The sequence below is a fragment of the Mesorhizobium australicum WSM2073 genome (assembly GCF_000230995.2).
Classification (GTDB): domain Bacteria; phylum Pseudomonadota; class Alphaproteobacteria; order Rhizobiales; family Rhizobiaceae; genus Mesorhizobium; species Mesorhizobium australicum.
Map to the genome: position 1 here is coordinate 286,923 of NC_019973.1, position 113,911 is coordinate 400,833.

Genomic DNA, 113,911 nt, shown 5'->3' on the forward strand with positions numbered 1-113,911 from the left:
GGCCTTTTCGAGCAGCGCCTGCGCCGCGTGCAGGCGCAGCGTGAGGTCGCCGACAGCCTGGATGGTGTATGGATCGTCCCAGGCATTGTCGAAGCCGCTGTCGATCCAGGCGCGGCTCCTGGTCCTGACAAAGTGAACCGTCTCGTCGATCGCCGCCTGGGCGATCCCGGTGTCCACCGCCACCTGGATTATCTGGAAGATGGCGCCGTCGGCGGTCGGCTTGTCGTAGCCCTTGTAGCCCGGCACCAGATACGTCTTCGGCACCTTGACGTTGTCGATGATGACGGTGCCGGAGAGCGTCGTGCGCTGGCCGAAGCTCGACCAGTCGTCGATAACGGTCAGGCCGGGCGCGCCACGGTCGGCGATGGCATACCAGGCGCGACCTTCGTCATCGAGCGCCACGATCGGCACCAGATGGGCAAGCAGCGCGCCGGACGAATAGAATTTGCGGCCGTTGACGACGACATGGTCGCCGGCGTCGGTGAAGCGGGTCTCGAAATCGGCGGCGCGCTTCGAACCGAACTCGGAAAAGGCGTTGCCGAACCGGGTGCCCTTCAGCGCCTCGGTGAACAGCAGCTTCTGCTGTTCCACATCCGACACGGTGCGGATGGCCGCGATGATGCCGAGATGGTTCTGCGCGACCTGGCCGATTGAGGAATCGGCCGCCGAGATGATCTCGATCACCTTGACCAGCGTCGCATAGGACAGTTCCGGCCCGCCGAATTCCTTCGGCACATTGATCGACCACAGGCCGCTTTGGGAGAAGGCGTCGAGCTCGGCAACCGGCCAGATACGCTCGCGGTCGCGCCTGGACGCCCCCTTGACGAATTCGGCGGCGAGCGCATGGGCGATGGCGATCGCCTCCGCATCGTCCCTGATGATGTGTGCTGGTGCCGAGGGCCTTGCGACCGGCGGTACGGCGGCGGAAGCATGGTCTGTCTTGACGGTCGAGACGGTCATTTCATTGCTCCTTCAAATTTCGGTTCAGGCAACGGCGTGGAGACGGGATGGCTTGGCGGCGGGCGACGGCTGCTGGCCGAGATAGAGCGCCCTGATATCCTCGCGCTGGCGAAGATCGGCGGCCGCGCCGGACAGGATCGAGACGCCGTTTTCGAGCACAGTGGCGTGGTCGGCATAGCGAAGCGCGACCGCCGAGTTCTGCTCGGCGACCAGGATCGACAGACCGGTCTCGCGGTTGAGTTTTTTCAGCGTCTGAAAGATGTCTTGCACGATGAGCGGGGCAAGCCCCATCGAGGGCTCGTCGAGAACCAGCAGGCGCGGCCGCGACATCAGCGCGCGGCCGATGGCAGTCATCTGCTGTTCGCCACCGGAGGTGAGGCCGGACAATGTCCGGCGCTTTTCCCTGAGACGCGGAAAATAGGAATAAACCCGTTCGAGGTCCGCGTTGATTTCGGCTCGGCGGCCGCTGCGGCCGATGCCGCCGGCGACCAGATTTTCCTCGACGGTGAGGCTCTTGAAACAGTGACGGCCTTCCAGCACCTGGACCAGCCCGGCGCGTACGAGATCGCCCGGCTTGCGGCGCGAGACATCCGAGCCATCATAGCGGATGGAGCCGGCGTTGACCTGGCCGCGCTCTGCCGGCAGCAGGTTGGAGACGGCCTTCAACGTGGTGGTCTTGCCGGCGCCGTTGGCACCGAGCAGCGCCAGAATCCCGCCCCGCCTGATCTCGAAGCTGACGCCATGCAGCGCCGTGATGGCGTTGATATAGGTGGCGTGGACCGCGTCCACGGCCAGGATGATGTCGTCGTTCGGCATGGCTGTTTCCGTGCTTTGCGGATGGGCCGGGCGCCGCGGATGGTGTCCACGGCACCCGGCCCGGAGATCAGTTGGTGGTCACGGCGTTGGCATCGTCGGCGGTGCGCAGCTTGATGCCCTTCTCGGCGGCATAGGCCTCGGCCGACTTCTCGATGATCGGCCGCAGCAGCGCCCAATCCGGCGCGATCCAGTCGGAAACGACGTTCCACTTCTTGCCGTCCCACTGCTGGAAGGTCACGTAGCCCTCGCCCTCGTGGTTGTCCCAGCTGACATTGATCGAGTGGAACAGGTCCTTGGCCCCGAGCGCCTCGACCTTGGACGGGTCGAGCTTGAGGTGTTCGAAGCCCCAGCGGACTTCGTCGCCGGTCAGCGTGCGATGGCCGAACTTCTCCTGCGCGACGCGGATCGCCTCGACATTCAGGATGCCGTTGACGATGCCGAGATTGTGGTAGACCGAGCCGATGCGCGACTTGTCTTCGAGATTGCCCTTGCCGGCGCCGTAGACGGTCTTCACGATCTCCTGCACCACCGAATAGGTGTTGCCCGAGGCCTGGGTGGTGATGGCGGTGTAGCCCTTGGCGGCATCGCCGGCGGGGATGACGTCCTCTTCCGAATTCGACCAGACATTGCCGACGATGTGGTCGACGGGATAGCCGACCTTGACCGCCGTCTTCAGCGCCACCGGGTTCATCACGCCCCAGCCGCGCAGGACGACGAAATCAGGCTTGGCGCGGCGGATGGTCAGCCATTGCGACTGCTGTTCGTTGCCGGGATGCGGCACCTCGATCTGCTGCACGGTGAAGCCATATTTCTGCGCCAGCAAATCATATATCGGGATGGTCTCCTTGCCGTAGGGCGAGCCGTGATAGAGCACGACGATCTTCTTGCCCTTGAGCTTGTCGATGCCGCCTTCCTTGGCGGCGATATAGTTCACGATGCCTGACGTCTCGCTGTAGGGGTTGAGCAGCAGCGGGAAGACGTAAGGGAAGACGCGCCCGTCGGTGGAGTCGGTGCGGCCATGGTTGACCGTGATCAGCGGCACCTTGTCGGCGGTGATACGGTCGATCATCGCATAGGCGATGCCCACTGAGAGCGGGTTCCAGGCAGCGGCACCCGCATGGCTCTTCTGCCGCTCGTAGCATTCGACGCCGCGCTCGACCTCATACTGGGTCTCGCACTCGTCCCAGGTCAGCTTGACGCCGTTGACGCCGCCGTCGCGGATGTTGATGAGGTTGAGATAATCGATGAAGCCGCCGAAGAAGCCGGTGCCGCCGGCCGCGTAGGGTCCGACGCGATAGCTCTGCAGCGGGAAATATTGTTCGTCGGCATGAGCTGATGGCAAGGCCACCGACACGATCATCGCCGCGGACAAAGCCGCCGCCTTGATGGTGCTGAGGAAGGTCATGGCTAGGTACTCCCGGTATGGGCCGTCTTTGGTCCGGCCTCTGGTTCATCTTCGAATAGGATTCTGGACTGCGAGGGCTCAGGTCGATTGCCAAGCGAACAGGAGCCGTCTTCGGATCCTGTCCCACAGGGCCACCAGCCCGTCGGGTTCGAGGATCAGAAACAGGATGATGAGGACGCCGAGCACGATGCGCTGGCTCATGTCGAGCACGCCCGAATCGAAGACATCGCCAAGCAGGAAGCCGCCGAGGCGCGACAGTGCGAGCGGAAAGACCACGATCAGGGCGGCGCCGAAGAATGCGCCGCGGATCGAGGCGAGGCCGCCGATGATGATGATGAACATTATCTGGAACGAGCGGTCGAGATCGAAGCCATCCGGCTCGACGGTCCTGAGATAAGCGAACGCCCAGATGACACCTGCGACGCCGATGACGAAGGACGAAATGGCAAAGGCCAGAAGCTTGGTCTCCAAGACCGGGATGCCAATGATGCGGGCGGCGGTCTCGTTGTCGCGGATGGCGATGAAGTTTCGTCCCGTCTGCGACGATACCAGCCGATAGGCGAAGAAAGTCAGGATGACGACGATGGTCAGCGCAAAGAAATAGCGGCCGACGGGGCCATCGAGTGTGAAGCCTGAAATCGACAGCCTCGGCGCGTCGATGACGCCGGATGCAGAGTTGTTGGAAAACCAGCTGAACTTGGTCAGCGCCCATTGCACGAAGAACTGCGCGGCAAGCGTCGAAACCGCCAGGTAAAAACCTTTCAGCCGCAGGCTCGGCAAGCCGAAGACGATGCCGATCGCGGCGGCCACGATGCCGGCGAGGAAAATGCTGCCGATCAGTGGCAGGCCTTCGACGCGCAGGTTGAAATTATAGGCGGCAAAGACCCCTGCCGCCATGAAAGCGGCGCTACCCAGCGAAACCTGGCCGGCATAGCCGGTCAGGATGTTGAGGCCGACACCGGCGAGGCTGAGCGCCAGGAACGGCAGCAGGATGGCCTCAAACAGGTAGCTCGAGCCGATCAGCGGCACGACCCCATAGGCGAAGGCGAGCAGGAGTACGGGCACCACCCATTTCGGCAGCACAGTCGCGGCGGAAAAGTCGCTTGCAGTCGCGGCCATGGCTCAGACCCTTTCGACGAGCTTTTGGCCGAACAGGCCGGAAGGACGGATCAGGAGGAAGACAAGCGCGACGACATAGGCGAACCAGCTCTCGATGCCGCCGCCGAAATAATCGCCGATATAGACCTCGGCGAGCTTCTCGCTGGCGCCGATCAGGAGCCCGCCGACAATGGCGCCAAGAATGGAATCGAAGCCGCCAAGCACCAGCACCGGCAGCGCCTTGAGCACCACCAGCGACAGCGAGAACTGCACCCCTAGGCGGGCGCCCCAGAGCAGCCCGGCGACCAGCGCGACCAGGCCGGCCGCCGCCCAGACGGTGGCCCAGATCAGTGGCAGACGCAGGCCAACCGCGAGTGCGGCGAACTGGTCGTCCGCGACGGCGCGGAAGGCGAGGCCGATGCGGGTGTAGCGGAAGAACAGCGACAGCAGGAGAACCATGCCGGCCGCGACCACCGCCGCAAAAATATCGAACTGGCTGATCAGCACGCCGCCGACTTCCAGCGGCACATCCTCGATACCGAGGTCAAGACCATGGACCTGCGTGCCCCAGATCAGTTGGGCGGCGCCCTCGATGATGTAGGACAGTCCAAGCGTCGCCATGAACAGGGTGATCGGCGGCTTGTTGGTTAGCGGCCTCAGCACCGTGCGCTCGATGGCGATGCCGATCGCCACCATGATGGCGAACGTTGCCACCAACGCCAGTGCAAACGGAACACCGCGTTCGACAAGGCTGACGAAGGTAAGGGCGGCGAACAGCAGCATCGCGCCTTGGGCGAAGTTGAGCACGCCCGAGGTCTTGTAGATCAGCACGAAGCCGATCGCGACCAGCGAATACATGACGCCGGAGAGCAGCCCGCCGACGAGCACCTCGATGAAGAACTGATAGTCGAAGTCGGCGATCATATGCCCGCCCCGTCCTCATTGTCTGAGGCGACGCCCAGATAGGCATCGATGACGCGCTGGTCGTTGCGGACCTCGTCGGGTGTGCCGTCGGCAATCTTGCGGCCATGGTCGAGAACGGCGACACGGTCGGACAGGCCCATGACGACGCCGACATCGTGTTCGATCAGGACGACGGTGGTGGCAAAGCGGTCACGCGCGGCGCGCACGAAAGCAGCCATTTCGCTTTTCTCACCTGATGTCATGCCGGCCATCGGTTCGTCGAGCAGCAGCAGGCGCGGCTCCGCGACCAGCGCCCGGGCGAGTTCGACCCGCTTCCGCAGCCCGTAGGGCAGCGTGCCGGCAAGACGATCGCGCACGGCGGTGAGGTCGAGAAATTCGAGAATCTGATCGGCGCGGCTGCGTGTCTCACGTCGCTCGCCGCGCGATCGTCCGATGCCGAGCACCTGGCCGGCGAAGTTGGAACGGACCTTGTAGGCAAGGCCGGTGGCGACATTGTCGAGGACGCTCAGTCCCTTGAACAAAGCAAGGTTCTGGAAAGTCCGGGCGACGCCGAGATGCGCCAGCCGCTGCGTCGGCACCTGCGCATAGTCGATTCCGGCAAGCTGGACCTGGCCGCGATCCGGCCGGTAGACACCGCTGATGACATTGATCAGCGAGCTCTTGCCGGCGCCGTTCGGGCCGATAATGGCGCGGATTTCACCTGATCGAACAGACAGATCGATGTCGGCCAGCGCGACGACGCCGCCGAACGACAGGCCGATGGCCTGGAGTGAAAGCATCGGAGATGTGGCCACCGCAGTGCCTGTTACCGGTGCGGTATGACCTTCGGACGGCTGCAGCGCCGAGGGCAGGCCGCGCGCGAAAACTTCCGGCGCATAGACCGAGGCTTCCATCACGCCTATGGCATAGCTGGGCAACGGCATTCCAATCGTCCTCGATTTCGCCCGCAGGCGCACGAATTCTCGATGCCGCCCGAAAAGATCGAGCGCGCTTGAAAACCTTCATTCGGGTGCTGGCCGGATTACCCGGCCAGCCTTGGAGAGATGACTATTCCGCTGCCAGCGAAGCCGCCTGCCCGGCATCCTCCAGCTCGCGAACGAGCGGGATGACATGCTTGCCGAAATACTCGACCTCTTCCTGGAAATGCAGGAAGCCGAGCAGGATGAGATCGGCGCCGGCGCTCTTCAAACCGACGATGCGCTCGGCAACCTGTCTCGGTGTGCCGATCAGGTTGGAGCGAAAACCGTCATTGTACTGGACGAGGTCGTCGAAGGAGGACTTCGCCCAATTGCCCTCGCCTTCCGGCGAGGCCTTGCCGGCGTTCTTGACCTCGTGGCCGAAGGCGTTGACGGCTTCCGGATTGGCCTTGGCGGTGATCTCGGCAAGCACCGCCTTGGCCTCGTGCTCGGTCTCGCGCACAATGGCGAAGGCGTTGACGCCGACCTTGACGGAATGATTGCTGGCCTTTGCCTTGGTCTTGAGATCATCGACCTGTTTGGCGATTTCGGCCGGCGTGTTGCCGTTGGTGAAATACCAGTCGGAGACGCGTGATGCCATGTCGCGTGCCGCGCGCGACGAGCCGCCCTGGAAGATCTCGGGCAGCGGCCGCGGCGGCTTCGGTTTCAGCGAGTATTCGTTGAAGCGGTAGAAGTCGCCTCGGAAGGTGAAGCTGTCTTCAGTCCATATGCCGCGCAGCGCACGGATGAATTCCTCGGAGCGACGGTAGCGCTCATCATGGTCAAGCCAATGCTCACCGATGGCGTGGAACTCGCCACGGAACCAGCCGGAGACGAGATTGATGGCGACACGGCCGTTGGTCAGGTAGCTGATGGTGGCAATCTGCTTGGCCGCCAGCGCGGGATTCCAAGGGCCGGGCAGGATCGCGGCGATCACCTTCAGCGTCGTGGTGGCGGCCAGCAGGTCATGGCTGAATGCCACCGATTCATGCTGCTCGTCGGCGCCGTAGCCGGCGGTGAAACGGATCTGGCTCAGCGCGTAGTCGAAACCGGCCTTTTCGGCAATCTGTGCCAGCTTGCGGTTGTACTCGGCTGAATGGCTGGTGCGCTGCTCGATGTCGGAGATCACCAGGCCGCCCGAAACATTGGGCACCCAGTAGGCGAATTTGACCGCGTCGGTTCCTGCATGTGCCATGAATTGTCTCCCAGTCAGGCTGTTGATCGGTCCAGCCGCAGCCGGATGTCGCTATATATATTATGTTTATCGAATTTATATACAAAGGAGGATTTTCCGTTTTTGGCGCACTTGCGGGACGGAAATACCAATTTTGCCCAGCCATGCCGGCTTGCGGTTGTCAGCCCGCGACCGCAACGCCCCCGGCATTGGGGCCAACCGCTCCGCCTGAAGAAGATGTGTCGAGCAGCCCCGCGATCTCGGCCGAGACCCTTTGGGCATAGCGAGCCACCTCCGGCAGGCCCATGAGTTCGCCAAAGGTGCCTCGCGCCAGCGGACCGGCGACGAAAAGCCCGGCAACCGCCTTGTCATCGCCACCGACGGCGCGACTATCGAGGCCGGTCTCGATACCGAGCCCGTATGCGTCCGCCCTGATCAGACTGGCCTCAGTCAGGGAACGCAGCGCCGGATTTGACTGGAGCGCCTGCCCATGGGCCGGCCCTGTCGTGTTGATGACGGCATCGAAGCTTGCCGTCTCGATGCGCGTCTGTCCGCGCCGTTGGAAGCTGACCGCGAGGCTGTCGCCCTCGACGTTCGACGCGACAAGCCGGGCTGCAATGGTGTCGAATGTGCCGGCGGTCTGACGGCGGTCGAGCACGGAAGCCACCTGCGGTGCGATCCTGAAGCGATGCACGTCCCAAAACACGCGCAGCTCGCGGACCAGCCTTGCCCGCTCTGGCGGAGCGAGGGCGGACCACAGCACCGGCCCTTGCATGCGCAATTGGTCAAAGACCGACTGCCAGTTGACGTTGGCGGCTCGCGCCGCGGCCAGCGTGGCGCGAATGTTCTTCAGCAGGCCAAGTGCGGATGTGGCCGGCACCGACGCAAAGTCGCCGAAGGGCTCATGTCTGATATCCGGGTGGGCGCGCGAACGCAGTCCGCGGCGCGACAGCGCCAGGATGCGGCCGCGATGACCCCGGCGGTCAAGCTCGGCCGCCATGTCGGCCGAGGTCAGTCCGGAGCCGACGATCAGGACCGACGCCTCCGGCCCGATCCCGGCGAGTGCCGACGGCGCGTAGGGATCGGCGATGAAGCCAGGTGCTTCAGCCAACAGGGCAAGTGCTGCCGGGATGGCCGGCAGAGGATGAGTCGCGGCGAGCACGACGATGTCGGCCGCGACAGGTCCGGCTAAGGTCTGTACGGTCCAGCCCGCGCTGTTGGCTCGAACTACCCGGGTGGCCTGAGCTTCGACATGACGGATAGCGCCCGAGTCGAGCCAAGGTGCGAGCTGCTCGGCGACATAGCGACCGAACACCCGCCGGCGCGGAAATACGTCGCCGTTCTTCCACAGCGCATCCGGGTCCCGCTCGATTTCGCCGCTGCCGGCCAGCCAGCGCGCAAAATGCTGCTGGTCTTCGGGAACCATGCTCATCCGGACGGCCGGGACGTTGACGCGGTGCGACGGCTCTTCGCTGGAATAGGCAAGACCGCCGCCGAGCGCGGAACGCGGTTCGATCACCGAGATCGACAGGCGCTCCGGCCCATGCGCCCGCGCAAGATGCCAAGCGACCGCCGCGCCGGAAAAACCACCGCCGATTATGGCGACGCGCGATCGGCGGACCGGAGGCAGCGCGTTCACGAGGCGCTGGCGAGCGACTTCGGCCGATGGTCACCGGCAATGGTCTCGCCGAACGGCCCGGTATTGACCGACGACCCGGTCGACTTGACCGGATGATCGGTCGGCAGTTTCGGCAGCACCAGTTCGCCGAAGCGATAGGCTTCTTCCAGATGCGGGTAGCCGGACAGAATGAAGGTGTCGATGCCGAGGCGACGGTATTCATCGATGCGCTCGGCGATCGTATCCGGGTCGCCGACCAGTGCCGTTCCCGCACCGCCGCGCACCAGGCCGACGCCGGCCCATAGATTGGGCGCGATCTCGAGCTTGTCACGGTTGCCGCCATGCAGCGCGCTCATGCGCGCTTGGCCGACCGAATCCATGCGGCCGAACACTTTCTGCGCCGAGGCGATCGTCGCGTCGTCGAGCCGACTGATCAGGCTGGCGGCGGCGGCCCAGGCCCGTTCAGCGGTTTCACGGGCGATGACATGCAGACGAATGCCGAAGGAGAGTTTGCGGCCGGCCTTGTCGGCCAGTTCGCGCACGGCATCGAGCTTGCGTCCGACGTCGGCCGGGGGTTCGCCCCAGGTCAGATATTTGTCGATTTCCTGCGCCGCGACTGCCGATCCAGCATCCGATGAGCCACCGAAATAGAGCGGCGGATAGGGCGCCTGCACCGGCGGGAACAGCAACCTTCCGTCCTCGATGCGGAAATGCTTGCCCTGGTGCTCGACCGTCTCACCGCTCAGCACCCGTTTGTAGATCCGGAGGAATTCCTGCGTCACCTCATAGCGCTCGGCATGCGAGAGAAAGATCCCATCGCCCTTGTTTTCCAGCGGATCGCCGCCGGTGACGACATTGATCAGCAGGCGGCCGTTGGAGATGCGGTCGAGCGTGGCTGTCATGCGCGCGGCAAGCGTCGGCGACTGCAAGCCGGGCCGCACGGCGACGAGGAAACGCAGCCGCTCTGTCAGTGGCGCCAGCGCCGACGCAATCACCCAGGAATCCTCGCAGGCCCGGCCGGTCGGCAACAGCACGCCGTAATAGCCGAGTGTGTCGGCCGCTTTCGCCACTTGCGACAGATAGGGCAGATCGACGGCCCTGCCGCCCTCGGTCGTGCCGAGATAACGGCTGTCGCCATGCGTCGGCAGGAACCAGAGAACCTTGATGCGGTCGGGGACATCTTGGGTCATGCCTTGCCTCCTGTGGTTTGGCGGTAGCGGCCCGGCTCCGGCACGGTTGAGAGTAGACGCAAAAATGCTGGCATGGCGTGGTCCTGTGCAGGAAACAGATCGCCCATGCAGATTGCTTATTCTACAAAATCTGTAGAGTTAGTTTATTTCAAATCCGTGCACGCAATTGGAAATTCTTCCTCATCCCCGCCGCCTGCGAGTGGAGAGGACCGGCTCGACCGCGTTGACGTTGTCCTTGCGCCGCCTTGGAAGGGTTGGCGGCCTCCTTCAGGCGTCGAGTGACTTGGCCACCCCCTCCATTGTCGACAGGGACGCCTCCGCATTGGGTGCATTCCAATTTACGTTCCAATATACTCCGATCATTTCTGGTGAACGAACGCTACGGATTTGCCATGGACCTTGACCCTTCGACCCTCAATCGGGCTTTGCCGTTGCGCGATCAGATCTATCAGAAGATCCGCAACCTGATCGTCGTCGGACAGATGAAGCCGGGGGAAGTGATCAACGAGTGGCCATCGCCGAAGCGCTCGGCGTTTCGCGCACCCCGGTGCGGGAAGCGGTGAAGCGCATCAGCGACGAAGGCCTGGTCCATATCCTGGCGCAGACCGGCACCTATGTCGCGCCGATCAGCCGCGCCGACCTCGAGGAGGCCTACGTCATCCGGCGGGCGCTGGAAATGGAGAGCGCCAGGCGCGCGGCCATCAAGCTCACGCCGGCATCCGCCGAATTGCTGGAGGACAATATGGCGGCGCACAAGCTCGCCATCGCGCGCGGCCGATATGCCACCGCGATCCAACTCGACGATGTCTTTCATCGCACCATCGCCGAAATCTGCGGCCTGCCGATGATCTGGCGAGCGGTCGACATCTCCAAGGCGCAGATGGACCGCGGCCGCTATCTCGCCATTCCAAAGCCCGGCTATGGCGAACAGACGATCGAGCAGCACGAAACCATTCTCGATGCCCTGAAGCGGCACGATGCCGAGGGCGCCGCACAAGCGATGGAACACCACCTCGAAACCTCGTTCCGCAACACGCTCGAAGTCGCCGCGGACCTTCTCGGCTGAAGCCTTCTCGGCGTCTAGCAGCGCTGCGGCCCCCGGGACGCTTGACGTCAACGCTTAATTAGCTTTCCAAGCGGGCGCAGTCGTTTGCCAAGCCCGCGCATGAAGCGTAAGATCAGCCATCGGCCGCCGTTTGTCCGGATGCAGCCGACAGTAAGAGGGTACATGCTCTTGCCCGATAGGGAGAAGAGCCATGCCTCAATCCACCTTTCGCAACCATGTTCTGAAAACCCTCACGCCTGAGGATTTCGGGCTTTTACGGCCGTCGATGCATCACGTCGAACTGGCCATCAAAGCCCGACTGGAGATCGCGCATCAGCCGATCGAGCATGTCTATTTTCCCGAAACCGGTATCGCGTCGGTGGTCGCCGCCATGACCGGAGGGCGGCAAAGCGAAGTCGGCATCATCGGCCGCGACGGCATGACCGGGGTAGCGGTCGTTCTCGGCCAGGACCGATCTCCCAATGAAACCTATATTCAAGTCGCCAGCAACGGCTGGTGTCTGCCGGTTGAACGTCTGCGCATTGCGATTGCCGAGAGCCAGACCCTTCGCCCGTCGCTGCTTCGCTACGCCCACGCATTCCTGATCCAGTCGTCGCGGACGGCGTTGGTCAACGGCCATTCCAAAATCGAGGAACGGCTCGCCCGCTGGTTGCTGATGGTCAACGATCGCGCTGAAGGAGATATCATCTACCTGACGCATGAATTTCTGGCGACCATGCTTGGCTCCAGGCGCCCGGGCGTTACCACCGCCCTCCAAATGCTCGAATATCGGGGGCTGGTTCATGCCAAGCGCGGCGAGATCACGATCGTCGACCGTACCGGAATGATAAAACTCACGGATGGTGCCTATGGCGAGGAGGAGCAACAGCACTTCAGCGCAGGGGCTGGCTGATTGTCTGGAACCGGACATAGGCTTGAAGACCACCGAAGTCCTGCCGTAAACCATGTTGGTCAGGGTTCAGGGAGGAATTCTCGATGACCAACTCTTTTCACTCCATCACGGTTGAAAGAGCCGCCGAAGCCTATGTTCTTTCCAGGGGCAAGGCACGCTTTCTCTCCATTGCGCAGGCAATACGCGCCATCCGAACACTCATACCCGCATGCAGGGCTACCGACGGCGAGTTGGAGGAGTTGCTGGCGACCGCATCCCTCGTTCACGGCGTACCCGTGGCGTTCGACACAAACTCGGCCGATGGCGTAGCGCCGCAACTCCATTCGTAGGGGGCGGAGATGCCTGCGCTCGCGCAGACGCCTACCCTGTCGGACGTTCGCCAAGCGATTGTCCGCTGCCTGATCGACACCGTCGACAGGCCGTGCATTTCGATATCCGAGGTGAGCCACGAGGTGAGGAGAATGTTCCCGCTTTGCGAACTCACGGATTGGGAACTTGGCGATCTCATTGCGCGAAGCGCGATCGACGCGGGATTTGCCGTCGAGTTCGGCGCTGACGTTCCGTGATCGCGCAAATCAGGGATCGCCAATGGTTGAACAGGGCGGAGATGTCCCGCCGAAACAAAGCGTTTCCTTGCCCTGGAAGGTAACTGGTGGAGCCAATCGGGATCGAACCGACGACCTCTTGAATGCCATTCAAGCGCTCTCCCAACTGAGCTATGGCCCCACTCCCGGCAGTCAGCCGGCGCCGTTTCCGGCGAGAGATCGGCGCGGGTTGGAAGACCGCGCCGTTAGTGCAGGCGGCTTCTAACCCCGCCATTCCCAGATATCAAGCCTTCATCGGCGGCTTTTTCTTCACAGGGCGTGAAAGCCGGCAAACGCTCACGTTCGAAGCCTTTGTCAGACTTCGTCGTCGTCGTCGCCGACGCCGATCATGTCGGAAACGTCGTCGTCTTCTTCCTCTTCGTCAGCAAGGAAGGTGTCATCCTCGTCGTCGCCGAGGTCGACGTCATCCTCGTCGTCACCGAGATCGGGAAGATCGTCGCTCTTGGCGTCGTCTTCCGCCTCTTCGAGCGAGACGACCTCGACGCCCTCTTCCTCCTCGGCGTCCACTTCCTTCTCGGCCACTTCCTCTTCCTCCTCGACGGCGGCGATCTTGCCTTCCTCGAAATAGGAGCGCGGATAGGTCTTGCCCGTATAGGGCGAGACGATCGGGTCTTTGTTCAGGTCGTAGAATTTCCGGCCCGTTTCCGGGTCGATGCGTTTTGTGCCAAGTTCGGTTTTTGCCACGGCAAGCCTCGTCGATAAAAGAGTGGTCCCCTTAACCACAGTTTGCAGCGCTGTCAAAGCGAAAAGCCGGCGTCACAAAACCAAGCACTGAAAGGCCTCGCGCCGAGTGACGAGCATGGGGATGACCATTTCGCCCCGCCGTGATACGAGACCGCCGCAACAAATGAAAAGCGCCGGCACGCCGGCAATCCGTCCAGGGAAATTCCATGTCTCACGCCGCCGCTGCCAAGCCGGCCACTGCCCGCAAGTCACCAGCCCTTTCCGGCACGGCCCGTGTGCCGGGCGACAAGTCGATCTCGCACCGCTCCTTCATGTTCGGCGGGCTCGCCTCCGGCGAAACCCGCATCACCGGCCTGCTCGAGGGCGAGGACGTGATGCGCACGGGCGCGGCCATGAAGGCGATGGGCGCGCAAATCGAGAAACGCGGCGCCGAGTGGGTGATCCGCGGCACCGGCAACGGCGCGCTGCTGCAGCCGGAAGGTCCGCTCGATTTCGGCAATGCCGGCACTGGCTCGCGGCTGACCATGGGGCTCGTCGGCACCTACGACATGGAGACGACCTTCATCGGTGACGCCTCGCTGTCGGGCCGGCCGATGGGTCGCGTGCTCGAACCGCTGCGCCAGATGGGCGTGCAGGTGCTCAAAGCCACGCCCGGCGACCGCATGCCGATCACGTTGCATGGGCCGAAGCACGCGGCCCCGATCACCTACCGCGTGCCGATGGCCTCGGCGCAGGTGAAGTCGGCGGTGCTGCTGGCCGGGTTGAACACGCCCGGCATCACCACCGTCATCGAACCTGTCATGACGCGCGACCATACGGAAAAGATGCTCAAGGGCTTTGGCGCCAACCTGTCGGTCGAGACCGACGAGCGCGGCGTGCGCCACATCTTCATCGAAGGCCAGGGCAAGCTGACCGGCCAGACCATCGCCGTGCCGGGTGACCCGTCCTCGGCCGGCTTCCCGCTGGTGGCGGCGCTGATCGTGCCGGGTTCCGACATTGTCATCGAAAACGTGCTGATGAACCCGACCCGCACCGGGTTGCTTCTCACGCTGCAGGAAATGGGCGGCCAGATCGACATCTTGAACCCGCGCAATGCCGGCGGCGAGGATGTCGCGGACCTGCGCGTTCGTTACTCCGAGCTGAAAGGCGTCGCCGTGCCGCCCGAGCGGGCGCCGTCGATGATCGACGAATACCCGGTGCTGGCCGTTGCCGCCAGCTTCGCCGAGGGCGAGACGCTGATGCAGGGGCTGGAGGAACTGCGGGTGAAGGAATCCGACCGGCTGTCGGCGGTCGCCAACGGGCTGAAGCTCAACGGCGTCGACTGCACCGAGGGCGAAGCTTCGCTTGCCGTGCGCGGCAAACCAGGCGGCAGGGGATTGGGCGGCCACCCCAACGGCCGGGATACGACGGTGCAGACCCATCTCGACCACCGCATCGCCATGAGCTTTCTGGTGATGGGATTGGCAACGGAAAAGCCTGTCACCATCGACGACCAGGCGATGATCGCGACGAGCTTTCCGGAGTTCATGGAACTGATGACGGGGCTGGGCGCGGAAATCGAGTGATAGTGGCAATCGCAAACCTTGGGGATTGGCTGGCGACATCCCGTGCTTCGTCATCCTGGGGCGAAGCAAGGAGCGCAGCGACGCGGCGCAGACCCAGGATGACGAAGTCGCGGGGGCCTGCTTCCATGCGTAAGGCGTCTGCATGCCAATGACCCACCCCTTCACCATCGCCATCGACGGACCGGCCGGCGCGGGCAAAGGCACGCTCGCCCGCCGTCTCGCCGATCACTACCGCCTCAACCTGCTCGACACCGGCCTGACCTATCGCGCTGTCGCCCATGCGCTGCTGCGGCTGGGCCTACCGCTCGACAATGTCTCGGCGGCAGAAACCGCCGCCCGCCAGGTCGATCTGGCAAAGCTCGACCGCGCGGTGCTGTCGGCGCATGCGGTTGGCGAGGCCGCCTCGAAGGTCGCGGTTTTCCCTACCGTGCGGCGCATCCTGGTCGAAAAGCAGCGCGACTTCGCAAGGACGCCGCCGGGCGCGGTGCTGGACGGGCGCGACATCGGCACGGTCGTGTGCCCCGACGCCGACATAAAACTCTATGTGACGGCAAGTGCCGAGGTGCGCGCCAAGCGCCGGCTGGCCGAGATCGAAAGCATCGGCGGCACCGCCGATTTCGCCGAAATCCTTGCCGATATCCAGCGTCGCGACGAGCGCGACATGGGCCGGGCGGACTCGCCGCTGAAGCCGGCGGCCGACGCGCACTTGCTTGATACCAGCGAAATGGCTATAGAAGCCGCGTTTCTCGCGGCCATGTCCGTCATCGACGACGTGCTGGCCCAGAGAAACAAGGCCTGATCCGGGTTTCATGCTGCTTCCGGTTGCCGGAGGCGAAGAAAATACCCATATCGGGCACGAACCAGCCTGCCAGCATTCTTCATGCGCCGGAATTGCCGCTTGAAAAGCGGCCCAGGGCTTTTGCAGCCCGGAACGCCGGCAGGCCAACGCAACGCTAACCCACGGCGCCCGCCCCGCGAAAAATGCGGGGTACTCCAGGAGAAACAATGTCTGCTGCAAATCCCACTCGCGATGATTTCGCGAGCCTGCTCGAAGAATCATTTACCACCGGTCATTCCGGCGAAGGCCAAGTCGTCAAGGGCACGATTCTGGCGATCGAAAAAGACATGGCCATCATCGATGTCGGCCTCAAGGTCGAAGGCCGTGTGCCGCTGAAGGAATTCGGCGTCAAGGGCAAGGACTCGACGCTCAAGGTCGGCGATACGGTCGAAGTCATGGTCGAGCGCATCGAAAATGCGCTGGGCGAGGCCGTGCTGTCGCGCGACAAGGCGCGCCGCGAGGAGAGCTGGGTCAAGCTCGAAGAGAAGTTCACCAAGGGTGAGCGCGTCGAAGGCGTCATCTTCAACCAGGTCAAGGGCGGCTTCACCGTCGACCTCGACGGCGCCGTGGCCTTCCTGCCGCGCAGCCAGGTCGATATTCGCCCGATCCGCGACGTCTCCCCGCTGATGCACAACCCGCAGCCCTTCGAGATCCTCAAGATGGATCGCCGCCGCGGCAACATCGTCGTGTCGCGCCGTACCGTGCTTGAGGAGAGCCGCGCCGAACAGCGTTCGGAAATCGTGCAGAACCTCGAGGAAGGCCAGGTTGTCGAAGGCGTCGTCAAGAACATCACCGATTACGGTGCGTTCGTCGACCTCGGCGGCATCGACGGCCTGCTGCATGTCACCGACATGGCATGGCGCCGCGTCAACCATCCGACCGAAATCCTCAACATCGGTCAGACGGTCAAGGTGCAGATCATCCGCATCAACCAGGAAACCCACCGCATCTCGCTCGGCATGAAGCAGCTCGAGAGCGATCCGTGGTCCGAGATCGGCACCAAGTTCCCGATCGGCAAGAAGATCAAGGGCACCGTCACCAACATCACCGACTACGGCGCGTTCGTCGAGCTGGAGCCGGGCATCGAGGGCCTTATCCACGTTTCGGAAATGTCGTGGACCAAGAAGAACGTGCATCCCGGCAAGATCCTGTCGACGACGCAGGAAGTCGACGTGGTGGTGCTCGAAGTCGATCCGGCCAAGCGCCGCATCTCGCTCGGCCTCAAGCAGACGCTCGAGAATCCGTGGCAGGCTTTCGCCTCGAGCCATCCGGTCGGCAGCCAGGTCGAGGGCGAGGTCAAGAACAAGACCGAGTTCGGCCTGTTCATCGGCCTCGAAGGCGACGTGGACGGCATGGTGCACCTGTCCGACCTCGACTGGACCCGTCCGGGCGAGCAGGTCATCGAAGAGTACAATCGTGGTGACATGGTCAAGGCGCAGGTGCTCGACGTCGACATCGACAAGGAGCGCATCTCACTCGGCATCAAGCAGCTGGCCAAGGACACGGTCGGCGAAGCCGCGACGTCAGGCGAACTGCGCAAGAACGCCGTCGTTACCTGCGAAGTCATCGGCGTCAAGGATGGCGGTCTGGAAGTGCGGCTGGTCGACAGCGGCATCGAGACCTTCATCAAGCGCTCCGACCTCAGCCGCGATCGCGACGAGCAGCGCCCCGAGCGCTTCACCGTCGGCCAGAAGGTCGACGCCCGCGTCATCGCCTTCGACAAGAAGACCCGCAAGCTGCAGGTCTCGATCAAGGCGCTGGAAATCGCCGAAGAGAAGGAAGCCGTCGCACAGTACGGCTCGACCGACTCCGGCGCTTCGCTGGGCGACATCCTGGGTGCCGCGCTGAAGAAGCAGGGCAACTAAGGATTAACCGCTTGCCGCACGATTTTCGTGCGGCTTGAACAAAGACCCCGCCGGAGCGATCCGGCGGGGTCTTTCTTTACGGCAAGATAAACTTCCTCGCGTATTTGGCAGTCATCCCGGGGAAGCTTTCCATGAGCAATGACGACGACAGGGCCGCAGCGCAATCTTCGTGGCTGCCGCGTCTTTATATGAGCGCACCGGCCCTTTTCTGCTTCAGCGGCATGGTGACGGTGATGATCGTCCTCTGGTCCCTGGGCTTCCGGCTCAATGCCGATGCGGACGACCTTCTCAAAATACACGAGATCCGCACCTTGCTCGTGACCGGGAATATCTTCGACCGGACAATGCCCGGCATTGCCCAGCCCGAGCCCTACATCTCGCACTGGCCATGGATCGTGGACCTGCCCTATGCCGCTTTTGCGTGGCTGCTCGCGCCGTTCGCCGGCTTCGAGCCGGCGCTGATGGCAGCAAGCTTTGTCGTGCCGCTGCTCCTGTTTGTACCCGCGCTCTACTTCTACAACCGGCTGATTGTCGCGGTGGGCTTTGCCTGTCCGGCCATTGCATTGCCGTTGGCCTTGATCTTCGCCGCGCGCACCTTCTTCGAATACGCGCCGGGGCGGATCGACTATCACAATCTGCAGATATTGCTTCTGCTTGCCGCCCTGGTCCTGTTGCTGTCGCGGAATCGCCTTTCGCCCTTCGTCAACGGCTTGCTGACAGCCCTGGCAATCGCGATCAGCGCCGAGTTCGCACCGTTCTTCGCCCTGGTGATGGCCGTCTACGCCTTCGACTGGATCGCCGGCCGCGACGAGAGTGCGACAGGGATCACCGGCTTTGGAGTGGCCCTGGCGATCGGCGCGATCGGCCTGTTCGCCGCTACCGTCGCGCCCTCGGCTTATGCCGCGGTCAAATGCGATACCTATTCCGCGCCGCATTTGCTGGCGCTGACCGCCGCCGGGCTCTCATTCGCCGTCGTACCTCGGCTTGTCGGCACGCGTGGCGGCTGGGCAATGCGGGCCGCGCTTCTGCTGGTGTTCGCCGCCATCAGCCTGGTGGCGCTGGTGAAACTGTTTCCGCAATGCCTGGACGGCCCTTACGCGTCGATGGACGCCTATGTCCGCGACAACATGCTCAACAGAATTCTTCAGGAATTGAGCCTGTTTCGGCGCCCCGATTTCGTTCTGTCGTCAGGCTTTCCCAGCATGTTGCTGCTGTTCGTCGGCGCGCTCGCGCCGGTCGTCATCTGCACCGGGTCGCATGGCCGCAGCCGGCCTCTGGTCATACTGGCTCTGTTTTCGCTGCTCGGATTGGTGCTGGCGATCGACTATCTCCGCTACTTCCGCTATCTCCCGATTTTCTCCGGCATCGGCCTGATCTTCGTGCTGGAGAGCCTGCTGCCGCAAGGTTCGGGGCTGCGGCGCTACTTGAAATCTCCCGTGCCGGCGCCATCGCGCAAATACGCATTGATCCTGCCCGGTCTGGTTTTGTCCGGGGCCATGGCGCTGTACCATCTGGCGGTCAGACCCTCCCAAGCGGCGATACCCGCCGCCGAATTCGCCGACAGTTGCGACCTCGATCATTTCGGAGCGCAACGGGGTTGGCCGTCGGGCGCCATCGTCTTTTCGCCACCGCTCATCGGATCGCATTTCGTCGCGCTGGCCGACGGCCCCAAGGTGGTGACGATCCCAAACCACCCTTCGGCCAAGGGCATCGAACGGAGCTACCGCTTTCTCGACCCCATGACCGCCGACCCGCGTGCGATTCTCGACGCGTCGAAGGCGACACATGTCGCGATCTGTGCCTGGCGAGGCGCGCCGTCGCCAGGTCTCGAAGCCGCCTACCCTTTCGCGGCGGCCCTGATGGAAGGCAAGCCGCCGGCTTGGTTGAGGGAGTGTCCCACGGACGCTTCATCGCCGCTGCGTGTCTACAGCTACCGCAACGCCGATGGATCCGACGCCGGCTGCCCGGCTTCGACGCTCTCCGCTCAGGCCCTGCCGTAGAGCGGCACCAGCGTTCCGCTCATTGCCTGGTTGGCCGGCGAGGCGAGATAGGCGATTGCCTCGGCCGCTGCTTCGAGGCTGACCCATTTGGTGAAATCGGCATCCGGCATGTCGGCGCGGTTGGCCGGCGTGTCGAGCGTCGATGGGGCCACCGCGTTGACCAGGATGCCCTGGGCCTTCAATTCTTCCGCCATCGCCACCGTCATGGCCGCGACCGCCGCCTTGCTGGCCGTATAGGCGACCATGCCGGCGCCGCGGCGCGGGTCGAGCCCGGCGCGTGCCGTGACATTGACGATGCGACCGGCAGTATCCGACGCCAGCATCGAGCGGATGGCGGCGCGGCTGCACAGGAAGGCGGTGCGGGCGTTGGTGTCCATCATCTCGGCAAACGACGCCGATTCGATCTTCTCCACCGGCGCCATGGCAAAGCCGCCGGCCAGATGGATCGATCCCCACAAGGTAGGAACCTGGCTGTAGAACGCCTCGACCTTGGCGGGGTCCGAGAGATCGACATTGTGCGCCAGTTTGACATTGTCGTGCGTGGTGAAGGGGAAGTGCTGAGGTGCCGCGGCATGCGCGTTCGGCACGTGGCAGATCGCGCCCTGTTCCAGCAGTCTGCCGACCACCGCCCCACCGAGCGCGCCGGTTCCACCGGTCACAACGATGTGCCTGCCTTCAAGTGTTTCCGTCATCCTGGACCGCTCCTGTCATTTTTATGACTTTTGTCGTTGGTTTGCCGCGCCGACGCGAAGCGTCGCCCCTTTCAGTCGATCACTCAACCGATATCTCGACATGGCAGCCGTCACGTCTTTGCATGCGTCAGGGCATCGCCGAATAACGAAGCCGCCCGGAAGCGGATCAGGTCTTGCAAAAACCAAGCCGGCAAATGGTCCGCTTCCTGTCGGCAAGGACGGCCCGGATGTTTCAGACGACCGTGACTTCGATGACGCGCGGCAGCCCCGTTGCCCGGGCCTGCCTGAGCGCCTGTGGCAAGGCGTCGATGTCGGCCAGCCTTTCGGCACCAATGCCATAGGCTTCGGCAAGCTTGCAGAAATCCGGCGGCGCCGGCGACACGCCGACAGGTTCCACGCCGACATCGAGCATCGAGGTCTCGATCTCGCGATAGCCTCTGTTGTTCCAGACCACGAAGATGACGGGCGCTCCAGAATCGAGCGCCACCGCTATCTCCGGCAAGGTGAACTGGAAGCCCCCGTCGCCGGTCAGGCAGACAACCGGCGCATCGGGCACGGCAAGTGCCGCACCGATCGCCGCCGGCGGACCGTAGCCAAGCGCGCCAAAGCCGGTCGCGGCATTGAACCAGCCGCCGGGCCGGTCGTGGTCGTAATAGAGGTTGGCGGCGTAAATCGGCTGGGTCGAGTCGCCAACGATGATGGCACCGGGCAAAGCGTCGCGGATCATTTCCACGGCACACACCTGCGCCGCATAGGCCGGGCTCAACTCGGCAAAAGCGGCCTTTCGCGCCGCCGCGGCGCGGCCATGGCCATCTTCGCCAGCGCTGTGGGCGGGATCGATCGCCGCAAGCAGCGCCTCGATCGCCTCGGCGCAATCGGCCTGGATGGCGACCGTCACCGGACGCCGCGCAAGCTGGTCGGCGCCGATGTCGATACGGATCAGGTTCGAAGGCAGTACGAAGCCACCGTCGCCATAGCCGTCATAGTCGGTCGGGCCGAATTCGGTACCGGCGGCGATCACCAGATCGGCCCCGGCCATGAGCGCGCGAACCGCCTTGAGGCTTGGGCTTGCCGGCACGCAAAGCGGATGGCCATGCATGAGACCGCGCGCGTTGGTGGTCTCGACAATCGGCGCGCCCAGCCTTTCGGCAAGGCGCCGCAGCGCCGCATCGGCTTTCTTGGCGCCGCCGCCTGCAAGGATGAGCGGGCGGCGTGCGGTGGCGATGAGTTCGGCAGCCCTGGCAATGGCGGCACGCTCTGGCGCCGGCGGCCCGGCATTGCTCAAAGCTGCCGACAATCCGTCCGCCGGCTTGACCATGATATCGGTCGGGATCTCTATATGCACAGGGCCGGGCCGAGACGAGGAAAACAGGGCGAAAGCCCGCGCCAGCGCACCGGGCAATTCGCTGGCCCCGGTCACGCGTAGCGACAACAGCGCTACCTTCTCCATCATGCCGCGCTGATCGGGCAATTCGTGCAGGAAGCCGAGCCCCTTGCCGAGCGTGTCGGTGGCGTTGACGCCGGAGATCACCAGCATCGGCACCGAATCGGCGCGCGCCTGGCCCATGGCGGTGATGGTGTTGGTCAGCCCCGGCCCGGTGATGACGAAGGCGACGCCCGGCCTGCCGCCGGCGCGCGCATAGCCGTCGGCCATGAAGCCGGCGCCCTGTTCGTGGCGCGGCGTGATGTGGCGAATCTTCGAGCGCGCAAGACCGCGATAGAGTTCGACCGTGTGGACGCCGGGAATGCCGAACACGGTGTCGACGCCATGCGCCTCGAGCAGCGAAATGAGCGCTTCGCCCACAGTGGTCATTGGTTTTCTCCCCTATCTCTTTGTTTCTACGCAATTCCCAAGGGGGAAGCGCTGCGCGCTTTTCCCGGGAAAACCGCTTCTCATTTTTCCAGGAATTGCTCCAGCGGCGCGAGGCCGAGTTCGGACTCGACAGCCTTGATGCCAATCGCCGCCAATTCGCCGGGCGAGAACATCTCGCCGGCCAGGCAGCCTTCGATCCAGAGCCCGTCGATGATCGCATTGATCGCGATGGCATGGTGGCGCAACTGGGTTGCGTCCGGCTTGTGCTGTTCGGCGGCGAGCACGTCGGCCACAACTGCTTCCACCTCGTTGCGAAAGCCAAGGTAGCCTTCGCGGTGGGCACGGGCCAGGGCGGGATCCGCACTGGCGCGGCCGATGAAGGTTGCCCAGAGCGAAAACACCCGCGCGTCGATGATCGGCGCATTGAGATTGGCGGTGATGAAAGCCGCAAGACGCTGGCGCGGCGAGGCATCATCCATGACCAATGCCGCCTTCGCCTGCTCGGTCATGCGGTCGACCAGCGCCGTATAGGCTTCCTGCAGCAATTCTTCCTTGCCCGGGAAATAATGCCGGATCAGCCCGGCGGTGACGCCGGCACGCAATGCGATGGTGCGCAGGCTGGCGCCTTGAAGGCCATATTCCGCCACGCTGTCCAGAGTCGCCTCTATCAGATCCTGCCGCCGCCGCTCCTCGCCCTCGCGACGGAACTTACGGCGCCCATTCATTGGCGCAGGATCGGTCGCGTCAGGCATGTCGGCCCGCCTTCGCAGGCGATGCAGAGCGCGTCCGCCTCGAAGATCTCAACCGTGCATCCGGCGGCTTCCATGGCGGCCTTGGTCCTGGGAAAGCCCGCAACGGCAATGACCTTGAGCGGGCTGGTCGGCAGTACGTTGAGACTGAGGCCGTTGGAAGCCGCGAACTCCTCGGCGTCGCCTTCGACCAGCCGGATGCCGCGTGCCTTCAGCGTCTGATAGAAAGGGGCCGGTAAAAGCGGTGAATAGACCAGCGCCAGGTCGTCGGCCAGCGGGCTGATAACCGACATCAGATGCAGGCACGCCTCTTCGCCCTGCCACAGCGGCAGATCGAAGCCGTAGACGGAAATCCCCAGCGGCGACAGCAGGTTGGAAACCTGCTGGATGCCTTCCTGGTTGGAACGGACACCGCGCCCGATCGCCAGCGTGCGGGCATCCACCCATACACAGTCGCCACCTTCGACCTGGCCAGGAGCCTCGACGCGACCAAGGATCGGAATGCCCAGCCTTCTGTAGGTTTCTTCATGCAGCGAAGGCTCCCTGGCGCGCAGCGGCTTGCCCATGGACAGGATCAGCGCACCGCGGTCGGTCATCAGCGAAGGGTCGTGCGTGAACACCGAATCCGAAAGTCCGTCGGCCTTGTCCTCGATCCATTCGATCTCGGCGCCGGAAGCCGCCACCAGTTCAGCCAGGGCTGCGTGCTGCGAGGCAGCTTTCGCCGGGTTGAATCCCGGACCATAGTGCCAGGCAGCCCGGTCGGCGTCGCGCATGGCGTTGGCGGCCGACCGCATCAGCACGCGCCGCAGCGGCGCCGCCATGGACTGAGATCCGAAAGCGCTCATCGATGCCCTTTTTAAGCTGAAAAAAACCGAGAAAATTTCATGAGAGGTTATTTATACACTTGCACAACAAGGCCGCAAGTGCCGTAATGAGCGGGATTGACGGGCTCGCTCTGTTGGGTCCATGCTTGAGGTCTGGAGCGAGGCAGTACAGCGTATGTTGATTAGCCGGATAGACGTTCGACGAACCGCCGGCGGCGATATGGAGGTCATTTGGTGAGCGCTGTGGCAGCTGCCAAAGTCCCATCCGGCGAGGCGCAGGACGGCGCCGCAGAAGCCATCCATGTCGAGAACCTGCACAAGAAATTCGGTCAACTGCATGTGCTGAAGGGCGTATCGCTGTCGGCGCGCGACGGCGAGGTCATCGCCATCATCGGCGGCTCGGGCTCGGGCAAATCGACGCTGCTGCGCTGCATCAACTGCCTGGAAAACCCGACCAGCGGCATCATCCGGGTCAATGGCGAGGAGATCAAGCTCAAGGCGGACAGCCATGGCCATACGATTCCGGCCGACCGCAGGCAGATCGAACGCATCCGCTCCAAGCTCGGCATGGTGTTCCAGAACTTCAACCTGTGGAGCCATATGACTCTGATCGAAAACGTCATCGAGGTTCCCGTTCATGTGCTGGGCGTCAAGCGCGACCAGGCTGTCGCCCAGGCCGAAAAGCTGCTGGTGCGCGTCGGTCTGGCCGAGAAGCGCGACGTCTATCCTGCGTATCTCTCCGGCGGCCAGCAGCAGCGCGCCGCGATCGCTCGCGCCTTGGCCATCAATCCGCGCGTCATGCTGTTCGACGAACCGACCTCGGCGCTCGATCCCGAACTGGTCGGCGAAGTGCTGAAGGTGATTGGCGATCTGGCCCGTGAAGGCCGCACCATGGTGCTGGTCACCCACGAAATGAAATTCGCCCGCGAGGTCGCGACCCACGTCGTCTACCTCTACAACGGGTTGGTCGAGGAGGAAGGCCCGCCGGAGCAGATCTTCGGCGCGCCCAAGTCCGAAAGGCTAAAGCAGTTCATCCGCAACATCGGCTAGGGACAGGCCGGGACGGAAGAAAACCGGGAACCAACAACAAACTGGGAGTTCTGAAATGAAGACTGTTCTGAAGACATTCGCCACGGCGCTGCTGCTCGGCGTCGCCGCCATGGGCGTGGCCAAGGCCGATCCGGTCAAGATCGGCGTCGCCGCCGAACCCTACGCGCCCTTCACCTCGCCAGATGCTTCGGGCAAATGGGTCGGCTGGGAGATCGACTTCATCGACGCCGTCTGCGCCGAAGAGAAGCTCGACTGCGTCATCACCCCTGTCGCCTGGGACGGCATCATCCCGGCACTGACTACCAAGAAGATCGACCTCATTGTCTCGTCGATGTCGATCACCGACGAACGCAAGAAGACCATCGACTTCTCCGACAAATACTACAACACCCCGACCGCCATCATCGGCCCCAAGGACCAGAAGTTCGGCGCCACGCCCGACGATCTCAAGGGCAAGGTCCTCGGCGTCCAGGTGTCGACGGTGCATGCCGTCTACGCCAAGAAGCATTTCGGCCCCACCGCATCCGAGATCAAGGAATACCAGACGCAGGACGAAGCCAACAACGACCTCGCCGCGGGCCGCCTCGACGCGGTGCAGGCCGATTCCATCGCGCTCAAGGAGTTCCTCAAGACCGACCAGGGCAAGGCCTGCTGCGATCTCAAGGGCATGGTGGCCCCTGACGACGAGGTGCTCGGACCGGGCGTCGGCGCCGGCGTGCGCAAGGAAGACACCGCCCTGAAAGAGAAGATCAACGCCGGCATCAAGGCGATCCGCGCCAACGGCAAATATGACGAGATCTCGAAGAAATATTTCGATTTCGACATTTACGGCGGCGCCACGCAGTCGAACTGAGACCCTCGCATCGGCTGGAGGACAGGGCGCTGACGCCCTCGTCCTCCAGCCGGCCTGTCCACGCATGCTTGCCGCCGGCTGCTGGTGCCGGCGGACAGAGCCAGCAATCCGGGGGCGAAGCTGATCGAATCCTTTCTTCCGGCCTCCGCGGCCGGCATCGTCGAACTGCTCTCGCCGGCTCCCGTCGGCTGGGGCGGGACGCTCTTGCTCGGGCTCCTGCATTCGCTAGAGATCGCCGTCGGCGCGACCATCGTCGGCCTGCTGATTGGAACCTGCGGTGCCTATGGCAAGCTTTACGGCGGACCCGTGGTGCGCGACCTGTTCGCGGTCTACACCACCGTGGTGCGCGCCGTGCCGGAACTGGTGCTGATCCTGCTGCTCTACTATGCCGGCACCGACCTGATAAACCAGGTGCTGACGGCGATGGGTTACCAGCGTGTCGACATCAGCGGGCTGGTGGCCGGCATCGCCGTGCTCGGCTTCGTCCAGGGCGCCTATTCGACGGAAGTCATCCGCGGCGCGATCCTCGCTATCCCGCAGGGCCAGATCGAAGCCGCCCGCGCCTTCGGCATGTCTCCCGGCCTTCTGTTGCGGCGCATCACGCTGCCGGCGATGCTGCCTTTCGCCATTCCGGGCCTCGCCAATCTGTGGTTGATCGCCACCAAGGACACCGCGCTGCTGGCCGTCGTCGGCTTCTTCGAACTGACACTGGCGACACGACAGGCGGCGGGCGTCACCAAGGCATATCTGGTTTTCTTCCTCGCCGCCGGCGTGCTCTATCTCTGCGTGACACTGGTTTCGAACCTCCTGCTTGGCCGCGCGGAGAAATGGGCGCGGCGCGGCATGCCTTCGATCAAGGAGGCACGCTGATGACCAGCGAAACGGTCATCATCGACACGGCGGCGCGCGCATCGCTCTGGCTGCAGCCGCATCGCATCGTGCTGATCCTGATCGCGCTGGGGCTGGTGGCGTCAGCCGCCTTCTTCATGCGCTGGGACTGGCTGCCGCAATATTGGGAAATGGGCCTGATGGGGATCTGGCGTGCCCTGTGGATCCTGGCCGTCACCTGTACGCTCGGCTTCATGATCGCCGTGCCCGTGGGGCTGGCGCAGGCGGCCGGCTCGATCTGGGTCGCGGCACCCGCGAAAGTCTTCTGCACCATCATCCGCGGCACGCCGCTGCTTCTGCAGCTATGGCTGCTCTATTACGGGCTGGGCTCGCTTTTCCCGCAATATCCATGGATCCGCGAATCCTGGATGTGGCCCTATCTCAGGCAAGCCTGGCCGTACGGCGTGCTGGCGCTGACCTTGTCCTTCGCCGGCTACGAGGGCGAAGTGATGCGCGGCGCCTTTGCCGGCGTGCCCAAGGGGCAGCTGGAAGCCGCCCGCGCCTTCGGCATGAGCCGCTGGAAGATCTTCCGCCGCATCTGGCTGCCGCAAGCCTTCTACCGGGCGCTGCCGACGCTGACCGGCGAGACCGTGCTGCAGCTGAAATCGACGCCGCTGGTGGCAACCATCAGCGTGATCGACATCTTCGCCGTCTCGTCCAAGGTGCGGCAGGACACCTATCTCACCTATGAGCCCTTGCTGCTCCTGGCGTTGATCTATATGGCGATCACCGGCATTCTGGTCTTCGCCTTCAGCCGGATCGAGGCACGAATCCCGGTCAAGATCGGCTAGGTTCAAGTGAGTGGTGGGTAGGGATTGGTAAGTAGGAAGTGGCTGCCGCGCACTCCACAACTCACCACTCACCAACCCCTACTCACTACTCACTAAGGGCAATCGCCATGCAACTCAGTCTCGACCAGGCAAAAGGGCTGTGCCGGATGGCGGCACTTGGCGCCGGCGCCAACGAGGAAGCAGCGCAATCGCTCACCGCCTCGATCATCGCGGCCGAGGCAGAGGGACTTGCAGCCGTCGGGCTCACACATTTCATCGACTACCTCGAAGCGCTCGAGGCCGGACGCATCGACGGCAATGCCGATCCGGTGATCACCCGGCCGGCGCTGGCCATCTATCTCTCGGACGCACGCGGCGGGCTGGCGCATACCGGCTTCGACCGCACCATCGACGACCTCGCCAAGGCGGCAAGACTGTTCGGCGTCGCCATCTTCTCGCAGAAGAACGCCTACACCTGCGGGGCGCTCGGCTACTTCACCGGCCGACTGGCCGCGCAGGGGCTGGTGTCCTTCGCCGCAACCAACGGTCCGGCCGTCCTGGCCGGCTCAGGCTCGGTCAAGCCGGTCTTTTGCACCAACCCGATGTCTTTCGCCGCCCCCGCCGCCGACGGCGCGCCGCTGGTCATCGACCAGTCGTCGAGCGCCACCGCCTTCGTCAACATCCGCAAGGCCGCCGAGGACGGCAAGAAGATCCCCGAAGGCTGGGCGCTGGACGCCAGCGGCAACCCGACCACCGATCCGGCGGCGGCCATGAAGGGCGCCATGCTCGCCTTCGGCGGCCAGCGCGGCGCCAACATCGCGCTGATGGTCGAAGTGCTGGCGGCCGGCCTGTCGGGCGCCAACTGGTCACTCGACGCGCCATGGTTCAGCGGCGGCCCGGACAGCCCCGGGACCGGCCTGTTCGTGCTTGCCGTCGAGCCCAAGCTGCTCGACCCGGGCTTCGAGCAGCGCATGAAAGACCAGCTTGACCGGCTGCGGCGGCGCTTCGGCGTTCACGTGCCAGGCCGCGCCCGCGCCGAAGCGGCCGAAAAGGCGCAGGCGCGCGGCATCACCGCGCCCAAGGCAGTGATCCAGCGCATCTCCGAATTCGCCGAACGCTACTCGGCCTGATTTCTTCTCCTTTCTTTGCAGACGATTACTTGGCCGCCCCGCCTGACGCGCGGTTGTGCGCGTTTTTTTTCGCGCGCGTCCTGAACCTTTTTGAGCGCCCGGGCGACCAACGTTTGTCCAGGGCAAGGTGAGCTTGCCCGATCCAGACCGGGGAACAGCAAAATCAAAATCGAAAGTCTGCTTCGCGTGAAAGGCATCGCCCTTCGCGTCCCGGAAACCCAACCTCAAATCAAAGGAAATCATCATGACCAACACCAAGACCACCATGCTGACCGCCGTCCTCCTGCTCGGTTCCTTCATGGGCGCCACGCAGGCTGCCAATTTGAAGGCCGCACCGGTCAAGCCGGCCAACCCGGGCGTCATTACCGCGCCGGGTGGCGGCGCCACCGAGGACCACTACTGCAAGAACGGCCATGCGAAATTCGCCAACTGCAGCGCCGATTTCGTCGCCGCATGCAAGAAGGTTGGTGGCACCATGTCGGATGTTCAGGGCTGGGGTGGGCGTACTTGCTTCACGCCCTCCTGATACCGTCTCAGGTCAGGCCGCTCGTCGGCCCCTGACACCTCATGGATGTCATCCGGGAAACCCCGCTTCGGCGGGGTTTTCTGCGTTTGTCGCTCGCAGGGCCAAGATATGATTCGTGCGCTTGTCGCAGGAAAACCGCGTCTTACTTTTTCTTGGATTTGCGCGAAAAACAAGGATGACGCGACGACGCGTCGCCCTTTGCCTTTGGCGCAAAACGGACTATGAAACGGCTCAGCCAAGCCATCTGGAACGCGCGCCGGAGCCCGCCATGACCGAAATCCTGCAGACCCCAAAGCTCGTCGTCGTCTTTGGCGGGTCAGGCTTTGTCGGCCGTCATGTCGTGCGGGCGCTGGCCAAGCGCGGTTATCGCATCAGGGTCGCCTGCCGGCGGCCCGACCTTGCCGGCCATTTGCAGCCGCTCGGCAATGTCGGCCAGATCCAGCCGGTGCAGGCCAATGTGCGCGTGCGCTGGTCGGTCGACCGCGCCGTGCAAGGTGCCGACCATGTCGTCAATCTCGTCGCCATCCTGCATGAGAGCGGCCGGCAGAAATTCTCCGCCGTGCACGAATTCGGTGCTCGCGCCATCGCCGAGGCGGCGCGCTCCGTCGGCGCCGGGCTCACCCATATTTCGGCGCTCGGCGCCGATCCGGATTCCGAATCGGATTATGCGCGCACCAAGGCGCTCGGTGAAAAGGCCGTGCTGGAGACGATCGCCGATGCCGTGATCTTGCGGCCGTCGATCAATTTCGGGCCGGAGGACAGCTTCTTCAACCGGTTCGCGAATATGGCGCGTTATTCGCCGGTGCTGCCGCTGATCGGCGGCGGCCAGACCAAGTTCCAGCCGGTCTATGTCGGTGACGTGGCGGAGGCTGTCGCGCGTTCGGTCGACGGCAAGATCGATGGCGGCCAGGTTTACGAGCTCGGCGGCCCCAACGTGCTCACCTTCAAGGAGTGCATGCAGGAACTGCTCACGGTTATCGAGCGCAAGCGCCTGCTGGTGCCGGTGCCGTGGTGGATGGCAAACATCCAGGCCTCGATCCTCGGCCTGTTGCCCAATCCGCTGCTGACCAAGGACCAGGTGATGCAGTTGCGCGAGCACAACGTCGTTTCGGACGAAGCCGCCAAGGCCAACCGGACACTGGCGGGACTCGGCATCCAGCCGCAATCGATCGCGACGATCCTGCCGAGCTATCTCTGGCGCTTCCGCGCCGCCGGCCAGTTCCAGCAGCGTAAGCCCGCGGTATAAGAAGCGTCGGCCCTCAGCGAGGGCGAGGCGTGACCCCCATCGGCAGACCGCCTTGCGGCTGCGTGGTCAATTTCTGCACCGGCCAGGGTTTTGTTTCAGCGGTCGCGTCGAAGCGGAAGCGTGACAAGAGGATGGCGAGCGCGATGATTGCCTCCTGCATGGCGAAGCTGGCGCCGATGCAGACGCGCGGGCCGGCGCCGAAGGGCAGATATTGGAAGCGGTCGATCTTTTCACGGTTTCCCGGATGGAAGCGTTCGGGCAGGAAGGCGTCGGGCCGGTCCCACAGCTTCCTGTGGCGGTGAACGACCCATGGCATCACCAGCACGGCGGCGTGCTTGGGGATATAAAGATCCTTCCACATTTCCGGAACGATCGGCTCGCGATTGATCGATGGCGCCGGCGGGTAGAGCCGAAGCGCCTCGTCGAAAGCGGCGCGTGTCAGCGGCATGGCGTCGAGCCACTTCGCCGGATCGGGCTCGCGCGCCAGCACCCGGTCGATCTCCTGTTCGACCCGGTCGCGCTCCCAGGGCGATTCGGCCAGGCAATAGAGCGTCCAGCCGAGCGCGCGCGCCGTGGTCTCGTGGCCGGCGCCGATGAAGGTGATGATGTTGTCCTCGACTTCCGGGCGCGTCAGTCCGTCGGGGCCTTCGGCCTTGAGCAGCAGCGTCAGGAAATCCTGCGGCACGGCATCGGGGTCGCGCCTGACCTTCTCTTCGCGCATCTTGACCGTGTCGGTCACGATCTTGCGGAAATAGGCCATGGTCTTGCGGCCGCGGATACGGGTCAGCCGCGGCAGCCAGTCGGGCGCGCGCAGCAGGTCGAGCGGATCCACGCGGCCCATGGTTTCGAACAGGCGGTCGATCTCGTTGGCGAAACTGCCGGGCTCGCCCGCGATCTCGCCGGAAAACAGCGTCTCGGCCAGGATGTCATAGGTGAGCAGCGTCATGTCATGGGCGATATCGGACGTGCCGCCGGCCTCGTAACGGGTGACGAACTCCAGCGTCCGTTTCAGCATCGGCTGGACGAAGCCGAAAATGTGGCGTGGCGTGAACACCGGCGCCATTGCCTTGCGCGACCGCTTCCACACCTCGCCCTCGGCCGTCAGCAGGCCGTCGCGCAGGATCGGCCTCAGTATCTTCTGGCGCACCGTCGCCATCTTGTAGTTCTTGGCGTTGTCGACCAGCACATGGCGGATCAGGCCCGGATCATTGGCGATGACCAGCGGCCCACCAGCGCCCTTGGCAGAAATCCAGGGTTCGTTGTAGGTCGGCTCGCCCCAGAGTTCGAGCGGGTTGCGATAGACGATGCGGATCATTTCCAGCGTCGAAGGCGGCGACGTGCGCGGCTTCGGGGCGGGAGGAACGAATGGGGCGGGCTGCGTGTCCATGAAGTGCTCCGCTGTTCCCATCAATGTAGTGGCTGCCACCTCGGGCGTCCATGTCACCGAACGGCAAACCGGACCGATGACGGCGGGAACGCCAGGGCGGACAGTCCGTTCATCCGATCGTGACCATTCCGTCAAGGGTCCAACCTTGCCCGTTGGAACGCTCTGCCGTAGTGGCAGTCATCGACGGATACCCCCCGACAAAGGAGCCTGCCTTGAAGCACCAGTTGAACATCATCATCGGCAGCACGCGGCCCGGCCGCGCTGGCCCGGTTTTCGCCGAATGGCTGGAGACGTTCGTACGCGAAGACGGAAAATTCGAGCCAGTGCTGACCGACATAGCCGCGTTCAACCTGCCGGTCCTGGATGAACCGCATCATCCAAGGCTCGGCAATTATCAGAACGACCACACCAAGGCTTGGTCGAAGGCGATGGATGCCGCTGACGCCTTCGTGTTCGTGGCGCCGGAATACAATTACTTCGCCGCACCCGCGATCATCAACGCGATCGACTATCTCGCCCGCGAATGGAAATACAAGCCCGCTGCGATCTTCAGTTATGGGGGTGTCTCCGGCGGCCTGCGCGCGGCGCAGGCGCTGAAGCCGCTGCTGACCTCGGTCGGCATCATGCCTATCCCGGAAGGTGTCGCGCTGCCGCTGTACCAGAAACTGCTCGACGAGAACGGCGCCTTCGATGCCAGCGAGCAAGTGCGGGGCGGGACCAAGACCATGCTGGACGAACTGTTGCGCTGGAGCGAGGCGTTGAAACCGATGCGCGCCGCCTGAGAGAGCCGCCTCAGCGCGGCTTGCTTGCGCCATAAAGAGGTGGAATGGTCGGCAAACGACTGAGCCGGGGGCGGTTCGACTGCGTTTGCTGTTTGCCATGCTGCTGATGCTTGCGACCACCGCTATCGCGGCGGCCGAGCGGCACGTGGCCATTGGTCATGGCCAATGACGACTACCGGCTGGTCCGGCCGCTTGCCAACCTCGCCCAAGGCGGCGAAGCGATGGAAGCGGCGCTGAGGAAACTTGGTTTCGCTGGAGCTCGACCAGACGGGCCGGCTGGCGCCCAGGGACAAATCCAAGGTCAAATATTTGCACGGCCTCCTGGCTAAATTCAACGCCCGAAAAAAATAGCCGGCTGCCGGCTCGGCATTCGCGCCGGAAATGCCTGCAAACCTTGGAAAAACCGCCTTTAGCGCCTATATCTACCCCATATCAGAAGCGCGATTCGGGGCCGATTTTTCGCGCTGTAAAAGCGGCATCTAGACAACAGGTTTTCATGAGCGACCAGACCGAGAACACAAACGGCGCTGAAGCCGAATACGGCGCCGATTCCATCAAGGTTTTGAAGGGGTTGGACGCCGTCCGCAAGCGGCCGGGCATGTATATCGGCGATACCGATGACGGCTCGGGCCTGCATCACATGGTCTACGAAGTGGTCGACAACGCCATCGACGAGGCGCTGGCCGGCCATGCCGACCTGGTTTCGGTGACGCTCAATCCCGACGGTTCGGTGACGGTTATCGACAATGGCCGTGGCATTCCAACCGACATTCACCCCAGCGAAGGCATTTCGGCGGCCGAAGTGATCATGACGCAGCTGCATGCCGGCGGAAAGTTCGACCAGAACTCCTACAAGGTGTCTGGCGGTCTGCATGGCGTCGGCGTCTCGGTGGTCAACGCGCTGTCGGCCTGGCTGAAGCTCAAGATCCGCCGCAACGGCCAGGTCTTCGAGATGAGCTTTACCCACGGCAATGCCGATGCGCCGCTGAAGGCGATCGGCAGCTACGAGCAGGACAAGCGCCCAGGCACCAATGAGGGCCGCAGCGGCACCGAGGTCACCTTCTTTCCGTCGTCCGAGACCTTTACCATGGTCGAATTCGATTTCGGCACGCTGGAGCACCGGCTGCGCGAACTCGCCTTCCTGAACTCCGGCGTGCGCATCGTTCTGACAGACGCCCGTCATGCCGACGTCGTGAAGCATGAACTGCACTATGATGGCGGCCTGGAAGAGTTCGTCAAATATCTCGACCGGGTCAAGAAACCGCTGATCGGAAAGCCCATCTCCATCAGGGCCGAGCGTGACGGCATCACCGTGGAAGTGGCGATGTGGTGGAACGACAGTTACCACGAGAATGTGCTGGCCTTCACCAATAACATCCCGCAGCGCGATGGCGGCACCCATCTGGCCGGTTTTCGCGGCGCACTGACCCGCCAGATCACCGGCTATGGCGAATCTTCGGGGCTGACCAAGAAGGAAAAGGTCTCGCTGATCGGCGACGATTGCCGCGAGGGCCTGACGGCGGTGCTGTCGGTTAAGGTTCCCGATCCGAAATTCTCGTCGCAGACCAAGGACAAGCTGGTCTCGTCGGAGGTTCGTCCCGTGGTCGAGGGACTGGTCAACGAAGCGCTCGGCACGTGGCTCGAAGAGCATCCGACCGAGGGCAAGGTGGTCGTCGACAAGGTGATCCAGGCCGCGGCGGCGCGTGAAGCGGCGCGCAAGGCTCGCGACATCACCCGCAAGACCTCGCTGGGCGTCACCTCGCTGCCCGGCAAGCTGGCCGATTGCCAGGAACGCGATCCGGCGAAGTCCGAAATCTTCATCGTCGAGGGTGACTCGGCCGGCGGCTCCGCGAAGGGCGGCCGTTCGCGCCAAAACCAGGCAATCCTTCCCCTGCGCGGCAAGATCCTCAATGTCGAGCGGGCCCGCTTCGACCGCATGCTCTCTTCCGACATGATCGGCACGCTGATCACCGCGCTCGGCACCTCGATCGGCAAGGACGAATTCAACGCCGACAAGCTGCGCTACCACAAGATCATCCTGATGACCGACGCGGACGTCGACGGCGCCCATATCAGGACCTTGCTGCTCACTTTCTTCTTCCGGCAGATGCCCGAGCTGATCGAGCGCGGCCACCTCTACATCGCCCAGCCGCCGCTCTACAAGGTGACGCGCGGCAAGAGCTCGCAATACATCAAGAATGAGAGCGCCTTCGAAGAATTCCTGATCGATTCGGGGTTGGAGGAAGCGTCCCTTACGCTCGGCTCAGGGGAAGTGCGGACCGGACAGGATCTGCACGGCGCCGTCGCCGATGCGCTTGCCGTGCGCCAGCTCATCAACGGCTTGCACACGCGCTATAACCGCGACGTCGTCGAGCAGGCTGCGATCGCCGGCGGGCTCAATCCCGAAATCTTCGCCGATCTTGGCCGCGCCAACGCGATGGCGGAGCGGATCGCGCAACGCCTCGACATCATTGCCGAGGACACCGAGCGCGGCTGGACCGGCCGCATGTCGACCTCGAACGAGGGCATCGGCGGCTATGTCTTCGAACGCACCGTGCGCAGCGTCAAGGAATACGCCCATCTCGACATGGCGTTGATCAATTCCGCCGACGCACGCCAGCTCGATCGCTACGCGCAGCGCCTCAGCGAAGTCTACGGGACGCCGCCGGTGCTGCGCCGCAAGGAGGTGTCCGAAACAGTCTCGGGACCGCTGGCGCTGCTCAACGCGGTCTTTGCGACCGGCCGCAAGGGGCTGACCATGCAGCGCTACAAGGGTCTCGGCGAAATGAATGCCGAGCAGCTCTGGGAAACCACGCTCGACCCGAACGTGCGTTCGCTGCTGCAGGTCAAGGTCAACGATGCGACCGATGCCGACAGCCTGTTCTCGCGGCTGATGGGTGACGAGGTGGAGCCGCGGCGCGAGTTCATCCAGGACAATGCACTGTCGGTCGCCAACCTGGATATTTGAGGTTTCGCCAGCCTTTTTGACAGATTGGCATAGCTCGTGCCCGCGCCAATAATGAGGATGCGCCGGAACAGAAGGCCTTCGAAGACATTGTGACAGTGTCCATCACAATTTCTTTCAGGAGGCTTTTCATGGGACGCGGCATTCTACTCTGGTTGCTCGGCATTCCGATTCCGATCATCATCCTCATCATGCTGTTCGTACGGTAGGGGGCGTCGATGCAGTCCACCCTATCGGCTGTCGACGTATCCGCTTCCACGGAATCGTCCTCCACCGCCGTCAGCTGGGGACCGATCATCGCCGGCGCTTTCGCGGCCTCGACGTTGACGTTCATCCTCATGCTGCTCGGCTCAGGCCTTGGGCTCAGCATGGTTTCACCATGGTCGGGCTCTGGCGCGTCAATCACCACCTTCGCGGTTTCCACCGCCGTCTGGCTGGTGATCGTGCAGTGGCTGTCCGCCGGTGTAGGCGGCTACCTTGCGGGCCGGTTGCGGACCAAATGGGTCGGCATCCACACCGACGAAGTCTATTTCCGTGACACTGCGCACGGCTTTCTCGCCTGGGCACTGGCCACCTTGCTGGTCGCCGGCGTGCTTGGCTCGGCACTTTCCGCCGCGATTGGTTCAGGTGTGCAGGCCGCGTCCACCGTGGCCTCGGGAGCCGCCATGGGTGCGTCGGCCGGCGCCTCGGCGAATGCCAGCGGTGCATCGACCGACAATGCGACCTCCTATCTGGTGGATTCGCTGTTCCGCCCTGCCGATCCGGCCAAGCTCGCCACCGCCAATCCTGCCGACGAAGCCGCCGCGGCCGGGCAGGCCTCGCGGATCCTGATTGCCGGCGCCGTCGCCGGCGAGGTTTCGGCGGAAGACAAGACCTATCTTGCGCAATTGGTCGCCGCGCGCACCGGCCTTTCCGAGGCTGATGCCAAGACGCGTGTCGACACGGTGCTGGCGAAGGCGCAGGACGCAAAGGTCAAGGCGAAGCAGGCGGCCGACACGGCAAGGAAAGCAAGCGCCACTTTCGCGCTTCTCGGCGCCTTGTCGCTGGTCATCGGCGCCTTCATCGCCAGTGCGGCCGCAGCGCTCGGCGGCAGGCAGCGCGATGAAGAGGAAGCGGTGTTCCTGACCAACGGCTGAAGGCAGCATCACGCCAAAATTACAGAGCCCGGCATCGACCGGGCTCTTTCTATTCGACGATCAAGACCGACCGGTCAGTGATCCATCGCCTTGACGATTTCCTCGGTCATCTTCTTGGCGTCGCCGAGCAGCATCATGGTGCCGTCCTTGTAGAACAGCGTGTTGTCGATGCCGGCATAGCCGGACCCGAGCGAGCGCTTGACGAACAGGCAGGTGCGGGCCTTGTCGACGTCGAGGATCGGCATGCCGTAGATGGGCGACGACTTGTCGTCGCGCGCGGACGGGTTGGTGACGTCGTTGGCGCCGATGACGTAGGCGACGTCGGCCTGGGCAAACTCCGAGTTGATGTCCTCGAGCTCGAATACTTCGTCGTACGGCACGTTGGCTTCGGCGAGCAGCACATTCATGTGGCCGGGCATGCGGCCGGCGACGGGGTGGATGGCATATTTGACGTCGACGCCGTTGGCCTTGAGCTTGTCGGCCATTTCACGCAGCGCATGCTGCGCCTGGGCGACCGCCATGCCGTAACCCGGCACGATGATGACCTTCTGCGCGTTCATCATGAGGTAGGCGGCATCGTCGGCCGAACCCTGCTTGACGGTGCGCTCGATGCCGTCATCGGCCGCAGCGGCGGTCTCGCCGCCGAAGCCGCCGAGGATGACCGAGATGAAGCTTCGGTTCATGCCCTTGCACATGATGTAGGACAGGATCGCGCCCGACGAGCCGACCAGCGCGCCGGTGATGATCAGCGCCAGATTGCCGAGCGTGAAGCCAAGGGCGGCGGCCGCCCAGCCGGAATAGGAATTCAGCATCGATACGACCACCGGCATGTCGGCGCCACCGATCGGGATGATCAGGAGCACGCCGAGCACCAGCGAGGCGGCAACGATCAGCCAGAACACCAGTTTCGATTCCGTGGTGACCAGCAGCACGATCAGCACGATCAGGGCCACGCCAAGGGCAGCGTTGATGACGTGACGGCCGCCGATCATGATCGGCTTGCCCGACATGCGGCCGTCGAGCTTCAGGAAGGCAATGACTGAGCCGGTGAAGGTGATGGCACCGATGGCGACGCCAAGGCTCATCTCGACCAGCGCCTGGGCATGGATGTCGCCATCCGTGCCGATGCCGAAGCTTTCCGGCGCGTAGATGGCCGCGGCCGCCACCATGACGGCGGCAAGGCCGACGAGCGAGTGGAAGGCGGCGACCAGTTGCGGCATCGAGGTCATGGCGATGCGGCGCGCGGTGACGGCGCCGACGCCACCGCCAATGGCGAGGCCAAGCACGATCAGGCCGAAGCGACCGGCGGACGGGGTTGCCAGCGCCAGCGTGGTGGCAATGGCGATGCCCATGCCGATCATGCCGTAGAGATTGCCCTGCCGGCTGGTGGTCGGATGCGAGAGGCCGCGCAACGCCATGATGAACAGGACGCCGGATACCAGATAGAGGAAGGAGGCGAGATTGACGGTCACGTCACTTGTCCTTCTTCTTGTACATGGCCAGCATGCGCTGGGTGACGAGGAAGCCGCCGAAGATGTTGACCGAGACCAGCATCAGCGCGACGAAACCGAAGCCGGCGGCGACGCCGGAGGCCGCGATGCCGACGGCGAGCAGCGCACCGACGACAATGACCGACGAGATGGCGTTGGTGACGGCCATCAGCGGCGTGTGCAGTGCCGGGGTCACCGACCAGACGACGTAATAGCCGACGAAGATCGCCAGGATGAAGATGGCGAAACGGAAGACGAAGGGATCGATGGCCCCGCCCGAGAGCGCATGCGCGGCATCACCGGCCGCCTCTGCACCGCCTGGGGCATTGGCCAGGTTCTGCACCGCGAGCCGAACGGCAGCGCTTGCCTGGTCGAGCTGATCCAAGGCTTTCTGCAAGGTCTGGTCCATCACGCGGTCCCTTTCGGCTTCGGCGAGGGTGACTTGGATGCGGCGGTCTTCCCGGGCGCGGCCTTCCTGGGCGCGGCCGTGGCATCGGCGACCATGGTCGTGGCCGGGATCGCGGCCGGCTCGACATAAGGCTGCTGGTCGGCCTTGGCGAAGGCCGGATGAACGACCTTGCCGCCGTCGGTCAGCATGGTTGCCTTGACCAGATCGTCGTCGCGATTGATGGCAAGCGTCTTGGTCGTCTTGTCGACGAGCGTCTCGACGAAGGCGAACAGGTTCCTGGCATAAAGCAGCGAGGCCGATGCCGCGATGCGACCTGGCACGTTGAGATGACCGACGATCTTCACATTGTTGACCGTGGTGACGATCTTGCCGGCCTCGGCGCCCTCGACATTGCCGCCACGCTCGACGGCGAGGTCGATGATCACCGAGCCCGGCTTCATCGAGGCGACCATCGCCGCCGACACCAGCTTCGGCGCAGGCCGGCCGGGGATCAGCGCCGTGGTGATGACGATGTCCTGCTTGGCGATGTGTTCGGCGGTCAGCGCCGCCTGCTTGGCCTGGTACTCCTTCGACATTTCCTTGGCGTAGCCGCCGGCCGTCTCGGCGGCCTTGAACTCCTCGTCCTCGACTGCGAGGAACTTCGCGCCGAGCGAGGCGACTTGTTCCTTGGCGGCGGGCCGAACGTCGGTGGCGGTGACGACGGCACCGAGACGGCGCGCGGTGGCGATCGCCTGCAGGCCGGCAACGCCGACGCCCATGATGAAGACCTTGGCCGCCGGCACCGTGCCAGCCGCCGTCATCATCATCGGCAGCGCCCGGTCGTATTCGGCGGCTCCGTCGATCACCGCCTGGTAGCCGGCAAGATTGGCCTGGCTGGACAGGACGTCCATCGATTGCGCGCGGGTGATGCGCGGCATGAACTCCATCGAGAAGGCGGTGACGCCGGCTTTGGCCAAGGCCGCGACAGCCGCATCGTTGCCGTAGGGATCCATGATGGCGATCACCGCGGCGCCGGATTTGTAACTCTTCAGCTCGGCATCCGTTGGCCGGCGAACCTTCAGCACGACATCGGCATTGGCGACATCCGAGGCCTTGCCGATGACAGCACCCGTCTTGGCAAACTCTTCGTCGGGGATACGCGAGCCGGTGCCGGCACCGGCTTCGACGACCACATCGAAACCCAGGGCCGTCAGCCGCTTCACCGTATCGGGCGAAGCCGCGACACGCGGCTCGTTCGCATCGAGCTCACGAGGGATGAAAACCGTCTGTCCCACCGCATGATCCTTTCGGCCGGAACCTGTCTGCGCGAAGTGTCGACCGGGATATCCGGCGACGTCAACCGCAAGAGCGTTTTGGAAGGTCTATCGCAGAATGAAGGCGCCGACTGCCAGAATAAGCACGAACAGGATCAGCGCAGAGAAGAAGCCGCCCGCGAAGAAGCCGAAAGCCATCGCCAGGAGAAGCGCGCCGCAGAAGAGCGAGCCATATTTGGCCAGCGCCAGGAAGCCCGCATAGGTGCGGTCATGCTCGGCATAGTCCATCTTCGCGCCCAGTTCTACAGGACCGCTCGGCGTGTGCTCAGCCATAGGAATACCCCTTCGAAGACATCTTTCAGGCACATACCGAAAAGCTGGGCGCAGGGCAATGGCGCTATTGCCGCATCGCAGCCGACAACTCCCTCAAGGGAAAATTGAAACTGGCGGCCGATGCCCGCGGGATGGCTTTTGCGCGAGCCCTGCCCAGCGTCTCAGCCAGCAAGGTGAGGAAAAAGCCCGAGCAGCCCAACGACAATCAGATAGAGCGCGACGATGTAGTTCAGGAGCCGCGGCATGATCAGGATCAGCACGCCGGCGATCAGCGAGATAAGCGGTGTGAGCGCGAGCGAGTGGATGGTCATGACCGTATTCCTTCCCACGAACAATGCGACAGGAGCCCGGGGCGAAATGCCCGTTGGGCAGGATCGCGGCGACACTCGATGGCGATGCCGCTACCTATAACGGCGAAGCTGCGGGAAGGTTCAGATGCAAGGACGACGCCCGTTCAGGCAGCATCGCGGTAGTATTTCGCCGTCGGCACTATGGACAGCGGCGTCAGCCGGTTGATGGCCGGATTGGCGAACATCATCCGCTGTTCCACGGCTGTCGACTTAAAGAACGGAAACCGTTCGAGTGTCTGGCGCAAGTTTTCGCCGCACGGGATTTCGAACAGAGCGATCGGCGCAAGGACTCCCGGGAACACCTTGCCCTCTGTCCTCTGAACGGCATGAAAGATACGAGCATAGTAAGCGGAGTGCTCGATCTTGACCGGCGTTAGCACTGCGGTAAGCCCAAAGTAAGAAGCGGCCACCATGCCAAGCCTGAGCGTCAGAAAAGGCAGAACTCCGGGCGCGGGCGCACTGTCGGGATCGGTTGCGAAACGAGTCCCGTCGATGAACGTCTCTCCGCGGGCAAGCCGCTCGGCCAATATTTCGGGATAGGCGTCAACGGACGGCGAATGAGGGTGCTCTCTGGAAATGTAGTGAAGCCGTAACGTGCTGACCAGGTGTCCATCGAAATAGACGCCGAACCGATAGGAATTCGGCAGATTGTCCCAGCGATCCTCGAACATCCCGCTGGCGATCGGGCCGCACATGCCCGATTGCAGGTAGGATTGATAGCGAAGGCGGTAGATCGCCTCCAGATCCTCGCCTCCAGTGATGAGACGGTAGTCGACATGCTCCAGCAATTGCATGATCGACTGGTTCAGCGCCGACCCAGCATTGGAGCTGGCGCCAGCCCGCGCATCGTTTCTCGCAGCATCCATTCTCAAGTCCTCGTATCCGCCGTGAACAGGCTATTCGAGTTGAAATGAGACACAAGCCGAAAATTGGATCCCACTGGTTTACCACTTGTTAACCTTAACAGCTGGAGATCTATGGCCGCGGAGTGGTTGCTGAAGGGGCAGCCTGGACGTTCTAATCCAAGCCTTCATTCCTATGAAAGGCGCTGCAAACTCGGGCGTGAAAAGCACTGGAGCGTTCCGCTTTGACAGATGCGCCGATCCGGTCAAACCTTTTCGCTTCTTCAAAATCGGCCAAAACTACTGCGCGTCTTGGTTGGATTTGTTCGCCGCCGATAAAAATATTCTGGTTCGCACCAACCGCACGACCCAAGCACGCGCTTTATCAACTTCGATTGGCAGAATTTGCGACGAAAGCTAGCCGACTGTGCGCTTGGCGGCGAGACGCAGATCCGCGGCAAACGGCCAGGTGACGTTCGACATCGTCTCGATGCCCGACGCGCTGAGCGCCGCGCCGAACAGGAAGCCTTGGACAAGATCCGGCTTCACCGAATGCATGAGGACCTTAAGCTGCTCGAATGTTTCCACGCCTTCGATGGTGACGGTGAGCCCCAGGACACGGGTCAGGTCGACGACGCCCTTCAACAGCTCGAGCGAGCGCGGATTGTGGGTGACGTCCATCACGAACGACCGGTCGATCTTGATCTTGTCGAGCGGAAGCTTGTGGAGATAGCTCAGGCTTGAATAGCCGGTGCCGAAATCGTCGAGGGCGATGCGGACGCCAAGCTGCTTCAGTTCCTCGATATACTGGCGGGTCAGGGATTTGTCGTCGAGCAGCGCGGTTTCCGTGACTTCGATCTCCAGGCGGCTAGCATCGAGGCCGGAGTTAGCCAACGCATCGCGCACCTTTTGGATGACGTCGCGGCTGCGGAAATCCCTGGCCGAGAGATTGACCGAGACGCTGGTCTGGTCAGGCCATTTGGCGCATTCGGTGCAAGCTGCATGCAGCACAAAGGTGCTGATCTCGGAAATGATGCCCATCTCCTCGGCCAGGGGAATGAAGATGCCGGGAGAAATCGGTCCGAGATCGGGATGGTCCCAACGGCAGAGCGCCTCGCAGCTGGCGATGCGCATGGTGTTCATCGCCACGATGGGCTGGTAGACGACCCGCAGTTCCCTGCCTTCCACGGCGCTGCGCAGATCCGCCTTCATCAGCTGGCGATTGCGGAATGCGGCATCCATTGCCGCCTCGAACAGCCGCCACCCGTTCTTGCCGAGTTCCTTGGCCTTGTAGAGCGCCAGGTCCGCCTTGACGATCATGGCGTCGACATCGGTTCCGCCGACCTTGGACAGCACCGCGCCGGCGCTGGCCTGGATCCGCAACCCGTGGCCCGCCACGTCGACCTCTCCCTGCAGCTCGGCGAAAATCTGGTCGAGCAGGCTCTCCAGATGGCTTTCGTCATCGATGCGGTCGAAGAACAGCATGAACTCGTCGCCACCGAAGCGGCTGACGGTAAGGCCTTGCCCGGCGATGGCCGCCAGCCGGTCGGCCACGGCGTAGATCAGCCCGTCGCCGACGGGATGGCCGAGCGTGTCATTGACGCTCTTGAAATCGTCGAGGTCGATCACGGCGAGGCCGCACAGGCGATCCCGGTCGCCGGAGGCCATCAGCTCGCCGACCAGTTCGTGGAAATAGGCGCGGTTGGGAAGGCCGGTGAGATTGTCGTAGCGCGCCATGAAGCGGATCTTTTCCTCCGCTTCGACGCGCGCCGTGACATCCTCGAAGGTGATCACGCCGAGTTCCTGGCTGCCTTCACGCGCGGAGAATTCGTAATGCTGGCCGTTGGCGAGCGAAACAAGCACCTTGCGGTCCCTGCCCTCGCGCAGCGCGCGCGTCAGCTGCGCCTCGACGTAGCGGCAGTCCTTCGGCGCCAGCATGCCGCCGGCGACGCCGCGCATCAGAAGCCCGTGGATGGAGCGCCCGAGCAGCGCGTCGGCCGATTTCAGCGACATCAGGTGGGCGGCCTCGGCATTGGCGACCGCGACGCGCCCATCAGGGCCGAGCATGACCAGGCCGTGCGACATGGTGTTGAGCGCGCGGTCGAACTTGCGCGTTATGCTTTTCGCCTGCTTGTGGCCGATGACCGCCGAAAACAGCACATTGCGAACATGGTCGGCGCTGTTGATGGTAATGAACGTCATCGGGAAGATCATCAGACCAAGGACGACGGACGGGGCATCCAAACGCAGCAGGAGCGCTAGCGCCGCCGGACCGATGAAGGTTACAGAAAAAATCCGCACCATGCGCGGAGACCCGTAATTACGGGCGACAACCGTGACCAAGGTCGCCAGGGTCAGCGACATTGCCGCCAGTTCGGCGAATGGGTCGGGATACACATAGATCGACACGAAGCACAGCGCACCCAATCCGAGGCCCTGCAAGCAGCCCTTGAGGATGTAACTGCGCTCCAATCGGTGTGCGTGTTCGACGTCGGCAATCACGCCCCCCGTCTTCAGGAAGCTGCGAATACCGAAATAACGCAGAAGGCTGATCGGCAGTAGAATAAAAGAAAAGGCCAGAAACAACGGATTTTGCGTGCGCAGATAAATCATGAATCCGAGGATCCAGTAGCACGCGCCACCGATCACCAACATGTGCGCGTTGTCGAACAACGACCGCACAAATTGGATATAGACATCCGCGGGGATGCTTTCGGTCTTTGTTTTGCCCATATGATCGGCCCAACGCTAAGCCTTGTCATGCCACAACCGCCTTAAGAAAGGCTTAGACAGAGGGGCTTAAGCTACGGCTTCGGCCGGCCCGCCTCGGCAAGAGGAGCCTTGCAGCAGGCTTCGGGCATGGGTGAGAAATCACTCAGCGGCACTGAGAACCGGTACCGGCATGATTTGGGTCAGTCGCTGGAGCAGTCTGGAGCGCTCGCCCGCCGCCTTTTCGGCGCTTGCCTGCCGGACATGGCCATAGCCGCGGATCAGCGCCGGGACCGAGACCAGGGCTACCGCGGCCTCGATCTTGCCCGGCGCCAGCGAACTGGCCACGAGCTGTAGATCGGCCTCGTACTGCGCCAGCAATTGCCGCTCCATGCGCCGCTCGGCGGTGTAGCCGAACAGGTCGAAGGCCGTGCCGCGCAGGCCCTTCATCGCGGCCAGCAGGCGAAAGCCTTTCATCATCCAAGGGCCGAAGCTCGATTTCCTGGGTTTGCCGTCATTGCCGCGACGTCCCATGATCGGCGGGGCGAGATGGAATTCAAGTTTCTCGTAGCTCTGGAACTGCTTGCCAAGCGCGGCGGCGAAGGAGCCGTCGGTATAGAGCCGCGCAACCTCGTATTCGTCCTTGATCGCCATCAGCTTGAACAGGCTTTTGGCGGCGGCTTCGGTCACGTCGGTCGAACCCGGCACGGCCTTCGTTTCTGACCCTCGCAGCGTCGATATCCTGTCGGCGTAGCGCTTGCCGTAAGCAGCGTTCTGATAGGCCGTGAGGAAGGCAACACGGCGGGCGATGATATCGTCCAGTGTCTCAGCGACCGGACCGGCCTGTCCGGCCTTGTCGCCGAGGGTTGCGGACGGCTGGGCGATGAGGCTGCGCACGAAATCCGGCTGATGCGCGGCGCGGCGGCCCCAGCGGAAAGCAGCGATGTTCATCGCCACCGCTTCGCCATTCAATTCAATGGCCTTTTCGACGGCTTCGGCCGAGAGCGGCAGACCGCCGAACTGGAAGGCAAAGCCGAGCATGAACATGTTGGCGCCCAGCGAATTGCCGAACAGGGCTGTGGCGGTGCGGGTGGCGTCGAAGAAATGCGCCTTGTCGTCACCGGCCGCTGAGCGGATCGCCTTCTTCAGGCGCTCGATCGGCAGCGAGAAATCGGCTGATCGAGCAAATTCGCCCGGCATGATCTCGGCGGTGTTGGCGAGGAAGATCGTATGCCCCTCGCGCACCGCCGTCAGCACTTTCTTGGCGCCCGACACGACGAGATCGCAGCCGAGCACGAGGTCGGCCTTCCCCGCCGAAACGCGGATGGCATTGATGTCCTCCGGTGTGCGGGCGATGCGGACATGGGTGAACACCGAGCCGCCCTTCTGGGCGAGGCCGGCCATGTCGATCATGCCGCAGCCCTTGTTCTCCAGATGCGCCGCCATGCCGAGCACGGCACCGACGGTGACGACGCCGGTGCCGCCGACGCCGTCGATGATCGCCGCCCAGCCCTCGACGCCGAGCGGAAATTCGGCTGGCATCGGCACGCCTTCAAGCGGGTCGGTCCCACCGGCCAGGCCCTCGGCCTTGCGGATCTTGGCACCGTGCACGGTGACGAAGGACGGGCAGAAGCCGTTGACGCAGGAGAAATCCTTGTTGCAGCTCGACTGGTCGATCTTGCGCTTGCGGCCGAATTCGGTCTCGACCGGCTGGATCGAGACGCAGTTCGATTGCACGCCGCAATCGCCGCAGCCTTCGCAGACCAGTTCGTTGATAAAGACGCGCTTGTCGGGATCGGGAAAGGTGCCGCGCTTGCGACGACGGCGCTTTTCGGCGGCGCAGGTCTGGTCGTAGAGCAGGATCGATACGCCCTTGACGTCGCGCAGTTCGCGCTGGACGAGGTCGAGGTCGTCGCGGTGGTGGATAGCGGCGCCGGCCGGGAATTCGGCCTTCCCAGCATATTTGTCGGGTTCGTCGGTGACGATGGCAATGCGGTCGACGCCCTCTGCCCGCACCTGCCTGGCGATCATATCCACCGTCAGCCCGCCTTCATGCGGCTGGCCGCCAGTCATGGCGACGGCGTCGTTGTAGAGGATCTTGTAGGTGATGTTGGCCTCGCTCGACAGGGCAAAGCGGATCGCCAGCGTGCCGGAATGGTTGTAGGTGCCGTCGCCGAGATTCTGGAAGATGTGGTCGCGCCTGGAGAACGGCGCCTGGCCGACCCATTGCGCCCCCTCGCCGCCCATGGCGGTGAAGCCAACTGTGTTGCGATCCATCCACAGCGCCATGAAGTGACAGCCGATGCCGGCGGCGGCGATCGAGCCGTCGGGCACCTTGGTCGAGGAATTGTGCGGACAGCCCGAACAGAAGAAGGGTGTGCGCGAGCCGATGTCGGTGGCATCGGCCAGCATCGCCTGGAACTGGCGTAGCTTCGCGACCCTGGCTGAAATCTCTTCGGACGGGCCGATGGTCTTCAGGATTCTCTCGCCGAGCGCAATGGCGATCTCGTTGGGGTCGAGCGCCCCCTTGGCCGGAAACAGCCAGTCGCCGCGCTCGTCCTTCTTGCCGACGATGACCGGCTGCGAGGCCGTGCCATAAAGGCTTTCGCGCAGTTGCACCTCGATCAGCGAGCGTTTCTCCTCGACGACGACGATGGTGTCGAGACCGCGTGCGAAGTCGGCGATGTGCTGCAGGTCGAGCGGCCAGGGGCAGCCGACCTTGAACAGCCGCACGCCGATGCGGTTGGCGGCCGCCTCGTCGATGCCGATATCCTCCAGCGCCTGGCGGACATCGAGATAGCTCTTGCCCAGCGTGATGATGCCGAGTTTCGGATTGCGGCCGCCCGAATAAACGATCCTGTTCAGCCCATTGGCATGGATGAAGGCGGAGGCCGCGGCACGCTTGTGCTCATGCAGCCGTTCTTCCTGGCCGAGCATGTCGATCTCGTGGCGGATGTTGAGACCGCCCGGCGGCATGTCGAAATCCGGGACGACGATGTTCAACCGTTCGAGCGAGGCATCGACCGAAGCCGTCGATTCGATGTTGTCCTTGACGCATTTGATCGCCGCCCAGGTGCCGGCGAAGCGCGACATGGCAAAGCCGTACAGGCCGTAGTCGATGATCTCCTGGACACCGGCCGGGTTGAGGATCGGCACCATGGTGTCGACGAAGAGGAATTCGGTGGCGTGCGCATTGGTCGAGGATTCGGCCATGTGGTCGTCGCCCATGAGCGCAAGGACGCCGCCATGTCTGGACGAGCCGGCGAGATTGGCGTGGCGGAACACGTCGCCCGAACGATCGACGCCCGGCCCCTTGCCGTACCAGACCGAAAAGACGCCATCATGGGTGCCCTCGCCGAGCAGTTCCGTCTGCTGCGAGCCCCAGCAGGCGGTGGCGGCCAGCTCTTCGTTGAGGCCGGGCTGGAAAACGATGTCAGCCCCGGCGAGCTGCTTTTTCGCCTTCCACAGCTGCATGTCGAGGCCACCGAGCGGCGAGCCCCGATAGCCGGAGACGAAGCCAGCCGTGTTCAGGCCGGCGCGGCGGTCGCGCTCGCGCTGCATCAGGAGCATGCGGATGACCGCCTGCGCGCCGGACAGGAAGATGCGCTCCTTTCCAAGATCGAACTTGTCGTCGAGCGCGACATCGTGCAGCGTCATCAGGCATTTCCTCTGCGAAGGCCGCGCGGGGCAGCAGCCAACGTCGGGATCGGATGACGCATCCTTTCTTCCCTTGCAAGGCAGGTCAAACAAAATCGAAAGGACCGGCCAACGCGCGACAAGCAGTTCGGCGGGCGCTGGACCACGCATGAAACGGTGTGCCGACAGCGCGATGACACACGAAAATTCCAGCCGAAATCGATGCCTTCGGAAGGTGTCAGCCGGCTTTCGAGCAGTCCGGCTTCGGCTCGCCCGGCAGCTTGCCGTCGGGATGGCCGGCGAGGTCGGGGTTGGCCGTGTAGAGCTGGTCGATGACCAGCGGCCGATCGGGCAGGATGGACTGGTCTTCCGTCGACATCAGCGTGGTGTCGATCTCCTGCAGGACCGCGCCATCGGCGCCCTTGATGCTGATGGCGATGGCATAGGGCTTGTTCCTGACAACGCAGGTCAGCGCCGGGCTTTCCAGGCTCACCTTGTCGAGCTTCGGCCAGATCTTCTGCTCGACCACGAAGGGATCACCACCGGCGGGGTTCTGGAAGCTGGCAACCGCCACCTGACCCTCGCCCATCGGCCGCAAGGGCCTCAGCGTCACGACATAAGTCGCCCTGGCGAGGCGGTAGTTGAAGACGAAGATCTTGCCGGAAACTTCGAACAGCTTGCCTCCACCGCCGGTATCCCGGCAAGCGCCAAGCGTCATCGCCGCAATCAGCGCCGCGCCAGCAACCGTCGAGCGGGAAAGAATTCTAGGCATTCCTGACCTCATTGGCCGCCATGCGGCGGCGATAGTGACGGCTTGCCTTCTGCCTGTTGCCGCATACCGCCATGTCGCACCAAAGGCGGCTGGAATTGCGGCTTCTGTCGACGAACAGCCAGGTGCAATTGGGACAGATCCTGAGCCTCGCGATGGTGTCGTCACGCAGCAGGGAAAGCGCCGAAACCGCCAGTGCCGCCTCGAAGGCGATCGGCGTCGCCGGATCGCCGAACGGCCGTCCCTGCGCCCCGATCTCGGTCCCGCCGGCGGCCAGGCCGTCGGCGCAGGACCGCAGGAATTCGGGCAGATCGGCGGTGGCCACCGCGCCTTTCAACACAGCGCCTCGAAACAGCCTATCGGTCGTCTCGCGGATCGACAGCACGACGGGCGCGATTGCCGCCGGCGAGGACACCGCCAGCCGCCTGTCGCCAAGCTCGGCGGCGCGAAAGCCGCTAGCCGCGTCGGCGAAGCGGACGATTTCGGCCGGATCGTCGAAGCGGTCGAACGTGCGCTCCGGATCGCCGCGCAGCACGACGGTGTTCGCCGTGTCGAGCGCGAGCAGGCCGCCGGTGAAGCGGTGAGAAGTCCAGGCAACTGTCATTCCCGAACATCTAACCGATAAATCGCGTTTGACAAGTTAGATTCGACGATGCAAACCTCGGCGCAGGGTATCGCCGCCTTTGTCCGCTCCGCGCTTGTCCTATTCCCTCTTGGGCGGGATGCTTCTGGTGTTGTCGAGCATGCTTTACTTCTTCCAGCAGGTGCTGAACGGGCTGCACTCGGGTGCGCTCTATGCGTTGCTCGCCTTCGGCTACGTGCTGACCAACGGCATTCTGCACCGCACCAACCTTGCCTATGGGGCGCTGTTTGCCTTTTGCGGCCAGGCGATGATCCTGAGCGTCGCCTTCGGCTACCAGGTGCTGTGGCTGACGCTGCTGGCCTCGGTGCTGTTCGGCGTCCTCGCGGCGTTCCTCTATGCGGCGCTCATCAGCCATGTCCTGTCGCGCAGCATCTTCGAGCCGTTGGCCGACCGCTCGCCCAACGCCATCGTGGTGACGACACTCGGCATCCTGCTCGTCCTGTCGGAAGCAAGCCGCATCGCCGCCGACACGCATGATCTGTGGCTGCCGCCGATGCTGGCCGAGCCCATCGTTTTCGCCGAAGGCTCCGGATTCAAGGCGACGCTGACGCTGATCCAGGTGCTCGACTGCGCCGTGGTCGTGGCGGCGGTCGCCCTCGCCACCTGGGCATTTGCCCGCTCAAACTTCGGCCGGTGCTGGCGCGCCGTCTCCGACGACCCCAGGGCCGCCGCCCTATGCGGCGTCGACGTGCGCGGCGTGTTCCGGCGTGCCGTGCTGTTCGGCGGCTTCTGCGCCGCGCTGGCCGGGGTCATGGCCAGCCTCTACTACGGCAATGTCAGCTTCGGTTCCGGCCTTGTCTACGGCCTGAAGATCCTGTTCGTGACGGCGGTCGGCGGTTATCTCTCACCGCCAAAGGCGGCGCTGGGCGCGGCCGCTTTCGGCATGGCCGAGTCACTGTGGGCCGGCTATTTCCCGGTCGAATGGCGCGATGCCTGGATGTATCTGTTCCTGGTTGCCATGCTGATCCTGATCGGCGCCGGCCGCGACACCGGCAAGGTCGCCTGATCCCGTCAGACTTTGGTTGCATGACCTCTCGTCAGGCCTCGGTTTTCCACCGTGCCGCGAGCGCCGATGGCCTGCATCCTTCGTCCCCGTGTTGACCAACCGGACCACGCACTGCATACGGTTGGGCCAGGCGGCGCGACGAAAAAGGGGGATCGCGCGTCACCGCATCAGGGAGGAATGCATGGCAGGGCTTCTCGCTCTATCCAGAACGATCGATCGTATGAACGAGTTCATCGGCAAATCGGTATCCTGGCTGATCCTGCTGGCGATCCTGGTGAGTGCGGCCAACGCGGTCATCCGCAAGGTGTTCGACACCTCGTCCAACGCCTGGCTGGAGCTGCAATGGTACCTGTTCGGCGCCGCCTTCATGCTGGCCGCCGCCTACACGCTGAAACAGAACGAGCATATCCGCATCGACATCGTCTACGGCCTGTTTTCACGCCGCGTGCAGCACTGGATCGACCTCTTCGGCCACGTCTTTTTCCTGATGCCGTTCGTGACGCTGATGGTGTTCTATTTCGTGCCCTACGTGTCGCTGTCGTTTCACAGCGGCGAGATGTCGACCAACGCCGGCGGCCTGATCGTGTGGCCGGCCAAGGCGATCCTGCTGGTCGGCTTTTTCCTGCTCGCGCTGCAGGGCATTTCCGAGATCATCAAGAAGATCGCCATCATGCGCGGCGTCATTGAGGATCCCAACCCATTCATTTCCGTGCACGAACAGGCTGAACTCGAAGCCAAGGCGCTCGCCGAAGAGGTGCGTTCGTGATGGAGTTCATCGCCCAGAACATGGCGCCGATCATGTTCGCCTCGCTGATCCTGTTCATGCTGATCGGCTATCCCGTCGCCTTTTCGCTCGCCGCCAACGGCCTGATGTTCTTCTTCATCGGCGTGCTTCTGACACCCTATTCGGGCGGCGCGATCAATCTCGCATGGCCGCTGCTCTATGCGCTGCCGGACAATTTCTACGGCAGCCGGGTGATGTCGAACGACACGCTGCTCGCGATCCCGTTCTTCACCTTCATGGGCATCGTGCTCGAACGATCGGGCATGGCCGAAGACCTGCTCGACACGATCGGCCAGTTGTTCGGACCCGTCCGAGGCGGCCTCGCCTACGCGGTGATCTTCGTCGGCGCACTGCTGGCGGCGACCACAGGCGTGGTGGCGGCGTCCGTTATCGCCATGGGACTGATCTCGCTGCCGATCATGCTGCGCTATGGTTATGACCGCCGGGTGGCATCCGGCGTCATCGCGGCGTCGGGCACGCTCGCCCAGATCATTCCGCCATCGCTGGTGCTGATCGTTCTCGCCGACCAGCTCGGCCGCTCTGTCGGCGACATGTATGCCGGCGCCCTGATCCCCGGCCTGGTGCTGACAGGCCTATACACGCTCTACATCGTGATCATGTCGATCGTCCGGCCAAAGTCGATGCCGGCCCTGCCGCTCGAGGCGCGGACGCTCGGCCATGGCGTGGTGTCGTTGCTGATCGCGTTGATAGCGGCCATTGCGGTCGCCTATGCCGCCTACCGTTACCTGGTGCCCGCTCATGGCGACAATGCCGATATTCTCGGCGCGACGGTCGGCGTCGTCTTCATCTACATCGTCGCGATCCTCGACCGCAGCCTGAACATCAACATGATGTCGCGGCTGGCGCAGCAGGTCGTGATCGTGCTGATCCCGCCGCTGGCGCTGATCTTCCTGGTGCTCGGCACCATCTTCCTCGGCATCGCCACCCCAACCGAGGGCGGCGCGATGGGCGCGGTCGGTGCGCTGGCAATGGCGGCAATGAAGGGCCGGCTGTCGATGGACGTGATCAAGCAGGCGCTGGCCTCGACGACGCGGCTGTCGTCCTTCGTGCTGTTCATCCTGATAGGCGCGCGGGTGTTCTCGCTGACCTTCTACGGCGTCAACGGCCAGATCTGGGTCGAGCATCTCTTGACCTCGCTGCCAGGCGGCGAAGTCGGTTTCCTGATCGGCGTCAACATGCTCGTCTTCTTCCTCGCCTTCTTCCTCGATTTCTTCGAACTGGCCTTCATCATCGTGCCGCTGCTGGCGCCGGCGGCCGACAAGCTCGGCATCGACCTGATCTGGTTCGGCGTGCTCCTGGGCGTCAACATGCAGACCAGCTTCATGCATCCACCATTCGGCTTCGCGCTGTTCTACCTGCGCTCGGTCGCTGCCCGCGTGCCCTATCTCGATCGCCTGACCGGCAAGCAGATCGCGCCGGTGACAACGGGCCAGATCTATTGGGGCGCGGTGCCATTCGTCTGCATCCAGGTGATCATGATCGGCCTGACCATCGCCTTCCCGCAAATGGTGATGCGCTACAAGGGCACGGCCGTCGATTCCGGCACGATCGACTACACGGTGCCCGGGGTGCCCAGCCTGTCGCCGCTCGGCGCGCCGGACGGTGGCGGCGCGCCTGCCAATGGCGGCGCCGCACCGACGGCGCCCGGCACGCCCGATCTGTCGCAGCCCCCGAATTTCGGCGATGCGCCGCCGGCCAAGCCGGCTGCACCCGCGCCGGACCTGTCGCAACCTCCGAGCTTCAATTGATGGAAACGATGCCATGAAAGCCGTGCGATTGGAGGCAGTGGGCAGCATCTCGTTGCGCGAGATCGCCAAACCGGTCCCGGGCCCGGACGACCTCCTGGTGCGGATCGAAGCCTGCGGTGTCTGCGGCACCGACCGGCATCTTTTCCACGGCGAGTTCCCCTGCAGGCCGCCAGTGACACCCGGGCACGAATTCTCCGGCATCGTCGAGGCAATCGGCACCGCCGTCTCCGGCTTTGCCGTCGGCGACCGCGTCACCGGCGACCCCAACATCGCCTGCGGGCGCTGCGGCCATTGCCATGCCGGCCGCGTCAATTTGTGCGGCAATCTCACCGCCATCGGCATCCACCGCGACGGCGGCTTTGCCGACTATGTGGTGATGCCGCAGAAACAGGCCTTTGTCCTTCCCGCCGATCTGAAGCCAACTCATGGTGCTTTCTGCGAGCCGCTCGGCTGCTGCCTGCACGGCGTCGACCTTGCCGAGATCAAGCCAGGCAGCTCGGTGGTCGTGCTCGGCGGCGGCGTCATCGGCCTGCTCACCGTGCAACTGGCGCGGCTGGTCGGGGCCACCACCATCATCCTGTCGACACGGCAAGCCTCGCGGCGCGCGCTTGCCAGCGAACTCGGTGCGACGGCGACGGTCGATCCCGCCGCCACCGATGTGATCGAGGCCATCGCCGGTCCGGCCGGACTGATGCCTGGTGGCGCCGACGTGGTGTTCGAATGCGCCGGTGTGCGCGAGACCGTCGAGCAGTCGATGCGGCTGGCAAGGGCGGGCGGCACCGTCGTTATCGTCGGCGTGACGCCGCAAGGCATGAAGGTGGAATTCGAGCCCTTCGACCTGTTGTTCCGCGAACTCAAGGTAGTGGGCTCATTCCTCAATCCCTACACGCATCGCCGCGCCGCCGAGCTTATCGCGTCGGGCGTGATCGAGATCAATCGGCTGATATCTAGGCAAGTCACGCTCGAAGAGGCGCCAGGGGTGATCGCCAACCCGCCGGCTCCTGGTGAAGTGAAGGTGCTGGTGGTGCCAGGTATGGGCTGAGGTTCAGGCTTCGCGGCATTTGGCAATTGCCGTTGCCGTCGAGCAAAGAAAAGCCCCGGGGAACAAAAAATGCCCCGGGGCTTTCGAAAAGCAAAGTGCAATCGCCTACAGCTTGCCGTTGCGCTGCTGGACCATCATGAAGGTGTCGTAATTGTATTCGGCCACCTGCGCCCAGAGATAGTGCTCCTTGCGGAAGCCCTTGATCGATTCCCAGATCTTCTTGAACGGCGCGTTCGAGGCTTCCATTTCGGCGTAGACCTCGTTGGCCTTCTCGAAGCAGGCGGCCATGATCTCCTGGCTGAATGGGCGCAGTTTGGCGCCGCCGGCCACCAGCCGCTTCACCGCCGGAGGGTTCACATAGTCATATTTCTGCAGCATGTTGGCGTCCGCGGCCTGGGCGCACGTGCGCAGCAGCGACTTGTAGGTCGGAGAAAGCTCGTCGTATTTCGTCTTGTTGAACATCAGGTGGACGGTCGGGCCGCCTTCCCACCAGCCGGGGTAGTAATAATAGGGCGCGACCTTGTAGAAGCCGAGCTTCTCGTCGTCATAGGGGCCGACCCATTCGGCGGCGTCGATGGTGCCCTTTTCCAGCGCCGGGTAGATGTCGCCGCCGGCGATCTGCTGCGGCACGACGCCGAGCTTCTGCACCACTTTGCCGGCAAACCCGCCAATGCGCATCTTGAGGCCGGAGAGGTCGGCGACGGTGTTGATCTCCTTGCGGAACCAGCCGCCCATCTGCACGCCGGTGTTGCCGCCCGGCAGGCCGAACAGACCTTGCGTGGCGAGAAACTCATTGAACAGGTCGATGCCGCCGCCATGGTAGTGCCATGCATTCATGCCGCGCGCGTTGAGCGAAAAGGGGACCGCCGCACCCAGCGCCCATGTCGGGTCCTTGCCCCAGTAATAATATGCCACCGTGTGGCAGGCCTCGACCGTGCCGGCCGTGGTGGCATCGGCGGCCTGCAAGCCGGGAACGAGCTCGCCGGCGGCAAAGACCTGGATATGGAAATTGCCGTCGGTGGCTTCCGACAGCATCTTGGAGAACACTTCGGCCCCGCCATAGATGGTGTCGAGCGACTTCGGGAAGGACGACGCCAATCGCCATGTCACCTTGGGGTTGGACTGGGCGATTGCCGGTGCGGCGAGCGTGACCGCCGCCGCCGCGGCTGCGCCGACGCCGGTGACGCCGGCCTTGCGGATAAATGAACGACGATCCATGCAGTTCCTCCCTTTTGGACCAACAAACCGACGTTCGGGAAATCCTCGGCTCCCGCATCGGTTCGCTCGAAACAATACACGGGCAAGGAGTCGAGTCCAGCACGGCGGCCGGATTTGATGGCGAAGCCACGCGACCTGCAACTATAGTCTAACAGACGGTTTCGTGGCCCATGCGACACGCTGAGACTTGGCTGGAAAAATGCCCCGGGATCGCTTATTTTAAAGGCAGGACATCCCTTGCCAGATGGAAGACAGACCCAAAATGCAGCAGCCGCTCGTCGCCATATCGACCGACGTCCGTCAATTCGACAACTACACCTGGCATGCCGCCCCTCAACAATATCTGGAAGCAGCAATCGTAGGTGCCGGCGTTTTCCCACTGCTCGTGCCATCGTTCGGCGACCGGCTGGACTTCGACGAACTTCTGTCGTCGGTCGACGGCGTCATGCTGACGGGCTCGAAATCCAACGTCGACCCCTCGCTCTATGGCGGCGATGCCAGCGAAGCGAACGGCCCCTATGACACCGCGCGCGACGCCACGACGCTGCCGCTGATCCGCAAGGCGATCGAGCGCGGCGTGCCGCTGCTTGCCATCTGCCGCGGCATCCAGGAATTGAACGTGGCGCTGGGGGGCACACTGGGCACCGAGATCCAGGAGCGCGAGGGGTCGCTGGACCACCGTGCGGCGGTGAGCGACAAACAGGATGAGCGCTTCGCCATTCACCAGACCATTTCGATCAAGCCAGGCAGTTGCCTGGCAGGCGTGTTCGGCGCCGGCGACATCAAGGTCAATTCCTTGCATCGCCAGGCGATCGACCGGCTGGGATCGAAGCTCGAGATCGAGGCTGTCGCCACCGACGGCACGGTCGAAGCGGTTTCGGTCAAGGGTGCCCGCGCCTTCGCCGTCGGCGTCCAGTGGCATCCCGAATACTGGGTCAAGTCGGACAGCAATTCCGCCAAGATTTTTCGCGCTTTCGGCGATGCGGTGCGCCTGCATGCCGCCGCGAAAGCCGGCGCGCGGGCGGCGGCGGAGTAGTCAGTCTCTAGGTTTCAAGCCACCGTCTGATGCCAGCGACAGCAACGGCAGGGCCGGCGCGTAGGATTCGTAGCCATCGCCATCAGCCACGGCAAAGGTGACGATCGGATCAATGCCGTTGGCGCTGAAGGCAACGGTTCCGTCGTTTTGCTCGCGCCAGAATTTAGCACGCTCGAGGCCCGGCAGGAGCCGTCGGCAATTCGGCGCCACCGTCAGCAGCGACAGGCCATCCGAGACCGAGGCGCCGCGCGTGACCGCGCATGCGCCTTCGTCGCCATTAGCAATCAGTCTGTAGGCATTGGAAGGCGTGGCCTCATTGGCAATGCTTTCCCCGCTGCCGTCATGAAACAGCTGAACGCCGCCAAACAGCGCGGCGGCGGCGATCAATGCAAAAAGCGTTTTCATCATTCCTCATCCAGCACGCAGGATGAAGAATGATTTCAAAGGGTTAAGCCGACGTTAATAAATATGGCAGTGCCACCGCTCAAGGGCGAGCCTTCACATGCGCCGTCTCGGGCACTGGTGTCAGCGGCCTGCGGTCGCTGAACCACGACACCAGATTGTCGACGCATAGATCGGCCATGGCGCGGCGTGTATGCTCCGAGGCCGAGCCAACATGCGGCAACAGAGAGGCGTTTGGTAAGTCGAGCAACGCCTTGGGGACATTCGGCTCGTCGGCGAAGACATCGAGCCCGGCGGCGGCGATGGTGCCGTCGGCGAGAGCGGCCGCAAGCGCCGCCTCGTCGACGGTGCTGCCGCGGCCGATGTTGACGAAGACGCCGTTCGCGCCGAGCGCCAACAGGATCCCGGCATTGACCGCTTTCTGTGTCGAAGCACCGCCGGGCGCCACCGAAATCAGCGTGTCGACTGCCTCGGCCAAGCCCTTCAGCGTGTCGTGGTATTGATAGGACAGGCCTTCGACCCGGCGTCGGTTGTGATAGGCGATCGGCAGGCCGAAGGCCTCCAGCCGCCGTGCAATGGCCTGTCCGATGCGGCCCATGCCGAAAATACCGACGCGGCGCGCGCGCAAGGTCAGCCGGCTCAGCGGATAGTTGCCCTTCTTCGCCCAGCTGCCGTCACGCAGCCAGGTTTCGGCACGCGGCAGGTCGCGCACCGTGTTGATCAGCAGCCCGATCGCGGTGTCGGCGACCTCTTCGGTCAGCACGTCGGGCGTGTTGGTGACCATGATGTCCTTCGCCGCCGCATGGCCGACATCGACAGAATCGTAGCCGACGCCGAACGAGGCGATGAGTTCGAGGTTCGGCAACGCATCCATCATCGCCGCACTGATGCCGGCAAAGGATGCGATGCCACGCACCGCGCGCCGCATCTCCTCGGTGACCAGCGCGGGATCGGCGCGCTCGATGCCGATGCGATTGAACGTCTGGTCGATACGCGCGACGGCGTGGTCGCTGAAATCGGCCGGCACCAGAATGGCAACGGCTTCCAATTGTTCGGCCTTGGTCATGCACGCTCCACCGGCTTGCCGGTCGACTGGCGCACATGCAGTTCCGGCTTGATCAATTCCTGCGAGGGCCGCACCGTCTGTCCGTTGAGCTTGTCGAGCAGCGCGCTGGCGGCGCGGCGGCCAACCTCGCGCTGGCCGTTCCAGACGGTGGTCAGCGCCGGCGTGGCTATCGCCGCCTCTTCGAGGTCGTCATAGCCGGTGACGGAGATGTCGACGCCCGGCACAAGGCCGGCACGCGCAATGCCGTTCATCAGGCCGATGGCGACGAGGTCGTTCCAGCAGCAGGCCGCGGTCGGCCTGTCCTTCAGCGCCAGGAACTGCCCAGCGGCCTCGAAACCGGCTTGCTTGGTGCGCGGGCCTGATATGCGCCAGGACGGCCTGACTTCGAGCCCGGCCGCCTCCATGGCGTTGACATAGCCCTGGTAGCGATCGCGGCCGGTCGAGGTCTGGTCGGTGCCGCCGATCATGGCGATGCGCTTGTGGCCAAGCGAGATCAGATGGTTGGCGGCGAGGCCCGTGCCGTAGGCATCGTCGCCGCGAAACACCGGTACGTCGGCACCCTCGACCGTGCGTGCGATCAGCACCGCCGGCAGCCCATTCTCCTCGGCCATGACGATATCGGACGCCGGCGTGCCGATAGCCGGCGACATGATGACGCCATCGGCGCCGAGCTGCAGCAATGTATCGATGAAGGTGCGCTGCTTTTCGAGCTGATCGTAGTGATTGGACAGGATGAAGGTCTGCCGGCTGCGGTCGAGCTCACTCTCGATCGAGCGCAGAATCTCGGCGAAGAACGGGTTCATGATGTCGTGGACGACGACACCGACAATGCCCGAGCGCGAGGTGCGCAGGCTGGCGGCGCGGCGGTTGTAGATATAGCCGATGGCGCGCGCATGTTCCTTGATGCGGTCGCGCGTCGAGCCGGCAACCAGCGGGCTGTCGCGCAGTGCCAAGGATACGGTGGCCGTGGACACGCCGAGCGCATCCGCGATCGTCGACAGCTTGATCTTCTGTGCCAGCCTTTCGCTCCCCGTCGTCTTTTTAAACTGTTTAAGGGCGGCCTTATGCCATCGATCCGGGCCAAATCAAAGTTTTTTTGCCAGCGCCTCGGCCTCGACATCCGAGGCCGCACGGCTGCGCAGCCTGAGCCGATGTTCGCGATGGACGATGTAGAGGCCGCTGGCGACGATGATGGCGGCGCCGACCAGCGTCCAGCGGTCGGGGAACTGCTTGAAGACAAGCCAGCCCGAAATGATCATCCACACCATTTGCGAATAAGGATACGGCGCGAGCGCCGTGGTGGTCGCCAGCCGATAGGCCTGGACCAGCAGCCAGTGACCGACACCGCCGAACACGCCAAGCATGAGCAGCACGGACCAGTGCCAGCCATCATGCGGCAGGGAAAATGAAAACGGCAGCAGGGGCAGCAGCAGGACCGTCGGCGCCAACGCCGAGAACAGGATCAGGCTCTCCGGAGTCTCGGTCGCCGACATGCGGCGCGTCATGATGACATAGAAGCAGTTCGACAGCATCGAGCCGAGCGCGAAGAGATGTCCGATGCCGAAAACGCCGACACCGGGCCGCGTGATGATCAGGACCCCGGCGAAAGCGGCCAGGATAGCCAGCCAGCGCCGCCATCCGGCCCATTCGCCGAGCAGCGGCCCGGCAAGGGCGGTGATCACCATCGGCCCGAAGAAATAGATGGAGGTCGTCTCGGCCAGTTGCAGGGAGCGCAGCGCCAGGACATTGAACATGGTCGAGCCGAACAGGAACGCGCCGCGCATGACATGCGCCGGCAGGTTGACCGGCCGAAATCGCCTCGGTTCGCGCCAGCCACGCAGCAGCGCTCCAACCAGCACGACATGCACGGCAAAGCGCACCCAGGCGACGATCAGGACGGAGACGCCGGCCAGGACGAGATATTTGCTGCTGGTGTCGAGGAAGGTGAAGAAGACATAGGTGGTCAGCATGCACAGGATCGCCACCGGCGGCGTCGCGCTTTCGACATGTCTTTGGGAAGGATTCACGTGCAGGCCGGGGAAAAGCTGGGCTGGAACCCCACCTTTGCGGGAATTGCGGCTTGCCGGCAAGCCAATTGTCGCCCGCAGCCGCGCCTAAGCTCGCTGGTACAACAACAGTCGGCGTCAGGCTTAGCCTTCGGGCGCTACGCGTGCATGCGGGCGCCCTTGGTTATCTTGTCGACCACCTTCTTCTCGGCACGCAGTGCTATGCCGACCACCTTGGCATCTTCGGGCGCGAACTCGGCAAAGACGGCGCGGTTGGCGGCATCGAAGCCGGTCGAGAACATCTCCTCGACATAGAGCGAGGTGGTGACGCCGCGTTCCAGCGCACGCCGATGGATCGCACTCATCGTTGCCTGATCGGCCGAGAGCACGATGACCGGCTGGATCGACAGTGGATTGTAGAGATTGCCGGCGCGGTCGCGATAGGGCTCGCCGATGATGTCGGGGAATTGCGCGACAATGCCGCTGGTCAGGAAGGCGGTGACGTTGAGTTTCTGCCAGACGGCCAGGTCTTGCCGCAGTACGATTGCAAATTTCGTATCGAACATGAGAAAACAAGCCATTCAAAGTTAGGCCCCGTGTAACGAGGCTGAAGGAGACGATGTCGTTCGATCTAGACCGCCAGGCCTTCGAGGGTCTTGGACGTTTGTGCGCGGATGCCGCTGAAAACTGCATCATCTCCGCTCGCGACCCCGTGGGGATGGAGCGCATCGAGGCGCGGTTTCACGGCAGCGCCTTCGATCCGCATCGCCACGACACCTACGCGATCGGGGTGACGCTGCGCGGCGTGCAGACCTTCCGCTATCGCGGCGCGGCACGGCTGAGCCTGCCCGGCCAGGTCATCGTGCTGCATCCGGACGAGTTGCACGATGGCGGCGCCGGCACGGAAGAAGGCCTGCGCTACAGGATGCTCTATCTTGAGCCGTCACTGATGCTCGACTGTCTCGGCGGCACGGCGCTGCCCTTCGTCAGGGACGGCGTGGTGACGGACGAGGCCTTCTGCGCGACCCTGCTGTCGGCGCTCGGGCCGTTGGAGCAGGAACTCGACGAGCTGTTCGTCGACGACTTCCTGGCGCGACTGATGCAAAGTCTGAACCGGCATGCCGGCAAGCCGGCAAAGCCAATAGCCGGGACGGCGTGGCGGGCGGCGACACTGGCGGGTGAGTATCTCACGGAAAACCTCGACCGGCCCGTGCGTTCGGGTGAGTTGGAAGCCGTCACGGGTCTCGACCGCTATGCCCTGTCGAGACATTTCCGCGCGGCCTTCTCGACCAGCCCGCATCGTTTCCTGGTAATGCGCCGGCTTCAGCGCGCGCGCAGGATGATCGCCGCCGGCGTGCCCTTGGTACAGATCGCGATCGAGGCCGGCTTCAGCGACCAGAGCCACTTCAACAGGCAATTCAAGAAAGCGTTCGGCATGACGCCGGGCCGTTGGTCGTCCTTGATCCACGGAAATACCGCGGCCGCCTGACGGCCGGAGAGATCAGTCGTCCGACTCGGCGTCGTCGTCGATCAGCACCAGTTCCTCGTTGGAGAGGTTGGCCTCGATGCGGGCGAGCAGCTTGAACAGCGCCTTCTGGTCCTTCTTGTCGAGGCCCTTAAGCGCCTGCTTTTCGGTCTTCTTCACCGACTTCTCAATGGCGCGGATGGTTTCACGGCCGGTATCGGTGAGGAAGATATGGGCTTGGCGGGCATCGGAGTCGGACGCGCGTTTCTCCAGAAAACCCTGTGCCTGCAGCCGGTTGATGGTCTTGGTGATGGTCGGCGGACGCACGCCGAGGCGACCGGCGAGATTGCCCGGCGTCTGGCCGTCCTCACGGTCCAGCGCCAGCATGATCTGGTCCTGGCCGGCGTAAAAGCCATGCGCCAGGAGCCGTGCCGCCAGCGCGGTCCTTGCCAGCCTTGCCGCTGAATGCAGCCGGCTCATCGTTGCAGTCTTGTCCGCCTTGGCCATGGTGATCCCTCTTCGGCCGTACCGGTGCGCACAGCATAGACGCAGCCGGCCGGTTGGCAATCGACGATCGAAAAAGATTCCGGCATCCGAAACAGCTTTGCCGGCAAGCATTCGCGGTGTCCGCCGTGGTGATGCCAGATGTTTATTTCAGTTAGATGACAAACGAGTTTCGGGTGAAGGGAATTCGGAGCGACCGCTGCGTGAATGCGATCCGACGACCGGACAGCCCTGGCAAGAGGCCCGTTGATCATTCCGCCGCCGGGGACGGCGGCCGCTTCCGCGGCCATGATGGCGGGACAATCCCGGTCGGCAGCTTTGGCCCATGGTTTGCCCCGTGCAAAAGCCCGGCGCACATCCTATATGGAACCGACAATCCCTTTTCGCGGCCTGAATTTCAGGGCCTAGTCATTTCGAGGCAAGCCATGAGCGAAGCGCAGACACAGATCCCCGTAACCGTCCTCACCGGCTATCTCGGCGCTGGCAAGACGACGCTGCTCAACCGCATCCTGTCGGAAAACCACGGCAGGCGCTACGCCGTCATCGTCAACGAATTCGGCGAGATCGGCATCGACAACGACCTGATCGTGGAATCAGACGAGGAGATCTACGAGATGAACAATGGCTGCGTCTGCTGCACGGTGCGCGGCGACCTGATCCGTGTCGTCGAGGGCCTGATGCGGCGGCCCGGCCGCTTCGACGCCATCGTCGTCGAGACCACGGGTCTCGCCGATCCTGTGCCGGTGGCGCAGACCTTCTTCATGGACGACGACGTGCGCTCCAAGACCAAGCTCGATGCCGTGGTGGCCCTGGTCGACGCCAAGCACCTGCCGCTCAGGCTCAAGGATTCCAAGGAAGCCGAGGACCAGATCGCCTTCGCCGACGTCGTCGTGCTCAACAAGACCGACCTCGTCACCCCGGAAGAACTCGCCAAGGTCGAGGCGACGATCCGCGCGATCAACCCGGCCGCCAAAATTCACCGCACGACGCGCGCCGGCGTCGCCCTGTCGGAAGTGCTCGACCGTGGCGCCTTCGACCTGTCCAGGGCGCTGGAGAATGATCCGCACTTCCTCGAAGCGCATGATGAACATGATCACCACGATCATGATCATGATCATCACGACCACGATGGGCACGACCACCACCATCACGCTCATCCGTCCGACATCCATGACGTGACGGTGCAGTCGGTGTCGCTGCGCGGCGGCGAGATGGACCCGAAGAAATTCTTCCCGTGGATCGAGAAGGTCACCCAGATGGAAGGCCCCAACATCCTGCGGCTGAAAGGCATCATCGCGCTCAAGGGCGATGACGAGCGCTATGTCATCCAGGGCGTGCACATGATCATCGAGGGCGACCACCAGCGCGCCTGGAAGGACGGCGAAAAGCACGAAAGCCGGCTGGTGTTCATCGGACGCGAACTCGACGCTGAACGGCTGAAGAAGAGCTTTGACGCCTGCCAGGCCTAGGTTCAGCCACACGATTCAAAGCTTGAATTGTGCGATACGTACACATATCATGTGTACGTATCGCGATGAGGAATGACCATGCCTAGACCTGCGGACAACAAGACCGAGCGCTACCAAATCCGCATTCCCCCTTCGGAGAAGGCGATGATCGCGCGCGCCGCTGCGCTCTCGCACAAAGACATGGCAGACTTCATCCTCGATAAGATCGTGCCTGCGGCGCAGGCGGTGATTGATGCGGCTGAAGTGACGAAGGTGTCCGACCGCGACTTTAAGCGCATCCTGGACCTGCTGGAACACCCGCCAAAACCCAACGCCAGGCTCAAGGCGGCGATTGCGGCCTTGCCGGACACTTTGTGACTCTTCCGTCCTGGCACGAGGAGCCAATAGCAAAACGCCACGATCGAGCGTCCTTCGATTGTGGCGACCTGCAGATGAACGAATTTCTGCAGCGGTTCGCGCGACAGAGTCATGATCAGAATGCGGCCAAGACCTTCTGCGCGATCGGCGATACAGCTTCGGAACGTGTACTCGGTTTTTATACGATCGCGCCGTCCGCCGTCGCTCATGAAGCCGTTCCCGCAGCCCTGACGAGAGGCTTGGCACGACACGAAGTTTCCGGCTTCAAGCTTGGCCGTCTTGCCACCGATCGCACCGTCGCCGGGCAAGGCCTCGGAGGTCAGTTGCTTGCCGCGGCGGCATTGCGCTGCCTGCGGCTTGCGGGAGAAGGGGGCGGCATTCTGCTCATCATCGACGCCAAGAGCGAGCGGGCGGCAAAGTGGTATGCAAGCTACGGCGCCGAGCGTCTCACAGGATCGGATTTGACTCTGGTAATGCCGTTGGCAGCATTCGCTGCGGATCTACGAGCCAAGGGGCTGCTTTGACGCCTGCCCCTTCATCACTTGCCAATCCCGATGGTTGTCGGAACCGCAAACGTCGAGTAAGCCGCCTCTACAATTCTAATCCAGTCGAACAAAGATAACCCATGCCCACAGTTGCCCCGCTTGATCTCGAAGGCCATTGCGTCGCCGCCGTCTTCCTCGGCGACGTGCCGCATTTCGCGCTGGCCGATGGTGCTGTCCATCGGCTCGACAATGGCCACAAGACGGTGCAGGCCAATGACGGGCTGCTTGCCGCCTTCCATGACGCGGCCAACGACCGGCTGATCACCGGCGGCGAGGACGGCAAGGTTTTTGCCGTGAAAGCCGGCGGCGAGACCCAGGAGGTGGCGAACGCGGGAAAAAAATGGATCACCAGCGTTGCCGCCGGGCCGCAAGGAGCCATCGCCTATGCCACGGGCAAGACCGCCTTCGTGCGCTTCGCCGATGGCAAGACCCGGGAATTTGCCCATCCGCGCTCGGTCGAGGGGCTGGCCTTCTCGCCCAAGGGCATGCGCTTCGGCGTCGCCCGCTACAATGGCGCGACGCTGCATTTCCCCGCCGCCGAGGGCAAGCCGGTGGAACTGGAATGGGCGGGCGCGCACACCGGCATCACCTTCTCGCCGGACGGCGCCTTTCTGGTCACCACCATGCAGGAAAACGCCCTGCATGGCTGGAAGCTGGCCGACGGCAAGCACATGCGCATGAGCGGCTATCCCGGCAAGGTCAAAAGCCTGTCATGGAGCGTGAAAGGCAAGTGGCTGGCCAGTTCCGGCGCGCCGGCGGCGATCGTCTGGCCGTTTTCGGGCAAGGACGGCCCGATGGGCAAGGCGCCGCTGGAACTCGGCACGCGCGGCAATGCCATGGTGACGGCGGTCGCCTGCCATCCGAGCCAGGACGTCGTCGCAGTCGGTTACGACGACGGCATGGTGATGGCCGTGCGCTTTTCCGACGCCAAAGAAGTGCTTTTGCGGCGACCGGGCAAGGGCGCCATCACCACGATGATGTGGGACAGGGAAGAACGCCGCGTCGCCTTCGGCAGCGCCGCCGGCGACTGTGGCGTCATCGACATCACGGCCTAGCCGGGATGGCCGATCACTCGGCCCCGCAGGAGATCTTGCCGGTCAGATCGACGGGCTTGCCGTCGCTTTCCTTGTCGGCGGTGCTGTCATAGACAGCGAGCTTGTAATGCCCGTCATAGACGCCCTCGTCGCTGGCCCTGGTCAGGATCGTCAATTCGACCGAACTGTAGATCTTGGCGACCTGCTGCTCGTGGTAGATGTTTAGCCGCAGTTCCTTGTCGTCGAGCCAATACTGGGTGAGGTTCGCATCCTCGAACACCGTCTTGCGCAATGGATCACCCGTGGGCCTTGCCTTGATTTCGAGGTCGCCGCGGAAATTGAAAGTCGGGCCGCCCATGCCCGTGGTGACGCCGGCATCAACCTGGAATTTGACCTGTGGATCATCGACGGTGCACCAGATACCGCCGGTCGCGAACGCCGTACCGGCCGACAGGAAGAGCATGGTCACGCAGATGATCGTCCGCATTCTTTCCCCGCTTGTCGTTGCCGACAGCATTGGCGCCGACTTCGCAAGTGGGGTCAAGCGCCCGCCGCAGGCGACTGAGCCAATGCAGAACGGACGCACGGCCAATTGCCGTTGCGGAGGTGGATTGGGTAAGTAGGAATGAGCCAGAGGGATTTTCATGCACGGCAGCGATAGTTCAAAGACCATCGGCGGGATCAGCCGCGACCGCATCGCGCAATTGCGCGAGACGGAGGGGGCAGCCTTTCGCGAGGCGCGGCCGAGATCACAAACCAAGGTCGGCAACGGCCTGCCCGGCTTCTTCGGCGGCGTGCCGATGCACTGGATGAACGATTGGCCGACACCGTTTCCGATCCTGGTCGACAGCGCCCGAGGCGCCACGATCGCCGACATGGACGGCAACAAGCTCGACGATTTCTGCCTCGGCGACACCGGTTCGATGTTTGGCCATTCGCCTCCACCGGTGGCGCGCGCCATTCGCCGCCAGGCCGGGCGCGGCCTGACCTATATGCTGCCTTCCGAGGATGCGCTGGCCATCGGGCCGCTGCTGCAGCAGCGCTTCGGCCTGCCGTTCTGGCAGATCGCGACCACGGCGACCGACGCCAATCGCTTTGCGCTGCGCGTCGCCCGCGCCGTCACCTCCAGGGAGAAGATCCTGGTCTTCAACGGCTGCTATCACGGCTCGGTGGACGAGACGATGGTGCGGCTGATCGACGGCAAGCCCGTCAACCGGCCGGGACTGGCGGGCGAATTCCGCGACCTGACCCGCACGGCCAACGTCATCGAGTTCAACGACGTTGCCGCACTGGAAGCCGCGCTCAAGGACAGGGACGTTGCCTGCGTCATCGCCGAGCCGGTGCTGACCAATTCCTGCATGGTACTTGCCGACCCTGGCTACCATGATGCGCTGCGAAAATTGACGCGTGAAGCCGGCACCCTGCTCTTGATCGACGAGACGCATACGATCTCGACCGGTCCTGGTGGTTACACCAGTAAATATGGGCTGGAGCCCGACTTGTTCGTGCTCGGCAAGCCGATTGCCGGCGGCGTTCCGGCGAGCGTCTGGGGCATGAGCGAGGAGGTCGCCTCGCGCTATGCCGACTATAACAGGACGAAAGAGCCGGGATATTCCGGCATGGGCACGACGCTGTCGGCCAACCCGCTGCAGTTCGCCGCCATGCGCGCCACGCTCGAGGAGGTGATGACGCAAGAGAATTACGACCGCATGGATCATCTGGCGCGGCGGCTCGATGCCGGGCTGAACGGCGTGATCGATCGTTACAATCTGCCCTGGCATGTCTCCCGCGTCGGGGCACGCGTCGAGTTCATCTGCGCGCCCGGCCCGCTGCGCAATGGTGCCGAGGCGGAAATTGCGCATGCGCCGGAACTGGAGGCTGCCATCCATGTCGCATTGGTCAATCGCGGCGTGCTGATCGCACCGTTCCACAACATGATGCTGATCTCGCCGGCAACGTCAGGCACCCAGGTCAACCGGCTGATCGCCGCGTTCGGCGCGGTTGCGGCAAAGCTTTCGGCGTGAGACAAGCGCCCAAGCCAAATTTGAGTGCGATCATGACCTCACCTTCGGGCTCGACGCCCACCGAGGCGCAAGCCTTCCTCGACGCCCATCCCGAGATCGAAGCCTTCGATATCGTGCTGACCGACGCCAATGGTGTGGGGCGCGGCAAGATCGTGCGCAGGCATGAGCTGAAAAGCATTTTCGAGGGCGGCCGGCATATGCCGATCTCCATTCTCGGCCTCGACATCACCGGCGAGGATGTGCACGAAACCGGGCTGATCTGGGACAGCGGCGACGGCGATCTGAGGGCCTGGCCGATTCCGGGCACGCTGGTGCCGCTTTACGGCACGAAGCCACCGCGCGGCCAACTGCTGATGGCGATGTATCATCTCGACGGCCAGCCAATGTCGTCGGATCCGCGGCTGGCGCTTGCCCGGCAGGTCGGCATATTGGCGGCCAAGGGACTCTATCCCGCCGGTGCCTTCGAGCTCGAGTTTTTTCTGCTGGCCAATGAGCGCGACGCCGACGGCAAGGTGCAGCCGGCGCGCGCGGTGCTCGATGGCCGCGTCTCGGGCAAGACCGAAGTTTATTCAGTCGACCATCTGCACGGCATGGAGCCGTTGTTCTCCGACATCTACGCCGCCGCCAAGGCGCAAGGCATTCCGGCCGAGACGGTGATTTCCGAATATGCGCCCGGCCAGTACGAACTGACGCTGAATTACCGCAAGGACGTGATGCGGGCGGCCGACGATCTGGTCATGCTGAAGCGGCTGGTGCGGGCGCAGGCGCGCCGCCATGGTGTCACCGCCTGCTTCATGGCCAAGCCGATCGAGAAATATGCCGGCTCCGGTATGCATTTCCATGTCTCGCTGCAGGACAAGGGCGGCCGAAACGTCTTTGCGGAAGCCGCCGGCGAGAGCTGGTCGCTGCCGCTGCTGCGTGGCCTCGGCGGGCTGATCCAGACCATGGCGGAATCAATGCTGGTGTTTGCGCCGCATGCCAATTCCTGGCGGCGCTTCGTCTCGCAATCCTATGCGCCGGTGGCGCCGAGCTGGGGCGTCAACAACCGCTCGGTGGCGTTGCGCGTGCCGGCCGGCGATGCAAAGAACCGGCGCATCGAGCATCGTCCATCAGGCGTCGACGCCAATCCGTATCTGATTGCCGCGACGGTGCTTGCCGGCATCGTCAAGGGCCTCGACGAAGGGCTCGATCCCGGCCCCGAAACGACCGGCAATGGCTATGAAGCGGCCGTCACCCGCACGACGATGCCGGCCGATTGGCGGGCCGCCATCGAAGCGGCCAAGGCGTCCAGCTTCCTGAAGGGCGCGCTCGGCGAGGACCTGCACCGCACCTTTGTGGCGATCAAGCAGTCCGAGTACCTGCGCGTGGCGCGCACGGTGAGCGAGCTGGACTATCATCTCTATCTGCACGAAGTCTGATGCGGGGGACCGGCGGCGATCACTTTTTCGCCGTCACCATCAAATGAGCTGGCGCATTGGCCTTCCGGAACATATCATGAACAAATGAGCGCACTCCCTGTTCGTGAGAAACTGGCAATCCTGTCCGACGCCGCCAAATACGACTCCTCCTGCGCCTCATCGGGCGCGGCGAAAAAGGACTCTTTGAAATCCGGCGGCATCGGCTCCACCGAAGGCATGGGCATCTGCCATTCCTACGCGCCGGACGGCCGCTGCATCTCGCTGCTGAAAATCCTGCTGACCAATTTCTGCATCTACGACTGCAGCTATTGCATCAATCGCTCGTCCTCGAATGTCCGGCGCGCCCGCTTCGGCATCGACGAGGTGGTGAAGCTGACCATGGATTTCTACCGGCGCAATTATATCGAAGGGCTTTTCCTGTCCTCGGGCGTCATCCGTTCGCCTGACGAGACCATGGGCGAGATGGTCGAGGTGGCGCGGCGGCTGCGGCTGGAGGAAAAATTCTCCGGCTACATCCATCTCAAAACCATCCCCGAGAGTTCGGCGGACCTGATCGAGAGGGCCGGGCTCTATGCCGACCGCCTGTCGATCAATGTCGAATTGCCCACCGACGAGGGCGTGAAGAAGCTGGCGCCGGAAAAGAGGCCGGAGACAATCCGGCTTTCCATGGCCAATTTGCGCCGGAAAATGGAGGAAAAAGCCGAGCCGACATTGCGGACCAAAAAACGCGAACGCTTCGCCCCGGGTGGCCAGTCGACGCAGATGATCATTGGCGCGGACAACACCTCCGACGACGGCATCCTGCACGCCAGCGCCCGGTTGTATGGCAGCTACCATTTGCGGCGCGTCTATTACTCGGCCTTCAGTCCGATCCCCGATTCCTCGTCATCGCTGCCGCTCCGGAAGCCGCCGCTGATGCGCGAACACCGACTCTACCAGGCCGACTGGCTGATTCGCTTCTACGGATTTTCGCAGCCTGAAATCCTGGCCGACAGCAGCGATGGCATGCTCGATCTCGCCATCGATCCGAAACTTGCCTGGGCGCTGCGCAACCGGGGACGTTTCCCCGTCGACGTCAACCGCGCCGACCGCGAAGCGCTGTTGCGCGTGCCTGGCCTGGGAACCAAGGTGGTCGCGAAAATCCTCGAAACCCGCCGCTACCGGCGACTGCGGCTCGAGGATGTCGGCCGGCTCTGCCATTCGATCGCCAAGCTCAAGCCCTTCATCATCGCCGAAGGCTGGTCGCCAGGCGCGCTCACAGACAAGGCCGGACTGCGCGGCAAGATCGTGCAATCCTGCGAACAACTGGCGCTGTTTTGACGATGCGGCCGGCCGAGCTCGACCTCACCCGCCACACCGTTTGGCTTGAAAGCCAGACCGATTTCGCCGGCTGGCGCGACGCGGCTCGGCGGCTGGCGTTGAATGAGGTCAGACCCGAGGACATCAGCTGGCATGTCGTAGCCGGTCTTGACCGGCCGCCAAGCGACTTGCCTGACGTGCCGCAGGGCGCTGAGCTCATTGTGCCACGCGATTTCATCGGCCACGCCGAGACCGCCTTCTGCCATTCCGATCCCGGACGTTTCGCCTTTCTCTACAGGCTGCTGTGGCGGCTGCGCACCGAGCCCAAATTGCTGGCGATCGCATCGGATCCCGACACCAAACGGCTTGAAACCATGGAAAAGGCGGTGCGGCGCGACAGCCACAAGATGCACGCCTTCGTCCGCTTCCGGAAGATCGGTGACGGTGAGGATGAACGCTATGTCGCCTGGTTCGAACCCGACCATTTCATCGTCGAGCGCAATGCGGATTTCTTCGTCAGGCGTTTTACCGGCATGCGCTGGACGATCCTGACGCCTTACGCGTCCGCCGATTGGGATGGCGAGAGGCTGGCGATCGGGCCGGGCGCGGCCAAGGGCGATGCGCCAGACAAGGACGATACCGAGACGCTGTGGAGGACTTATTTCGAGAACATCTTCAATCCGGCACGCCTCAAGGTGAAGGCCATGCAAAAGGAGATGCCGAAGAAATATTGGCGGAACCTTCCCGAGGCCTCGCTCATTCCTGACTTGATCGCAGGAGCGGACGAGGCCGCCAGGGATATGATTGCGAAGATGCCGACAATGCCCGCGCCGCACCACGCCAAGGTGCAGGCGAGGCACTGGCCTAAGCATGAGCCTACCGAAGCGCCTGAGGACGATGCCGCGCACACGGTTTCCGAATTGCGCGAGGCCGCCAAGGGATGCCGCCGCTGTCCGCTTTGGCGCGATGCGACGCAGACCGTATTCGGCGAAGGGCCTGACAACGCCAAGGTGATTTTCGTCGGCGAACAGCCGGGCGACCAGGAAGACCTCGCCGGCCAGCCGTTCGTCGGCCCGGCGGGCAAGGTTTTCGATGCCATATTGGACGATGCCGGGGTCGACCGGCTGAAGGTCTACGTCACCAACGCGGTCAAGCACTTCAAATTCGAACCGCGCGGAAAACGCCGCATCCACTCCAAGCCGAATGTCGGCGAGGTTCAAGCCTGCCGCTGGTGGCTAGACCACGAGTTTGACCTGATCAAGCCGAATCTCGCCGTGGCGCTCGGCGCCACGGCGGCGCTATCCCTGCTTGGCAAGGCGGTCCCGGTGACCAAGATGCGGGGCCAGGTGATCGAACGCGAGGATGGCTTGCGTGTCTTCCTCACCATCCATCCCTCCTTCATCCTGCGCATTCGGGATCGCGCCGGCAAAGAAGCCGAACGCGAGCGGTTTTTGCAGGATATGAAGCAGGTGAAGAAGCTGATAGCGGCTTGATCTGCCGGTTTAGCGGATGAGAATTGCTCGGAGATCGTTCACGTTCGTGCCGGTCGGGCCGGGCACGAAGAGATCGCCAACGGCATTGAAGGCCGTCCAGGCATTGTTTCTGGCCAGCATCGCCTTGGCATCCACACCCGCCGCGCGCATGCGCGAAACGGTCGAGCCGTCGGCGAAGGCGCCGGCATTGTCTTCCGAGCCGTCGATGCCGTCAGTGTCGGCCGCCAGGGCGTGAATGCCTTCGATGCCATTGATGCCAATGGCGAAGGCAAGCAGGAATTCCGAATTGCGGCCACCCTTGCCTTTGGCCCGCAGCGTGACGGTGGTCTCCCCGCCCGAGAGGATCAGAACCGGCTTTTGGAAGGGCCGGTTGCGCGTCGCCACTTCGCGGGCGATGGCCGCGTGGACGCCGCCGACCTCGCGTGCTTCGCCTTCGATGGCATCGGAGAGGATGACGGCTTCGATGCCTTGCCGCCTCGCTTCCACCGCTGCCGCTTCCAGCGACACGCCGGCCGATGCGATCAGATGCACCTCGTTGCGCGCAAAGCGCTGATCGCCGGGATCTGGGGCGTCGGCCGCCGGCGACTGGATATGCGCCATGACCGCGTCCGGCAGTTTCATGCCATAGGCTGATATAGAAGCCAGGGCATTCTCACGGCTGCCGACATCGGGAACGGTTGGGCCGGAGGCGACAAGGGCCGGATTGTCGCCGGGGATGTCGGAGACCACCAGCGACACCACCTTGGCCGGCCAGGCCGCGGCAGCCAGCCGGCCGCCTTTGATGGTGGAGAGGTGTTTGCGGATGGTATTCATCGCCGCGATCGGCGCGCCGGAGGCAAGCAGCGCCTCGTTGACGGCGATCTCGTCGGCCAGCGTCAGGCCGGCGGCCGGAGACGGCAGCAGCGCCGAACCGCCGCCGGAAATCAGCGCCACGACCAGATCGTCCGCTGTCAGCCCTTGCACCTTCTCCAGCAGGCGCCGCGAGGCCTCGAGCCCGGCAGCGTCCGGCACCGGGTGTGCGGCCTCGATGATCTCGATGCGCTCGCATTTGGCGCCATAGCCGTAGCGGGTAACGACCAGGCCTTCGATCGTCTCATCCCAGACCTTCTCGAAGGCCGCCGCCATCTGCGCCGAGCCCTTGCCGGCACCGATGACGATGGTGCGGCCCTTCGGCTTTGCCGGCAAATGATCGCGAATGGTCTTTTCCGGATCGGCGGCCGCGACGGCGGCGTCGAAGATGGAGATGAGGAAGGATTCGGGATCGAGCACGGTCATCCTTGGCTGCCATCGGCGATTTGCGAATAGCCGCAAGGCTGGCCCCGCCCCTCATCCGCCTGCCGGCACCTTCTCCCCGTATAGTGACGGGGAGAAGGGAAGCGCTCCAGCGTTGGTACGCCCCTCTCCCCGTCTCTATACGGGGAGAGGGTGAGGGTGAGGGGGAGGGGCAGCGCTGACGTCACGATTTTTCTTCCGGCGGCAGAGCAAGCTGGCCTGCATCGATGGCCAGGTAATCGCACAGCGCATCGACCACCACGCCATGATCCTGGCGCTCAGGCAGGCCAGAGACCGCGATCACGCCGATGACACCGACGCCCTTGACCGCAACCGGAAAGCCGCCGCCGGCCAACACATAGTCAGCAATATCGAGCCCCTCGCCGATCTTGAAGGTGCGGTCGGGGCGCTGCTGCTCCAGCACCAGCCGGTAAGTGCTTCTGAGATAGCGCTTCACGACATTGATTTTGCGCCGCGCCCAGTCGGGATTGGAAGCGTTCGAGCCCGGCATCGCGGCATAGAACAGCGGCCGGTCGAAGGTCCTGATGTCGACGATGATGGGCAAGTCTTCCCGGAGCGCCCGGTCGCGGATGGCCGAACCGATCTCGAAGGCGACAGCCTCGTCGAAGGCCGTGAAGACAAGCGTCTCTTCCTGTCTCTTGATCAGAGCGATGTCGTCAGCAACGGCCATGTCGTTCCCCTGTCAACTTCGCCGCACGCTTTGACCGATGGCTGCCGCCGGGTCAAGCGGGGAACACGCCGCAGTGCTAAATTGCGATGTCGCTCTTGGCAGGCCGCCCCGCGACATAGACCTCGCGCACCGCGCGGTCGTCTCCCAGCGTCTGCAGCAGGAACAGTTCCTGCGCCAGCGTCTCGACCGTTTCCATCCTGAGCCGCATCGCCGGCGTCGCCCTGGCATCGAGCACGACGATATCGGCGTCGGTGCCATCCTCCAGCGTGCCGATCCTGTCCGCCACCGACAGCGCCTCGGCGTTGCCACGCGTGATCTGCCAGAATGACTGGAACGGGTTGAGCTTCTCACCATTGAGCGCGATTACCTTGTAGCCCTCTTCCATGGTACGCAGCATCGAATAGTTGGTGCCGCCGCCGACATCGGTGGCGGTCGCGATGCGCAATGGCTTGTCGCGGCAGCGAAAGCGCTGATAGTCGAACAGGCCGGAGCCGAGGAACAGGTTGGAGGTCGGGCAGAATACCGCCACCGAACCGCTGTCCGACAGCGCGTCCGCCTCACGCTCCGACAAATGAATGCAATGACCGAACAGGCTCTTTTTGCCAAGCAGCCCGTAATGTTCGTACACATCGGTGTAGTCGCGCGACCAGGGGTAGAGCTGTTGCGTGAAGGCGATCTCGGCGTGGTTTTCCGACAGATGCGTCTGCATGTGCAGGTCGGGATGTTCGCGGCACAGCGCGCCGGCCATCTCCATCTGCTCCGGTGAGGAGGTGATGGCGAAGCGTGGCGTGATGGCATAAAGCTGGCGGCCCTTGCCGTGCCACTCGGCGATCAGCGCCTTGGTGTCGTCATAGCCGGATTGCGGTGTGTCGAGCACGCCTTCGGGCGCGTTGCGGTCCATCATCACCTTGCCGGCGATGTTGAGCATGTCGCGCGCGTGCGACTCGGCGAAGAAGGCTTCCGCCGACGCCTTGTGCACCGAACAGTAAGCGGCGACCGTCGTCGTGCCATGGCGCACCGTCTCATCAAGGAACAGGCGCGCGATGCGGCGGCCATGCTGCGCGTTGGCGAATTTTGTTTCCTCTGGAAAGGTGTAGGTGTTCAGCCAGTCGAGCAGTTCGGCGCCATAGGAAGCGATGATCTGCATCTGCGGGAAATGCACATGGGCATCGATGAAGCCCGGCAGCAACAGATGCGGCCGGTGATCGATTTTTTTTGTCCCCTCGCCCGCCTGTTTCTCGACATCGGCGTAGGCGCCCGATGCAACGATCCTGCCGCCGCTTATCAGCAGGCCACCATCTTCCTCGTAGCGCCAGGCGGAGTGGTCGTCGATGGCTAGCGGCCAGCGCACGAAGGACAGCGTGCGGCCGCGCAGAAGTGTCGAGGTCATGCTTATTTCCCCGCGCCTTCGAACCAGGCGACCAGCAGCGCCCGCTCCTTGTCGGTGATCTCTGTGACATTGGCGGGCGGCATGGCGTGGCTGCGGCCTGCCTGCAGGTAAATCTCGCGGGCATGATCAGCAATGCCCGCGTCCGTATCCAGCATCACCCCCTTGGGCGCGTGGTAGATGCCCTCGTAGACCGGCTCCGCGGCATGGCACATCGAGCAGCGGCCAAGCACGGTGTCGCGCACCGCCGGGAAATGCGCCGAAGCGATATAGACTTGCGCCGAGGCGGAAACCTTGGGTTCACCGGTCAGCACCTTCGGCACGGTCGACAGCCAGATGATGATGAGGAACAGGACAAGGGCGCCCAGCCAGGTCCAGTGCGGGTTGCCGGCACGTTTGTGCACGCTGTTGAAATAGTGGCGGATCAAGACACCGATGATGAACACCAGCGAGGCGATGACCCAGTTGAACTGCGTCCCGAACGCCAGCGGATAGTGGTTCGACAGCATCAGGAACAGCACGGGGAGCGTCAGATAGTTGTTGTGGAGCGAACGCTGCTTGGCGATCTTGCCGTACTTCGGATCCGGCTTGCGTCCTGCGATGAGGTCGGCGACGACGATCTTCTGGTTCGGAATGATGACCATGAAGACATTGGCCGACATGATCGTCGCGGTGATGGCGCCAAGATGCAGGAAGGCGGCGCGGCCGGTGAACAGATGCGTCAGTCCCCAGGCGATGAACACCAGCACGCAATAGAGAACCAGCATCAGGCCGGTGTCGCTTTTGCCGAGCGGCGAGCGGCACAGGAGATCATAGACCACCCAGCCGACGCCGATCGTCGCCATCGACAGCAGGATGCCTATTGGCACCGACATCGGCAGCACATTGGGATCGATCAGGAACAGGTCCGCTCCGGCGTAATAAACCACGCACAGCATGGCGAAACCGGACAGCCAGGTGGCGTAGGATTCCCACTTGAACCAGGTCAGATGCTCGGGCATCTCGGCCGGCGCCACCAGATATTTCTGGATGTGGTAGAAGCCACCGCCATGCACCTGCCATTCCTCGCCGAAGGCGCCGACGGGCATGCCTGGTCGCTGGCGCAGGCCCAGATCGAGCGCGACGAAATAGAAGGACGAGCCGATCCAGGCGATGCCGGTGACGACGTGCAGCCAGCGCACGGCGAAGCTCAGCCAGTCCCAGAAAATCGCGAAATCCATCATTGAAGTCGTCCCTGCCGATGACGCGACTTTAAGGTGTGGCGCGTAAACGGAAAGAGGCGAGGTGTGCGATGACTTTCAAAAAAAATTGGAAAATACTAGGTTGATCCCTGCAAACCGGCGAAGGTGCTCCGCATGGCCTATCTCGACAACATCGCCGTCTTCGTCCGCGTCGTCGAGCTCGGCAATCTGTCGGCGGCCGGGCGCGACATGCGCATTTCGCCGGCGGTCGCCTCGAACCGTATCAAGGAACTGGAGAAGCATCTCGGCGTCCGGCTGTTCAACCGCACGACACGGCAGTTGATGCCGACCGAGCACGGCACCGTGTTCTACTCGGGCGCGAAGCAGGTTCTGGAGGCGATCACTGAAGCGGAGGCGGCCGTCTCGGCACTGTCCGGCCAGCCGCGCGGCACCATCAAGGTGACGGCGCCGCTTGGGCTCGGCCGGCGGCTGGTGGCCTCGGGCATTCCCGATTTTCACGACAAATACCCTGATATCGAGGTGCGGCTCAGGCTCTCGGACCACAATGTCGACATCATGAAAGAGGGCATCGATGTCGCCTTCCGGCTCGGCATCATCGAGGACTCCAGCCTTCGGATGCGCGGCATCATGGAATGCGAACGTGTGTTGGTCGCCGCACCCAAATATCTTGAGGCACGCGGCGAGCCCATGGATCCGCAGGAATTGATCGGCAGGAGACATGACTGCCTGATGCTGCGCTATTCCGGCGCACGCGAATATGTCTGGACCTTGCAAACGCCGGCCGGCCAGCAAAAATTCGAAGTGCACGGGCCCTACGACACCGATGACGGCGACGTGCTGACCGGTTGGGCTCTGTCGGGACGCGGTATCATCAACAAGCCGCGCTTCGAGGTCGAGCCGTTCATCCGCGACCGGCGGCTGAAGGTCATTCTCGCCAGCACCCCGCCTACGCCGGTGCAGTTCGCTGCCGTATATCCGCACAAGAAGCTGCAGGATCCCAAGGTGCGCCTGCTGCTCGACTTCATGGCGGAGCGCTGCCAGCGGCTGATCAAGGACATCCTGGCCGGCAAGTGACGGGCTCCTGGCCCATCGGATCCGGTTGCCTTGCCCGAAAGCCGGCCTAGGTTGGAGCCGGATGGCTGTGCGACGTCGCTGGCAGCCAGATGGGCCGCAAGATGCATCTCGCCGTTTCGCTCGACATTGCTTCTGCCACAGGGCAGGCCGGTCTGACATTCGGTGAGATCTCCGCCTTCGTGCGGAAGGCGGAGACGGCCGGTATCGAGATTGTCATGATCTCGGATTCCTTGCCGGACGGCGAGCGGTCGACCAGCCCGTTCGAAGCAACCACCCTCGTCGCCGCGCTGGCGACCGTGACCGAAAAGATCGGCCTTGTCGCCGCGGCCTCGACCGTTGCTCACCAGCCGTACAATCTGGCGCGCCGTTTTGCTTCGCTCGACATCATCAGCCATGGCCGCGCCGGCTGGAATGCGACCATGACGCAAGCGCCAGACGAAGCAGGCAATTTCAGCCGACCGGAAGAGTTCTCCGATGACGATTTTCGCCGCCGCGCCGAGGAATATATCGCCGTCGTCCAGCGCCTGTGGAACGGCTGGGATGCGGACGCGCTCCTGTTCGACAAGAGCGGCGGCCGCTTCCACGACCCCGAAAAGATGCACCTCCTCGACCACAAGGGCGAATTCTTCTCCGTGCGCGGCCCGCTGAACGTCGCACGCTCGCCGCAGGACACGCCGGTGCTGGTGCTGTCCGGTCTGTCGGAGGCCGACTTCGACATCGCCGCCCGCGCCGCGGACATCATCGTATGGGACGAATGGCCGGCGGTAGAGAGTAAGGCACGCTATGACGACTTCCGGCACCGCGTTTCCATGTGCGGGAGCGAACCGGATACCGTGAAGGTGCTGACCTGCATATCGCTTCCCAGCGAAGGCATCATCGGGCTGGCCGACAGGCTGGAGGAACAATTTCGGGCGAAAAGTTGCGATGGGTTTAACATCTTGATGTCACCGGAGCCTGCGGTGCTCGATGATTTCGTCCATCACGTTTTGCCCGAACTGCGGCGACGCGGCTTGTTTCGAGAGAACCACGTCGGAACAACCATGCGCGCGCATCTCGGCCTTGCCGGCGGAGGTGACCGATGAGCGCGCGCATGAAGCTCGGTGTCTTCCTGTGGGCGACGGGCCATCACATCGCCGCCTGGCGCCATCCCAAGACGCATGTGACCGCTGGCATCGACATCGATCACTACATCGCACTGGCGCGCACGGCGGAAGCCGCCAAGTTCGACATGATCTTCTGCGAGGACGCCGCCGGCCTGCGCGAGGCCAATGTCGGCATCGCCAGCCAGACGTCGCGCTCGATCGGCTTCGAGCCGATCAGCCTGCTTTCGGCGCTGGCCGTCCAGACCACCCGCATCGGCCTCGTGTCCACGGCATCGACCAGCTACAACGAGCCTTACGGCCTGGCGCGGACCTTCCTGTCCCTCGACCATCTGAGCGGCGGCCGGGCCGGCTGGAATCTGGTCACGTCGGCCAGCCCGATCGAAGCCGCCAATTTCGGTGCGACGGGCCTCAAGCCTCACGCCGACCGCTATGAGCGGGCGCGTGAGTTCGCCGAGGTTGTCACCGGGCTGTGGCACGGCAAAGCATCAGGCCATGTCGGCCAGAGTTTTTCGGTGCGCGACCCGCTCGATCTGCCGTCTTCGCCACAGGGCGCGCCTGTCATGGTCCAGGCCGGCGCCTCGGATGTCGGCCGTGACCTCGCCGCCCGCACCGCCGACGTGGTGTTCACGGCCGCACAGACCTTCGAGGAGGCGAAGGCCTTCTACGACGACCTCAAGGGGCGCATGGCGGCCCATGGGCGCGAGCCCGACGACATCAAAATCATGCCCGGCGTCGCGCCCGTGGTGGCGGAAACCGAGGCCGAAGCGCGCGAGAAATTCGAGGAACTGCAGGAACTTATCCCGGACGATGTCGGCGTAACGCTGCTGTCCAGCTATCTCAGCATCTCCGACCTCTGGCGCTATCCGATCGACGGACCGCTGCCCGAACTGCCCGAGAGCGAGGGCATGAAAAGCCGCCAGGCCCTGGTCGTCGAGCAATCGCGCCGCGACGGTCTTTCCATTCGCCAGCTAGCGCGGCATTTCGCCGGGGCGCGCGGGCATTGGCGCATCGTCGGGACAGCGGCCCAAGTCGCGGACGAGTTGCAGGCGCGGTTCGAAGGCGGTGCCGCCGACGGCTTCAACGTCATGCCCGCTTATTTCCCTGGCGAGCTCGATGCCTTTGCCGCGCTGGTGGTGCCGGAACTGCAGCGGCGTGGCCTATTCCGCATGGAGTATGAAGGCACCACGCTGCGTGCGCATCTGGGCTTGAAGCGACCGAGCTAGCCGGCCATCGCCTTGCCATGCGGAGCGTGATGCCCTGGGTTCGAGGCCGCCCCGTGCACGACTAGAGCCGTCATGATCTCGGCGGCCGCCAGTGCGGCGATCACCTGCGGGCGCTTGTCCTTGACGGCGTCGCCGCCGATCGGCGAGACGAGCCGGGCAAATTCAGTCTCCGCGCCGTCCGCCGATTTTAGGAACCAGTTTCTGAATGTCGCCTTCTTGGTCTTCGAGCCGATCATGCCGACATAGGCAGCGTCGCCGCGTTTCAGTGCTTCGGCGACGATCAGGAAATCGAGCGCGTGGTCATGGGTGAGGATGGCGAAGGCGGTGCCGGCCGGGGCGTTGCGCACCTCGGCTTCCGGCATCGGCGTCAGCCGCGTCTCGATGGTTTCCGGCATGCCTTCCAGCGCCTCGGCCCGCGTCTCGATGACGACACCGTGCACGGGAAGAAGCGCTACCGTAGACGCGAGCGCCTGGCCGACATGGCCGCCGCCGAAGATGTAGACGTGCGGCAGATGGGCTTCCTCGGCTTCCGCCGCCGCAACCAGTTCGGCGGCCAGCGCTGCATCGACCAGCCGGATCAGCACCTCGACGCGCCCGCCACAGCACTGGCCGATCTCCGGCCCAAGCGGCACATCGAGCGTGGCGCAGATTTCGTCGACTTCGATGCGGGTTCCCCTCCCCCTCGAGGGGAGGGTGGCGGCGAAGCCGCCGGGTGGGGTCGTTGCGGCAGTGCTCGACCCCCTTGCGGTGCCTCCTGCGAGGACCCCCTCTGGCCGCTTCGCGGCCATCTCCCCCTCGAGGGGGGAGATGAGCATCTGCCTGGCTCTGTCGATCGCCATGTATTCGAGCTGACCACCGCCGATCGTGCCAAAGATCGCCGCAGGCGAAACAAGCATGAAAGCGCCCTTCTCACGCGGCGTCGAGCCCTTGGTACCGGCCACTTCGACCAGGGCAAGTCGCGCGGCGCTGCCGAGAAAGGTTTTCAAGCTTTGCACGTTCGAGTTCATGGTTCACGCTTCCCGAATGCAAAATATAGGCTTTTTCGGCTGGGATTGCACGTTTGCCGGCCTTCAGGCGCCAGCCTTGACCTCTTTCTTCAACCGCTCGATCGCCATCAGCACGCGTTCGGGGGTCGCCGGCGCGTCGAGGCGCGGGCAGATCTTGTGGTCGGCGACGCTGGCCACGGCATCCGACAGCGCATGCAGCACTGCCATGCCATGCGGCAGCGGTGGCTCGCCGACCGCCTTGGAGCGATGGATGGTCGGCTCATAGGCCTGCGACCAGTCGGTCAGCGCGACGTTGAAGATCTTCGGCCGGTCCGAGGCCAGCGGGATCTTGTAAGTCGAGGGCGCATGGGTGCGCAGCCGGCCCTTGTCGTCCCACCACAGTTCCTCGGTGGTCAGCCAGCCCATGCCCTGGATGAAGCCGCCCTCGACCTGGCCGAGGTCGATGGCCCGATTCAGCGAACGGCCACAGTCGTGCAGGATATCGGCGCGCTCGACGACATACTCGCCGGTCAGCGTGTCGACCGACACTTCGGCGCAGGCCGCGCCATAGGCATAGTAGTAGAAGGCGTGGCCCTGGCCCTTGCCGCGGTCCCAGTGAATCTTCGGCGTCTTGTAGAAGCCGGCGGCCGAGAGCTGCACACGCGCGATGTAGGCCTGCTTGACCAAATCGTTGAAGCTGACTTCCTGGTTGCCGACGCGCACCCGGTTGGGCAGGAACACCACCTGGTCGACAGGTATCTGATATCTCTCGGCGGCGAAGTCGGTCAGCCGCTGGCGGATCTGGCGCGCCGCGTTCTGCGCCGCCATGCCGTTGAGGTCGGCGCCCGAGGACGCCGCCGTCGGCGCGGTGTTGGGCACCTTGGCGGTTGTGGTGGCGGTGATCTTCACGCGGTCGAGGTCGATCTGGAACTCCTCGGCCACGACCTGCGCCACCTTGAGGTGCAGGCCCTGCCCCATTTCGGTGCCGCCATGGTTCATGTGCACCGAACCATCGGCATAGACATGGACCAGCGCCCCGGCCTGGTTGGACTCGGTCTTGGTGAAGGAGATGCCAAACTTGACCGGCGTCAGCGCCAGGCCGCGCTTGACGAAGCGGCTGTTGGCGTTGAACGCGGAAATCTCGCGGCGGCGGCGCGCATAGCTGGCGCTCTCTTCCAGTTCCGCCACGATGCGCTGGATGATGCAGTCCTCGACCTTCTGGTGATAGGGCGTGACGCAGCGCGCGCCGATCGCCTCCATCGAGTCATAGAAATTCAGCTTGCGGATTTCGAGCGAATCCTTGCCGACCGCGAAGGCGACCTCGTCGATGACCCGCTCGGCGCCGATCATGCCTTGCGGGCCGCCGAAGCCGCGGAAGGCGGTGTTGGAGACGGTGTTGGTGTAGAGCGGCGCCGACTTGGCCAACACCGCGGGATAGAAATACGCGTTGTCGCAGTGGAACAGCGCGCGGTCGCCGACCGGGCCGGACAGGTCGGCGGAAAAGCCGCAGCGCAAGGCATAGGTGAAATCGACGCCGAGGATGTTGCCCTCGTCGTCGAAGCCGACCTCGTAGTCGATGGCGAAATCGTGCCGCTTGCCGGTGGCGGTCATGTCCTCGTCGCGGTCGAGCCGGACCTTGACCGCCCGCTTCAGCTTCTTGGCGGCGATGGCGGCGATCGCGGCGCACTGGTTGGCCTGCGTTTCCTTGCCGCCGAAGCCGCCGCCCATGCGGCGCACCTCCACCGTCACCGCGTTGCTCGGCACGCCGAGCGTGTGGGCGACCAGATGCTGCGTCTCGCTCGGCCCTTGCGTCGAACAGTAGACGGTCACCTCGTCGTCCTCGCCGGGGATGGCGAGCGACACCTGGCCTTCGAGATAGAAATGGTCCTGGCCGCCAAGCCACATGCGGTTCTTGATGCGGCGGGGGGCTGCCTGGATTGCGGCGGCCGCATCGCCACGCTTCAGGATCAGCGGCGTCGTGACCTGCTTGTCCCTGGTCGGATCAAGGTCCCATATGTCGATGAGGGCAGGGAGCTCGTCATACTCGATCCCAGCCAGGCGCACGGCGCGACGCGCCGCCTCGCGCGTCTCGGCAATGACCGCGAAGATCGGTTGCCCGAAGAACTGCACCTTGCCTTCCGCCAGCACCGGATCGTCATGCATGTTGCTGGGCGAGACATCGTTCTCGCCCGGCACGTCGGCATAGGTCAGCACGTCGACGACGCCAGGGGCCGCGCGCACCGCCGAGAGATCGACGCTCTTCAGAACGCCATGGGCCACCTTGGACAGGCCAAGACCGACATGCAGCGTGCCGGCCGGCTCCGGCATGTCGTCGATATAGACGGCGCCGCCGCTGACATGCTTGTGGGCGGAATCGTGCCGCTGGTCGGTGGCGACGCCGCCGACGATCTTCTCGGCCTTGAGGTTTGATGGTGCGTGCTTGTTCATCAGGCCGCCTCGCTGCGTGATACCTGGAACGGCGCCTTGGTGCCGGTGGTTTCCACGTAAAAGCGCAACAGAAGGTTCTTCGCCGCCAAAGCTCGGTATTCGGCGGTTGCGCGCATATCGGTCAGCGGGGTGAAATCGCTGGCATAGCAGGCCATAGCCGCTTCCACCGTCACTTCGGTCCAGGCCTTGCCGAGCAGCGCCTTTTCGACAGAGGACGCCCGCTTCGGCGTTGCCGCCATGCCGCCATAGGCGATGCGGATATCGGCTACCGTGCCGTCCTTGGCCAAGGCCAGATAAAAGGCGCCAAGGGTCGCGCTGATGTCCTCGTCGCGGCGTTTGGTGACCTTGTAGACGGCGAACTTTGTCCCCTTTACCGGCACCGGCACATGCACGGCCTCGACGAACTCGCCTGGCTGGCGGTCCTGCTTGCCATAGGCGATGAAGAAATCCTGCAACGGGATCGTGCGCCGTGTCTTGCCCCTGCGCAATGTCAGCCGTGCACCGAGCGCAATCAACGGTGGCGGCGTGTCACCTATCGGCGAGCCGTTGGCGACGTTGCCACCGATCGTGCCCATGTTGCGGACCTGTTCGCCGCCGATGCGGTCGAACAACGGCCCCAATGCCGGGATGCGTTTCGACAGCGTCGAAAAGGCTTCGGTGTAGGTGACGCCGGCGCCAATCGATATGACACCATTGTCTTCCGTGACGGTGCAAAGCCCCGGCAGATTGCCGATGAAGATCGCCGGCGAGATGTCGCGCATCTGCTTGGTCACCCACAGACCAACGTCGGTCGAACCGGCTACGACGGTGGCGGTCGGCTCTTTTTCGAAGACAGCTGCGAAATCGTCGGCATCGGCCGGCACAACCAGCCGCGTCCCGCCGGCGCCGATCTCGACCCTGGCGCCATCGTGCAACGCCTGCAGCCGTGTGGTGATGTCCCGGCGCTCCGCCGCCAAGGGGTCCTTCGCCACCTTGCCGTAGCTCGATATGGCGTGCGCGGCGCGCATGATCGCCTCATAGCCGGTGCAGCGGCAGAGATTGCCTTGCAAGGCTTTTTCGATGGCCGCGCCCGAAGGGTCCGGTGACTTCATCCACAAGCCGTAGAGCGACATGACGAAACCCGGCGTGCAGAAGCCGCATTGCGAGCCATGGAAATCGACCATAGCCTGCTGGACCGGATGCAACTGGCCAGCTTCGCCGCGCAGGTGCTCGACCGTCACGACATGGGTGCCGTCGAGCGAGCCCAGAAAGCGAATGCAGGCATTGATGCTTTCATAGACCAGTCCGGTGGCCGAAAGTCTGCCGATCAGCACCGTGCAGGCGCCGCAATCGCCCTCGGCGCAGCCTTCCTTGGTGCCGCGCAGCGAACGGTCGAGCCGCAGCCAGTCGAGCAGGGTCGCGTCAGGCGTCACGGATGACAGCGCGACATCCCTGCCATTCAGAATGAAGCGGATTTCGTTGCGGATATTGCCCTTGGCCATGCCTCAGCTCCCCCTGTAGGTGGAATAGCCGTATGGCGAGATCAGCAATGGTACATGATAGTGCAGCGCCTGCGCCATGCCGAAGCGGATCGGCACGCTATCGAGGAAGGCAGGCTCGGGCAGCTTCGTTCCTTGGCCGCGCAGATAGTCGCCGGCCGCGAACACCAGTTCGTATTCGCCGATGCGGAAGTCGGCACCGGCCAGCAGCGGCGCATCGCAGCGGCCGTCGGCATTGGTGACGACCGTCTTCAGAAGCGTGCGGGCCAAACCCTCGAGACGGTAGAGCGCGATGGACAATCCAGCCGCCGGCCTGCCGGTCGCGGTATCCAGGACATGGGTCGTCAGACGCCCACCATCGGCTTTCGATGTCTCTGCCATTGGCCGCCTCCCATTTTCCAATACGAACAAATTGGCCGGTACAATCGAGCACTACTGATGAATTGTGCGCCAATTAAAGGCGATGCATAAGTCCCGGTCGAGCGGAGTGCGACAAAAACACTTTCAAAAATTTTGAGGGGAATGCGAGAAGCACCCTTTCGATATCCTGATCATACTTCCGGTGATGCCGGGCGCGGAGGGACGATGCGTTACAGCAGGGACATGCGTGGCTACGGAGCCAATCCGCCGGATCCGAAATGGCCTGGCGGCGCGCATGTCGCCGTGCAGTTCGTCGTCAACTACGAAGAGGGCGGCGAGAACTGCGTGCTCCACGGTGACAAAGCTTCTGAAGCCTTCCTGTCCGAGATCGTCGGCGCGGCGCCCTGGGTGGGCCAGCGCCACTGGAACATGGAATCGATCTACGAGTATGGGGCGCGGGCCGGCTTCTGGCGGCTGCTGCGCCTGTTCAGCGAAGAGCAAGTGCCTGTCACCTGCTATGGCGTCGCCACGGCGCTCGCGCGCTCACCCGACCAGGTCACGGCGATGCAGGAAGCCGGCTGGGAAATCGCCTCGCACGGGTTGAGATGGATCGACTACCGCGACCACGACGCCGAGGACGAGCGCCGCGACCTCGAAGCGGCGATCAAGCTGCACTACGAGGTGACCGGCCAGCGCCCGACCGGCTGGTATACGGGCCGCACATCGATCAACACGGTGCGGCTGGTGGCGGAGGAAGGCGGCTTCGACTACGTCTCGGACACCTATGACGACGAGCTGCCCTACTGGTTCGAGCATGAGGACGGCACGCAGCTTATCATCCCCTATACGCTCGACGCCAACGACATGCGCTTTGCCACACCGCAAGGCTTCAACTCGGGCGACCAGTTCTTTGCGTATTTGAAGGACAGTTTCGATACGCTCTATGCCGAGGGCAAGGCCGGCCGGCCGCGCATGATGAACATCGGCCTGCATTGCCGCCTGGTCGGGCGGCCGGGCCGGGTGGCGGCGCTGAAACGCTTCGTCGATTATGTCAAATCGCACGACAAGGTCTGGCTGGCGCGGCGTATCGACATCGCCAAGCACTGGCAGGAAAACCACCCCTATCAGCCGGCCGCGCTACGCCCCTCGAAGATGGAATTCGAGACGTTCGTTCACAGCTTCGGCGGCGTTTTCGAACATTCGCCCTGGATCGCCGAGCGGGCCTACGAGCTGGAGCTCGGCCCGGCGCACGACACGGCGGGCGGCCTCCACAATGCGCTTTGCCGCATCTTCCGTTCCGCCAGTGAGACCGAACGGCTCGGCGTGCTCAACGCCCATCCCGACCTCGCCGGCAAGCTGGCCAAGGCCAGGCGACTGACGGCGGAATCGACCAGGGAACAGGCTTCCGCCGGTCTCGACGCGCTGACAGACAAGGAACGCGAACTGTTCTCCAAGCTCAACGCCGCCTACGTCACCACCTTCGGCTTTCCCTTCATCATCGCGGTGAAAGGCAAGACAAAGGAGGAAATCCTCGCCGAATTCGAAGCCCGCATCGGCAACAGCCGCGGCGTCGAATTCGAAACCGCCTGCAAACAGGTCGAGCGCATCGCGCTGCTGCGCCTCAAGGACATGCTTCCACAATAGGTTTGAACCCATGGATACGATCAGGATGCCCGAGCGAACCTATTATGCCCCAAAGGGCGGCCATTCTGGCCAGAGCGAACTTCTGACCGGCCGCGCCGTCTTCACCGAAGCCTATGCGGTCATCCCCAAGGGCGTGATGCAGGACATCGTTACCAGCGTCCTGCCGTTCTGGGACAAGACCCGTGTCTGGATCCTGTCACGGCCGCTGTCCGGTTTCGCCGAGACGTTTTCGCAATACATCGTCGAGGTCGCGCCAGGCGGCGGCAGCGAGCGGCCGGAGCCCGATGCCGGCGCCGAAGGCGCCCTGTTCGTGGTCGAGGGCGAGCTGACGGTTCTGCTCGACGGCATGAAACATGTGTTGCGCCCCGGCGGTTTTGCCTTCCTGCCGCCGGCCAGCGGCTGGACAGTCCGCAACGAAGGCAAGGCGGCTGTCCGCTTCCACTGGATACGCAAGGCTTATGAGGCGGTCGACGGCCTCGAGATTCCGCAAGCCTTCTTCACCAACGAACAGGAGATCGCGCCGACGCCGATGCCCGGCACCGAGGGCCGCTGGGCAACGACGCGGTTCGTCGATCCCGCCGATCTGCGCCACGACATGCACGTGACCATCGTCACGCTCGAGCCGGGCGCGGTCATTCCGTTCGCCGAGACGCATGTCATGGAACATGGGCTCTATGTGCTCGAAGGCAAGGCTGTCTATCGGCTCAACCAGGACTGGGTCGAGGTCGAGGCGGGCGACTATATGTGGCTGCGCGCCTTCTGCCCGCAGGCCTGCTATGCCGGCGGCCCCGGCAAATTCCGCTATCTGCTCTACAAGGACGTCAATCGGCACGCCAAGCTCGGCGGGGCCGGCATCGCGAAGCGGACGTCATGAGCCGCATTGTCGCGCGGCCGCTGACCCGTGGGGCCTTTGCCGAATTCGGCGATGTCATCGACATGGGCGGCGACAACCACTATCCGATCAATGGCGGCAAGGCAGAGCGCTACCATGACCTCGCCACCGCGCAAGCCACGGGGCCGAATGCGCGCGTGCTGATCTCGATGGTGCGCGGCACGCCCTATGACATGCCGCTGAAGCTGACCATGGTGGAGCGCCACCCCTTGGGCAGCCAGGCTTTCATACCGCTGTCGCCGCGTCCGTTCCTGGTCGTCGTCTGCCCTGACGGCAAGGACGGGCCTGGCGAGCCGCATGCCTTCGTCACCGCACCGGGGCAAGGCATCAACTATTTCCGCAATCTCTGGCACGGCGTGCTGACGCCGCTCGGAGAGCCTCAGGACTTTTTGATCGTCGACCGTGGCGGCGACGGCTCCAACCTCGAGGAATTCCATTTCTCGCACGCCTACGAAATCCACCTCCCCGACGAGAGCTTGTGATGACCGACATCTCACTGATCGACCGCCTGCTCGACGTCATCGAGCACGACATCGTGCCGAAGACGGCAGAAGGCGTCGCCCACGGCAACAAGCTGTTCGGCGCGGCGATCCTGCGCAAGGACAACCATTCGCTGGTACTGGCCGAGACCAACAACGAGATGGAAAACCCGCTCTGGCATGGCGAGGTGCATTGCCTGATGCGCTTTTACGAGATGCCCAGGGCCGAGCGCGTCGACACCAAGGACGCCATCTTTCTCGCCACACACGAGCCCTGCTCGCTCTGCCTGTCGGCGATCACCTGGGCCGGCTTTGACAACTTCTACTATTTGTTCAGCCACGAGGATTCGCGTGACAGTTTTGCCATCCCGCATGATCTCAAAATTCTGAAAGAAGTCTTCACCCTCGACCCCGGCGGCTACAATGCCGAGAACGCCTATTGGAAAAGTTTTTCGATCCGCAGGTTGGTGCGGGCGCTGGCCGGGGCCGAACGCCAGCGACTGGAGGAGCGGATCGGGAAAATCTCGGCGCGCTACGACGAATTGTCGGGCGACTACCAGGCGAGCAAGGCTGAGAACGACATTCCGCTGAACTGAGCTTCCATCTCAACAATCGCCGCTTGTGTTACCCCCTTTATGGGGGCATACTGGATTATGGATAAACGCTGACCCACTTACGATCTTGATGCAATCAAGACGACATTTGGGTCTGTCGACACGCTGGCGATCACAACGTCCGCACTGCGGGATGCTGTTGGGCTGGGCTTCGATCGCGCCGGTTTGATCGAGGTGATCGACAGCATGACGCGGAAGATGTTTGTAAAGTCGATGACGACTTTCGCGGATCATCGAGTGTGGCAGGATGTCTATCACGTGCCAGCGCGTGACATGCTTCTCTATGTGAAATTCCAGGCGGATGTCGTGACCGAATTCACGATCATGTCATTCAAGGAGACATGACCATGGCGACAAGGGAGAGCAGTGAAACGAATAGGATGGTCTCCCCCGAAACCGGAGAAACGTTGATGCGCGGAGTCCGTCCATTCACCGTGACCTATAAGGGCGAGAGCATGATCGTCGACCTGCCCGGCTACTATCCTCCATCGGATGGCCAGGGTGTGCATGTCGGCGACGACATGGCCGCCGTTGATGCCGGGTTGCGCGCGCTCAAGGAGAAGATCGACGGCGTGCCGGCCCCGTCAACCATCCGCCGCATGCGCACGAAGCTCAAGCTGTCGCAGCGCGAGGCCGGATCCTTGTTCAAGGTCGGCGAGAACGCCTTCGACAAGTACGAAAGAGGCTTGATCGAACCGAGTGGCCCGACCATTCAATTGATGACATTGCTGGAGAAACATCCCGAACTGCTCGACGAATTGCGGTAGCGGCACAGGTCGCATATTTCGCTGCTCCAGTCGCGAATGGCGATTGAAAGTTCTCGTGCCGCGGAGCGTTATGCCTGCCATGAAAATCATCACCGAATTTCCCCGCAAGGTCGTCGAATTTCCCGATATGGGCATCGTCATGCCCGATGGCTGCCGGCTGTCGGCTCGGGTGTGGATGCCGGAGGACGCGGGCGACGATCCGGTGCCTGCCATCCTCGAGCACCTGCCCTACCGCAAGCGCGACGGCACGATCTTTCGCGATCAGCTTACCCATCCCTATTTAGCCGGCCACGGCTATGCCTCGATCCGCGTCGACATGCGCGGCAATGGCGATTCCGAAGGGCTGATGGACGACGAATATTCCGAGCAGGAACTGCAGGACGCCTGCGATGTCATCGCCTGGGCGGCGGCCCAGCCCTGGTGCAACGGCAATGTCGGCATGATGGGTATTTCCTGGGGCGGCTTCAACTGCCTGCAGGTGGCGGCCAAACAGCCGCCGGCGCTCAAGGCGGTGATCAGCCTGTGCTCGACCGTCGACCGCTATGCCGACGACATCCACTACAAGGGCGGCTGCCTTTTGAACGAAAATTTCGGCTGGGCCTCGACCATGCTGTCCTATTCGTCGCGGCCGCCGGATCCGCTGATTGCCGGCGATAACAGATGGCGCGACCTCTGGATGACCCGGCTGGAGAACCTGGCCTTCATGGCGCCGCTGTGGCTCAGCCACCAGCATCGCGACGGCTATTGGAAGCGCGGTTCGATTTGCGAGGATTTTTCGGCCGTCAAGGCGGCTGTGCTGTCGATCGGCGGCTGGCACGACGGCTACCGCAACACGATCTCGCACCTCGTCAGCAACATCGAGGCACCGGTCAAGGGCATCGTCGGACCGTGGATCCACAAATACCCGCACTATGCCGGCCCCAAGCCAGCCATCGGCTTCCTCCAGGAAGCGCTGCGCTGGTGGGACCGCTGGCTGAAGGGCGCCGAGACCGGCGTCGAGGCCGATCCCGACTACCGCGCCTATGTGATGGACAGCGTGCGTCCCGCGCGCTGGCATCCGGAGCGGCCCGGCCGCTGGATAGCCGAGCAGGAATGGCCATCGTCCAACATAACGATTGAAGCGCTCGAGCTCATGGCTCCGGGTGCAGGGCCTTCAACCGTCGCTTCGCCGCAAACCTGTGGGCTTGCCGGCGGCGAATACTTTCCGTTCACCTTCGGACCGGAACTGCCGGGCGATCAGCGTCCCGATGATGGGCTGTCGGCCTGTTTCGACCAGCCTGAGCTCACCAAGCCGATCGAGATCGTCGGCGCGCCGGAGCTTGAGGTCCAGCTTGCCTCGGATCGGCCCCAGGCCAACATCGCTGTCCGGCTCTGCGACGTGCATCCCGACGGCGCCTCGGAACTGATCTCCTATGGCGTGCTCAATCTGACGCACCGCAGCTCGCATGAATTCCCCGAGGCGCTGGTCCCCGGGGAGACGGTTTCGGTCCGTGTCGTGCTCGATCAATGCGCCTACCGTGTGCCGGCCGGCCATCGTCTGCGCGTCGCCGTTTCGACCGCCTACTGGCCCGCTATCTGGCCCTCGCCCGAGCCGGTACGACTGACCGTGTCGGCGGCCACGCTATCGGTGCCGTTGCGCCTGCTGGCAACAGGCGACGAAGCCGTTTTCGCCGAGCCGGAAGGTGCTACGCCGTGGGCGACCGAGACGGTTCGGCCCGCCAATTCCGAACGCCATGTCGACCGCGACGAAAAGACCGGGATTGTCACGCTGTCGATAACGGACGACTTCGGCGAAGTGCGCGATCTCGACCACGGACTGGTCAACGGCAGCATTGCCCGCGAAACCTGGACCATCCAACCTGACGATCCCCTGTCAGCCTCGGGAAAAACACACTGGACGCAGACCCTGTCGCGAAATGGATGGTCGGTCCGTACCGAGACATGGGCGCAGATGTGGTCGGACACGCAAAACTTCATCGTCAGCGCCCGAATCGAAGCCTATGAGGGCGAAAAACTCGTCTTCGAGCGCGATTTCGACGAAAAGGTCCCGCGTGCGCTTGTTTGAGCGTTGAAATCATTGATCCAAATGCGACGTGCGATTTACGCCACGGCATGTCGCATTCGGTCTTGCTTCCCGCTTTCCCTTGCGGTCATTATTCCCTTTAACAAGAAGCAAGAAAATCGACCGCAGAGTCGAACCAACAGAGTGAGGAACTCAAATGTCAAACGAACTGGAATTCCTTAGCCGGCGCGTTGCGTCCGGCAAACTGAGCCGTCGTGATTTTCTCGGCCGGGCGGCAGCGCTTGGCATCGCCGCACCCTTCGCCAACGCGCTGCTTTCGAGCGCGGCGCGCGCAGCGGGTCCGGTCAAGGGCGGTACGCTGAAGGCCGGCCTGGTCGGCGGTGAATCCACCAACAGCCTCGACCCGGCGCTGATGATGACGCAGGTGCCGTTCGCCTTCGGCAAGTGCTGGGGCGAAATGATCGTCGAGCTGTCGCCGGAAGGCAAGCTCGAGAACCGCATCGCTGAAGACATCGGCTCGTCCAAGGACGCCAAGACCTGGACGCTGAAGATCCGCGACGGCGTCGAATTCCACAACGGCAAGACCGTGACCGCGGAGGACGTGGCCGCCACGCTGGAGCGCCATTCGGACGAGAAGTCGAAATCCGGCGCGCTCGGCTACATGAAGGGCATCGACACCATCAAGGCCAGCGGCAAGGAAGTGGTGCTGACGCTGAAGGAGGCCAATGCCGACCTTCCCTATTTGCTCAGCGACTATCACCTGATCGTTCAGCCCAATGGCGGCAAGGACAAGCCAGATGCCGGCATCTCGGCAGGGCCATACGTGGTCAAGACCAACGAGCCTGGCGTGCGCCATGGCGGCGAGCGCTTCGCCAATTACTGGCAGGGCGACAAGATGGGCCATGCCGACCAGATCGAGGTCATCGTCATCAATGACGCGACCGCCCGCACGGCAGCGCTGCAGGGCGGCCAGGTCAACATGATCAACCGCGTCGAGCCGAAGATCGTCGACCTGATCAAGCGCGTGCCGGGCGTGACCATCCGCAACCACGCCGGTCCCGGCCACTACGTGTTCATCATGCATTGCAACACGGCGCCGTTCGACAATAACGACCTCAGGATGGCGCTGAAGCTGGCGATCGACCGCGAGGAGATGCTGACCAAGGTGCTGCGCGGCTACGGCTCGCTGGGCAACGATTTCCCGATCAACGCGTCCTATCCGCTGTTCAGCGAGATCGAGCAGCGCAAGTACGATCCCGACAAGGCCAAGTTCCACTACAAGAAATCAGGCCATGACGGCACCGTTCTGCTCAGGACCTCGGACGTGGCTTTCCCCGGCGCCGTCGATGCGTCCCAGTTGTTCCAGCAGAGCGCGGCCAAGGCCGGCATCAAGATCGAGCTCAAGCGAGAGCCCGGCGACGGCTACTGGAACGAGGTCTGGAACAAGCAGCCCTTCTGCGCCTCCTACTGGGGCGGCCGCTCGACGCAGGACCAGATGTATTCGACCGCCTATCTGTCGACGGCAGACTGGAACGACACGCGTTTCAAGCGCCCGGATTTCGACAAGATGGTGCTGGCGGCGCGCGCCGAACTCGACGAGGCCAAGCGCAAGCAGATGTACCATGACATGGCTGTCATGGTCCGCGACGACGGCGGCCTGATCCTGCCGATGTTCAACCAGTTCATCGACGCCACCGGCGCCAAGGTCGATGGCTGGGTGGATGATCCGCACCAGGAACTGATGAACGGCTACGCCCTGGCGAAGTGCTGGCTGCAGGCCTGAGTCCGGCTGTGCAGAGATGTCTTCACCCATCCTGAAACTCATTGCCCAGCGCATTGCGCTGGGCATCCTCCTTCTGTTGGCCATCTCGGTCCTGATCTTCGCCGGCACGCAGATTCTGCCAGGCGATGTCGCGCAAGCCATTCTGGGACAATCCGCGACGCCGGAATCGCTCGCCAATCTGCGTGAGCAGCTCGGGCTGAACGACCCGGCCTATGTCAGGTATTTCCACTGGCTCGGCGGCGTCTTGACCGGCGACCTCGGCACGGCGATGTCGAGCGGGCAGGATATCGCAACCTCGATCAAGTCGCGCCTGTGGAACACACTGTTCCTCGCCTTCTGGGCGGCGATCGTGGCCGTACCGCTGGCCATCATCCTGGGCCTGATCGCGGTGCGCTACCGCAATGGCTGGGTCGACAAGCTGATCTCCGGGCTGGCACTGGCCTCGACCTCCTTCCCCGAATTCTTCATCGGCTATGTGCTGGTCTATTTCTTCGCCGTGAAGTGGCAGATCTTTCCCGGCATCTCGACTGTCTACGAAGGCATGCCCTTCGGTGAGCGGATGCAGGCGATCGCGCTGCCGGCGACGGCGCTGACGCTGGTGGTGCTCGCCCACATGATGCGCATGACGCGAGCGGCGATCCTCAATGTCATGCAGTCAGCCTATGTCGAGACGGCGGAACTGAAAGGCCTGTCGGCGTTCAACGTCATCCGCAAGCACGCCTTCCCCAATGCCATCGCGCCGATCATCAACGTCGTCATGCTCAACCTCGCCTATCTCATCGTCGGCGTCGTCGTGGTCGAGGTGATTTTCGTCTATCCCGGCATGGGGCAATATCTCGTCGATCACGTCACCAAGCGTGACGTACCGGTGGTACAGGCCGTCGGCCTGATCTTCGCCGCCGTCTACATCAGTCTCAACATCATCGCGGACATAGCGGCGATCGTCGCCAATCCGCGTCTCCGCCATCCGAAATAGGGGGGCTGATATGCTCGATATCAAACGCATCCCCATCCCCGCGCTGATCGGCATCGTCCTGACGGCACTGTTCGTGCTGGCGGCGATCTTCGCGCCCTGGATCTCACCGCATGACAATGCCGAAATCGTCGGCGATGTCTGGGAGCCGATATCGGCGGCGCATTGGCTGGGCACCGACAATCTCGGCCGCGATTTGCTGTCCCGGATGATCTATGGCGCGCGCATCACCTTGTTTATCGCGGTGCTGGCCACCGCGCTGTCGTTCTCGCTCGGCGCCATACTTGGCTTTTCGGCGGCCGTGTTCGGCGGCTGGTTCGATACGATCCTGTCGCGCCTCGTCGATCTCCTGATGTCGATCCCGACACTGATCATGGGCCTGGTGGTGCTCTCAGTGCTGCCAACCAACCTGGTGACGCTGATCCTGGTGATGGGCATTCTCGACTCGACGCGCGTCTATCGCCTGTCGCGCGCGGTCGCCGTCGACATCAACGTCATGGACTATGTCGAGGCCGCCAAGCTGCGCGGCGAAGGCAGCGCCTGGATCATCTTCCGCGAAATCCTGCCCAACGCGCTGTCGCCGCTGATCTCCGAGCTCGGCCTGCGCTTCATCTATGCGGTGCTGTTCCTGTCGACGTTGTCCTTTCTCGGCCTCGGCGTGCAGCCGCCGGACGCCGACTGGGGCGGCATGGTGAAGGAGAACAAGGACGGCATCGTGTTCGGCATAGGCGCCGCGCTCATTCCCGCGGCCGCGATCGCAGCACTGGCGATCTCGGTCAATCTTGTGGCCGACTGGGTGCTGAACCGCACGACAAGCCTGAAGGGAGGACGCGGATGATGGCCGACGTGAAGGCAAAGTCCACCCCTCTGCTCGATATCCGCAATTTGCGCATCGAGGCGACGGTCTATCCGCCAGGTGAGGCGCCGAAGAATATCGTGCTCGTGCACGACGTCTCGCTGACGCTGGAGAAGGGCAAGGTGCTCGGCCTGATCGGCGAATCCGGAGCCGGCAAGTCGACCATCGGCCTGTCGTCCATGGGCTATGGCCGTGGCGGCGTGCGCATCACCGGCGGCGAGGTGCTGCTCAACGGCCGCGACATCCTGAAGGGCGGCAAGGAAGGTTTCCGCAAGCTGCGTGGCCGCGAGGTCTGCTATGTCGCGCAGTCGGCGGCGGCCGCTTTCAACCCGGCGCACAGGCTGATGGACCAGGTGGTGGAAGCCACGCTGCTGCACGGGACGGCGACACGGGCGGAGGCCGAGAAACGCGCGATCGCGCTGTTCAAGAAGCTCAGCCTGCCGAACCCGGAAGCCATCGGCGAACGCTTTCCGCACCAGGTGTCAGGCGGCCAGCTGCAGCGCGTCATGACGGCTATGGCGCTGTGCTCGGAGCCTGACCTGATCGTCTTCGACGAACCGACGACGGCACTCGACGTGACGACGCAGATCGACGTGCTGGCGGCGATCAAGGACGCCATCCGCGACACCCATGTGGCGGCGCTCTATATCACGCACGATTTGGCCGTCGTTGCCCAAGTCTCGGACGAGATCATGGTGCTGCGCCACGGCCGGCTGGTCGAATGGGGCGGCACCCGCCAGATCATCAAGGAACCGCGCCAGGAATACACCAACGCCCTGGTTTCGGTGCACGAGATCGAACATGCCGAGCAGAACCCCGGCACCACGCCGTTCCTGTCGGTCAAGAACGTCACCGCTGCCTATGGCGGCGGCCAGGTCAAGGTGCTGAAGAACGTCTCGGTCGATATCTACCCGGGCCAGACATTGGCCGTGGTTGGCGAATCCGGCTCAGGAAAATCGACGCTGGCGCGCGCCATAACCGGACTTTTGCCACCCGAGCAAGGCACCGTCACGTTCGACGGACGCCCGTTGGCCAACCGGCTTGCCGACCGGCCGAAGGAGGACCTGCGCCAGCTGCAGATGATCTATCAGATGGCCGACGTGGCGATGAACCCGCGTCAGACCGTCGGCACCATCATCGGCCGGCCGCTCGAATTCTATTTCGGCATGCACGGCAAACAGCGCGATGCCCGCGTCGCCGAACTGCTCGACAAGATCGAAATGGGCAAGGGCTTTGTCGACCGTTACCCGGCCGAGCTTTCCGGCGGCCAGAAACAGCGTGTCTGCATCGCCCGCTCGCTCGCGGCAAAACCCAAGCTGATCATCTGCGACGAGGTGACCTCGGCGCTTGACCCCTTGGTGGCGCACGGCATCCTGAAGCTTCTGCTTGAACTGCAGAAGGAGGAGAACGTCGCCTATCTGTTCATCACCCACGATCTGGCGACGGTGAAGTCGATCGCCGATTCGATCGCTGTGATGTATCGCGGCGAGGTGGTGCGCTATGGTTCGAAGAGCAAGGTGCTGACGCCCCCCTTCGACGACTACACCGACCTTCTCTTGTCATCGGTCCCGGAGATGGAGATCGGCTGGCTGGAAAAGGCGATCAAGGGGCGGCGCATGGCCAGCGCCGGGAACTAGCGCAGTTCACGGTTTCACGGGAACGGTGAACTGCTCTATCTCTTTGTTTTTATGCAATTCCGGATGGAAAGCCGTTCACACTTTTCCTGGAATTGCTCTAGGCACCCGCCGATCCGCCAACCAGGGGAGATGGCGGCCGTCATCCGCATGCAACACTAGGGCGCCACACGTCCTTTGGACGGGCGCCACTGGTGCGGCGTTGTTTTCAACAAGGGGTAGGACATGAAGACTGAACTCGATCATCTCGCCGATCTCGCTGGCCAGGGCCGGATATCGCGTCGCGACTTTCTTGGCCGCACCGCGGCGCTCGGCGTGTCCGCCGCGCTGGCAACGACGCTGGCCGGGAGGGCCTTCGCGCAGAGCCCGGTCAAGGGCGGCATCATCAAGGCCGGCCTGCAGGGCGGTGAATCGACCAACAGCCTCGACCCTGCCCTGAACCTCAGCCAGGTCACCTACAGTTTCAGCAAGCAGTGGGGCGAGTATCTTGCCCGGTTAACCCCAGACAACAAGCTGGTAAACCTGATCGCCGAAGACATCGGCGCTTCCAAGGACGCCAAGACGTGGACGATCAAGGTCCGTGACGGCATCGAATTCCACAATGGCAAGACGGTAAACGCCGAAGACGTTGCCGCCACCATCGAGCGCCATGCCGACGAGAAGTCGAAGTCGGGCGCGCTCGGTATCCTCAAGAACATCAAGGGCGTCAAGGCGAGCGGCAAGGAAGTGATCGTCACGCTCGGCGATGCAGACGCCGACTTCCCCTATCTGATGGCCGACTACCATCTCGTCATCCAGCCGAATGGCGGCAAGGACAACCCGAATGCCGGCATCAGCGCCGGTCCCTACAAGGTCACCGTCAACCAGCCGGGCGTGCGCCATGGCGGCGAACGCTTTGCCAACTACTGGCAGGGCGACAAGGCCGGCCATGCCGACCAGGTCGAGATCGTCGTCATCAATGACGCGACGGCGCGTCTCGCTGCCCTCCAGGGTGGTCAGGTCCACATGATCAACCGCGTCGAGCCGAAGGTTGTCGATCTGGTCAAGCGCATTGCCGGCGTAAGTATCGAGAACGTGTCTGGCAAGGGCTACTACCCGTTCAACATGTTCTGCGACACCGCACCCTTCGACAGCAACGATCTGCGTATGGCGCTCAAGCTCGCCATGGACCGCGAGGAAATGCTGGAGAAGATTCTGCGCGGCTACGGCTCGGTGGGCAACGACTTCCCGATCAACGAAGCCTACCCGCTGTTTACCGCCATCGAGCAGCGCAAATTCGATCCGGAAAAAGCCGCCGCCCTCTACAAGAAGTCGGGCCATAGCGGCTCGGTCCTGCTGCGTACCTCCGATGTCGCCTTCCCCGGCGCCGTCGACGCCGCCCAGCTCTATCAGCAGAGTGCGGCCAAAGCCGGGATCAAGATCGAGATCAAGCGCGAGCCCGGCGATGGCTACTGGTCCGAGGTGTGGAACAAAAAGCCCTTCTCGCTCTCCTATTGGGGCGGCCGCGCCACGCAGGATCAGATGTATTCCACCGGCTATGTCTCGACGGCCGACTGGAACGACACGCGCTTCAAGCGGCCGGAATTCGACAAGATGCTGTTTGCGGCGCGCGGCGAACTCGACCAGGACAAGCGCAAGGCGATCTACCACGACATGGCGGTCATGATGCGCGACGAAGGTGGCCTGATCGTGCCCTTCTTCAACCAGTTCATCGACGCGGCCGCCACCAACAAGATCAGCGGCTGGGTCAAGAACCCGATCGGAGAAATGATGGATGGGTACGCGCTGGGAGAATGCTGGCTGAACGCCTGACATCTGTCTCATATTGAAAAGCGCCGCGTGTCCGAACGACACGCGGCGCACTCGTTTCAACAGGCAATCGCGTGGAGCAACCGGTGGCGATCCAATCCAAGCTTCTGCTGATCATCCTCGATGGCGTTCCCTACCGCAACTGGCGCCGGCTGATGGGCAATCTCGAGGGTTGGGTGCAATCGGGCGAGGCGCGGGTGTGGAAGATGCGCTCGGTGCTGCCGTCGACCTCGGCCTGCTGCTATGCCTCGATCCACACCGGCGTTTCGCCGCAGGTGCACGGGATCCTGTCCAACGAAAACCGGTTTCGCGTCGGACAGCCCGATATCTTCTCGGAAGTCAGCAAGGCCGGCGGCAGGACCGGCGCGGTTACCCATTCCTACTGGTCTGAATTCTTCCGTTCCTATCCCTTCGACCTCGTCGAGGACATGGAATATGACGAGCCCGGCGGACCGATCACGCATGGCCGCTTCCACACCATGACCGGCTATAATCTCAGGAACCAGATGACGCCGAGCGATGTCGACCTGTTCGCGACGCTGACCATGCTCACCCGGCGCCACGGCATCGACTACGGCATCCTGCACACCTGCACGCTGGACTCGATGGGTCACCGCTTCGGTCATGACTGCCACGAGATGGACCATGCCTGCTACGCCATGGACGGCATGCTGGCGGCCTTCCTGCCGGGCTGGATCGAAGCCGGCTACGAGGTCATGGTCACCGCCGACCATGGCCAGACCGACCGCGGTCACCATGGCGGCCATGACGACGAGATGCAGGATTTCGCACTGTATTATTTCGGACAAGGCAAAGGGCCGGAAGCCGACACGCTGCTCGACCAGTTGCAACTGGCGCCAACGGTGTTGAGCCGGCTGGGCGTGCCGGTGCCGGCGACGATGAAGGCGAAGGCTTTTCTCACCTGATCGGGCGGCTGGCGCCTCCCGCATCCGCCTGCCGGCACCTTCTCCCCCTAAACGGCGCGAAGGGATGCTCTGGCAACCGCCCCGCTCTTCGGTTAGCCTCCCAAAATTCCTTGGCGGAGGATGAACCTTTTTGGACCGATCGGCGACAGAGCAAACAGGAGCCAGGCGGCTCGACCGGCCATGACAGCGGCGACGGAGACCGATCGCGCGCTTGTCGACCGGGTCGCGAAGAGCGACCGGGCCGCCGTGCGGCTCCTGTTCATGCGTCACCACGCGCGGATCTACCGCTTCGTGGCGCGCCAGACGGGATCGGAAATGATGGCTGACGATATCGCCAACGAGGTGTTTCTCGAACTGTGGCGCCAGGCGCCGGGTTTCGAAGGGCGCTCCGAAGTCTCGACATGGCTGCTCGGCATCGCCCGCTTCAAGGCGCTGTCGCTGCTGCGCAAGAAGAAGGAAGACTGGATCGACGACGAGGCCGCCGCCGCGGTGCCCGACAGCGCCGACACGCCTGAGATCGTCACCATGAAGGAGGATAAGGCCGCCGCCTTGCGCCGCCTGATTGATGCCTTGCCCGAGGAGCACCGCACGGTGATCGATCTCGCCTATTATCTAGGCCAGTCGGTGATCGAGATCGCCGAGGTGCTCGACATTCCGGTCGCGACCGTCAAGACCCGTATGTTCTACGCCCGCAAGAAACTCGGCGAAGCCCTGAAGGCCGCCGGTTACGACAGGGGGTGGCCATGAGCGCCGCTGAAAAGATGTCGCGCCGCGACGAAATGGAAACGCTGCTGCCGTTCTACCTGAACGGCTCGCTCGAAGGTTCGGATCTGGAAGCCGTCGAGGAATGGCTGGCCAACGATCCCTCGGCACTTGCCGCGCTTGGCGAGGCGGAAGCCGAATTCTCCGGCACCGCGGCGGCCAATGAGGCGATCCGCCCGCCGGCCGATGCGCTCAGCCGCTTCGCCAAGGCGCTGGACGCGGAGGCCGGGCCTGCACGCAGGCCGGCCGGATCGTCCTGGCTGGCGCAGGCGTGGGGCCGTTTCATGGCGGTGCCGGTCGGCGTCGCCTGGGCGGCGGCCGCGGTTCTGCTGGCCTTGATCGCCGTGCAGTCGCTGGTGCAGCCCGGCGGCAAGGGCGGCAATTTCGAGATCGCCGGCGCACAAGACGATCTGGCCAAATTGCCGTTTGCGCTGGTCAAGTTCAAGCCGGACGCCAGGATGGCCGACATTGCCGTCTTCCTCGACGCCAACAAGCTCAAGTTCATCGGCGGACCGACCGCCGATGGCATCTTCAGGCTCGCCATTCCGGCGACGACAGCCGCCGACTACGAGAAGGCGCGCAGCCTTATTGCCGCCCAGCCTTTCGCCGAGACTGTGATCGAGGGAAGGAAACCTGTTGATGGCGGCTGAGGCGGTCATTCGATTTGCGGCTGTCCTTGCGGCGGCGATGACAATCGCCGCCGTGCCTGTGTCGGCGCAGACCAACGACGGCAATCCCGAGCGGGCCAAAATCGATTGCAGCAACGACGCCAATGCAATGGCGGCCGACTGCGTCAAGGACGGCGGCGCCACCAAAGGCGGGTCGGGTGCGGCCCAGGCCAGCGCCGTTTTTCTGCCCGCCTTGATCGTCGACCTTTTCCCCAATCCGGCCGCCCCTCCTACACCGGTGCCGGCACCACGGCCGGAGCCCGCGACTTCCCCCGGGGGCAACCAGGCCGGCCCACCAGCCAGTGGACCGATCGTCTCGCCGACCGATCTCATCACCGTCCAGTCGCGGCGCGCCGTGACCGGGGAGTTCGTGCCGGACGAGGTGCTGGTGACGGTCGATGGCGATGCCGGTGCCGTGCAGCAGATCGCCGCTTCCTTCGGCCTAGAAGTACGCTCGCAGCGCCAGTCCCGGCTGCTTGGCGCCACTTTGGTGCGTTTCGGCATTCCCGATGGCCGCCCTGTCGGCGTGGTGCTGGCGCAGCTTGCCGCCGACGGCCGCACGCGGCGCCGCGAGCCCAACCACATCTACTCGCTGCAGCAGGCGGCCGGCATCGTCAACTATGCCTTCGACCGCATCGCGCTCGACGCCAAACAGGCCAGCGGCGAGAACGTGCGCGTCGCCGTCATCGATACCGGCATCGACGACAGCAATCCGGCGCTTGCCGGCGTCATCGCCGCGCAGTTCGACGCCATGCCCGACGTGCCGATCGAAAAGCGCGACCACGGCACTTCGATCGACGGTCTGATTGCCGGCGTCGGCCCGCTGGAAGGCATGGCGCCGGGCGCCAGGATCTACCATGCGCGCGCCTTCGAGGGCGGCAAGTCGACCATGGACGTCATCCTGTCGGCGCTCGACTGGGCGGCGGACCAGAATGTCAGCATCATCAATATGAGCTTCGTCGGACCGAAAAACGACCTGCTCGGCACCGCCTGCCGCAATGCACGGGCGCTTGGCATGGTGCTGGTGGCGGCGGCCGGCAATAACGGGCCGAAGGCGCCCTACGGCTATCCGGCCGCCTTTGACGGCGTCATCGCCGTGACGGCCACCGACGCCAAGGATGCGTTGATGCCGCAGGCCAATCGCGGCGCCTATGTGTTCATCTCGGCGCCGGGCGTCGACATGGTGGCGCCGAGCGGCGCCGGCTCGGACGTCGTCACGGGCACCTCGTTTGCCGCGGCAATCGTCAGTGGCGCCATCGCCAACCTCATCCATGCCACGCCCGACCGCTCGGCCGACGACATCGAGAAGGCGCTTGCGGCGACCGCGAAGGATCTCGGGCTTAAGGGGCGCGACAATGATTTCGGCTACGGCCTGCTGGACATCAAGGCTGCAGGGACGGCGAAGGAATAGCCAACGACGGCTCAGGCCGCGCTTTGCCGGGACGAAGCAGGAACCAGAACGCGGCGATGTGCGTGATCATCAGCAGCGGCACGTAGATGATGGGAATCGCATAGGTGGCTCCCAACTGCTCCGCATGCTCGGGAAGGTCTGTCTGGATGGCGTGGTAATAGTCGACGACAAGGTCAGCCATTCCGACAACATTGAAGGCGACGACGAATGCCCAGAAGAGCAGGCGAACTCTGACCGTCAGCAATGCCAGCATGGCCAGCACCCCGGTGGCGAAGTCGCCATAGGCGGCGAACATGGCGAAGCCGGCAGGCAGATTGGGGCCGACTACGCCCGGAAGCAGGAACACGAGACCGAAGAAGCGGAAACTGTGCAGCGTGGCAATGGCGCGTTGCGCCGCCATGCGATCCATCGAGTCCAGCCATGGCAGGCCATATGCACCGAAGCAAAGCAGTCATGCGACATAGCCCAGGACGAGTTGGATCTGGAACAGCATCGGCGTTGACATCGGTTTCCTCGCAACAGGTGGTCATGCGGTCCCGCGCACTTCGACCGTTAGCTAAGACTGCTTTCATAGTTCGGCCATCCGCTGTAATCAGAACAGCCTATGAAGCAGAGATACACAATCCGGCACGGTGCGTTGGACGGGGTCGAGGTATTCCTGGCCGTCGCGCGGCATCGTAACTTCCGCCGTGCCGCGGCCGAACTGGCGGTAACGCCGTCCGCGGTAAGCCAGGCGGTGCGCGCGCTGGAAGCCCGCATCGGTGCGGCCCTGTTTGCCCGCACGACCCGAAGCGTCGGCCTGACCGAGGCTGGCCAGCGGTTCCTCGACCGCGCCGGACCTGCCTTCGAGGAGATCATGGCCGCAGGCGAGGTCGCCCGCGATGTCGGCCAGCGGCCGACCGGGCTTTTGCGACTGTCCCTGCCCCGCGCGGTCGTGCCGCTGGTCCTGGAGCCTATGATCGCGTCGTTCTGCCGGGCCTATCCCGAGATCGAACTGGAGATCGCCGCCAGCGACGAGATGGTCGATCTCGCCGCCGGCGGATTCGATGCCGGCATCCGGCTGGGCCAGTTCATAGCGCCCGACATGATCGCGGTGCGGCTGACGCCGCCCTTCTCCTTCGTGGTCGTCGGCAGCCCGGACTATCTCGAGCGCCACGGCCAGCCAGAACAGATCACCGATCTGCGCCACCACGCCTGCCTGCGCCTGCGCCGCGCGAACGGCGCCGTCGCACCCTGGTCCTTCGCCGACGGCAGCGGGGCGATCGAGGCGGTCGTCTCGGGCCCGCTGATCGCGCATGACTATCCAACCTTGCTGGGGGCCGCGATCCAAGGCGTCGGCCTGGCGCAGACGCCTCGGCCTGTCGCCGACGGCGCAATAGAACAGGGAAAACTCAAACCGGTGCTGGAACACTTTGCCGGCGCGACACCTGGCGTCTTCCTCTATCATCCTGGCAAGCGTCAGGTCCTGCCGAAGCTGCGCGCCTTCATCGATCATCTTAAATCCGCGGTCTGAGACAACGGGTAGAGGCAGCGCAGAAGTCGTTCCAGCAATTGACCCCGCTGGCGAGTGGTCAGGCCGGCGCGCCGGCGACCGATCCCCTGACCACCAGGTCGACTGGCCAGACCTCGCCGCGCGCGCCCTCCTCCAGTCCCGATATCCGCGCCGCCAGCCGCTCGGCGATGCGTGCGCCGGCCAGCCGGATCGACGAGCGCGTCGTGGACAGCGGCACGGAAAAATTCTCCGGCTTCAGCCAGGGAAAAACGTCGTCATGGGCAATCAGCGAGACGTCGCCGGGAATGCTGAGGCCAAGGTCGCGCACCGCGCGCACGACACCGAGCGCCATGATCAGGCTGGAACAGGCGATTGCCGTCGGCGCGCCTTCCTGTTCGAGCAGGCGCCGGGCGGCGCGATAGCCGTTCTCCTCGGTCATGACGAGCGAGCAGACATGGCGATCGTCCAATGCCAGGCCACTGGCGGCCAGCGCCCGGCGCAGGCCGCGCTCGCGGTGGATGGCAAAGGTCTCGCGGTCGTCGCCATTGATCAGCGCCAGCCGCCGGTGGCCGAGTTGGACGAGCAGCCGCGCGGCTTCGTGGAAGGCGCCTTCATTGTCGATGTCGAGAAAGGGATAGTCGAAATTCAGGCCCTCGCTGCGGCCATGGACGATGAAAGGAATGCCGAGCGTGTTGACCAGCGCCACGCGCCGGTCCTGCGGCCTCGGCGAAGAGATGTAGACGGCATCGACCTGCCGGTTGGCGACGATGCGGCGGTAGGTCGTTTCCTGGTCATCGGCATCGGTCGGTGACAGGACAAGGTCGAGCTCGTGCGAGCGGGCATAGTCGCCAAGACCGGACAGGAATTCGACGAAATGGGGATCGATGTCGACGGCTGCACCCGTCGGCAGGACATAGCCGATCATTCCGGACTTACCCGTGGCCAGCCGGCGCGCACTCGGATTGGGGCGATAGCCGTGGCGCTTGGCTGCGTCCACGACACGCCTGCGGGTTTCCTCGTTGACTTCGGGATAGCCGTTCAGCGCCCGGCTTACCGTGGTCTGGGAAAGCGCCAGCATATGCGCGAGTTGCTTGAGGTTCACGAGAGGCCTCCCTGCCTCAAAGCGCTTTTAAATTGAATCGACCCAAACGCCACAAGGGCGTGGCCAACTCCACATGGACCATAAGCGTGCCGGGGCCCTGTTTGAAACGAAAATTGCTGCTGCAGTGCCGAAAAAGCATGTTGCGGTGCAAATTTTTGGACCCTGGCAGACGGCGACTAAATCGATTAGTTCCTGCTCCCCCTTGACACCCGCCCGATTCAGTGGCGAGATCAACAAAGCCAAAGCGCTTTGGAAGACTGTTCGAAAGGTTGCGGTTCCCTTGCGACTGAGTCACAGTCCTGCGGCGTCGGCGGGCGGAATGGAGGTTCCGTCCGGTGTGTGTGACCCACTGGGAGGAATACCGATGAAGAAAATGCTTTTGCTGGGTGTTGCGTCTGCCGCATTCGCCCTGAGCGCGCCCGCGCATGCCGAACTGAAGTTCAAGCCGGGCGAGGACAAGCGCTTCAACTGGGCGAATTACGAGGACCTCAAGAAAGTCGACCTCAAGGGCGAGACCCTGACCATCTTCGGACCGTGGCGTGGCGAGGACGAGACGCTTGTCCGGTCGGTACTCGATTATTTCTCCGAAGCCACCGGCGCAGAGGTCAAATATTCCTCGTCCGAGAATTACGAGCAACAGATCGTCATCGACACCCAGGCCGGCAGCCCGCCCAACATCGCCGTCCTGCCGCAGCCGGGCCTCATCCAGGACCTCGCTTCCAAGGGCGTGCTGACCCCGCTCGGCGACGACGTCGCAGCCTGGGTCAAGGAGAATTACGCCGCCGGCGACTCCTGGGCCAAGCTCGGAACTTACAACGGCAAGGACGGCAAGCCGGGCTTCTATGCCTTTCCCTACAAGATCGACGTGAAGGGGCTGGTCTGGTACTCGCCCGACAATTTCGAGGAAGCTGGCTACAAGGTGCCGAAGACGCAGGAAGAACTTGCCGAACTCGAGAAGAAGATCATCGCCGATGGCGGCAAGCCGTGGTGTATCGGGCTTGGTTCGGGCGGCGCGACGGGCTGGCCGGCGACCGACTGGGTCGAGGACATCATGCTGCGCACGCAGACTCCCGAAGTCTACGACAAGTGGGTGAAGAACGAGATTCCGTTCAACGACCCGGCCGTGGTCAACGCCATCGACATCTTCGGCAAGATCGCCACCGACGACAAGATGGTCGACGGCGGCGCCAAGGCGGTCGCGGCGACCGACTTCCGCGACAGCCCGAAGGGCCTCTTTACCGTACCGCCGAAGTGCTACATGCACCATCAGGCATCGTTCATCCCCTCCTTCTTCCCGGAGGGCGTGAAGCTTGGCCAGGATGCGGACTTCTTCCCCTACCCGCCCTACGCCGCCAAGCCGGAACTCGGGACGCCGCTGGAAGTCGCCGGAACGCTGGTGATGATCACCAAGGATTCCAAGGCATCGCGCGAATTCATCAAGTTCCTGCAGATGCCGCTCGCGCATGAATTGTGGATGGCACAGAAGAGCTTCGTCACACCCTTCAAGGGGGCCAACAAGGACGCCTATGGCAGCGATGCGCTGAAGAAGCAGGGCGAGATCCTGGTCGGCGCCACGACGGTGCGCTTCGACGGCTCCGACCTGATGCCCGGCAAGGTCGGCGCCGGCTCGTTCTGGACTGGCATGATCGACCTGGTCGGCGGCAAGTCCGCCCAGGACGTCGCCACCGACATCCAGAAGAGCTGGGACGCCATCAAATAGGCCGCTCCGGCGCGACCTGATCTTTCCTCATCTTGCTGCTGGATCCGGGCTACGGCCCGGATCCGACCGGCGGGGCACGCCGGAAGCTTCGCGTTTCGATTGTTCCGAATAACTGAAAGTCGGCGCATTGGTCGCCAGCATCGCTGGCCGGTCACGCGCAGGGAGAGGGACCCATGGCGGCTCAGATTTTCTCGGCAATATTCGTCATCATCATCGGCGTCGGCGGCTGCGTCGCCTATTTCTGGGGCGCCAACAAACTGCTTGACCTGATCTTCCCCGCGCGCGGGGTGTCCGGAACGGCCGCCGTCAACAATCTGCGCCGGCAGGGATTGGTGCGGCCCTGGTTGTTCGTGGGTCCGGCGCTGATCATCCTGACCATCTATCTGGTCTATCCGGTGATCGCGACGCTGTGGCTGTCCTTCTTCGATCGCGGCGGCACGAGTTTCGTGGGATTCGCCAACTATGAATGGGCGCTGCGCGATCCGGATCTGCGAAACGCCATCCGCAACAACATATTGTGGCTGGCGGTGGTGCCGGCGGCCTGCACCTTCCTCGGCCTGATCATCGCCGTGCTCACCGACAAAATATGGTGGGGAACGATCGCCAAGAGCCTGATTTTCCTGCCGCTGGCCATCTCCTTCGTCGGCGCCAGCGTGATCTGGAAGTTCATCTACGAGTATCGTGGCCAGGGCCAGATCCAGATCGGCCTGCTCAACGCCATCATCCAGTATTTCGGCGGCCAGCCGCAGGTCTGGATATCGCTGCCGTTCTGGAACAACTTCTTCCTGATGGTCATCCTGATCTGGATCCAGACCGGCTTCGCCATGGTCATCCTGTCCTCGGCGCTGCGCGGCATCCCCGAAGAAACACTGGAAGCCGCGGTCATAGACGGCGCCAATCCGTTCCAGATCTTCTGGAAGATCATGGTGCCACAGATCTGGGGCACCATCGCGGTGGTATGGACCACCATCACCATCCTGGTGCTGAAAGTGTTCGACATCGTCCTGACCATGACCAACGGTCAATGGAACAGCCAGGTGCTGGCCAATCTGATGTTCGACTGGATGTTCCGCGGCGGCGGCGATTTCGGCCGCGGCGCGACCATAGCCATCATCATCATGATTGCCGTCATTCCGATCATGGTCTGGAACATCCGCCAGGCCAACAAAGAGACGGGAGGGCACTGAGATGGCCGTCGCGACCGGAAATTCCTTCGCCAGCCGTTTCGGCGTCCATATCGCAGTGCTCGTCTTCGTGGTGATCTGGACCATCCCGACGCTCGGCATCCTCGTCTCGTCGCTGCGCGACAAGGACCAGATCATCGCCTCGGGTTGGTGGAATTCCTTCGCCAGTTCCAGCCAGACGGAAGCCGGGCGACTGCCGGCCGCCTCCACACAGGTAGAAAAGGACGGCAAGTTCGTTCTCCAGGGCAACATCTTCGGCGACGGGGCCAAGCGCGCGATAAGCGCCTTCGGCGTCAAGGCGGCGGCACCGACGCAGTATCCTGCCGGCACATCAGCCGATCTCGGTGACGGCGTGACCCTCCAGATCAACGCCGACGGCAGCTTCGTCATGGCCTCGCCAAAGGCGTTCGAGGGCGACAGGGGCCAGCGCGTCTACTACGCTTCGTCGGCGCCGCCGAAATTCACCACCGACAATTATCAGACCGTGCTGTTTTCCGAAGGCATCGGCCGCTCCTTCATGAATTCGCTAACGGTCACCATCCCGGCGACCGTCATCCCGATCCTGATCGCGGCCTTTGCGGCTTACGCACTGGCCTGGATGCGCTTTCCAGGCCGCGCGCTCCTGATCGCCGTCGTCATCGGCTTGCTGGTGGTGCCGCTGCAGATGTCGCTCATTCCACTGCTGAAGCTCTACAATGGCGTCGGCACGTTCTTCGGCGTGCCGTCCAAGACCTACCTCGGCATCTGGCTGGCGCATACCGGCTTCGGACTGCCCTTCGCCATCTACCTCTTGCGAAGCTATATTGCCGGCCTGCCGCGCGAGATCATGGAATCGGCGCGCATCGACGGCGCCAGCGATTTCGAGATCTTCGTCAAGATCGTGCTGCCGCTGTCCTTCCCGGTGCTTGCCTCCTTCGCCATCTTCCAATTCCTGTGGGTATGGAACGATCTCCTGGTGGCAATGGTTTTCCTCGGAACGGCGCCCGATCAGATCGTGCTGACGGCCAAGCTCAATGCTCTGCTTGGCTCGCGTGGCGGTAACTGGGAGATCCTGACGACATCGGCCTTCATCACCATCATCGTGCCGCTGATCGTCTTCTTCTCGCTGCAGCGTTATTTCGTCCGCGGGCTGCTGGCCGGCTCGGTGAAAGGAGGTTGAGACCATGCAATCGGCTTTGAAGGCGACTTCGAAACCAGACCCCGCCATCGACCGCGACTGGTGGCGGGGCGCGGTGATCTACCAGATCTATCCGCGCAGCTATCAGGATTCCAATGGCGACGGCATCGGCGACCTCAAGGGCATCATCGGCAGGCTGCCCTACATTGCCGCCCTTGGCGCGGACGCCATCTGGATCTCGCCTTTCTTCAAATCGCCAATGAAGGATTTCGGCTATGACGTCTCGGATTATTGTGACGTCGACCCGATGTTCGGTACGCTGGCGGATTTCGATGCGCTGACGGCGGAGGCGCACCGACTGGGCCTCAAGGTGATGATCGACGAGGTGCTGTCGCATACCGCCGACATCCACCCCTGGTTCAAGGAAAGCCGCTCGAGCCGCACCAATCCCAAGGCCGACTGGTATGTCTGGGCGGATGCAAGACCCGATGGCACGCCGCCCAACAACTGGCTGTCGATCTTTGGCGGCTCGGCCTGGCAATGGGACACCAGCCGCCAGCAATACTACCTGCACAATTTCCTGGCCGAGCAGCCCGACCTCAATTTCCACAACCGCGAAGTCCAGGACGCGCTGCTCGACGTCACCCGCTTCTGGCTGGAACGCGGCGTCGACGGCTTTCGCCTCGACACCATCAATTTTTACTTCCACAGCCAGGGGCTGGAAAACAACCCGCCGCTGCCGCCGGAACAGCGCAACGACCAGACGGCGCCGGCGGTCAATCCCTACAACTACCAGGACCATATCTACGACAAAAGCCGACCGGAAAACCTCGCCTTCCTCGAGCGCTTTCGCGCGCTGCTCGACGAGTACACGGCGACCGCAGCGGTCGGCGAAGTCGGCGATTCGCAACGCGGGCTGGACGTGGTCGCCGCCTATACCGCCGGCGGCAAGCGCGTGCACATGTGCTATTCCTTCGACTTCCTGGCGCCGGAAAAGATCAGTGCCGCCAAGGTCCGCTCGGTGCTGGAAGCTTTTGGCCGGGTGGCCAGCGATGGCTGGTCGTGCTGGGCGTTTTCAAACCACGACGTGATGCGACCGGCCTCGCGCTGGGCCGCCGACGAGGCGGACCCGTCGGCCTATCTCAAGGTCATCTCGGCATTGCTGATGTCGCTGCGCGGTTCGGTCTGCATCTACCAGGGCGAAGAACTCGGCCTCGGCGAGGCCGACCTGCGCTTCGAGGATCTGCAGGATCCCTACGGCATCCGTTTCTGGCCTGAATTCAAGGGCCGCGACGGCTGCCGCACGCCCATGGTGTGGGATGGCAATGCAAGGAATGGCGGCTTCTCCCAGGCAAAACCCTGGTTGCCGGTACCGGCCGAGCATCTGCCGCAGGCGGTCAACGTGCAGCAAGGCGACGAAACCTCCCTGCTTGAGCATTACCGGCGCTTTCTTTCTTTCCGCCGCGCCCATCCGGCGCTGGCCAAGGGGGACATCGCCTTCATCGAAAGCCAGGGCGACACCGTCGCCTTCACCCGCCGGTCGGGCAATGAGGAGATCGTCTGCGTCTTCAATCTGGGCGCAAGGCCGGCGAAGGTTGACCTCGGCAACCGAACCCTGCAACCTTTGCCGGGACACGGGTTCTCCGGGCAGGCGAGCACCGGGTCGGTCGAGCTCGGCGGCTATGGCGCCTGGTTCGGACGCATAGGCTGAAACATCCGAGGAATCACTGGAGGAAACCAATGGCCGATGTCAATTTGAGACAAGTGAAGAAGTCCTATGGCAATCTTAACATTCTCCACGGCATCGACCTCGACATCAAATCGGGCGAGTTCATAGTCTTCGTCGGCCCGTCGGGCTGCGGCAAGTCGACCTTGCTGCGCTCGATCGCCGGGCTCGAGGAAATCACGTCGGGTGAACTCAAGATCGACGGCCACGTGGTCAACGACGTGCCACCCTCGAAGCGCGGCATCGCCATGGTGTTCCAGTCCTATGCCCTCTACCCGCACATGACCGTCTACGACAACATGGCCTTCTCGATGAAGATCGGTGGGGAAAGCAAGGCCGAGATCGACAAAAGGGTTCGGCAAGCCGCCGAGATCCTGCAGCTGACCAAATATCTCGACCGTCTGCCCAAGGCGATGTCGGGCGGCCAGCGGCAGCGCGTCGCCATCGGCCGCGCCATCGTGCGCAATCCGAAGGTGTTCCTGTTCGACGAACCGCTGTCGAACCTTGACGCCGCATTGCGCGTCGCGACGCGCATCGAGATCGCCAAGCTCAAGGAATCGATGCCCAACACGACCATGATCTACGTCACGCACGACCAGGTCGAGGCGATGACGCTGGCCGACCGCATCGTCGTGCTGAAGGACGGGCACATCGAGCAGGTCGGCACGCCCATGGAACTCTACAAGAACCCCGGCAACCTCTTCGTCGCCCAGTTCATCGGCTCGCCGGCCATGAACATCCTGCCGGCGACGGTCGACAAGACGGGCAATCCGACCATCGTCAGCCATGTCGGCGGCCGCAAGGCGACGGTGCCGATCGCGACACCTGCTTCGGCAAAGGGAGCGGCGGTCAGCTTCGGCGTACGGCCGGAAGATCTCGCGATCGCCAGCGGTGCGGATTATCTGTTCGAGGGGACCGTCGATTATCTCGAACAGCTTGGCGAGGTCCAGCTGGTCTATGTCGATATCGGCCGGGCCGACCTGCCGCTGGTGACCAAGCTGCCGGGCAATGTCGAGGTCAAGCGCGGCTCGACGCTGCGGCTGACCGCCAATGCCGGCGATCTCCATATCTTCGATGCGGATGGTCGCTCCTTTGCCCTCCACGAAGCGGAAGCAAAGGCGGCCTGAAGACGGCCGTCCGGTAATGAAAGAACAAGAGCGGCGGGCCTGGCCCGCCGCTCTTCTTGTCTGCACAGGCTGGTTAGTTGTTGCCGAAGAGATTGCGATCGGCACCCTGATGGGCCGGCTTCTGCACGTCGCCGGACGAGTTGAGCAGCTTGTAGACAGGCGAATCGCTGTTGCGGATCGCACCTGTATGCGACGTATCGACATTGACAGTCGACGAAGCAGTGGGCTGGTTGACGCCGTTGGAGCCATAATTGTCGCTGCCGGCGAAGGCGCTGCCGGAGACGGCCAGAACGGCGGCGGCGGCAATGAGGATCTTGTTCATTTTAGGTACTCCTGAATTTTGGAAGTCCCGCGGACCGGCGGGCCAGAGCCCACCGGCCGTGGGATGGCCGTTAATGGCCGAAGAGGTTGCGGTCGCTGCCCTGCTGGACAGGCGCCGAGGTGGCCGGAGCCGACTTGCCGATCGACGCGGTATTCGAATTGTCGGTCGAAGCGGCAGCAGCCTGATTGGCGCCGTTGGAGCCATAGTTGTCGCTGCCGGCGAAAGCGCTGCCAGAAAGGGCCAGAACGGCGGCGGCAGCAATAAGGATCTTGTTCATGTTAGGTACTCCTGAATTTTGGAAGTCCGGCTGCCGGCGGGCCAGAGCCCACCGGCCGTGGGATGGCCGTTAATGGCCGAAGAGGTTGCGGTCGCTGCCCTGCTGGACAGGCGCCGAGGTGGCCGGAGCCGACTTGCCGATCGACGCGGTGTTCGAATTGTCGGTCGAAGCGGCAGCAGCCTGGTTGGCGCCGTTGGAGCCATAGTTGTCGCTGCCGGCGAAAGCGCTGCCGGAGAGGGCCAGAACGGCGGCGGCAGCAATGAGGATCTTGTTCATTTTAATACTCCTGAATTTGTAGGTCCACCAGCGCGGCAGGGTCACCCGCCGCGTGCCAGGGATGGCTATTAATTGTTGCCGAAGAGGTTGTGGTCGGCGCCCGTCACAGGCGTCTGGGCAGCCGGCTCCGACTTCTTGGTCGAAGCGGTGTAGGAGCTGTCGACAGTGGCCGTGGGGGTCGCGGCGTTCGAACCATAATGGTCGCTGCTAGCGAAGGCGCTGCCGGAAATAGCCAGAAGGGCGGCGGCAGTGAGAATGATCTTTTTCATTTTTGTACTCCAGTATTTTTCCCGTCCGTCTAGCGGCGTGTCTTGGGATTAAATCGCGTCGTTCGGACAGCCCCGATGTGGGAGAGCCCCCTTGCCGTTTCCAATCACGAAGTTGTTCAGCGTGGACCATGACTCCACCACTTGAAATTGTACCAACGCCTTCTACATGTCTCATTTTTCCATTTGATATCAAACAGTTGTCTAAGGTCACGACCCGATCACCAACTGTGTCGGAAGGCTGGGCGTTCACACCGTCCTGCACGCACCGTCAACAGAAACGAACCGTTCGGTTCGATTTTAGACTCTGCTAATAGTCACTTTTCGAAACCATTAACCCTTTTCCGGCCCGGCTGAGGGTCGAAAACGGTGCCCGCGCGCCTGGCGAGAAAAGGCGATTCCCCCGCTGCAACCGCGCCGGGACGATCCCGCGTATGTGTCGCGCCGCATGGATGCGATGTCGCTTTCGTGCCGATGTCGCAAACCCTGTCGTGATTAGATCGAGCGATCTCAGGTGCCGCTGCGTGACGACGGAGCGGAGAATTGGGAAGCCGGTCAGATTCCGGCGCTGCCCCCGCAACGGTGGTGGAGTTCAAGTCGCAACGGGAGACCACTGGGCGAAAGCCTGGGAAGGTGTCGCGATGGTCCGCCAGGACAACTCCAGAGCCCGGAAACCAGCCCGAGATCGCTAGAACTCGACTGATCGCGGTGGGCGGTCAAGGGGCGGATGGTGTTGTCCGGCTTTCGCCGGCTTGCGCCCAGTCCTTCCTCCATCACCACCAGTTCAGTCCTTGAAAATGAGGACAGGACATGGACGCGCGCAACGACATGCTGAGGCTTTTAAACGGCCGCAGACAGGGCCTTTCGCTGGAACAGCCCTTCTATACCGACCCGGACTACTTCAAGCTTGACATGGAACTGATCTGGTATCGCGACTGGCTGTTCATCGGCCATGATTGCGAGTTGCCCAAGCCGGGCAGCTTCATCACCGTGCAGATCGGCGATTATCCGGTCGTGCTGGTGCGCGATCAGCAGGGCAAGATCAACGCTTTCCACAATTCCTGCCGCCATCGCGGCAGCCGCGTCTGCAACACCGACAAGGGCATGGCCGCCAAACTGGTGTGTCCCTATCACCAGTGGACCTACGAACTCGACGGCCGGCTGCTGTTCGCCCGCCAGATGGCCGATGGGTTCGACAAGAGCCAGTTCGGGCTCAAGCCGGTCGCCTGCGAAAGCGTCGCCGGCTATGTCTTCATCTGCCTGGCCAAGGAGCCCGCCGACTTCGCGCCGATGCGGGCGATGATCGAGCCCTATCTCCTGCCGCACCGGCTGAGCGAGGCCAAGATCGCCTTCGAGAGCACGATCATCGAGAAGGGCAACTGGAAGCTGGTCTGGGAAAACAACCGCGAATGCTACCATTGCGCGGGCAATCATCCTGAGCTGTGCAAGACCTTCCCGGAAGCGCCGACCGTGACCGGCGTGCAAGGCGCCGACAGCGATCCGGAGATGCTGGCCCACTGGGCGAGGTGCGAAGCTGTTGGCCTGCCCAGCAAGTTTCGCATCGACCCGGCTGGACAATACCGCGCCACCCGCGCGCCGCTGCTGCGCGATGCCCAGAGCTACACGATGACCGGCAAGCGGGCGGTGAAGAAGAACCTGTCCGACAGCGTCTCGGCCGACCGGATCGGACGCTGATGCACTATCACTACCCGACAACCTGGAACCATATCCTCGTGGATCATGCGGTGACGTTCCGCGTGCTGCCGGTCAGCGCCACGGAAACAGCGGTTACGACCAAATGGCTGGTCCACAAGGATGCCGTGGAAGGCGTCGACTACGATCTCGCCGAACTCACCCATGTCTGGACCGAGACCAACGACCAGGACCGCCGCATCGTCGAGGAAAACGCCTTCGGCATCCTGTCGCCGGCCTACGAGCCCGGTCCCTATTCGGAGCTGCACGAGGGCGGCGTCATCCAGTTCGTTGACTGGTACGCGCG

Annotated in this window: 103 protein-coding genes, 1 tRNA gene, 2 pseudogenes and 1 riboswitch (2 of these 107 only partly in view); of the genes and pseudogenes, 58 read left to right on the forward strand and 48 right to left on the reverse strand. The window is 63.4% G+C overall.

Annotated features, from left to right (window positions below):
- The 9 genes from MESAU_RS01310 to ssuD all read right to left on the reverse strand — a co-directional run.
- Nucleotides 1–960, reverse strand: partial view of an SfnB family sulfur acquisition oxidoreductase gene (locus MESAU_RS01310; protein WP_015314244.1) — the 5' portion only. Its footprint begins 288 nt before the window's first position; 960 of the gene's 1,248 nt are visible here — the first part of the coding sequence; it begins with the start codon at nt 958–960; its stop codon lies beyond the left edge, outside the window.
- A 24-nt stretch (nt 961–984) separates the two neighbouring features.
- Nucleotides 985–1,776, reverse strand: a complete 792-nt coding sequence (locus tag MESAU_RS01315; RefSeq protein ID WP_015314245.1) for an ABC transporter ATP-binding protein — start codon at nt 1,774–1,776, stop codon at nt 985–987.
- Between the two features lie 67 nt (nt 1,777–1,843).
- Entirely contained in the window at nt 1,844–3,181 is a 1,338-nt protein-coding gene (locus MESAU_RS01320; protein WP_015314246.1) for an ABC transporter substrate-binding protein, read from the reverse strand.
- Between the two features lie 78 nt (nt 3,182–3,259).
- The gene (locus tag MESAU_RS01325) at nt 3,260–4,300 is read right to left on the reverse strand and encodes a branched-chain amino acid ABC transporter permease (protein ID WP_015314247.1); all 1,041 of its coding nucleotides are present in this window, start codon (nt 4,298–4,300) and stop codon (nt 3,260–3,262) included.
- A gap of 3 nt (nt 4,301–4,303) precedes the next feature.
- Entirely contained in the window at nt 4,304–5,203 is a 900-nt protein-coding gene (locus tag MESAU_RS01330; RefSeq protein WP_015314248.1) for a branched-chain amino acid ABC transporter permease, read from the reverse strand.
- The gene (locus tag MESAU_RS01335; protein WP_015314249.1) at nt 5,200–6,126 is read right to left on the reverse strand and encodes an ABC transporter ATP-binding protein; all 927 of its coding nucleotides are present in this window, start codon (nt 6,124–6,126) and stop codon (nt 5,200–5,202) included. The genes MESAU_RS01330 and MESAU_RS01335 overlap by 4 nt, the downstream gene beginning before the upstream one ends.
- A gap of 124 nt (nt 6,127–6,250) precedes the next feature.
- Nucleotides 6,251–7,354, reverse strand: coding sequence for a dimethylsulfone monooxygenase SfnG (gene sfnG, locus MESAU_RS01340; protein ID WP_015314250.1), 1,104 nt, complete (start codon nt 7,352–7,354; stop codon nt 6,251–6,253).
- A gap of 160 nt (nt 7,355–7,514) precedes the next feature.
- The gene (locus tag MESAU_RS01345; protein ID WP_015314251.1) at nt 7,515–8,972 is read right to left on the reverse strand and encodes an FAD/NAD(P)-binding protein; all 1,458 of its coding nucleotides are present in this window, start codon (nt 8,970–8,972) and stop codon (nt 7,515–7,517) included.
- Nucleotides 8,969–10,141: an FMNH2-dependent alkanesulfonate monooxygenase gene (gene ssuD, locus MESAU_RS01350; protein ID WP_015314252.1), complete on the reverse strand. Its 1,173-nt coding sequence runs from the start codon at nt 10,139–10,141 to the stop codon at nt 8,969–8,971. The genes MESAU_RS01345 and ssuD overlap by 4 nt, the downstream gene beginning before the upstream one ends.
- Before the next feature lie 508 nt (nt 10,142–10,649).
- Here ssuD and MESAU_RS01355 point away from each other — a divergent pair.
- The 4 genes from MESAU_RS01355 (at nt 10,650) to MESAU_RS01370 (ending at nt 12,665) form a co-directional block, all read left to right on the forward strand.
- Complete coding sequence (locus MESAU_RS01355) at nt 10,650–11,207, forward strand: GntR family transcriptional regulator (protein ID WP_245262934.1); 558 nt, start codon at nt 10,650–10,652, stop codon at nt 11,205–11,207.
- A 190-nt stretch (nt 11,208–11,397) separates the two neighbouring features.
- A complete protein-coding gene (locus MESAU_RS01360) occupies nt 11,398–12,099 on the forward strand; it encodes a Crp/Fnr family transcriptional regulator (RefSeq protein WP_015314253.1) in 702 nt (233 codons plus the stop codon).
- Between the two features lie 83 nt (nt 12,100–12,182).
- A complete protein-coding gene (locus MESAU_RS01365) occupies nt 12,183–12,428 on the forward strand; it encodes a hypothetical protein (RefSeq protein ID WP_015314254.1) in 246 nt (81 codons plus the stop codon).
- 9 nt (nt 12,429–12,437) lie between these two features.
- A complete protein-coding gene (locus MESAU_RS01370) occupies nt 12,438–12,665 on the forward strand; it encodes a hypothetical protein (RefSeq protein ID WP_015314255.1) in 228 nt (75 codons plus the stop codon).
- 84 nt (nt 12,666–12,749) lie between these two features.
- Here the strand turns inward: MESAU_RS01370 and MESAU_RS01375 are convergent.
- Both MESAU_RS01375 and MESAU_RS01380 read right to left on the reverse strand, forming a co-directional pair.
- A tRNA-Ala gene (locus tag MESAU_RS01375) sits at nt 12,750–12,825 on the reverse strand.
- A 173-nt stretch (nt 12,826–12,998) separates the two neighbouring features.
- Nucleotides 12,999–13,388: a TIGR02300 family protein gene (locus MESAU_RS01380; RefSeq protein WP_015314256.1), complete on the reverse strand. Its 390-nt coding sequence runs from the start codon at nt 13,386–13,388 to the stop codon at nt 12,999–13,001.
- A 206-nt stretch (nt 13,389–13,594) separates the two neighbouring features.
- Between MESAU_RS01380 and aroA the strand changes: the two genes are divergently transcribed.
- The 4 genes from aroA (at nt 13,595) to MESAU_RS01400 (ending at nt 19,656) form a co-directional block, all read left to right on the forward strand.
- Nucleotides 13,595–14,953, forward strand: coding sequence for a 3-phosphoshikimate 1-carboxyvinyltransferase (gene aroA / locus MESAU_RS01385; RefSeq protein WP_015314257.1), 1,359 nt, complete (start codon nt 13,595–13,597; stop codon nt 14,951–14,953).
- A 148-nt stretch (nt 14,954–15,101) separates the two neighbouring features.
- Nucleotides 15,102–15,752 carry a (d)CMP kinase gene (gene cmk / locus MESAU_RS01390; protein WP_041163245.1) on the forward strand — a complete coding sequence of 217 codons (651 nt, stop codon included), beginning with the start codon at nt 15,102–15,104 and terminating at the stop codon, nt 15,750–15,752.
- A 206-nt stretch (nt 15,753–15,958) separates the two neighbouring features.
- Nucleotides 15,959–17,656, forward strand: coding sequence for a 30S ribosomal protein S1 (gene rpsA, locus MESAU_RS01395; protein ID WP_015314259.1), 1,698 nt, complete (start codon nt 15,959–15,961; stop codon nt 17,654–17,656).
- Nucleotides 17,657–17,787: 131 nt separating this feature from the next.
- Nucleotides 17,788–19,656 carry a hypothetical protein gene (locus tag MESAU_RS01400; protein WP_015314260.1) on the forward strand — a complete coding sequence of 623 codons (1,869 nt, stop codon included), beginning with the start codon at nt 17,788–17,790 and terminating at the stop codon, nt 19,654–19,656.
- On the opposite strand, the gene MESAU_RS01405 is transcribed toward MESAU_RS01400, so the two are convergent.
- The 4 genes from MESAU_RS01405 to MESAU_RS01420 all read right to left on the reverse strand — a co-directional run bounded on the left by MESAU_RS01405 (nt 19,641) and on the right by MESAU_RS01420 (nt 23,755).
- Entirely contained in the window at nt 19,641–20,348 is a 708-nt protein-coding gene (locus tag MESAU_RS01405) for an SDR family NAD(P)-dependent oxidoreductase (RefSeq protein WP_015314261.1), read from the reverse strand. The two genes, MESAU_RS01400 and MESAU_RS01405, sit on opposite strands and share 16 nt — an antisense overlap.
- 232 nt (nt 20,349–20,580) lie before the next feature.
- Nucleotides 20,581–22,161: a 5-guanidino-2-oxopentanoate decarboxylase gene (locus MESAU_RS01410; RefSeq protein WP_015314262.1), complete on the reverse strand. Its 1,581-nt coding sequence runs from the start codon at nt 22,159–22,161 to the stop codon at nt 20,581–20,583.
- Nucleotides 22,162–22,241: 80 nt separating this feature from the next.
- Complete coding sequence (locus MESAU_RS01415) at nt 22,242–22,913, reverse strand: TetR family transcriptional regulator C-terminal domain-containing protein (RefSeq protein ID WP_015314263.1); 672 nt, start codon at nt 22,911–22,913, stop codon at nt 22,242–22,244.
- Nucleotides 22,883–23,755: a dimethylarginine dimethylaminohydrolase family protein gene (locus MESAU_RS01420; RefSeq protein WP_041163247.1), complete on the reverse strand. Its 873-nt coding sequence runs from the start codon at nt 23,753–23,755 to the stop codon at nt 22,883–22,885. The genes MESAU_RS01415 and MESAU_RS01420 overlap by 31 nt, the downstream gene beginning before the upstream one ends.
- A 213-nt stretch (nt 23,756–23,968) precedes the next feature.
- Between MESAU_RS01420 and MESAU_RS01425 the strand changes: the two genes are divergently transcribed.
- The 7 genes from MESAU_RS01425 to MESAU_RS01455 all read left to right on the forward strand — a co-directional run bounded on the left by MESAU_RS01425 (nt 23,969) and on the right by MESAU_RS01455 (nt 30,197).
- Nucleotides 23,969–24,784, forward strand: a complete 816-nt coding sequence (locus MESAU_RS01425) for an ABC transporter ATP-binding protein (protein ID WP_015314265.1) — start codon at nt 23,969–23,971, stop codon at nt 24,782–24,784.
- Nucleotides 24,785–24,839: 55 nt separating this feature from the next.
- A complete protein-coding gene (locus MESAU_RS01430; RefSeq protein ID WP_015314266.1) occupies nt 24,840–25,637 on the forward strand; it encodes a transporter substrate-binding domain-containing protein in 798 nt (265 codons plus the stop codon).
- Between the two features lie 204 nt (nt 25,638–25,841).
- Nucleotides 25,842–26,507, forward strand: coding sequence for an ABC transporter permease (locus tag MESAU_RS01435; RefSeq protein WP_041163582.1), 666 nt, complete (start codon nt 25,842–25,844; stop codon nt 26,505–26,507).
- A complete protein-coding gene (locus tag MESAU_RS01440; protein ID WP_015314268.1) occupies nt 26,507–27,316 on the forward strand; it encodes an ABC transporter permease in 810 nt (269 codons plus the stop codon). The genes MESAU_RS01435 and MESAU_RS01440 overlap by 1 nt, the downstream gene beginning before the upstream one ends.
- 107 nt (nt 27,317–27,423) lie before the next feature.
- Nucleotides 27,424–28,425: an Ldh family oxidoreductase gene (locus tag MESAU_RS01445; RefSeq protein ID WP_015314269.1), complete on the forward strand. Its 1,002-nt coding sequence runs from the start codon at nt 27,424–27,426 to the stop codon at nt 28,423–28,425.
- A gap of 244 nt (nt 28,426–28,669) precedes the next feature.
- Nucleotides 28,670–28,951 (forward strand): hypothetical protein, encoded by a 282-nt coding sequence (locus MESAU_RS01450; RefSeq protein WP_015314270.1) that lies wholly within the window; start codon nt 28,670–28,672, stop codon nt 28,949–28,951.
- Between the two features lie 268 nt (nt 28,952–29,219).
- Nucleotides 29,220–30,197: a complex I NDUFA9 subunit family protein gene (locus MESAU_RS01455; protein WP_015314271.1), complete on the forward strand. Its 978-nt coding sequence runs from the start codon at nt 29,220–29,222 to the stop codon at nt 30,195–30,197.
- Nucleotides 30,198–30,210: 13 nt separating this feature from the next.
- On the opposite strand, the gene MESAU_RS01460 is transcribed toward MESAU_RS01455, so the two are convergent.
- Nucleotides 30,211–31,584 (reverse strand): cytochrome P450, encoded by a 1,374-nt coding sequence (locus MESAU_RS01460; RefSeq protein WP_015314272.1) that lies wholly within the window; start codon nt 31,582–31,584, stop codon nt 30,211–30,213.
- 212 nt (nt 31,585–31,796) lie between these two features.
- Here MESAU_RS01460 and MESAU_RS01465 point away from each other — a divergent pair, with 212 nt between their 5' ends.
- From MESAU_RS01465 to MESAU_RS01475, 3 genes are all read left to right on the forward strand, one after another.
- A complete protein-coding gene (locus MESAU_RS01465) occupies nt 31,797–32,366 on the forward strand; it encodes an NADPH-dependent FMN reductase (RefSeq protein WP_015314273.1) in 570 nt (189 codons plus the stop codon).
- A 496-nt stretch (nt 32,367–32,862) separates the two neighbouring features.
- Entirely contained in the window at nt 32,863–35,334 is a 2,472-nt protein-coding gene (gene gyrB, locus MESAU_RS01470) for a DNA topoisomerase (ATP-hydrolyzing) subunit B (RefSeq protein WP_015314274.1), read from the forward strand.
- Between the two features lie 215 nt (nt 35,335–35,549).
- Nucleotides 35,550–36,467, forward strand: coding sequence for a membrane protein (locus tag MESAU_RS01475; RefSeq protein WP_015314275.1), 918 nt, complete (start codon nt 35,550–35,552; stop codon nt 36,465–36,467).
- A 74-nt stretch (nt 36,468–36,541) separates the two neighbouring features.
- Here the strand turns inward: MESAU_RS01475 and MESAU_RS01480 are convergent, their stop codons facing one another.
- The 10 genes from MESAU_RS01480 to MESAU_RS01520 form a co-directional block, all read right to left on the reverse strand.
- Nucleotides 36,542–37,939, reverse strand: coding sequence for an NAD(P)(+) transhydrogenase (Re/Si-specific) subunit beta (locus MESAU_RS01480; protein ID WP_015314276.1), 1,398 nt, complete (start codon nt 37,937–37,939; stop codon nt 36,542–36,544).
- A gap of 1 nt (nt 37,940) precedes the next feature.
- Nucleotides 37,941–38,366 carry an NAD(P) transhydrogenase subunit alpha part 2 gene (locus tag MESAU_RS01485; protein WP_015314277.1) on the reverse strand — a complete coding sequence of 142 codons (426 nt, stop codon included), beginning with the start codon at nt 38,364–38,366 and terminating at the stop codon, nt 37,941–37,943.
- Nucleotides 38,366–39,640 (reverse strand): Re/Si-specific NAD(P)(+) transhydrogenase subunit alpha, encoded by a 1,275-nt coding sequence (locus MESAU_RS01490; RefSeq protein WP_015314278.1) that lies wholly within the window; start codon nt 39,638–39,640, stop codon nt 38,366–38,368. Before MESAU_RS01490 ends, MESAU_RS01485 begins: the two co-directional genes overlap by 1 nt.
- Nucleotides 39,641–39,727: 87 nt before the next feature.
- Nucleotides 39,728–39,952: an aa3-type cytochrome c oxidase subunit IV gene (locus MESAU_RS01495; RefSeq protein ID WP_015314279.1), complete on the reverse strand. Its 225-nt coding sequence runs from the start codon at nt 39,950–39,952 to the stop codon at nt 39,728–39,730.
- Between the two features lie 161 nt (nt 39,953–40,113).
- Nucleotides 40,114–40,263 (reverse strand): DUF3096 domain-containing protein, encoded by a 150-nt coding sequence (locus tag MESAU_RS29765; RefSeq protein ID WP_015314280.1) that lies wholly within the window; start codon nt 40,261–40,263, stop codon nt 40,114–40,116.
- 143 nt (nt 40,264–40,406) lie between these two features.
- Nucleotides 40,407–41,168 (reverse strand): N-acyl amino acid synthase FeeM domain-containing protein, encoded by a 762-nt coding sequence (locus MESAU_RS01500; protein WP_015314281.1) that lies wholly within the window; start codon nt 41,166–41,168, stop codon nt 40,407–40,409.
- 393 nt (nt 41,169–41,561) lie between these two features.
- A complete protein-coding gene (locus tag MESAU_RS01505) occupies nt 41,562–43,877 on the reverse strand; it encodes a putative bifunctional diguanylate cyclase/phosphodiesterase (RefSeq protein WP_015314282.1) in 2,316 nt (771 codons plus the stop codon).
- A gap of 138 nt (nt 43,878–44,015) precedes the next feature.
- Complete coding sequence (locus MESAU_RS01510; protein WP_015314283.1) at nt 44,016–47,510, reverse strand: indolepyruvate ferredoxin oxidoreductase family protein; 3,495 nt, start codon at nt 47,508–47,510, stop codon at nt 44,016–44,018.
- Between the two features lie 217 nt (nt 47,511–47,727).
- Entirely contained in the window at nt 47,728–48,261 is a 534-nt protein-coding gene (locus MESAU_RS01515; protein ID WP_015314284.1) for a hypothetical protein, read from the reverse strand.
- Nucleotides 48,254–48,862 carry a CGNR zinc finger domain-containing protein gene (locus MESAU_RS01520; protein ID WP_015314285.1) on the reverse strand — a complete coding sequence of 203 codons (609 nt, stop codon included), beginning with the start codon at nt 48,860–48,862 and terminating at the stop codon, nt 48,254–48,256. Before MESAU_RS01520 ends, MESAU_RS01515 begins: the two co-directional genes overlap by 8 nt.
- A gap of 139 nt (nt 48,863–49,001) precedes the next feature.
- Between MESAU_RS01520 and MESAU_RS01525 the strand changes: the two genes are divergently transcribed.
- The 4 genes from MESAU_RS01525 (at nt 49,002) to MESAU_RS01540 (ending at nt 53,502) form a co-directional block, all read left to right on the forward strand.
- Entirely contained in the window at nt 49,002–49,907 is a 906-nt protein-coding gene (locus MESAU_RS01525; RefSeq protein WP_041163583.1) for a branched-chain amino acid ABC transporter permease, read from the forward strand.
- Nucleotides 49,908–50,088: 181 nt separating this feature from the next.
- Entirely contained in the window at nt 50,089–50,673 is a 585-nt protein-coding gene (locus MESAU_RS01530; protein WP_015314287.1) for a TRAP transporter small permease subunit, read from the forward strand.
- The gene (locus MESAU_RS01535; RefSeq protein ID WP_015314288.1) at nt 50,673–52,460 is read left to right on the forward strand and encodes a TRAP transporter large permease; all 1,788 of its coding nucleotides are present in this window, start codon (nt 50,673–50,675) and stop codon (nt 52,458–52,460) included. The genes MESAU_RS01530 and MESAU_RS01535 overlap by 1 nt, the downstream gene beginning before the upstream one ends.
- A 13-nt stretch (nt 52,461–52,473) precedes the next feature.
- Nucleotides 52,474–53,502, forward strand: a complete 1,029-nt coding sequence (locus tag MESAU_RS01540) for a zinc-dependent alcohol dehydrogenase family protein (protein ID WP_015314289.1) — start codon at nt 52,474–52,476, stop codon at nt 53,500–53,502.
- Between the two features lie 105 nt (nt 53,503–53,607).
- Here MESAU_RS01540 and MESAU_RS01545 read toward each other — a convergent pair whose 3' ends face one another.
- Entirely contained in the window at nt 53,608–54,720 is a 1,113-nt protein-coding gene (locus MESAU_RS01545; protein ID WP_015314290.1) for a TRAP transporter substrate-binding protein, read from the reverse strand.
- Nucleotides 54,721–54,964: 244 nt separating this feature from the next.
- Here MESAU_RS01545 and MESAU_RS01550 point away from each other — a divergent pair, with 244 nt between their 5' ends.
- The gene (locus MESAU_RS01550; RefSeq protein WP_015314291.1) at nt 54,965–55,756 is read left to right on the forward strand and encodes a gamma-glutamyl-gamma-aminobutyrate hydrolase family protein; all 792 of its coding nucleotides are present in this window, start codon (nt 54,965–54,967) and stop codon (nt 55,754–55,756) included.
- Here the strand turns inward: MESAU_RS01550 and MESAU_RS01555 are convergent, their stop codons facing one another.
- From MESAU_RS01555 to MESAU_RS01575, 5 genes are all read right to left on the reverse strand, one after another.
- Entirely contained in the window at nt 55,757–56,161 is a 405-nt protein-coding gene (locus tag MESAU_RS01555) for a hypothetical protein (protein ID WP_041163584.1), read from the reverse strand.
- Between the two features lie 79 nt (nt 56,162–56,240).
- Nucleotides 56,241–57,224 (reverse strand): 2-hydroxyacid dehydrogenase, encoded by a 984-nt coding sequence (locus MESAU_RS01560; RefSeq protein WP_015314293.1) that lies wholly within the window; start codon nt 57,222–57,224, stop codon nt 56,241–56,243.
- Nucleotides 57,221–58,243 carry a LacI family DNA-binding transcriptional regulator gene (locus MESAU_RS01565; RefSeq protein ID WP_083882944.1) on the reverse strand — a complete coding sequence of 341 codons (1,023 nt, stop codon included), beginning with the start codon at nt 58,241–58,243 and terminating at the stop codon, nt 57,221–57,223. Before MESAU_RS01565 ends, MESAU_RS01560 begins: the two co-directional genes overlap by 4 nt.
- A 66-nt stretch (nt 58,244–58,309) precedes the next feature.
- Nucleotides 58,310–59,251 carry a DMT family transporter gene (locus MESAU_RS01570; protein ID WP_015314295.1) on the reverse strand — a complete coding sequence of 314 codons (942 nt, stop codon included), beginning with the start codon at nt 59,249–59,251 and terminating at the stop codon, nt 58,310–58,312.
- 137 nt (nt 59,252–59,388) lie between these two features.
- A complete protein-coding gene (locus MESAU_RS01575) occupies nt 59,389–59,796 on the reverse strand; it encodes a DUF2000 family protein (RefSeq protein WP_015314296.1) in 408 nt (135 codons plus the stop codon).
- Between the two features lie 53 nt (nt 59,797–59,849).
- Here MESAU_RS01575 and MESAU_RS01580 point away from each other — a divergent pair, with 53 nt between their 5' ends.
- Complete coding sequence (locus MESAU_RS01580) at nt 59,850–60,719, forward strand: AraC family transcriptional regulator (RefSeq protein WP_015314297.1); 870 nt, start codon at nt 59,850–59,852, stop codon at nt 60,717–60,719.
- Nucleotides 60,720–60,731: 12 nt separating this feature from the next.
- On the opposite strand, the gene MESAU_RS01585 is transcribed toward MESAU_RS01580, so the two are convergent.
- Nucleotides 60,732–61,202 carry a MarR family winged helix-turn-helix transcriptional regulator gene (locus MESAU_RS01585; protein WP_015314298.1) on the reverse strand — a complete coding sequence of 157 codons (471 nt, stop codon included), beginning with the start codon at nt 61,200–61,202 and terminating at the stop codon, nt 60,732–60,734.
- Nucleotides 61,203–61,624: 422 nt separating this feature from the next.
- Between MESAU_RS01585 and MESAU_RS01590 the strand changes: the two genes are divergently transcribed.
- From MESAU_RS01590 to MESAU_RS01605, 4 genes are all read left to right on the forward strand, one after another.
- Nucleotides 61,625–62,668: a CobW family GTP-binding protein gene (locus MESAU_RS01590; RefSeq protein WP_015314299.1), complete on the forward strand. Its 1,044-nt coding sequence runs from the start codon at nt 61,625–61,627 to the stop codon at nt 62,666–62,668.
- Between the two features lie 78 nt (nt 62,669–62,746).
- Nucleotides 62,747–63,025 (forward strand): type II toxin-antitoxin system TacA family antitoxin, encoded by a 279-nt coding sequence (locus MESAU_RS01595; protein ID WP_015314300.1) that lies wholly within the window; start codon nt 62,747–62,749, stop codon nt 63,023–63,025.
- Nucleotides 63,022–63,549, forward strand: coding sequence for a hypothetical protein (locus MESAU_RS01600; protein WP_015314301.1), 528 nt, complete (start codon nt 63,022–63,024; stop codon nt 63,547–63,549). The genes MESAU_RS01595 and MESAU_RS01600 overlap by 4 nt, the downstream gene beginning before the upstream one ends.
- Nucleotides 63,550–63,650: 101 nt before the next feature.
- A complete protein-coding gene (locus MESAU_RS01605) occupies nt 63,651–64,625 on the forward strand; it encodes a WD40 repeat domain-containing protein (protein WP_015314302.1) in 975 nt (324 codons plus the stop codon).
- Nucleotides 64,626–64,638: 13 nt separating this feature from the next.
- On the opposite strand, the gene MESAU_RS01610 is transcribed toward MESAU_RS01605, so the two are convergent.
- On the reverse strand, nt 64,639–65,091 hold the full coding sequence (locus MESAU_RS01610) for a hypothetical protein (RefSeq protein WP_015314303.1): 453 nt from the start codon (nt 65,089–65,091) through the stop codon (nt 64,639–64,641).
- Between the two features lie 157 nt (nt 65,092–65,248).
- Between MESAU_RS01610 and MESAU_RS01615 the strand changes: the two genes are divergently transcribed.
- From MESAU_RS01615 to MESAU_RS01630, 4 genes are all read left to right on the forward strand, one after another.
- Nucleotides 65,249–66,628, forward strand: coding sequence for an aspartate aminotransferase family protein (locus MESAU_RS01615; protein WP_015314304.1), 1,380 nt, complete (start codon nt 65,249–65,251; stop codon nt 66,626–66,628).
- A 32-nt stretch (nt 66,629–66,660) separates the two neighbouring features.
- The gene (locus MESAU_RS01620) at nt 66,661–68,046 is read left to right on the forward strand and encodes a glutamine synthetase family protein (RefSeq protein WP_015314305.1); all 1,386 of its coding nucleotides are present in this window, start codon (nt 66,661–66,663) and stop codon (nt 68,044–68,046) included.
- Nucleotides 68,047–68,130: 84 nt separating this feature from the next.
- Nucleotides 68,131–69,366: a putative DNA modification/repair radical SAM protein gene (locus MESAU_RS01625; protein ID WP_015314306.1), complete on the forward strand. Its 1,236-nt coding sequence runs from the start codon at nt 68,131–68,133 to the stop codon at nt 69,364–69,366.
- Between the two features lie 2 nt (nt 69,367–69,368).
- On the forward strand, nt 69,369–70,838 hold the full coding sequence (locus MESAU_RS01630; RefSeq protein ID WP_015314307.1) for a UdgX family uracil-DNA binding protein: 1,470 nt from the start codon (nt 69,369–69,371) through the stop codon (nt 70,836–70,838).
- 9 nt (nt 70,839–70,847) lie between these two features.
- Here MESAU_RS01630 and MESAU_RS01635 read toward each other — a convergent pair whose 3' ends face one another.
- The 4 genes from MESAU_RS01635 to MESAU_RS01650 form a co-directional block, all read right to left on the reverse strand.
- Nucleotides 70,848–72,113: a glycerate kinase type-2 family protein gene (locus MESAU_RS01635; protein WP_041163250.1), complete on the reverse strand. Its 1,266-nt coding sequence runs from the start codon at nt 72,111–72,113 to the stop codon at nt 70,848–70,850.
- Nucleotides 72,114–72,294: 181 nt separating this feature from the next.
- Entirely contained in the window at nt 72,295–72,801 is a 507-nt protein-coding gene (locus MESAU_RS01640) for a heme-degrading domain-containing protein (protein ID WP_015314309.1), read from the reverse strand.
- 76 nt (nt 72,802–72,877) lie between these two features.
- Complete coding sequence (gene guaD, locus MESAU_RS01645) at nt 72,878–74,191, reverse strand: guanine deaminase (RefSeq protein ID WP_015314310.1); 1,314 nt, start codon at nt 74,189–74,191, stop codon at nt 72,878–72,880.
- A 2-nt stretch (nt 74,192–74,193) separates the two neighbouring features.
- Nucleotides 74,194–75,411, reverse strand: a complete 1,218-nt coding sequence (locus tag MESAU_RS01650) for a urate hydroxylase PuuD (protein WP_015314311.1) — start codon at nt 75,409–75,411, stop codon at nt 74,194–74,196.
- Nucleotides 75,412–75,543: 132 nt separating this feature from the next.
- Here MESAU_RS01650 and MESAU_RS01655 point away from each other — a divergent pair, with 132 nt between their 5' ends.
- The 3 genes from MESAU_RS01655 (at nt 75,544) to MESAU_RS01665 (ending at nt 78,790) form a co-directional block, all read left to right on the forward strand.
- Nucleotides 75,544–76,464 (forward strand): LysR family transcriptional regulator, encoded by a 921-nt coding sequence (locus tag MESAU_RS01655; protein WP_015314312.1) that lies wholly within the window; start codon nt 75,544–75,546, stop codon nt 76,462–76,464.
- Nucleotides 76,465–76,553: 89 nt separating this feature from the next.
- The gene (locus MESAU_RS01660; protein WP_015314313.1) at nt 76,554–77,546 is read left to right on the forward strand and encodes an LLM class flavin-dependent oxidoreductase; all 993 of its coding nucleotides are present in this window, start codon (nt 76,554–76,556) and stop codon (nt 77,544–77,546) included.
- Nucleotides 77,543–78,790: an LLM class flavin-dependent oxidoreductase gene (locus MESAU_RS01665; RefSeq protein WP_015314314.1), complete on the forward strand. Its 1,248-nt coding sequence runs from the start codon at nt 77,543–77,545 to the stop codon at nt 78,788–78,790. The genes MESAU_RS01660 and MESAU_RS01665 overlap by 4 nt, the downstream gene beginning before the upstream one ends.
- Here MESAU_RS01665 and xdhC read toward each other — a convergent pair.
- The 4 genes from xdhC to uraH form a co-directional block, all read right to left on the reverse strand.
- Complete coding sequence (gene xdhC, locus MESAU_RS01670; RefSeq protein WP_015314315.1) at nt 78,787–79,797, reverse strand: xanthine dehydrogenase accessory protein XdhC; 1,011 nt, start codon at nt 79,795–79,797, stop codon at nt 78,787–78,789. The genes MESAU_RS01665 and xdhC overlap by 4 nt on opposite strands.
- A gap of 63 nt (nt 79,798–79,860) precedes the next feature.
- Complete coding sequence (gene xdhB, locus MESAU_RS01675) at nt 79,861–82,224, reverse strand: xanthine dehydrogenase molybdopterin binding subunit (RefSeq protein ID WP_015314316.1); 2,364 nt, start codon at nt 82,222–82,224, stop codon at nt 79,861–79,863.
- A complete protein-coding gene (gene xdhA / locus MESAU_RS01680) occupies nt 82,224–83,705 on the reverse strand; it encodes a xanthine dehydrogenase small subunit (RefSeq protein WP_015314317.1) in 1,482 nt (493 codons plus the stop codon). The genes xdhB and xdhA overlap by 1 nt, the downstream gene beginning before the upstream one ends.
- Nucleotides 83,706–83,708: 3 nt before the next feature.
- On the reverse strand, nt 83,709–84,083 hold the full coding sequence (gene uraH / locus MESAU_RS01685) for a hydroxyisourate hydrolase (RefSeq protein WP_015314318.1): 375 nt from the start codon (nt 84,081–84,083) through the stop codon (nt 83,709–83,711).
- A 204-nt stretch (nt 84,084–84,287) separates the two neighbouring features.
- Between uraH and puuE the strand changes: the two genes are divergently transcribed.
- The 16 genes and pseudogenes from puuE to MESAU_RS01765 all read left to right on the forward strand — a co-directional run bounded on the left by puuE (nt 84,288) and on the right by MESAU_RS01765 (nt 101,303).
- Entirely contained in the window at nt 84,288–85,706 is a 1,419-nt protein-coding gene (gene puuE / locus MESAU_RS01690) for an allantoinase PuuE (RefSeq protein ID WP_015314319.1), read from the forward strand.
- Between the two features lie 10 nt (nt 85,707–85,716).
- Nucleotides 85,717–86,580, forward strand: coding sequence for a bifunctional allantoicase/(S)-ureidoglycine aminohydrolase (locus MESAU_RS01695; protein WP_015314320.1), 864 nt, complete (start codon nt 85,717–85,719; stop codon nt 86,578–86,580).
- Nucleotides 86,577–87,080, forward strand: coding sequence for an ureidoglycolate lyase (locus MESAU_RS01700; RefSeq protein WP_015314321.1), 504 nt, complete (start codon nt 86,577–86,579; stop codon nt 87,078–87,080). The genes MESAU_RS01695 and MESAU_RS01700 overlap by 4 nt, the downstream gene beginning before the upstream one ends.
- Nucleotides 87,080–87,673, forward strand: coding sequence for a nucleoside deaminase (locus MESAU_RS01705; RefSeq protein ID WP_015314322.1), 594 nt, complete (start codon nt 87,080–87,082; stop codon nt 87,671–87,673). The genes MESAU_RS01700 and MESAU_RS01705 overlap by 1 nt, the downstream gene beginning before the upstream one ends.
- Before the next feature lie 84 nt (nt 87,674–87,757).
- Nucleotides 87,758–88,036 (forward strand): annotated as a pseudogene (locus tag MESAU_RS01710) (type II toxin-antitoxin system MqsR family toxin); the annotation flags it as partial.
- A 65-nt stretch (nt 88,037–88,101) separates the two neighbouring features.
- Entirely contained in the window at nt 88,102–88,458 is a 357-nt protein-coding gene (locus MESAU_RS01715; protein ID WP_245262935.1) for a type II toxin-antitoxin system MqsA family antitoxin, read from the forward strand.
- A gap of 79 nt (nt 88,459–88,537) precedes the next feature.
- Nucleotides 88,538–90,523, forward strand: coding sequence for a CocE/NonD family hydrolase (locus MESAU_RS01720; protein ID WP_041163251.1), 1,986 nt, complete (start codon nt 88,538–88,540; stop codon nt 90,521–90,523).
- A gap of 154 nt (nt 90,524–90,677) precedes the next feature.
- Entirely contained in the window at nt 90,678–92,264 is a 1,587-nt protein-coding gene (locus tag MESAU_RS01725; RefSeq protein ID WP_015314325.1) for an ABC transporter substrate-binding protein, read from the forward strand.
- A gap of 16 nt (nt 92,265–92,280) precedes the next feature.
- Nucleotides 92,281–93,240, forward strand: a complete 960-nt coding sequence (locus MESAU_RS01730) for an ABC transporter permease (RefSeq protein ID WP_015314326.1) — start codon at nt 92,281–92,283, stop codon at nt 93,238–93,240.
- 10 nt (nt 93,241–93,250) lie between these two features.
- Nucleotides 93,251–94,075, forward strand: coding sequence for an ABC transporter permease (locus MESAU_RS01735; protein ID WP_015314327.1), 825 nt, complete (start codon nt 93,251–93,253; stop codon nt 94,073–94,075).
- On the forward strand, nt 94,075–95,730 hold the full coding sequence (locus MESAU_RS01740) for an ABC transporter ATP-binding protein (RefSeq protein ID WP_015314328.1): 1,656 nt from the start codon (nt 94,075–94,077) through the stop codon (nt 95,728–95,730). Before MESAU_RS01735 ends, MESAU_RS01740 begins: the two co-directional genes overlap by 1 nt.
- Before the next feature lie 222 nt (nt 95,731–95,952).
- Nucleotides 95,953–97,539, forward strand: coding sequence for an ABC transporter substrate-binding protein (locus tag MESAU_RS01745; protein ID WP_015314329.1), 1,587 nt, complete (start codon nt 95,953–95,955; stop codon nt 97,537–97,539).
- Between the two features lie 83 nt (nt 97,540–97,622).
- Nucleotides 97,623–98,462, forward strand: coding sequence for an alkaline phosphatase family protein (locus tag MESAU_RS01750; protein WP_015314330.1), 840 nt, complete (start codon nt 97,623–97,625; stop codon nt 98,460–98,462).
- A 180-nt stretch (nt 98,463–98,642) separates the two neighbouring features.
- Nucleotides 98,643–99,209, forward strand: a complete 567-nt coding sequence (locus tag MESAU_RS01755; protein WP_015314331.1) for a sigma-70 family RNA polymerase sigma factor — start codon at nt 98,643–98,645, stop codon at nt 99,207–99,209.
- Nucleotides 99,206–99,874, forward strand: a complete 669-nt coding sequence (locus tag MESAU_RS01760) for a hypothetical protein (protein WP_015314332.1) — start codon at nt 99,206–99,208, stop codon at nt 99,872–99,874. The genes MESAU_RS01755 and MESAU_RS01760 overlap by 4 nt, the downstream gene beginning before the upstream one ends.
- Complete coding sequence (locus MESAU_RS01765; protein ID WP_015314333.1) at nt 99,864–101,303, forward strand: S8 family serine peptidase; 1,440 nt, start codon at nt 99,864–99,866, stop codon at nt 101,301–101,303. The genes MESAU_RS01760 and MESAU_RS01765 overlap by 11 nt, the downstream gene beginning before the upstream one ends.
- On the opposite strand, the gene MESAU_RS01770 is transcribed toward MESAU_RS01765, so the two are convergent.
- Nucleotides 101,275–101,754 carry a hypothetical protein gene (locus MESAU_RS01770; protein ID WP_245262990.1) on the reverse strand — a complete coding sequence of 160 codons (480 nt, stop codon included), beginning with the start codon at nt 101,752–101,754 and terminating at the stop codon, nt 101,275–101,277. The two genes, MESAU_RS01765 and MESAU_RS01770, sit on opposite strands and share 29 nt — an antisense overlap.
- Nucleotides 101,755–101,907: 153 nt before the next feature.
- Here MESAU_RS01770 and MESAU_RS01775 point away from each other — a divergent pair, with 153 nt between their 5' ends.
- Nucleotides 101,908–102,816, forward strand: coding sequence for a LysR family transcriptional regulator (locus tag MESAU_RS01775; protein WP_015314334.1), 909 nt, complete (start codon nt 101,908–101,910; stop codon nt 102,814–102,816).
- 58 nt (nt 102,817–102,874) lie between these two features.
- Here the strand turns inward: MESAU_RS01775 and MESAU_RS01780 are convergent, their stop codons facing one another.
- On the reverse strand, nt 102,875–103,897 hold the full coding sequence (locus MESAU_RS01780) for a substrate-binding domain-containing protein (protein ID WP_015314335.1): 1,023 nt from the start codon (nt 103,895–103,897) through the stop codon (nt 102,875–102,877).
- A 364-nt stretch (nt 103,898–104,261) separates the two neighbouring features.
- Here MESAU_RS01780 and MESAU_RS01785 point away from each other — a divergent pair, with 364 nt between their 5' ends.
- The 5 genes from MESAU_RS01785 (at nt 104,262) to MESAU_RS01805 (ending at nt 110,771) form a co-directional block, all read left to right on the forward strand.
- A complete protein-coding gene (locus MESAU_RS01785; protein ID WP_015314336.1) occupies nt 104,262–105,617 on the forward strand; it encodes an ABC transporter substrate-binding protein in 1,356 nt (451 codons plus the stop codon).
- A gap of 173 nt (nt 105,618–105,790) precedes the next feature.
- Nucleotides 105,791–106,804 (forward strand): carbohydrate ABC transporter permease, encoded by a 1,014-nt coding sequence (locus tag MESAU_RS01790; protein ID WP_015314337.1) that lies wholly within the window; start codon nt 105,791–105,793, stop codon nt 106,802–106,804.
- Between the two features lies 1 nt (nt 106,805).
- Nucleotides 106,806–107,960, forward strand: coding sequence for a carbohydrate ABC transporter permease (locus tag MESAU_RS01795; RefSeq protein WP_015314338.1), 1,155 nt, complete (start codon nt 106,806–106,808; stop codon nt 107,958–107,960).
- 4 nt (nt 107,961–107,964) lie between these two features.
- Entirely contained in the window at nt 107,965–109,629 is a 1,665-nt protein-coding gene (bglA, locus tag MESAU_RS01800; RefSeq protein ID WP_015314339.1) for a beta-galactosidase BglA, read from the forward strand.
- A 29-nt stretch (nt 109,630–109,658) separates the two neighbouring features.
- Nucleotides 109,659–110,771 carry an ABC transporter ATP-binding protein gene (locus MESAU_RS01805; protein WP_015314340.1) on the forward strand — a complete coding sequence of 371 codons (1,113 nt, stop codon included), beginning with the start codon at nt 109,659–109,661 and terminating at the stop codon, nt 110,769–110,771.
- 73 nt (nt 110,772–110,844) lie between these two features.
- On the opposite strand, the gene MESAU_RS01810 is transcribed toward MESAU_RS01805, so the two are convergent.
- From MESAU_RS01810 to MESAU_RS01825, 4 genes are all read right to left on the reverse strand, one after another.
- Nucleotides 110,845–111,093: a DUF680 domain-containing protein gene (locus MESAU_RS01810; RefSeq protein WP_015314341.1), complete on the reverse strand. Its 249-nt coding sequence runs from the start codon at nt 111,091–111,093 to the stop codon at nt 110,845–110,847.
- Nucleotides 111,094–111,163: 70 nt separating this feature from the next.
- Nucleotides 111,164–111,370, reverse strand: a complete 207-nt coding sequence (locus MESAU_RS01815) for a DUF680 domain-containing protein (RefSeq protein ID WP_015314342.1) — start codon at nt 111,368–111,370, stop codon at nt 111,164–111,166.
- Nucleotides 111,371–111,439: 69 nt separating this feature from the next.
- Entirely contained in the window at nt 111,440–111,646 is a 207-nt protein-coding gene (locus MESAU_RS01820; RefSeq protein ID WP_015314342.1) for a DUF680 domain-containing protein, read from the reverse strand.
- Between the two features lie 68 nt (nt 111,647–111,714).
- Nucleotides 111,715–111,915, reverse strand: a complete 201-nt coding sequence (locus tag MESAU_RS01825) for a DUF680 domain-containing protein (RefSeq protein ID WP_015314343.1) — start codon at nt 111,913–111,915, stop codon at nt 111,715–111,717.
- 492 nt (nt 111,916–112,407) lie between these two features.
- Nucleotides 112,408–112,609: riboswitch (cobalamin riboswitch) on the forward strand.
- A gap of 113 nt (nt 112,610–112,722) precedes the next feature.
- Between MESAU_RS01825 and MESAU_RS32290 the strand changes: the two are divergent.
- A pseudogene (locus MESAU_RS32290) lies at nt 112,723–113,911 on the forward strand (aromatic ring-hydroxylating oxygenase subunit alpha) (it continues 58 nt past the right edge of the window).

Bases quoted from the DNA above. Each gene is read 5' to 3' on its own strand.
- MESAU_RS01810 (WP_015314341.1), bottom strand. From the start codon at position 111,093: ATGAACAAGATCCTCATTGCCGCCGCCGCCGTTCTGGCCGTCTCCGGC.
- cmk (WP_041163245.1), top strand. From the start codon at position 15,102: ATGACCCACCCCTTCACCATCGCCATCGACGGACCGGCCGGCGCGGGC.
- ssuD (WP_015314252.1), bottom strand. From the start codon at position 10,141: ATGACCCAAGATGTCCCCGACCGCATCAAGGTTCTCTGGTTCCTGCCG.
- MESAU_RS01510 (WP_015314283.1), bottom strand. From the start codon at position 47,510: ATGACGCTGCACGATGTCGCGCTCGACGACAAGTTCGATCTTGGAAAG.
- MESAU_RS01650 (WP_015314311.1), bottom strand. From the start codon at position 75,411: ATGATGGATTTCGCGATTTTCTGGGACTGGCTGAGCTTCGCCGTGCGC.
- puuE (WP_015314319.1), top strand. From the start codon at position 84,288: ATGCGTTACAGCAGGGACATGCGTGGCTACGGAGCCAATCCGCCGGAT.
- xdhC (WP_015314315.1), bottom strand. From the start codon at position 79,797: ATGAACTCGAACGTGCAAAGCTTGAAAACCTTTCTCGGCAGCGCCGCG.
- MESAU_RS01740 (WP_015314328.1), top strand. From the start codon at position 94,075: ATGGCCGACGTGAAGGCAAAGTCCACCCCTCTGCTCGATATCCGCAAT.
- MESAU_RS01440 (WP_015314268.1), top strand. From the start codon at position 26,507: ATGACCAGCGAAACGGTCATCATCGACACGGCGGCGCGCGCATCGCTC.
- MESAU_RS01610 (WP_015314303.1), bottom strand. From the start codon at position 65,091: ATGCGGACGATCATCTGCGTGACCATGCTCTTCCTGTCGGCCGGTACG.
- gyrB (WP_015314274.1), top strand. From the start codon at position 32,863: ATGAGCGACCAGACCGAGAACACAAACGGCGCTGAAGCCGAATACGGC.
- MESAU_RS01460 (WP_015314272.1), bottom strand. From the start codon at position 31,584: ATGGACACGCAGCCCGCCCCATTCGTTCCTCCCGCCCCGAAGCCGCGC.
- MESAU_RS01530 (WP_015314287.1), top strand. From the start codon at position 50,089: ATGGCAGGGCTTCTCGCTCTATCCAGAACGATCGATCGTATGAACGAG.
- MESAU_RS01695 (WP_015314320.1), top strand. From the start codon at position 85,717: ATGGATACGATCAGGATGCCCGAGCGAACCTATTATGCCCCAAAGGGC.
- MESAU_RS01785 (WP_015314336.1), top strand. From the start codon at position 104,262: ATGAAGAAAATGCTTTTGCTGGGTGTTGCGTCTGCCGCATTCGCCCTG.
- MESAU_RS01545 (WP_015314290.1), bottom strand. From the start codon at position 54,720: ATGGATCGTCGTTCATTTATCCGCAAGGCCGGCGTCACCGGCGTCGGC.
- MESAU_RS01590 (WP_015314299.1), top strand. From the start codon at position 61,625: ATGAGCGAAGCGCAGACACAGATCCCCGTAACCGTCCTCACCGGCTAT.
- MESAU_RS01415 (WP_015314263.1), bottom strand. From the start codon at position 22,913: ATGCCTGACGCGACCGATCCTGCGCCAATGAATGGGCGCCGTAAGTTC.
- MESAU_RS01635 (WP_041163250.1), bottom strand. From the start codon at position 72,113: ATGACCGTGCTCGATCCCGAATCCTTCCTCATCTCCATCTTCGACGCC.
- MESAU_RS01755 (WP_015314331.1), top strand. From the start codon at position 98,643: ATGACAGCGGCGACGGAGACCGATCGCGCGCTTGTCGACCGGGTCGCG.
- MESAU_RS01550 (WP_015314291.1), top strand. From the start codon at position 54,965: ATGGAAGACAGACCCAAAATGCAGCAGCCGCTCGTCGCCATATCGACC.
- aroA (WP_015314257.1), top strand. From the start codon at position 13,595: ATGTCTCACGCCGCCGCTGCCAAGCCGGCCACTGCCCGCAAGTCACCA.
- MESAU_RS01620 (WP_015314305.1), top strand. From the start codon at position 66,661: ATGACCTCACCTTCGGGCTCGACGCCCACCGAGGCGCAAGCCTTCCTC.
- MESAU_RS01445 (WP_015314269.1), top strand. From the start codon at position 27,424: ATGCAACTCAGTCTCGACCAGGCAAAAGGGCTGTGCCGGATGGCGGCA.
- MESAU_RS01475 (WP_015314275.1), top strand. From the start codon at position 35,550: ATGCAGTCCACCCTATCGGCTGTCGACGTATCCGCTTCCACGGAATCG.
- MESAU_RS01420 (WP_041163247.1), bottom strand. From the start codon at position 23,755: ATGAGCGCTTTCGGATCTCAGTCCATGGCGGCGCCGCTGCGGCGCGTG.
- MESAU_RS01630 (WP_015314307.1), top strand. From the start codon at position 69,369: ATGCGGCCGGCCGAGCTCGACCTCACCCGCCACACCGTTTGGCTTGAA.
- MESAU_RS01540 (WP_015314289.1), top strand. From the start codon at position 52,474: ATGAAAGCCGTGCGATTGGAGGCAGTGGGCAGCATCTCGTTGCGCGAG.
- MESAU_RS01745 (WP_015314329.1), top strand. From the start codon at position 95,953: ATGAAGACTGAACTCGATCATCTCGCCGATCTCGCTGGCCAGGGCCGG.
- MESAU_RS01705 (WP_015314322.1), top strand. From the start codon at position 87,080: ATGACCGACATCTCACTGATCGACCGCCTGCTCGACGTCATCGAGCAC.
- MESAU_RS01505 (WP_015314282.1), bottom strand. From the start codon at position 43,877: ATGGGCAAAACAAAGACCGAAAGCATCCCCGCGGATGTCTATATCCAA.
- MESAU_RS01625 (WP_015314306.1), top strand. From the start codon at position 68,131: ATGAGCGCACTCCCTGTTCGTGAGAAACTGGCAATCCTGTCCGACGCC.
- MESAU_RS01790 (WP_015314337.1), top strand. From the start codon at position 105,791: ATGGCGGCTCAGATTTTCTCGGCAATATTCGTCATCATCATCGGCGTC.
- MESAU_RS01715 (WP_245262935.1), top strand. From the start codon at position 88,102: ATGCGCGGAGTCCGTCCATTCACCGTGACCTATAAGGGCGAGAGCATG.
- MESAU_RS01400 (WP_015314260.1), top strand. From the start codon at position 17,788: ATGAGCAATGACGACGACAGGGCCGCAGCGCAATCTTCGTGGCTGCCG.
- MESAU_RS01655 (WP_015314312.1), top strand. From the start codon at position 75,544: ATGGCCTATCTCGACAACATCGCCGTCTTCGTCCGCGTCGTCGAGCTC.
- MESAU_RS01660 (WP_015314313.1), top strand. From the start codon at position 76,554: ATGGGCCGCAAGATGCATCTCGCCGTTTCGCTCGACATTGCTTCTGCC.
- MESAU_RS01325 (WP_015314247.1), bottom strand. From the start codon at position 4,300: ATGGCCGCGACTGCAAGCGACTTTTCCGCCGCGACTGTGCTGCCGAAA.
- MESAU_RS01815 (WP_015314342.1), bottom strand. From the start codon at position 111,370: ATGAACAAGATCCTTATTGCTGCCGCCGCCGTTCTGGCCCTTTCTGGC.
- MESAU_RS01725 (WP_015314325.1), top strand. From the start codon at position 90,678: ATGTCAAACGAACTGGAATTCCTTAGCCGGCGCGTTGCGTCCGGCAAA.
- MESAU_RS01735 (WP_015314327.1), top strand. From the start codon at position 93,251: ATGCTCGATATCAAACGCATCCCCATCCCCGCGCTGATCGGCATCGTC.
- MESAU_RS01700 (WP_015314321.1), top strand. From the start codon at position 86,577: ATGAGCCGCATTGTCGCGCGGCCGCTGACCCGTGGGGCCTTTGCCGAA.
- MESAU_RS01535 (WP_015314288.1), top strand. From the start codon at position 50,673: ATGGAGTTCATCGCCCAGAACATGGCGCCGATCATGTTCGCCTCGCTG.
- MESAU_RS01455 (WP_015314271.1), top strand. From the start codon at position 29,220: ATGACCGAAATCCTGCAGACCCCAAAGCTCGTCGTCGTCTTTGGCGGG.
- guaD (WP_015314310.1), bottom strand. From the start codon at position 74,191: ATGACCTCGACACTTCTGCGCGGCCGCACGCTGTCCTTCGTGCGCTGG.
- MESAU_RS01805 (WP_015314340.1), top strand. From the start codon at position 109,659: ATGGCCGATGTCAATTTGAGACAAGTGAAGAAGTCCTATGGCAATCTT.
- MESAU_RS01730 (WP_015314326.1), top strand. From the start codon at position 92,281: ATGTCTTCACCCATCCTGAAACTCATTGCCCAGCGCATTGCGCTGGGC.
- sfnG (WP_015314250.1), bottom strand. From the start codon at position 7,354: ATGGCACATGCAGGAACCGACGCGGTCAAATTCGCCTACTGGGTGCCC.
- MESAU_RS01615 (WP_015314304.1), top strand. From the start codon at position 65,249: ATGCACGGCAGCGATAGTTCAAAGACCATCGGCGGGATCAGCCGCGAC.
- MESAU_RS01760 (WP_015314332.1), top strand. From the start codon at position 99,206: ATGAGCGCCGCTGAAAAGATGTCGCGCCGCGACGAAATGGAAACGCTG.
- MESAU_RS01775 (WP_015314334.1), top strand. From the start codon at position 101,908: ATGAAGCAGAGATACACAATCCGGCACGGTGCGTTGGACGGGGTCGAG.
- MESAU_RS01795 (WP_015314338.1), top strand. From the start codon at position 106,806: ATGGCCGTCGCGACCGGAAATTCCTTCGCCAGCCGTTTCGGCGTCCAT.
- rpsA (WP_015314259.1), top strand. From the start codon at position 15,959: ATGTCTGCTGCAAATCCCACTCGCGATGATTTCGCGAGCCTGCTCGAA.
- MESAU_RS01495 (WP_015314279.1), bottom strand. From the start codon at position 39,952: ATGGCTGAGCACACGCCGAGCGGTCCTGTAGAACTGGGCGCGAAGATG.
- MESAU_RS01820 (WP_015314342.1), bottom strand. From the start codon at position 111,646: ATGAACAAGATCCTCATTGCTGCCGCCGCCGTTCTGGCCCTCTCCGGC.
- MESAU_RS01605 (WP_015314302.1), top strand. From the start codon at position 63,651: ATGCCCACAGTTGCCCCGCTTGATCTCGAAGGCCATTGCGTCGCCGCC.
- MESAU_RS01315 (WP_015314245.1), bottom strand. From the start codon at position 1,776: ATGCCGAACGACGACATCATCCTGGCCGTGGACGCGGTCCACGCCACC.
- MESAU_RS01320 (WP_015314246.1), bottom strand. From the start codon at position 3,181: ATGACCTTCCTCAGCACCATCAAGGCGGCGGCTTTGTCCGCGGCGATG.
- MESAU_RS01520 (WP_015314285.1), bottom strand. From the start codon at position 48,862: ATGACAGTTGCCTGGACTTCTCACCGCTTCACCGGCGGCCTGCTCGCG.
- MESAU_RS01560 (WP_015314293.1), bottom strand. From the start codon at position 57,224: ATGACCAAGGCCGAACAATTGGAAGCCGTTGCCATTCTGGTGCCGGCC.
- MESAU_RS29765 (WP_015314280.1), bottom strand. From the start codon at position 40,263: ATGACCATCCACTCGCTCGCGCTCACACCGCTTATCTCGCTGATCGCC.
- MESAU_RS01330 (WP_015314248.1), bottom strand. From the start codon at position 5,203: ATGATCGCCGACTTCGACTATCAGTTCTTCATCGAGGTGCTCGTCGGC.
- MESAU_RS01555 (WP_041163584.1), bottom strand. From the start codon at position 56,161: ATGAAAACGCTTTTTGCATTGATCGCCGCCGCCGCGCTGTTTGGCGGC.
- MESAU_RS01720 (WP_041163251.1), top strand. From the start codon at position 88,538: ATGAAAATCATCACCGAATTTCCCCGCAAGGTCGTCGAATTTCCCGAT.
- xdhA (WP_015314317.1), bottom strand. From the start codon at position 83,705: ATGGCCAAGGGCAATATCCGCAACGAAATCCGCTTCATTCTGAATGGC.
- MESAU_RS01580 (WP_015314297.1), top strand. From the start codon at position 59,850: ATGTCGTTCGATCTAGACCGCCAGGCCTTCGAGGGTCTTGGACGTTTG.
- MESAU_RS01575 (WP_015314296.1), bottom strand. From the start codon at position 59,796: ATGTTCGATACGAAATTTGCAATCGTACTGCGGCAAGACCTGGCCGTC.
- MESAU_RS01665 (WP_015314314.1), top strand. From the start codon at position 77,543: ATGAGCGCGCGCATGAAGCTCGGTGTCTTCCTGTGGGCGACGGGCCAT.
- MESAU_RS01765 (WP_015314333.1), top strand. From the start codon at position 99,864: ATGGCGGCTGAGGCGGTCATTCGATTTGCGGCTGTCCTTGCGGCGGCG.
- xdhB (WP_015314316.1), bottom strand. From the start codon at position 82,224: ATGAACAAGCACGCACCATCAAACCTCAAGGCCGAGAAGATCGTCGGC.
- MESAU_RS01525 (WP_041163583.1), top strand. From the start codon at position 49,002: ATGCTTTACTTCTTCCAGCAGGTGCTGAACGGGCTGCACTCGGGTGCG.
- MESAU_RS01450 (WP_015314270.1), top strand. From the start codon at position 28,670: ATGACCAACACCAAGACCACCATGCTGACCGCCGTCCTCCTGCTCGGT.
- MESAU_RS01515 (WP_015314284.1), bottom strand. From the start codon at position 48,261: ATGCCTAGAATTCTTTCCCGCTCGACGGTTGCTGGCGCGGCGCTGATT.
- MESAU_RS01365 (WP_015314254.1), top strand. From the start codon at position 12,183: ATGACCAACTCTTTTCACTCCATCACGGTTGAAAGAGCCGCCGAAGCC.
- MESAU_RS01585 (WP_015314298.1), bottom strand. From the start codon at position 61,202: ATGGCCAAGGCGGACAAGACTGCAACGATGAGCCGGCTGCATTCAGCG.
- MESAU_RS01500 (WP_015314281.1), bottom strand. From the start codon at position 41,168: ATGGATGCTGCGAGAAACGATGCGCGGGCTGGCGCCAGCTCCAATGCT.
- MESAU_RS01405 (WP_015314261.1), bottom strand. From the start codon at position 20,348: ATGACGGAAACACTTGAAGGCAGGCACATCGTTGTGACCGGTGGAACC.
- MESAU_RS01410 (WP_015314262.1), bottom strand. From the start codon at position 22,161: ATGACCACTGTGGGCGAAGCGCTCATTTCGCTGCTCGAGGCGCATGGC.
- uraH (WP_015314318.1), bottom strand. From the start codon at position 84,083: ATGGCAGAGACATCGAAAGCCGATGGTGGGCGTCTGACGACCCATGTC.
- bglA (WP_015314339.1), top strand. From the start codon at position 107,965: ATGCAATCGGCTTTGAAGGCGACTTCGAAACCAGACCCCGCCATCGAC.
- MESAU_RS01430 (WP_015314266.1), top strand. From the start codon at position 24,840: ATGAAGACTGTTCTGAAGACATTCGCCACGGCGCTGCTGCTCGGCGTC.
- MESAU_RS01595 (WP_015314300.1), top strand. From the start codon at position 62,747: ATGCCTAGACCTGCGGACAACAAGACCGAGCGCTACCAAATCCGCATT.
- MESAU_RS01640 (WP_015314309.1), bottom strand. From the start codon at position 72,801: ATGGCCGTTGCTGACGACATCGCTCTGATCAAGAGACAGGAAGAGACG.
- MESAU_RS01485 (WP_015314277.1), bottom strand. From the start codon at position 38,366: ATGGACCAGACCTTGCAGAAAGCCTTGGATCAGCTCGACCAGGCAAGC.
- MESAU_RS01370 (WP_015314255.1), top strand. From the start codon at position 12,438: ATGCCTGCGCTCGCGCAGACGCCTACCCTGTCGGACGTTCGCCAAGCG.
- MESAU_RS01825 (WP_015314343.1), bottom strand. From the start codon at position 111,915: ATGAAAAAGATCATTCTCACTGCCGCCGCCCTTCTGGCTATTTCCGGC.
- MESAU_RS01335 (WP_015314249.1), bottom strand. From the start codon at position 6,126: ATGCCGTTGCCCAGCTATGCCATAGGCGTGATGGAAGCCTCGGTCTAT.
- MESAU_RS01360 (WP_015314253.1), top strand. From the start codon at position 11,398: ATGCCTCAATCCACCTTTCGCAACCATGTTCTGAAAACCCTCACGCCT.